The following is a 114,042-nucleotide window of genomic DNA, read 5'->3' on the forward strand; positions in this document are numbered from 1 at the left end:
CGACAATCCGGCACGCCTCGGCGTTGCTGTAACCCTGCTGCACGAGCCGGGAGTATGCCTCCCGCTCCCGGGACAGCTTCCTGCGCCCCTGAGCCCTCCGGTCCTTGCGGATCTCGAAGTCCATCCCACCCCTTGAGCTGGGGTGTTGCAACGACTCCTAGAACCCAGGCGGGTTCGTGGGCCCTTCACCTTTCCCCGGCCGATGTTTCACGTGAAACACCGGCGGGTTCCATGGCACCCTGGGCGGGTGGCGATCACCGAGAACGGCAGCACCCACCAGTCCGCGCACCGCGCCACCCTCCTGGACCTGCTCCGGGGCCGTGACTTCCGGATGCTGCTGACCGCCCGGGTGCTCTCCCAGCTCTCGGACGGCGTCTTCCAGGTCTCGCTCGCGGCCTACGTGGTCTTCTCCCCGGAGAAGCAGTCCTCCCCCACCGACATCGCCACCGTGCTCGCCGGGATGCTGCTGCCCTTCTCGGTCATCGGCCCGTTCGCCGGGGTGCTGCTCGACCGCTGGCGCCGCCGCCAGGTCCTGTACTTCGGCAACCTGGCGCGCTTCGGGCTGGGCCTGGCCACCGGCGCGCTACTCCTGGCCCAGGCGCCGCACTGGCTGTTCATCGCCTCCGCCCTGCTGGTCACCGCGCTCAACCGGTTCATCCTGGCCGGCCTCTCCGCCGCCCTGCCCCGGGTCGTGGAACAGGAGCACCTGGTCACCGCCAACGCGCTCTCCCCCACCCTCGGTTCGGTCGCCGCCGCCACGGGCGGAGCCGTCGGCTTCCTGCTGCACCAGGTGATGAACCCCGGCCCGAGGGCCGACGCCGCCCTGGTCACGGTCGCCTCGCTGCTCTACCTGTCGGCCGCGCTGACCGCCCGCCGGATGGACCGCGACCTCCTCGGGCCCGAGCCCCACGACGACCACCCGAAGCTCGCCCAGGCGCTGGTGCGCGCCGCCGTGGAGCTCCGCGCGGCCCTGCGCCACCTCGTCCGGGACTGCCGGCCCGCCGTGCACGCGCTGGCCGCCGTCACCGCGGCCCGGTTCTGCTACGGCGTGCTGATCGTGGTCGTGGTGACGCTCGCCCGCTACACCTTCAACGACCCGGCCAAGCCCGCAGACGGCCTGGTCACCCTCGGCCAGGCGGTCGCCTTCTCCGCCGCTGGCTTCTTCGTCGCCGCGCTGGTCAGCCCCTGGTGCACCCGGAAGATGGGCCTGGCCGGGTGGATGACGGCCTGCCTGGTCGCCCCGGTGGTCTTCGTGCCGGCGCTCGGCCTGAGCTTCAGCCTGGTGCCCTGCCTGATCGCCGCCCTGCTGCTCGGGGTGGTCACCCAGGCCACCAAGATCTGCGCCGACACCCTGGTGCAGGAGTCGGTCGAGGACGAGTACCGAGGCCGCGTGTTCGCCATCTACGACGTGCTGTTCAACGTGGCCTTCGTGGCCGCCGCCCTGGTCACCGCGCTGGTGCTGCCGATGTCCGGCCGCTCGGCGGCGGTGGTGGTCGCGGTGGCGGGGGTGTACGCGCTCACCGCCGCGCTCTACCTGCTGGCCGCGCGCCGGGTCGCCCCTCTCCCCCGCTGAGCCGCCCCACCGAGCTGCCCCGCCCGCCTCCCCGGGGCCTCTCGACGGATTGCGTCGGACCGAGTCGCTAAGGTACGTCAGACCTGTCGCAGCGCCAGTACTCGGTTTCGGGGGACGAACTGATGAGCACACCGCCCGGTCCATACGGGCCTCCGCCCGCCGGGTACGCCCCGCCGCAGCCGCCCGTACCGCAGCCCGGCCCGCCCGACTTCGGGCCTCCGCCGCCCGCGTACGGGCAGCCCGCGCCCGCGTACGGACCACCGCCGCAGCCCGCGTACGGCCACCCTCCGTACGGGCAGCAGCCCCCGCCGCCCCCGCCGTACGGGCAACAGCAGCAGCCGTACGGCTACGCGCCGGTGGGCGCACCGCCGGCCCGGCCGGCCAGGCGCGGCCGCGGCAAGCTGCGGATCCTCGGCGCCGCCGGCGCCTGCGTCGCCCTCGCGGTCGGCTACTTCGTGACCGGCCCGAGCGTGAGCAGCGCCAAGCCCGGCGACTGCGTCCACATCAGCGGATCCCGATCGATCGAGATCGTCAAGTGCGGTGATTCGACGGCGAATCGGCGCGTACTGTCGAAGTACGAGAACACCGCCGACACCGGCAAGTGCCGGGTAGATCCACGGTCCACCGACGCCTACTCCGGCAAGAGCGGCCGCCGCTGGAACAAGAAGCGGTACGTGCTCTGCCTCGGCCCGCTCACACCCGCCGCCGGCACGCCGCCGGTCAAGAAGACCTGAGTTTCCCGAAACGACGTTCCTGGGGGGACCCCTTGTCCGTTCCGCCGCCGCCGATGCCGTACGGCGCTCCGCCGCCCGGTGACGGCAACCCGTACTCCTCCGGCAACCCCTACGGCCCGCCGGCCCCGCCCCCGCAGGGCCCGCCCGCCCCGCCCGGGTACGGCTACCCGAGCCCCCCGCCGCCCCAGCAGCCGTACGGCACCCCGCCCCCGCCGGCGGGCTACGACTACGGCGGCGGGTACGGCGGGGGCTACGGCGGCGGTTTCGGGGGCGGCGACGGCTACGGCTACCCGCCGCCGATGGACGGACCCGCCTGCCGGTTCTGCGGCGGCATGCCGGCCGTGGAGACCAATGTGCGCGGCCACCAGGGCATGATCCTCTGGTACCGGATGCTGCGGATGCCCGGCCCGTTCTGCCGCACCTGCGGCACGGCGACGGTGCGCGACATGTCGGCCCGCACGCTCGTCCAGGGCTGGTGGGGCTGGATCTCCATGGTCCTGACGCCCATCACCCTGCTGATGAACGCCTTCGCCAACAGCAAGATCAAGAAGCTGCCGCCGCCGGTCCCCGGCACCCACGGCCCGCAGCTGGACCCGGGCGTCCCGCTGGGCCGCCGGCCGCACATGGCGATGCTGCTGCTGCCGGGCTCGCTGATCATCGCCCTGCTGCTGGTGGCCGCCGGGGTGTTCGACCAGAAGAGCCACGACAGCGACGTCGTCTTCCCCGCGCCGACCCAGACGTACACCATCCCGGCGCTGCCCAGCCCGACCTACACCATCCCGCCGTACACCCCGAAGCCGCTGCCCAGCATCACCATCACGCCGTACACGCCGAAGCCGCTCAACCCGGCCGACGACGCCAAGGTCGGCGACTGCCTGCGCAACGAGAACGGCGACAGCGGGGCCACCGAGGACTCCAACCCGAAGGTCTCGATCCTGCCCTGCACGGACGCCAAGGCCCAGTACAAGGTGATCTACAAGTACACGGCCACGTCCGACCACACGGTCTGCGACAAGCAGCCGAAGGCCAACGGCTGGTACACCAGCAAGCACCCCGCCCTCCCGGCGCTGGACTACGTCCTGTGCCTGCGGGCGGTCAACAGCTGAGGCTCCGTACGGGAAACGGGGGGTGGACCGGTGCCGGTCCACCCCCCGTTCGCGTGCGCGGGGCTCGGCCCTGCGACTGCTCAGCCCTGCGGCTGCTCCGCCCACCAGGCGCGCAGCGCGGCGACCGCCTCGTCCGGCTCCATCGGGCCGTGCTCCAGGCGCAGTTCGAGCATGTGCTTGTACGCCTTACCGACCATCGGCCCGGCCTTGATGCCGAGCAGCTCCATGATCTGGTTGCCGTCCAGCGCCGGGCGGACGGCGTCCAGCTCCTCCCGCGCCTTGAGCTCGCCGATCCGCTGCTCCAGACCGTCGTAGGTGCGGGAGAGCGCGGCCGCCTTCTTCCGGTTGCGGGTGGTGCAGTCCGAGCGGGTCAGCTTGTGCAGCCGCTCCAGCAGCGGGCCCGCGTCGGTGACGTAGCGGCGCACCGCGGAGTCCGTCCACTCGCCGCCGCCGTAGCCGTGGAAGCGCAGGTGGAGCTCGACCAGGCGCGAGACCTCCTCGGTGAGCTCCTTGGAGTACTTGAGCTCCCGCATCCGCTTGCGGGTCATCTTCGCGCCGACCACCTCGTGGTGGTGGAAGGAGACCCGGCCGTCCGACTCGAAGCGGCGGGTGCGCGGCTTGCCGATGTCGTGCAGCAGCGCGGCCAGGCGCAGGGTGAGGTCCGGGCCGTCCTGCTCCAGGGCGATGGCCTGCTCCAGGACGGTCAGCGAGTGCTCGTAGACGTCCTTGTGCCGGTGGTGCTCGTCGGCCTCCAGCCGCAGCGCGGGCAGCTCGGGCAGCACGAACCCGGCCAGGCCCGTGTCCACCAGCAGCCGCAGGCCCTTCACCGGGTGCTCGGCGAGCAGCAGCTTGTTCAGCTCGGCCTGGACGCGCTCGGCGGAGACGATGGTGATCCGCTCGGCCATCGCCGTCATCGCGGCGATCACCTCGGGCGCCGGGTCGAAGTCCAGCTGGGCGGCGAAGCGGGCGGCGCGCATCATCCGCAGCGGGTCGTCGGAGAAGGACTCCTCGGGGGTGGCGGGGGTGCGCAGCACCCGGGCCTCCAGGTCCTCCAGACCGTGGTGCGGGTCGACGAAGCCGCGGCCGGGGAGGTCGACGGCCATCGCGTTGACCGTGAAGTCCCGGCGGACGAGGTCCTCCTCGATGGAGTCGCCGTAGCTGACCTCGGGCTTGCGGGAGGTGCGGTCGTACGCCTCGGAGCGGTAGGTGGTGATCTCGATCAGGAAGGACCCGTCGGCGGTGTCCTTGCGGGCGCCGACCGTGCCGAAGGCGATGCCGACGTCCCAGATCGCGTCCGCCCAGCCCTTGACCAGCTTGAGGACCTGCTGCGGGCGGGCGTCGGTGGTGAAGTCCAGGTCGTTGCCGAGCCGGCCGAGCAGCGCGTCGCGCACCGAGCCGCCGACCAGTGCCAGCCGGTGACCGGCCTCCTGGAACCGGCGGGCGATCTCGTCGGCCACCGGCGACACCCGCAGCAGCTCTTGCAGACCCATCGTCTGGGCCTCGCTCAGCCCTGGGACGACCTGGACGGCGGTGCTGGAAGGGTCGGTGTGCGCGGTGGACTCATTGGCAGTGGACACGGCTCACAAGGGTACGTGCCCCGGCAGGTCAACCGCCCGCGCGTTTCGAGCGTCTCACCCCAGAGCCCGCAACACTGCACGCCGGGCTGCATCGTTACCATGCCGGTGGACGAGTCTCGGGCACCGGACAGGGGATGCGGTGTCACGCGTCGCCGCGGCCGGCGGAACCTCCCGGCGGCAGTGCGGCGGACAGCGTCGAGTGCATCACGTCGGGCGGGCCACGCCGGGCGGCCACCATCAGCAGCGAGCGATCGAGAACGGCGAGGGCGGAACGAGTGAGTGAGCCTGCACGGCACTCGGACCAGGGGGCACGACGACGGCCCGGACGGGCCGGACACCCGGCTCCGCGGCCGGGCCGGGGGCGGCGCGCGGCCCGGCGCCTCGCCGTCGCCCTCGCGGCGGCGCTGACCCTCCTGCCGACCGCCCCCGCGGTGGCCCTCACCACCGGAGGCGGCACCCGGCCCACGGAGGCCGGCGCGACCACCGCCGAGTACCCGGTCGTGACGACCATCGAGTCGGTGGCACCGCTGATGGCCTCCCCCGGCGGCAACGTCGCGATCACCGGGCACGTCACCAACACCGGGAAGTCGGCGCTCAAGGGGGCCCACGCGGCCGTCCGCAAGCCCGCCTCCGGCAAGCCGCTGCAGCGGCGCAGCGAGCTGGGCAACGTGGCCGGCCGGGGCCCCCTGCTCAACACGGACGGCATCGAGCTGGACAGCCCCCAGTACGCCCTGCCGGAGCTGGCCCCGGGCCAGAGCCAGGCGTACACGCTGAGCGTCGCGGTGAACGACCTCGGGCTCTCCGAGAGCGGGGTCTACGAGCTCGCGGTGAGCGTCACGGGCTCCACCGCCGACAGCTCGCGCGAGCGGCCGCTGGGCATCGCCCGCACCTTCCTGCCGTTCAACCCGGGCGGCGACGCCCAGCCGACCAAGGTCACCACCCTGTGGCCGCTGGTGCACGCGCCGGTGCTGGTCGCACAGACGTTCTCCGACAACGAGCAGGCCGTCCCGGTGCTGCGCAACGACGACCTGGCCGTCGAGTTCGCGCCCGGCGGGCGGCTGTACGAGCTGGTCGACACCGGCTCCAAGCTGCCGGGGCTGACCTGGGTCGTCGACCCGGACCTGCTGGACACCGCGTTCGCGATGACCAACAAGCAGTACCGGGTGCAGAAGCCCGGCGCCCCGGCCGGCAAGCCCGCCCGCGAGGACAACACCGTCGCCGGCACCGGGACGGCCGCCGCCACGGCCTGGCTGGAGAAGCTGCGCGCCGCCGTCGCCAAGTCCGGCAGCCAGGTGCTGTCGCTGCCGTACGCCGACCCGGACCTCGCCTCCATCGCGCACAACGGCGCCGACCTGCCCGGGATGGGCACCGCGCTGAACAAGGCCGCCACCGCCGGCCGGCTGACCGTCGAGGGCCGGCTCTCCGTGGACACCCGCTCCGACGTGGCCTGGCCGTACCAGGGCTACCTCGACCAGCAGATCGCCGGCATCTCCCAGCAGGCGGGCAACGGCCTGCTCCTGGTCAACGGCGCCAGCATGCCGGAGCCGGACGCCCTCACCTACACCCCGACGGCCGTCCGGCCGATCGGCACCGGGCAGAGCGCGGTGGTCGCCGACGAGACCGTCTCCGGCCTGATCCAGGGCGACCTGGGCAACCCGCAGACGCAGACCCTGACGACCCAGCGCCTCCTCGCCGAGACGTACGCGATCACCCACGAGCAGCCGCAGAACCAGCGGGGCCTGCTGATCATGCCGCCGCGCGAGCTGTCGGTCACCACGGCCAAGCTCCTGGCGAACGTCCTGCAGACGGCCGCCGACAAGTGGATCACCCCGGTCAAGCTGGACGTGCTGGCCCAGTCCGCGCCGGACCCGAAGGCCGGCACCGGCGTCCCGGCGCCGACCGACTACCCCGCCCAGGCCAGGGCCTCCGAGCTGTCCGCCGCCGACCTCAGCGCCACCGACGGCATCCAGCACGACCTGGACGTGCTGATGCGGGTGCTCACCCTGCCGCAGCGGGTGCGCGGCCCGTTCAGCGCGGCGATGGTCCGCTCGCTGTCCACCCAGTGGCGCGGCGAGGCCCCGACGGGCGTCGCCTACCGCGCGGGTGTCACCACCTACCTCAGCGACCTCCGCAAGGCGGTCAGGGTGCCCCAGAAGACCTCGGTCACGCTGGCCGGGAACACCGGCCAGCTCCAGGTCAGCGTCCGCAACGACCTCACCCAGACGGTCACCAACCTCAAACTGGTGCTCACCTCCACCCAGCCCAACCGGCTGAAGGTGGGCCTGCCGGAGGAACTGGTCCTCCCCGCCGCCCAGAGCGTCACCCTGCGGTACCAGGCCGAGGCGCAGAACAACGGCCCGGTCTACGTGTGGGCCCAGCTGTGGACCACCGGCCCGAACCCGCAGCCGTACGGCGAGGCCCAGCGGTTCACGGTCGAGGTCACCTCGGTGACCAACGGCGTGCTGTACGTCTTCGCGGGCGCCGGCGTCCTGCTGCTGCTGGCCGCGCTGCGCTTCGTCCGCCAGCGCAAGCGCCGCGCCGGGCAGCCGCACGAGGACGGCGACCAGCCGATCGACGACGCCCCGGCGGCGGACGGGGCCGAGGAGCGCTCCCCTGATGAGGACGCCCCGGAGAAGGACGCCCCCAAGAAGGACGGCACCGGAGGCTCTCCCGATCGGACACCGGACGACGACGGCGCCGATGGCCGGAATCGGACCTCCGGTGATGAGAAGGTTGGTCCTTGATACCGCCGACCACCCGCGATGCCGGGCCGGCCTCCCCCACGACAGCGAAGAGGTGACATGACCGGGCGCAGCGAGGAGCGGCCGCCGGGCCGCGCCGAGAGCCGGCCGGGCGCCGAGTCGCCGTCCGGCGACTGGTACGTGGCGGACACCTACGCACAGGACCCGTACGCGGCCGACGCGTACCAGGGCCCTCAGGACGGCCAGGACCCGTACGGCCTGCGGGCCGGGCACCCGGCCGCGCAGCAGCAGCCGCCCGCCGCGTACGACGTGCCACCGCAGCTGCCGCCGCAGGCGGGCGGCTACCCGACGCCGGTCCCGGCGGCCACGCCGTTCCCGGCCCCGGCGCCGTACTCCCCCCCCGTGCCGCCGCTGCAGCCCGGCTGGGACACCCCGGCGCAGCCGGTCCAGCCGGTCCAGCCGGTCCAGCCGCCTCAGCAGGCGCAGCCCGGTTGGCCGCAGGAGCAGCAGGCTCCGGCGGCCGGTGGCCAGTGGGCCGGGGCCCAGCAGCCCCAGCAGCAGTGGGAGCCGGGCCCGGCACACTCGGCCTGGGACTCCGAGACCACCGAGTACGTCGGGGTGGACGCGCTGTTCGGCGCCGCCCGTCCGGCGGAGGCCGTCGCCTCCCCGCCGCCGGTGCCCCAGCCCGCCCCCGCGCCCGTGGCCCCGCCCGTCGCTCCGGCCGCCCCCTACCCGCCGATGGGCGGCTACCCGGGGCAGCCGCAGTACGGCGGCCAGGACGGTCACGGTGGTCAGGACGGTCATGGAGGTCATGGCGGTCATGGAGGCCAGGGCGGCCAGGGCGGCCAGCGCCCCTTCGTGCCGCCGATCGAGTTCGACCCGCCGCTGTCCGAGGAGGAGGCCACCATGCAGGTGGCCGCCGTCGCGGTGCCCCCGGCCGTCGAACCGCTCGCCGACCTCGCCGAGGAGCACGCCCCCGAGGCCCCCGCCCCGGCCGCCCCCGCGCCGGGCGGCGGTGGCGGCGGCAAGGTCGCCTCGCTGCTGAACTCCAGCGCGATCATGGCGGCCGGCACCCTGGTCTCCCGCGGCACCGGCTTCGTCCGCACGATGGTCATCGCCGGCGCCATCGGCCTCGGGACCATGGGTGACTCGTACAACGCCGCGAACACCCTGCCCACCCTGCTGTACATCCTCATCGGCGGCGGCGCGCTCAACGCCGTCTTCGTGCCGCAGCTGGTGCGCAGCATGAAGAACGACGAGGACGGCGGCACCGCCTACGCCAGCCGGCTGCTCACCCTGGTGATGGTCGGGCTCGGTGGCGTGGTGTTCCTCGCCGTGCTCGGGGCTCCGCTGCTGGTGCAGATGATCGCCCACCCGATGATGGAGAACCCGACCCGGGCCGACACCACCGTGGCGCTGGCCCGGTACTGCCTGCCGACCATCTTCTTCATGGGCGTCCACGTGGTGATGGGCCAGGTCCTCAACGCCCGTGGCCGCTTCGGCGCGATGATGTGGACCCCGGTCCTCAACAACGTCGTGGTGATCTTCACCTTCGCCGCGTACATCTGGGTCTACGGCGGCTTCAACGGCACCAAGGTCGTCCCCGAGGACATCTCCCCCGAGGGCGTGCGGCTGCTCGGCCTCGGCACCCTGATCGGCCTCTCCGTCCAGGCGCTGGCGATGATCCCGTACCTGCGGGCGGCCGGCTTCCACTACCGGCCGCGCTTCGACTGGCGCGGCCACGGCCTGGGCAAGGCCGCCCGGCTGGCCAAGTGGACCTTCCTGTTCGTCCTCGCCAACCAGGCCGGTTTCCTGGTCATCACCCAGCTCGCCACCGCGGCCGGCAGCGCCGCCGAGCGCAGCGGACACGGCGGCGTCGGCCTCGCGGCCTTCTCCAACGCCCTGCTGATCTGGCAGCTCCCGCAGGCCGTCATCACCGTCTCGATCATGAGCGCGGTGCTCCCCCGGCTCTCCCGGGCGGCGGCCGACGAGGACGCCGGGGCGGTGCGCGACGACATCTCGTACGGGCTGCGCACCAGCGCGGTGGCGATCGTCCCGGGCGCCTTCCTGTTCCTGGCGCTGGGCCCGGCCATCAGCCGGTCGATCTACGGCGTCGGCGGCGGCGAGACCACCCTGGCCAACGCGACCAACGTCGGCCTGATGCTCTCCGCGTTCGCGCTCGGGCTGATCCCCTACTCGGCGCAGTACGTGATGCTGCGCGGCTTCTACGCCTACGAGGACACCCGGACGCCGTTCACCAACACCGTCTGGGTGGCGGTCTGTCAGGCCGCCTTCTCGGTGCTCTGCTGGTTCGTCCTGCCGGCCCAGTGGACGGTGACCGGCATGGCCTTCGGCTACGGCCTGGCCTACGCCGTCGGAGTGACGGTCGCCGTGCCGAAGCTCAAGCGGCGCATCGGCGGGCTGGACACCAAGCGCATCGGCAAGACCTACAGCCGCCTGGCCGTCGCCTGCGCGCCGGCCGCGGTGGTCGGTCTCGCCGTCAGCCTGGGCGCCCAGCAGGTGCTGGGCGGCTGGTGGGGCAGCGTGGCCTCGGTGGTCCTCGGCGGCGGTCTGCAGCTGCTGGTCTTCGCGTTCATCGCGAAGCGGCTGCGGATCGAGGAGCTGAACGCCATGCTGGGCATGGTCCGCGGCCGACTGGGCCGCTGATCCTCGTACCGACCGGCCGGACGAGCGGGCGCCCTGACCGGGCGTCAACGGGAGCCAGCGGCTCCTCCGCTCGTCCGGCCGCGCACCGTGCCGACCCGCCCCCGTACCCCGGGGACGGCGCCGATGGCGGCCCGGTGTCGAATCTGCACCACATCTCTCCACCCCCGCGCAACCGAGTGGACCCCTCAGCGGTCGTACCCGGTGGAGAAGAGTGGGCACAATTGTCCTGGAGCACCGGCGGCCAACCCCCCAGCGCTCCAGCGACTCTCTCAGGCCGGGGCGACACAAGGGGAGGCAGGACCACGGTGGCCGATGGCACCAAGGCGGTCGTCGACACGTCAGCAGCTGACGCGGCGGCGGACGTTTCCGAGGACGACGGGGACGGCCGGGGCGCCGTCTCCGGCGAGGAGACCTCCGAGATCACCGCGCCGCTCTCCGTCCGCGAGATCGCCGCCGAACTGGCCGCCGGCAACCCAGGGAAGAAGCCCGCCGCCACTCCGGCCGCCGGGCGCGCCGAACGCGTCCCCACCGACCCTCAGCCCACCGTCGACCCGCGCGACACCGCCACCCTGCCGCGCACCCTCCCGGCCCCGATACGGCACAGCGGCGACAAGATCGGCAACCGGTACCGGCTGGAGGAGTGCATCTCCCAGACCGAGACCTTCAGCAGCTGGCGCGCCGTCGACGAGAAGCTCCGCCGCGCCGTGGGCGTCCACCTGATGGCCTCCGGCCACCAGCGGGCCCGCAAGGTGCTGGCCGCCGCCAAGTCCGCCGCCCTGCTGGGCGACCCGCGCTTCGTCCAGGTGCTGGACGCGGTGCAGGAGGGCGAGCTGGTCTACGTCGTCCGGGAGTGGCTGCCGCACGCCTCCGACCTGGCCCGGCTGCTCGCCAACGGCCCGATGGAGCCGCACGAGGCGTACCAGATGGTCCGCCAGGTCACCGACGCCGTCGCGGCCGCGCACCGGCGCGGCCAGGCCCACCTGCGGCTCACCCCGCGCTGCGTCCTGCGCACCGACAGCGGCCAGTACCGGATCAACGGCATCGCCGTGGACGCCGCGCTGCGCGGGCTGCCCGCCGAGGACACCGAGGAGGACGCCGCCCGCGCCGACACCCGGGCGATCGGCACCCTGCTCTACGCCGCGCTCACCCACCGCTGGCCGTACCCCGAGGACCGCTACGACCTCAAGGGCCTGCCCAAGGACCTCCAGAACGCCGCGCCGGACCAGATCCGCGCCGGCGTCCACAAGGGCCTGTCCGAGCTCGCCGCGCGCGCCCTGTTCGACCACCCGCCGCACCACGGCGAGCCGATCACCACCCCGGAGGAGCTGGCCCGGGTGATCGCCCGGATGCCCCGCATCCGCCCGCCCGAGCCCGAGCTGCCCGCGTTCACGCCCCCGCCCCGGCACAACACCCACGCGCTGCCCACCGCGCCCAACCCCACCCGGGTCGCCGACCCCGCCGTCGCCCCGCTGCCCGCCACCTCCCGCCCCACCGCCGCCCGGCGCACCCGGCGGCGGCTGCGGCGGGCCGTCAAGGCCACGGCCTGGACGGTCGCGCTGGGCGCGATCGGCGTCGCCTCCTGGCAGTTCGTCGGCCACCTGCGCAACAACGGGCAGTCCCCGACCGCTCCGCAGCACACGGTCACCAGCGCCGCGCCGGCGCCGCAGAACACCACGCCCCACGCCCCGGTGCCGATCCCGATCAAGGAAGCCTTCTCGTACAACCCCCAGGGCGACTCCCCCGAGTCCGTCTACCTGCTCCCCAAGGTCTTCGACGGCGATCCGAACACCTCCTGGGTGACCAAGAGCTACGTCGACCCCTTCGGCCCCAAGCCGCTGCCCAAGGAAGGCACCGGCCTGCTGATCGACCTGGGCTCGGCCCAGTCCGTCAGCTCGGTGAACGTCCAGTTCGGCGGCTTCCACACGGCCGAGCTGCGGGTGCCCAACGCCCAGGCGGCCGCCAACCCCCAGAGTGCCCAGCCCTCGGCCTACACCCTGCTGGACAAGAAGACCGGCGACACGGTCGACTTCACGCTCAGCACCCCGACGAACACGCGCTACCTCTTGATCTGGCTGACCAGCCTGCCGAAGGATACGAGCGGGTACCGCGGACAGATCAACGAGATCAAGGTCGTCGGCTGACACCCGGAGACCGGACCGACAGACGAGGGGTGACAGTGGCGGACGACGACGCGACGCTGCTCGCCCGGCACGTCGCCGGCGACCCCGACGCCTTCGGGCAGCTGGTGAACCGCCACCGCGACCGGCTCTGGGCGGTCGCCCTGCGCACCCTGAGCGACCGCGAGGAGGCCGCCGACGCCCTCCAGGACGCCCTGGTCTCCGCCTTCCGGGCGGCACCCGGCTTCCAGGGCCGCTCGGCCGTCACGACCTGGCTGCACCGGATCGTCGTCAACGCCTGCCTGGACCGCGCCCGGCGCAGCGCCACCCGCCGCACCACCCCGCTGGGCGAGGACCCGCAGCGGCTGGACGCCCTCGTCGGTACCTCCGAGCCCGCAGACTCCCCGGTGGAGCGGGCGGAGGTCCAGCGCGAGGTGACGGCCGCGCTCGCCTCGCTCCCCGCCGAGCAGCGGGCGGCGCTGGTCCTGGTCGACATGCAGGGGTACCCCGTGGCCGAGGCCGCCGAGCTGCTGGGCGTCCCGGTCGGCACGGTGAAGAGCCGCTGTGCCCGCGGGCGGGCCCGGCTGCTGCCCCTGGTGCGGCACCTGCGGGAGCCCTCCGAGGGGTCCGCCGGTCCGGGCGGTCCCGGCGGTCCGGGCGGTCCGGGCGGTCCGGATGTTCCACGTGGAACGCAGCGTGGAACACCGCACGGAACACCGCCCCGGCCGGCCGCCCGGGGGAACCCGACCGGCCCCCGCACCGTCACAGGGACAGGCCAGAACACCGGCCGGACGATTCTGGAAGGAGACGCGAGCCCGCGATGAGCGCCCCCCTCTCCTCCCCCGGCCCCGCCGGGGCCCACCCCGACGTCGACGAGCTGGCCGACCTCTCCGAAGGGCTGGTCGAGCCCGCCGACGCCGCCGAGGCGCTTTGGCGGCACGTGGACGGCTGCGCCGAGTGCCGCGAGACCGTCGAGGCGCTCGCCGAGGTGCGGGACCTGCTCGGCGACGTCGAGACCCCGCCGATGCCCGCCGACGTCGCCGCCCGCCTGGACGCCGCGCTCGCCGAGGCGGCGGCCACGGCTGCCCCGGCTTCGCCCCCGGCCTCTGCTCCTGCTCCTGCCACAGCCCCTGCCACCGCCCCAGCCACAGCCGCCGTCACCGAGCCCGTCGCGGCCCCGCGTCCGCCCACCGCGCCGCCGGGCCGCCCCGCCGCGTCCACCACCGGCCCCGGCCGCTCCCGGAAGCCCTGGCGGCGGCGTCTCGGCCTGCTGGTCGGTACGGCCGCCGCGGTGGCCGCCGTCGGCCTGATCGGCTCCCTGACGCTGCGCGGCGAGGACGAGACGGGCAGCAGCACGGCCGGCGCACCGGTGAAGGCCGCCGCGACCCCCTCCGGGGCGGCCGCCCGGGCCGATCGGACGCCCGGCACCACCGCCTACCGCGATGACCAGCTCACCCTCCAGATCGGGCAGCTGCTGGCCCGCTCCGGCACCGCCTCCGTACAGCCGCCCGCCGAACCGGGCCTGCGCTCCCCCGCCGCGCAGCCCGGGGACGGCCGCCCCGAGCAGCCCGCCCTGGCCTCGCCCTCCGCCGCCCCCTCCGCCGACCCCTCCGCCGTTCCCTCCACCTGTCCGACGCTCGCCCCCGGGGTACCGCTGGCCACCGACCGGGGCACGTACGGGGGCGCCCCGGTCGAGGTGCTGGTCTACCCCTCCCCCGGGGACCGGTCGCAGGCCGAGGTCTACCTGCGCTCCCCCGGCTGCGGCCCTGTCCTGCTCCACCGGACGGTCCCCGTCCACTGAGGGTGCGGAACCGGACCGTTCCCGTGCGATCGACGACGGGAGCGGCGCGACGCTCCCGAAGTTCGGGCACCTGGTACTGATCCGCCTGGGAATGCGGGAGACTGGTCAGTCGTTGTCCCGGGCGGCGGAGCAGGACCGCCCTCCCCGCAGCAAACGCGGGTCGCGATGCGAACCAGGAGAAGCAGTGAGCGACGTCCGTAACGTGATCATCATCGGTTCCGGCCCGGCCGGGTACACGGCTGCGCTCTACACGGCCCGTGCCTCCCTCAAGCCGCTGGTGTTCGAGGGGGCCGTCACCGCGGGTGGCGCGCTGATGAACACCACCGAGGTCGAGAACTTCCCGGGCTTCCGGGACGGCATCATGGGCCCCGAGCTGATGGACAACATGCGGGCGCAGGCCGAGAAGTTCGGCGCCGAGCTCGTCCCGGACGACATCGTCTCCGTCGACCTCACCGGCGACGTGAAGACCGTCACCGACTCCGAGGGCAACGTCCACAAGGCCCGCGCGGTGATCGTCACCACCGGCTCGCAGCACCGCAAGCTCGGTCTGCCGAACGAGGACAAGCTCTCCGGCCGCGGCGTCTCGTGGTGCGCCACCTGCGACGGCTTCTTCTTCCGCGACCAGGACATCGCGGTGGTCGGCGGCGGCGACACGGCCCTGGAGGAGGCGACCTTCCTCTCGCGCTTCGCCCGCAGCGTCACGATCATCCACCGCCGGGACTCCCTGCGCGCCTCCAAGGCGATGCAGGAGCGCGCCTTCGCCGACCCGAAGATCCGCTTCGAGTGGAACAGCGCCGTCGAGGCCATCCACGGCGACCCGAAGCTGAGCGGCGTCACCCTGCGCGACACGACCACCGGCGAGACCCGCGAGCTGGACGTCACGGGCCTGTTCATCGCGATCGGCCACGACCCGCGCACCGAGCTCTTCAAGGGCCAGCTGGACCTCGACGACGAGGGCTACCTGAAGGTCGAGTCCCCCTCGACGCGCACCATCATCCCTGGCGTCTTCGCCGCGGGCGACGTCGTCGACCACACCTACCGCCAGGCGATCACCGCCGCCGGCACCGGCTGCTCCTCCGCGCTGGACGCCGAGCGCTACCTCGCCTCGCTGGACGACCTGGAGGCCAAGGCCGCCGCTGTGACGGTCTGACCTTCCTCCCCCACGGGGGTGTTCCACGTGGAACACCCCCGCCCCCGCCAGGCGGAAACACAACGACCCCCCGCGTTGTTCTCCTGGCAGCACCCCCTCCGCCCTCTACCCGAGGAGTTCCCGTGGCCGGCGCCACCATCACCGTCACCGACGCGACGTTCGCAGCCGAGGTCCTGGAGAGCGACAAGCCCGTACTGGTCGACTTCTGGGCCACCTGGTGCGGCCCGTGCCGCCAGGTCGCCCCGGTCCTGGAGGAGATCGCCAAGGAACACGGCGAGAACCTGACCATCGCCAAGCTCGACGTGGACGCGAACCAGCTGACCGCCGCCGAGTACAACGTCATCTCGATCCCGACCCTGATCCTGTACAAGGGCGGCCAGCCCGTGAAGCAGATCACCGGCGCCCGGCCGAAGGCCGCGCTGCTGCGCGAGCTGGACGGTCTCTACTAGGCCCGGCGCTCGTCGACGGAGACGGCGGCGGGGCTCCCCTTTCGAGGGGAGCCCCGCCGCTTCCGTCTCCCGGCGGCTCAGAACGGCCGCAGGGCCGGCTCCTTGCGGCCACCGCCGAGCAGCCGCTCCAGCGCCCCCTCCACGTCACCGCGCCAGGAGAGCGTGGAGCGCGCCTCCAGCCGCAGCCGTGGGTAGCGCGGATGCGGCCGGACGGTCTTGAAACCGACCGCCAGCAGGTGGTCCGCCGGCAGCACGCAGCTGATCGGCACCCGCCCGGCGAAGCCGAACGCCTCGATCGCCCGGACCCCTCGCCCGACGAGGTCCTTGGCCACGGTCTGCACCAGCACCCGGCCGAGCCCCTGCCCCTGATAGCCCGGCAGCACCCGGCTGATCATCAGCTGAACGGCGTCCGTCGAGACCGGGCTCGTCGGAAAGGACTGCGAGCGGGGCACGTACGCGGGCGGGGCGTACAGCACGAAGCCGGCGGGCTGGTCGTCCACGTAGACGATCCGGCCGCAGGAGCCCCACTCCAGCAGGACGGCGGAGATCCATCCCTCCTTCTCCGCCTCCGGCTTCCCCGACTCCACGGCCGCCCTCCCGCTGACCGGGTCCAGCTCCCAGAACACGCAGGAGCGGCAGGTCGTCGGCAGATCGGCGAGGTTGTCCAGCGTCAGCGGCGCGATCCGGCGTCCCATGCCCCGTACACCTCCTCCACTTCACAGTCGAGCCCCCCACGACGAGTACGGGCCCGTCAACGGCGATGGGTGCACCTTCCGCGTGAACGAGGTTCCACGTGGAACATGCACCCATCCGCCATGCCCGAGCGGCGGCCGGTCCCCGGCTCAGCCCTGCGACAGCCGCAGGCCGTCCTCCCCGGGGGCCATGCTGTCCAGAATGCGGTTCAGGTCCTCCACCGACCCGAACTCCAGTACCACCTTGCCCTTGCCCAGCTTGCCACCGCTCTGCGACACCTGGACCTTGACCCGGGTGTCGAAGCGGTCCGAGAGCCTGGTCGCCAGCTCGTTGAAGGCCGGGCTGATCCGCGTGCCGGCCTTCGGCGTCCGGGGCTTCTTCGGGGCGGGGTCGGCCTCCCCCTTCATCACCTGGACGATCTCCTCGGTCGTCCGCACCGAGATGCCCTCGGCGACGATCCGGGCCGCCAGCTTCTCCTGGTCCTCGGCGTAGAGCAGACCGCCGATCGCCTTGGCGTGACCGGCGGAGAGCAGCCCGGCGGCGATCCGGTTCTGGACCCTCGGGGGGAGCTTGAGCACCCGCAGGGTGTTGGTCACGTGCGCACGCGAGCGACCGACCCGGGCCGCCAGGTCGTTCTGGGTGCAGGAGAAGTCCTGCAGCAGCTGCTCGTAGGCGGCCGCCTCCTCCAGGACGTTGAGCTCCGCCCGGTGGAGGTTCTCCAGCAGGGCGTCCAGGAGGAGCTTGTCGTCCTCGGTGGCCCGGACGATCGCCGGGATCAGCGTCAGACCGGCTTCCCGGGAGGCGCGCCAGCGGCGCTCGCCCATGATCAGCTCGAACTGCTCCGGCCCGGTCTGGCGCACCACGACCGGCTGGAGCAGACCGACCTCCTTGATGGAGGCGATCAGCTCCTCCAGCTTCTCCTCGTCGAAGACCTCACGCGGCTGGCGCGGATTGGGCTTGATCGAGTCCAGCGGCAGCTCGGCGAAGAAGGCGCCGGCCACCGGCTCCGGCTGCTCGGTCTGGGGCTTCTCGAGGAGCCGCTTGCCCACGGCCGCCCTGGCCGCCACCGTCCCGCGCCCGCCCGGCAGCACCGGCACGGAGGCCGGCGACGTCGTGCCGGTCGCCGTCACCGAGGTCGGCGCGGACGGGGGGGCGGGCTGCGCCGCCCCGCCGTCGGCCGGGGCGGCGGGGCCGATCAACGCCTCGAGCCCTCGTCCCAGACCCACCCTGCGACCACCACTCACTGCTGACCCTCCGTCGTGCCGTGCCACTGGGGCCCCGTGCCCCGTACCGCTGTCGTGCTGGTGCCGTCCCGCTGCTGACCCACCAGCGAACCGTTCGGGCCCACCGCGCGCAGCGCGAGCTCACGGGCGGCCTCCAGGTAGGAGAGCGCCCCGGTCGAGCCCGGGTCGTAGGTGAGCACCGTCTGCCCGTAGCTGGGCGCCTCCGAGATGCGGACCGAGCGCGGGATCGCCGTGCTCAGCACCTCGGCCTGGAAGTGGGTCCGGACCTCCTCGGCGACCTGGGCGGCCAGCCTGGTCCGGGCGTCGTACATGGTGAGCAGGATGGTCGAGACCTGCAGCACCGGGTTGAGGTGCGCGCGTACCAGCTCGACGTTGCGCAGCAGCTGGCCGAGGCCCTCCAGCGCGTAGTACTCGCACTGGATCGGGATCAGCACCTCCTGGCCGGCGACCAGGGCGTTGACCGTCAGCAGGCCCAGCGAGGGCGGACAGTCGATCAGGATGTAGTCGAGCGGTTGCTCGTAGGCGGCGATGGCGCGCTGCAGCCGGCCCTCCCGGGCGACCATGGAGACCAGCTCGATCTCGGCGCCGGCCAGGTCGATGGTGGCGGGCACGCAGAACAGCCCCTCGACGTCCCGCACCGGCTGGACCACGTCGGCCAGGGGCTTGCCCTCGACGAGGACGTCGTAGATGGAGGGCACCTCGGCGTGGTGGTCGATGCCGAGGGCGGTGGAGGCGTTCCCCTGCGGGTCGAGGTCGACGACCAGGACGCGCAGTCCGTGCATCGCGAGCGAGGCGGCCATGTTGACGGTGGTGGTGGTCTTGCCCACCCCGCCCTTCTGGTTGGCGACCACCATCACCCGGGTGGTGGCCGGCCTGGGGAGCCCCTCCCCCGCTCGGCCGATCGCCTGGACCGCGGCCTGGGCAGCCCGTGCGATGGGCGTGTCGTCGATCTGGTCGACAATCTCCGAGTCCTGCATGGTGGTCAGTGTTTCACGTGGAACGGGAGCGGCAACAGTCGCAGCCCGGCCGCGGCTGAGGATTCCGGAGAGCAAGGAGCGACGTTTCACGTGGAACACCATGCCCGCTTTGCCGGAAATCTGACGTTGCGACACTCCGGTGGTCCGACGGCGACCCCGCCTTCACCTGAACGACGACGGGCGGACGCCCTCCCTCAGGAGGTCCGTCCGCCCGTCGGCCGTACGTGTCAGCGGCCGTGACGCCGCCCGCCCCGGCCGCGGTCACCCGCGGCCCGGGTTCCGGAGGTGCGCCCGGCCCGGGCGGCCTTGGCCCGCTTGGTCGCCGCCCTGACGCCGCCGGGGCTCTCCCCCGCCTTGACCTGGATCACCCGGGTCGAGGTCTCCAGGGTGCCCTCGCCGACCGAGATCACCGTCGACTCGACCGCGCCCAGCTTGGCCAGACCGGCCCGGGAGTCGGCCAGCTCCTGCTCCGCGCTGTCCCCCTTGAGCGCGAGCATCTGCCCGTACGGGCGCAGCAGCGGCATGCCCCAGCCCGCCAGCCGGTCCAGCGGAGCCACCGCGCGAGCCGTCACCACGTCCACCGCGAGCTTGCCGACCATCTCCTCGGCCCGGCCGCGCAGCACCGTGACGTTCTTCAGGCCGAGCTCCCGGACGACCTCCTCCAGGAAGGTGGTCCGGCGCAGCAGCGGCTCCAGCAGCGTCACCGAGACGTCCGGGCGGGCCAGCGCCACCGGGATGCCCGGCAGGCCCGCGCCGGAGCCGACGTCGCACAGGGTCGAGCCCTCGGGCAGCAGCTCGGCCAGCACGGCGCAGTTGAGCACGTGCCGGTCCCAGAGCCGGGGCACCTCGCGCGGCCCGATCAGCCCGCGCGACACCCCGGCGGTGGCCAGCAGCTCGGTGTAGCGGACGGCGGCGTCGAAACGGTCGCCGAACACCTCCCGGGCGGCGGCCGGCGCGTCGGCCAGGACGTCCACCTCCGGTGCCTGGTCGCCCGGCTCCTCGGCGGACGGATTCACGTCAGCCGCCCCCGGACGGCCGGCAGCCGCGTTGTCCGTGTCCATCTCGACCTCTCCGCTCCCCGGATCGTGTTCGACCCGCTCATTGCACTGTTTCACGTGAAACATCGCCGCCGGACGCCACGCCCCGCGGAAGGGACGACGACCCCGCCCGCACGAGGCGGACGGGGTCGCGTCCGGTGAAGCCCGTCCGGTCGCCCCGCGGCGACCGACCGTCGGCCTGCCGGCCGTCAGGCCGGCAGCACGACCACGAACCGCTGGGGCTCTTCGCCCTCGGACTCGCTGCGCAGACCGGCCGCCGCGACGGCGTCGTGCACGACCTTGCGCTCGAACGGCGTCATCGGCCGCAGCTTGACCTGCTCGCCCGTGGACTTCGCCTGCTCCGCGGCCTTGGCCCCGAGCACGGCCAGCTCGGTACGCTTGCGCGCCCGGAAGCCCGCGATGTCCAGCATGAGGCGGCTGCGCTCACCGGTCTCCCGGTGCACGGCCAAGCGGGTCAGCTCCTGGAGGGCCTCCAGCACCTCGCCGTCCTGGCCGACGAGACGCTGCAGCGTACGGTCGTTGCCGTCGCCGACGATGGACACCAGGGCGCGGTCGCCCTCGACGTCCATGTCGATGTCGCCGTCGAGGTCCGCGATGTCGAGCAGACCCTCCAGGTAGTCCGCCGCGATGTCGCCCTCCTGCTCCAGGCGGGCGACGAGGCCCTGGTCGGCGCTGGCGGCGGCCTCGGCCTCGGCCTCGACGGCGGAGGTGGTGCCTTCCGTCACTGATGGACTCCTTCGGAGTTGGGCCCGTCGGACGGGCCGGGAACGAAGCTCTTCGGGGCTGCCGGAACGAGCCGGGGCCGGGTGGGGAGGACTACTTCCTCTTCGGCCGCTGGCCGCCGCCGCGCTTGGGCTGCTGACGGGTGCCCTGCCTGGGTCCGCCGGGCTTGGCCGCGGCCTGCTTGGCCGCCGGCTTGCTGCCCGAGTCCGCCGGGACGGCGTCCTCCACGCTCTGCTCGGCCGGGGCGGCCTCGTCGGCCTCGGCCGTCTGCGCGATGACACCCTGCTGGCGCTGGGCCTTGCTCTGCCGACGCGGCTGCTGGCGGCTCGCCCGCACCGAGTCCTCGACCGCGGCGGCCGCAGAGGCCGCGGAGGCGGCCTCGGCGAGGGTCGACTTGCTCGGGGGCAGCATGCCCCAGAGCGCGCCCTTGATCTCCGTACCGTCCGCGCGGAGCCGGCCGGCCTTCTTCAGCCGCTCCTGGCGCTCCTGGAAGGCGTGGCTGCCCGGGGTCGGGTTGTTGTGGATGACGATCAGCTGCTGGCCCATGGTCCAGACGTTGGTGGTCAGCCAGTAGACCAGGACACCGACCGGGAAGTTGATGCCCATCACGGCGAACATGATCGGGAAGACGTACATCAGCATCTTCTGCTGCTGCATGAACGGCGTCTTCACCGTGAGGTCGACGTTCTTGGTCATCAGCTGGCGCTGGGTGATGAACTGCGACAGCGACATCAGGATGATCATCACCGCGGTGACGATCTGGACGTTCAGGTTGTCGGAGCCGACGAACTTGGCCGACAGCGGCGCACCGAAGATGTGCGCCTGCTTGGCGCTCTCCAGCAGGCCCTGGTCGATGACGCCGATCTTCTTGTCGTTGGCGACCGAGGCCAGCACGCCGTAGAGGGCGGTGAAGAACGGCGCCTGCACGAGGATGGGAAGGCAGCTGGAGAACGGGTTGGTACCCGCCTCCTTGTACAGCTTCATCATCTCTTCGGACTGGCGCTGCCGGTCGCTCTTGTAGCGCTCCTGGATGGCCTTCATCTTCGGCTGGATCGCCTGCATGGCCCGGGTCGCCTTGATCTGCTTCACGAAGAGCGGGATCAGGCAGATCCGGATGACGACCACCATCGAGGCGATGGACAGACCCCAGGCCCAGCCACCGTTCGGATCGAAGACGTGGCTGTACAGCGAGTGGAACTGGACGATGATCCAGGACACCGCCGTGTAGAGGGGACTCAGAAAACCGAAGGTCACCGGTCAGACTCCTTGGGCATCGGGCTTCGCCACCGGCTCCGGCTCGGCGGTCCCGCTCTTGGGGCTCAGCAGATCGCGCAGCCGGCGGTGCCACACCGGGTGCTTGCGCGGCGGTACATGGTCCACCCCGCCGGGCGTCCACGGATTGCAGCGCAGGATGCGCCACGCGGTCAGCCCGCCGCCCTTGATCGCCCCGTGCACCCTCACGGCCTCGTAGCCGTAGTGCGAACAGGACGGGTAGTAGCGGCAGACCGGACCGAGCAGTGGGCTGATCGTCCACTGGTAGACCCTGATCAGACCCATCAGCAGGTACTTCATCGCCCTGCTCCCGTCGGCGCCGCGGCGGTGGGCTCCGGCCTCAGCAACCGCTTGAGCGCCGCGTCCAGGTCCCGTTCGAGGTCCTGGTACGAGGCGGACGCGGCCGGGGGCAGCGCACGCACCACTATCAGGCTACCGGCGGGCAGCCGGGACAGGCGATCACGGACGAGATGGCGCAACCGGCGCTTGACCAGGTTGCGGATGACCGCCGGGCCGACGGCCTTGCTCACGACGAAACCCGCACGCGCCGAAGGAGTCCCCTCGGCGACGTGCGGGCGGATGTCGCTGGTCCGGTCGGCCTGCCCCTGCCGGGGATCGCCGTCTCTGGTGAGATGGACGACCAGTAGGGGCCGGCCGGCCCGGCGACCACGTTTGACCGCGGTCGCGAAGTCCTGGCGCCGCCGCAGCCGATTCTCGGAGGGCAGCACAACAGACCCTTGGCTTGTGGATCAGGCGGACAGGGCGGCGCGGCCCTTGCCACGGCGGGCGGCCAGGATGGCGCGGCCGGCACGGGTACGCATACGCAGCCGGAAGCCGTGGGTCTTCGCGCGACGACGGTTGTTCGGCTGGAAGGTGCGCTTGCTCACTCGGGGGCTCCTGAGGTGAATCGTAGGATGACGGGGGGTCGCTTGGCCGTCACCGTGCGTCCGCGTGATCTCCCCTGGGATTCGGAAATCGGCCCATCACCCCAGTTCGGCTGGGGTTCGGGGCAATCCGCGGCGCCCGTGCTGCGCGCCCCATGGAGCGGGTGGACCCGCGGACATGCGGCAGCGGCCATCGACAACTCGACCTGGTTACGGTACGCGGGACAGCGGCCGAGGGTCAAACCAGCCCGAGCGGCCCCGTTTACCCACAGCCTGTGGACAACGACTTGATCCGTCTCTGTTCGCTGACTACCGTTGCAGGACTTGTCTGGTTTGTTCATCGGAAAGCGTGCACCAGTGGCTGAGATCAACAGCGACCTCGTCCCGGTCTGGGCGAGGGTCGTCGAGCGGCTGGTCAACGACCCGGACATCGGGGAGATGGACAAGCAGTGGGTGCAGCGCACCCAGCCGATGTGGATGATGCACGACACCGCCCTGCTGGCGACCCCGAACGAGCGGGCCAAGCAGGTGCTGGAGGGCCGGCTGCTCCCGCAGCTGACCGAGGCGCTCAGTGACGAACTGAGCCGCCCGGTGCGCATCGCCGTCATGGTCGACGCCGACGCCCAGCCCACCACCCCCTCGCCCGCCCCGCAGGCCCCCGTCGAGCCGTACCCCGGCCCGGTGGCCGAGGAGGGCCACGGCCACCACGGCGGCCCCGGGGGCTACGGCGGCCAGGGCGGCTACCAGCAGCAGTACGAGCAGGACTACGAGCGCCCCCGCTACGACACCGGCGGATACGAGCAGCGCCCCGGCCCGTACGGCGGCGGCCGGCCCGCCCAGCCCTGGCCCGGCTACCAGGAGCAGCCCGCCCCGTACCAGGAGCCCCAGGGGCCGTACCAGGAACAGCAGGGGCAGTACCTCGAGCCCGAGGAGCCCTCCCGCCCGGCGGCCCGGCCCGTCCCGAGCCCGCCCTCGACCACCCAGGGCGACCTGTTCGGCGGCGCGTACGGCCCCGGCCCGAACGAGCACCCCCGCACCGGCGCCGGCCGCCGCTCCCCGGGCTCCCGCCCCACCGGCGGGCGCCCGGCCGAGAAGTCCCCCGCCGAACGCGCCCCGGAGCGCCCCGGCGTGCCCGGGGTGCCGGCCCCGCCCGGCGCTCCCCCGGCCGGCGGCTCGCGCAAGGACGAGCCGGCCGCGCGGCTGAACCCCAAGTACCTCTTCGACACCTTCGTCATCGGCGCCAGCAACCGCTTCGCGCACGCGGCGGCGGTGGCCGTCGCCGAGGCCCCGGCCAAGGCGTACAACCCGCTCTTCATCTACGGCGAGTCCGGGCTGGGCAAGACCCACCTGCTGCACGCCATCGGGCACTACTCGCGCAGCCTCTTCCCCGGCACCCGGGTGCGGTACGTGTCCTCGGAGGAGTTCACCAACGAGTTCATCAACTCCATCCGGGACGGCAAGGCGGACACCTTCCGCCGCCGCTACCGGGACATGGACATCCTGCTCGTGGACGACGTCCAGTTCCTCGCGAGCAAGGAGTCCACGCAGGAGGAGTTCTTCCACACCTTCAACACCCTCCACAACGCGAACAAGCAGATCGTGCTCTCCTCGGACCGGCCGCCCAAGCTGCTGACCACCCTGGAGGACCGGCTGCGCAACCGCTTCGAGTGGGGCCTGATCACCGACGTCACCCCGCCGGAGCTGGAGACCCGGATCGCGATCCTCCGCAAGAAGGCGATCCAGGAGCAACTCAACGCCCCCGCCGACGTGTTGGAGTTCATCGCCTCCCGGATCACCCGCAACATCCGGGAGTTGGAGGGCGCGCTGATCCGCGTCACCGCCTTCGCCAACCTCAACAGGGCCCCCGTGGACCTGGAGTTGGCGGGGATCGTCCTCAAGGACCTGATCCCCGGCGGGGACGAGGACGCGGGCCCGGAGATCACCGCGCAGGTCATCATGCAGCAGACCGCCGCGTACTTCGGGCTTGGCGTCGACGACCTGTGCGGATCCTCGCGCAGCCGCGTCCTGGTGACGGCGCGTCAGATCGCCATGTACCTCTGCCGGGAGCTCACCGACCTGTCGCTGCCGAAGATCGGCGCGCAGTTCGGCGGCCGCGACCACACCACGGTGATGCACGCGGACCGCAAGATCCGCTCGCTGATGGCGGAGCGGCGCTCGATCTACAACCAGGTCACCGAACTCACCAACCGCATCAAGAGCTAGTCTTCGGCCACCGCGTGGCCGAAAAGGGCGTCAGGAGCGATCCTGACGCCCTTTTCCCGTATCCGGAGGCCCTCCGAAGGTGTGCACGGCGAGCGGGCGGGGCAGGGATGTCCACGACGGACGCTGCGTCGATCCACAGCCCGCGCCGAACAACTGACCGGTGATTCGAAAACCCGGGGCGCGCACGGCGGTTGTCCACAGGATCGGGGCCTTCTCCACGATCCACAGGCCACAGGCCCGGAAGTTATCCAGAATTCGTCCACAGGCCCGGCGCCGCTACGCTCTTCCGCGCAGGTCAGGTGCCTGTGTACTTGTGCACAACGGTTATCCACAGGGTGTGGACAATTGACGGGCCGCCAATCGGCCATCCGGGTTATCCACCGGTTGTCCCCAGGCGGAGGGCGGTTATCCCCAGCTTGTCCACAGTGGCGTCCACAGTTCGACAACTTTGGGGCGGTGTTCATACCCCGGTGTGAAAGGCGTCACGCAAAGTTGACCGGCCCCCGTGGATAACCGGGTCCGGATCTGGGGACAGCGCTGGGGATAACCTGTGGATACCCGGCGTGCCCTGTGGGTAACGCTCGGTCGTCCACAGCGAGGCCTGTCCGTCCACAGGCGCCATCCACATGCGGTGTGGACAAAATTCAGGCCCTGACCTGCGAAAACGGGGTTATCCACGGTTTCCACAGGCCCTACTACTACCGCTACACAGATAGAGCGAGGACTTGCTTTCAAGGTGGGTGGGCCCGAAATCTGTGGACAACCGCTCCCCGACATCTGTTCGGCTCGCTTCCGCCCGTCTGCCCCGTCTGTCGGCGGAGTACGTCAGACTGTCCTCTGCGGACTGGAAGCGGAGTGGCATCGCTCGGTGGACAGCCCAGCCGACGATCAAGATCAGACGAACCAGACTGCGAGCGGGAGCGCTCGATCCAGGAGGCGGTTACCGGTGAAGTTCCGGGTGGAGCGTGACGTCCTCGCGGAGGCGGTGGCCTGGGCTGCTCGCAGCCTCCCGGCACGGCCGCCGGTGCCGGTGCTGGCCGGCCTGCTGCTGACGGCCCAGGACGGCAGCCTGGCCCTGTCCGGCTTCGACTACGAGGTCTCGGCCCGCGTCGAGCTGGAGGCGGACATCGAGGAGGCCGGCACCGTCCTGGTCTCCGGTCGCCTGCTGAACGACATCTCCCGCAACCTCCCCAACCGCCCGGTGGAGATCTCCACCGACGGCCAGCGCGTCAGCGTGGTCTGCGGCAGCTCCCGGTTCACACTCCCCACCCTTCCTGTGGACGAGTACCCGGCCCTGCCGCAGATGCCGACCGCCACCGGCGTGGTCTCCGGTGACGTCTTCGCCTCCGCCGTCAGCCAGGCCGCCGTGGCCGCCGGCCGTGACGACACCCTGCCGGTGCTCACCGGTGTGCGCGTGGAGATCGAGGGCGAGAAGATCACCCTGGCCGCCACCGACCGGTACCGCTTCGCCGTCCGCGAGCTCCTGTGGAAGCCCGAGCAGTCGGACATCTCCGCCGTCGCCCTGGTGCCCGCCAAGACGCTGCAGGACATCGCCAAGTCCCTGGGCAGCGGCGACAACGTCTCGATCGCCCTCTCCTCGGGCGGCGCGGGCGAGGGCCTGATCGGCTTCGAGGGCGCCGGCCGCCGCACCACCACCCGGCTGCTGGAGGGCGAGTTCCCCAAGTTCCGCAGCCTCTTCCCGACGGAGTTCAGCGCCGTCGCCGCGATCCAGACCCAGCCCTTCCTGGAGGCGCTGAAGCGCGTCTCGCTGGTCGCCGAGCGCAACACCCCGGTCCGCCTCAGCTTCGAGCAGGGCGTGCTGACGCTGGAGGCCGGCTCGGGCGACGACGCCCAGGCCACCGAGCGGATCGACGCCGACCTCGAGGGCGACGACATCTCGATCGCCTTCAACCCGGGCTACCTGGAGGAGGGCCTCAAGGCCATCGACTCCCCCTTCGCCCAGCTGAGCTTCACCACCCCGACCAAGCCCGCGCTGCTCAGCGGCAAGGTGGCGGTGGACTCCGAGGAGGACAAGGCGTACCAGTACCTGATCATGCCGGTCCGCCTCTCCGGCTGACCCCGGTCCGCGGCGCCGTCCACAGGCTGTGCACACTCGCTGTGCACAGCCTGTGGACGTCTCCCCCGGTCTCTCCGGGCTCTCCCCGGGCTCTCCCCGGGCTTCCCCGGCCGCTCCCGGGCCGCTCCCGCTCGGCCCGGCTGCGACCAGCCCGTCCCGGCCGGAAGCGTAGGCTCGGGGCGTGCGGCAACGGCGCCGCCGGCAGGCACGTCACCACAGGTAAGGACTTGGTCATGGAGCTCGGCCTCATCGGTCTCGGCAAGATGGGCGGCAACATGCGCGAGCGGATTCGCCGCGCCGGCCACACCGTCATCGGCTACGACCGCAACCCCGACGTCTCCGACGTCGAGAGCCTGCAGGAACTGGTCACCAAGCTCCAGGGCCCGCGCGTGATCTGGGTGATGGTCCCGGCCGGCGCCGCCACCCAGGCGACCGTGGACGAGCTCGCCGAGCTGCTCTCCCCCGGCGACGTGGTCGTCGACGGCGGCAACTCCCGCTGGACGGACGACATCAAGCACGCCGAGGCGCTGGCCGCCAAGGGCATCGGCTTCGTCGACTGCGGTGTCTCCGGCGGTGTCTGGGGCCTGGAGAACGGCTACGCCCTGATGTACGGCGGCGACGCCGAGCACGTCGCCCGGGTCAAGCCGGTCTTCGACGCGCTCAAGCCCGAGGGCGAGTTCGGCGACGTGCACGCCGGCAGCGTCGGCGCCGGCCACTTCGCCAAGATGGTCCACAACGGCATCGAGTACGCCATGATGCAGGCGTTCGCCGAGGGCTGGGAGCTGCTGGAGGCCGCCCCCGAGGTCACCGACGTGCGCGAGGTCTTCCGTAGCTGGCAGGAGGGCACCGTCATCCGCTCCTGGCTGCTGGACCTCGCCGTCCGCGCCCTGGACGAGGACGAGCACCTGGCCAAGCTGCGCGGCTGGGCCGCCGACTCCGGCGAGGGCCGCTGGACCGTCGAGGCCGCGATCGACCACGCCGTGCCGCTGCCGGCGATCACCGCCTCGCTGTTCGCCCGCTTCGCCTCCCGCCAGGACGACTCCCCGCAGATGAAGATGATCGCCGCGCTGCGCAACCAGTTCGGCGGCCACGCGGTCGAGTCGAAGTAACCCACCGGCCCTCATCCCCATCGGGCTTCGTCCACAGCCCTGTTGATAGAAGGCGAGCGCAGTCCACAGCCATGCACGTCGCGCATCTGTCGCTCGCCGACTTCCGGTCGTACGCCCGGGCCGAGGTTCCCCTCGACCCGGGCGTGACGGCCTTCGTCGGGCCCAACGGCCAGGGCAAGACCAACCTGGTCGAGGCCATCGGCTACGTCGCCACCCTCGGCAGCCACCGGGTGGCCACCGACGCCCCGCTGATCCGGCTGGGCGCCGAGCGGGGGGTGATCCGCACCTCGGTGGTGGACCGCGGCCGCTCCACCCTGATCGAACTGGAGCTCACCCCGGGCAAGGCCAACCGGGCCCGGATCAACCGCTCCGACAACGTCCGCCCGCGCGACGTGCTGGGCCTGCTGCGCACCGTCCTGTTCGCCCCCGAGGACCTCACCCTGGTCAAGGGCGACCCGGGGGAGCGCCGGCGCTTCCTGGACGAGCTGCTGACCGCCCGCGCCCCCCGGCTGGCGGGCGTGCGCCAGGACTACGAGCGGGTGCTCAAGCAGCGCAACGCCCTGCTCAAGACCGCCGCGATGGCCCGCCGGGCCGGCGGCGGCAAGGGCGCGGACCTGTCCACCCTGGAGGTCTGGGACGGTCATCTGGCCCGCGCCGGAGCCGAGTTGACGGCCTTCCGGATCCAGCTGGTGGCCGCCCTGCAGCCGCTGGTGACGACCGCCTACGCCCGGGTCGCCCCCGGCGGCGGGGAGACGCTGCTGGAGTACCGCAGCTCCTTCGAGGGCGAACTGCCCAGCAGCCGCGAGCAGGCCGAGGAGCAGCTGCTCCAGGCCCTGCAGAGCGTGCGCAAGCAGGAGGTCGAGCGGGGGATCACCCTGGTCGGCCCGCACCGCGACGAGCTGGTGCTCAAGCTCGGCCCGCTGCCGGCCAAGGGGTACGCCAGTCACGGCGAGTCCTGGTCGTTCGCGCTGGCGCTGCGGCTGGCCTCGTACGAGCTGCTGCGCGCGGACGGCGGCGAGCCGGTGCTGATCCTGGACGACGTGTTCGCCGAGCTGGACGCCGCCCGCCGGGACCGGCTGGCCGAGTTGGTCGCGGACGGCGAGCAGGTGCTGGTCACCGCCGCCGTCGCCGAGGACGTGCCGAAGGCGCTGGCCGGCGCCCGCTTCGCCGTCGCGGACGGCGAGGTCCGCCGGGTCGACGCCTGAGCGGCCGGCGCACATTCCCCCGCACGCCCGTCGCAGCACACAGCACAGCACAGCACTACGCAGCACGACACCGCACCGGGCCCACCGCCCGTACGGGAGCGTGCGCCCTCCCGTACGCTGGATCGCTCAGCGTTGTCCACAGGCTGGGGAAAGGAGATCGCCGTGAGCGAGCCGGCGGAGACTTCCCCAGGGGCCGGGCTGACCGGTGCCGACCTCGCCCGCTCCGCCCTGCGGGCGGCCCGGGCCCAGGCGAAGCAGCGTGGTGAGCAGGTCCAGCAGAAGCGCGAGGCGAAGCGCCACGGCCTGCGCAGCGGTGCCCGCTCGGACGGCCGCGACCCCGTCCCGCTGGGGGCGGCGCTGAACCGGCTGCTGACCGAGCGGGGCTGGGAGTCCTCGGCCGCGGTCGGCGGGGTGATGGGCCGCTGGCCGCAGATCGTCGGCCCCGACATCGCCGCGCACTGCCACCCCTCCTCCTACGACGACGCCGAGGCCGTCCTCACCGTGCAGTGCGACTCCACCGCGTGGGCCACTCAACTGCGCTGGCTGGCCCGGCAGTTGGTGGCCCGTCTGAACCACGAGCTGGGCCACGGCACCGTCAGGACCATCAAGGTGCTCGGCCCGGCCGCGCCCGTACGCGGCTACGGCCGGCTGCGCGCTCCGGGGAGCAAGGGGCCGGGCGACACCTGGGGCTGACCGGGGCCGGCCCGCGGTCCGGTGGCGACCCCAGCCGGATGGAGATCTTCCGGAACCCCTGACAGCCCTTTCAAGCGCTCTGGGCCCCCCGGTCGAGTATCGGGACTCGTCCCGAGGGGATTCAGGGCGGCGTATCTGCCTTCAAGGGCTGCCAAACGCCCATCTCTGTCAGTCCTACCGGTAGACTGAAGAGCAAACACTGTTGCCAGTGGCAACCGAGTCGAAACGCCGTGGTCGCACGCTCGCCCGCAGGGGTGGGTATGCGGCCCGTGCTGTGCCAGAGAGGGCGCTTCGTGGCCGATTCCGGCAACCCCAGCCAGACCCCAGACCAGACCGACCAGGGCGAGAAGTCCTACAACGCCAGCAACATCCAGGTGCTGGAGGGCCTCGACGCCGTCCGCAAGCGTCCCGGCATGTACATCGGCTCGACCGGTGAGCGTGGCCTGCACCACCTGGTGCAGGAGGTCGTGGACAACTCCGTCGACGAGGCCATGGCCGGGCACGCGGACACCATCGACGTCACGATCCTGCCCGACGGCGGCGTGCGGGTGACCGACAACGGCCGCGGCATCCCGGTCGGCATCGTCCCCGGGCAGGAGAAGCCGGCCGTCGAGGTCGTGCTCACCGTGCTGCACGCGGGCGGCAAGTTCGGCGGCGGCGGGTACGCGGTCTCCGGCGGTCTGCACGGCGTCGGCGTCTCGGTCGTGAACGCGCTCTCCACCCGGCTCGCGGTGGAGATCCACACCGAGGGCCACATCTGGACCCAGGAGTACAAGATGGGCGCGCCGACCGCCGCCCTGGTCAAGGGCGCCGAGACGGACCGCACCGGCACCACGGTGACCTTCTGGGCCGACGGCGACATCTTCGAGACCACCGTCTACTCCTTCGAGACGCTCTCCCGGCGCTTCCAGGAGATGGCCTTCCTCAACAAGGGCCTGTCGATCTCGCTGACCGACGAGCGCCCCGAGCACGTGGACGAGGAGGGCAAGCCGCTCTCCGTCACGTACAAGTACGACGGCGGCATCGCCGACTTCGTCGCCCACCTCAACTCCCGCAAGGGCGACGTGATCCACCCCTCGGTCATCGACTTCGAGGCGGAGGACAAGGACAAGGCGATCTCGGTGGAGATCGCGATGCAGTGGAACTCCTCATACACCGAGGGGGTCTACAGCTTCGCCAACACCATCCACACCCACGGCGGCGGCACCCACGAGGAGGGCTTCCGCGCGGCCCTGACCGGTCTGGTCAACCGCTACGCGCGCGACAAGAAGCTGCTCCGCGAGAAGGACGACAACCTCTCCGGCGAGGACATCCGCGAGGGCCTGACCGCGATCATCTCGGTCAAGCTCGGCGAGCCGCAGTTCGAGGGCCAGACCAAGGACAAGCTGGGCAACACCGAGGCCAAGACCTTCGTCCAGAAGGTCGTCCACGAGCAGCTCAACGACTGGCTGGACCGCAACCCCAACGAGGCCGCGGACATCATCCGCAAGTCCATCCAGGCCGCCACCGCGCGCGTCGCCGCCCGCAAGGCCCGCGACCTGACGCGCCGCAAGGGCCTGCTGGAGTCCGCCTCGCTGCCGGGCAAGCTCTCCGACTGCCAGTCCAAGGACCCCTCCGAGTGCGAGATCTTCATCGTCGAGGGTGACTCCGCGGGCGGCTCGGCCAAGCAGGGCCGCGACCCGCGCACCCAGGCCATCCTGCCGATCCGCGGCAAGATCCTGAACGTCGAGAAGGCCCGGATCGACAGGGTGCTGCAGAACACCGAGGTCCAGGCGCTGATCTCGGCCTTCGGCTGCGGCATCCAGGAGGACTACGACGAGTCCAAGCTGCGCTACCACAAGATCGTCCTGATGGCCGACGCCGACGTCGACGGACAGCACATCCGCACCCTGCTGCTGACCCTGCTGTTCCGCTTCATGCGGCCGCTGGTCGAGTCGGGGTACGTCTACCTCGCCATGCCCCCGCTGTACAAGATCAAGTGGGGCAAGGACGACTTCGAGTACGCCTACTCCGACCGCGAGCGCGACGCCATCATCGCCGCCGGTGTCGAGGCCGGCCGCCGACTGCCCAAGGACGACGCGATCCAGCGCTTCAAGGGTCTCGGCGAGATGAACGCCGAGGAGCTCCGGGTCACCACCATGGACGCCGAGCACCGGCTGCTGCTCCAGGTCACCCTGGAGGACGCCGCCCGCGCCGACGAGCTGTTCTCCGTGCTGATGGGCGAGGACGTCGAGGCCCGCCGCTCCTTCATCCAGCGCAACGCCAAGGACGTCCGCTTCCTGGACGTGTGACGCCTGCGAACCAGGCCCCGCACGTACCAGTCCGCGTGAAAGGAAACTGACCACCAGTGGTCGACGACAACCGTCCCGAAGGCGAACAGCCCGAGACCCCCGACGCCGCCGAGGGCACCGCCCTGGCGACCCAGCGGATCGAGCCGGTCGAGCTCGAGACCGAGATGCAGCGCTCGTACCTCGACTACGCGATGAGCGTGATCGTCAGCCGGGCGCTCCCCGAGGTCCGCGACGGCCTCAAGCCGGTGCACCGCCGCGTGCTCTACGCGATGTACGACGGCGGATACCGGCCCGAGAAGGGCTACTACAAGTGCGCCCGCGTCGTCGGCGACGTCATGGGCAACTACCACCCGCACGGTGACACCTCGATCTACGACACCGTGGTCCGCCTGGCCCAGCCGTGGTCGCTGCGGATGCCGCTGGTGGACGGCAACGGCAACTTCGGCTCCCCGGGCAACGACCCGGCCGCGGCCATGCGCTACACCGAGTGCAAGCTGATGCCGCTGGCCATGGAGATGATGCGCGACATCGACGAGGAGACCGTCGACTTCGCGCCCAACTACGACGGCCGCTCGCAGGAGCCGACCGTCCTCCCGGCCCGCATCCCCAACCTGCTGGTCAACGGTGCCACCGGCATCGCGGTCGGCATGGCCACCAACATCCCGCCGCACAACCTGCGCGAGGTGGCGTCCGGAGCGCTCTGGTACCTGGAGAACCCGGAGGCCTCCGCCGAGGAGCTGCTGGAGGCCCTGATCGAGCGGATCAAGGGCCCCGACTTCCCCACCGGCGCGCTGATCGTCGGCCGCCGCGGCATCGACGACTACTACCGCACCGGCCGCGGCTCGGTCACCATGCGCGCCGTCGTCGAGGTCGAGGAGATCCAGGGCCGGCAGTGCCTGGTGATCACCGAGCTGCCGTACCAGGTCAACCCGGACAACCTCGCGCTGAAGATCGCCGACCTGGTCAAGGACGGCAAGATCGCCGGCATCGCCGACGTCCGGGACGAGTCCTCCTCCCGCACCGGCACCCGCCTGGTGGTCGTGCTCAAGCGCGACGCGGTCGCCAAGGTCGTGCTCAACAACCTGTACAAGCACACCGAGCTGCAGACCAACTTCGGTGCCAACATGCTGGCCCTGGTCGACGGCGTGCCGCGCACCCTGTCGCTGGACTCCTTCATCCGGCACTGGGTCAACCACCAGGTCGAGGTCATCGTCCGGCGCACCACCTTCCGGCTGCGCAAGGCCGAGGAGCGCGCCCACATCCTGCGCGCCCTGCTCAAGGCCCTGGACCTGATCGACGAGGTCATCGCGCTGATCCGGGCCTCGGCCAGCGCCGACGCCGCCCGCACCGGCCTGATGGGCCTGCTCGACATCGACGAGCTCCAGGCCAACGCGATCCTGGAGATGCAGCTGCGCCGCCTGGCCGCCCTGGAGCGCCAGCGGATCATGGACGAGCACGACGAGCTGCAGCGCAAGATCGACGAGTACAACGCGATCCTCGCCTCGCCGACCCGTCAGCGGGAGATCATCTCCGAGGAGCTCGCCGCGATCGTCGAGAAGTACGGCGACGAGCGCCGCTCGACCCTCATCCCCTCGGACGGCGACCTCTCCATCGAGGACCTCATCGCCGAGGAAGACATCGTCGTCACGATCACCCGTGGCGGCTACGTCAAGCGGACCCGCTCCGACCTGTACCGCTCGCAGAAGCGCGGCGGCAAGGGCGTGCGCGGCGCCCAGCTCAAGCAGGACGACATCGTCGACCACTTCTTCGTGACGACGACCCACAACTGGATCCTGTTCTTCACCAACAAGGGCCGGGTCTACCGCGCCAAGGGCTACGAGCTGCCGGACGCCGGCCGCGACGCCCGCGGCCAGCACGTGGCCAACCTCCTGGCCTTCCAGCCGGAGGAGCACATCACCCAGGTGATGGCCGTGCGCACCTACGAGGACAAGCCGTACCTGGTCCTCGCCACCCGGGCCGGTCTGGTGAAGAAGTCCGCGCTCAAGGACTACGACTCCCCGCGCTCCGGCGGCCTGATCGCGATCAACCTGCGCCAGGACGAGGAGGGCCGGGACGACGAGCTGATCGGCGCCGAGCTGGTCTCCTCCGAGGACGATCTGCTGCTGGTCTCCAAGAAGGCCCAGTCGATCCGCTTCACCGCGACCGACGACGCGCTGCGCCCGACCGGCCGCGCCACCTCCGGCGTCAAGGGCATGGCCTTCCGCGAGGAGGACGAACTGCTCTCGATGAACGTCGTCCGTCCGGGTACGTACGTCTTCACCGCCACGGACGGCGGCTACGCCAAGCGGACCGCGGTGGACGAGTACCGTGTCCAGGGGCGCGGCGGCTACGGCACCAAGGCGGCGAAGATCGTCGAGGGCCGGGGCTCGCTGGTCGGCGCGCTCGTGGTCGACGACAGCGACGAGATCATGGCGATCACCCTCTCGGGTGGGGTGATCCGCACGAGGGTTTCCGAGGTTCGTGAAACCGGACGTGACACCATGGGCGTCCAACTGATCAACCTCGGAAAGCGCGATGCGGTCGTCGGTATGGCCCGCAACGCCGAGGCCGAGGACGAGGAGACGGCGGAGGACGAGGGTTCGGACATCGAATCCACCGAGTCCACCGAGACGGCCGAGGGTACGGGTACGACGGTCGGCGGCGACGCCGAGGTCTGAGCCGGACCTCGAACCGGTGGCGCCGCGTCGGGGAACACCCGACGCGGCGGCGCCGGTTCGCCGACCAGTTCCGGGCAATTCCGCCGGGTGCTGGATGACGAGTGACGGATCAGGGCACCGCCCTGGTGGGAAGTGCGGGAGGACCAGGTGAGTGGAGCCACGGGAGCTGCGGGAGGACCCTCCGGCGGCCGTCCGGGCACGCAGGGCGGGGGTTACGGCGCACCGCAGCCGCCGGCCGAGCACTCGGCCGCGTCCACCTCGCTGATGCCACCGGTCGGCGGGGCGGGCCAGACGTACGGCGGGCAGACGCCCCCGCCGCCGCCGAGCAGCCCGGCCCCCGGAGGGGGCGGCTTCTCGCAGCCGACGACGTACACCAAGGGCCAGCCGACCCCGGCCCGGGGCACCCGGACCTCGGGGAACACCCCGGCCGGCGGCACCCCCGTCCCCGGGGCCGCGCGTAGGCCCTCCGCCGCCCCGGCTCCGGCCGCGGTCGCGGGCGGTCTCGGCCGCACGCGCAAGGCCCGGCTGCGGGTGACCAAGATCGACCCGTGGTCGGTCATGAAGGTCAGCTTCCTGCTCGCCGTGGCGGTCGGGATCATCATCATCGTGGCCTCGGCCGTGCTGTGGATGACCCTGGACTCGCTCGGCGTCTTCGACTCGCTGACCAAGACCATGAAGGACGTCACCGGCGGCGGCGCGGAGAACGCCGGCAACCAGCTGAACCTGATGGACTACATCGGCTTCGGCAAGGTCATGATGTTCACCACCCTGATCGCCGTGGTCGACGTCGTCCTGCTGACGGCGCTGTCCACCCTCTCGGCGTTCATCTACAACGCCGCGGCCGGCTTCACCGGCGGCGTCGAGCTGACCCTCGCCGAGGAGGAGTGACCCCGGCCGGAAACTGACCACGGGTCAACCGGCCGTCCTCGAACGGAATGTGCGGGCCCCGCAGGCTGTTGCAGCCTGCGGGGCCCGTCGGCATTTCGGGTGACAGCCGGCCGCCCGCGGCGTGCCGCCCGGAAGCGGGCCGGCCGCGGTGGGCTTAGCTGGACGCCGCCTCCTGGGACTGCCGCAGGCCGCCCCCGGTCCGCTCGACCGGGTCGGGTGAGGTTCCGCAGAACGGCTGGACGGAGGCGCGCGGTGGCGAAGCTCGCAGGTCAACTGGTGGAGGCGCTGGAGGGGCTGCTGGGAGTCCCCGTACCGCTGCGGGTGCAGGCGTGGGACGGCAGCGTGGCCGGGCCGCCCGGGGCCCCCACGGTGGCCCTGCGCAACCGGAAGGCGCTGCGCCGCCTGCTCTGGCAGCCGGGCGAGTTGGGCCTGGCCCGGGCCTACGTCGCGGGGGACCTCGACGTCGCCCCCGGCAGCGACCTGTACGAGGTGCTCTCCGTCGTCGGCCGCTTCTCCGAGCGTCCCGAGATCCGCACCCTGCACCTCGGCCCGCGCCGGCTGCTCGGCCCCGAGGCCCGCAGGGCCCTCGGCGTCGCCCTGCGGGCCGGGGCGCTCGGCCCCGAGCCCGCCCTGCCGCCGGAGGAGGTCGGCCACGCCCGCGGCCGGCTGCACAGCCGCGGCCGCGACCGCGCGGCCATCAGCCACCACTACGACGTCGGCAACGACTTCTACGGCCTCGTGCTGGGCTCCTCGATGGTCTACTCGTGCGCGTACTGGACGCCGGAGGCCAAGAGCCTGGAGGACGCCCAGGAGGCCAAGCTCGACCTCATCTGCCGCAAGCTCGGCCTGCGGCCCGGGATGCGCCTGCTGGACGTGGGCTGCGGCTGGGGCTCGCTGCTGCTGCACGCGGCGCGGCACTACGGCGTCACCGCGGTGGGCGTCTCGATCTCCACCGAGCAGGTCGCGCTGGCCCGCCGCCGGATCGAGGAGGCGGGCCTGTCCGACCGGGTCGAGATCCGGCTGCAGGACTACCGGGAGATCGCCGACGGCCCGTTCGACGCGATCTCCAGCGTGGGCATGGCCGAGCACGTCGGCTCCGAGCAGTACCGGGTCTACGCCGAGGGCCTCCACGCGCTGCTGGCGCCCGGCGGCCGGCTGCTCAACCACCAGATCGCCCGCCGCCCCGACCACCCCGGCGAGCCCTACCGCAGCAGCCCCTTCATCGACCGCTTCGTCTTCCCGGACGGCGAGCTCTCCCCGGTCGGCTCCACGGTGGCCGTGCTGGAGGAGGCCGGCTTCGAGGTGCGCGACGTCGAGTCGCTGCGCGAGCACTACGGGCTGACCCTGCGCGAGTGGGTGGCCAACCTGGAGGCGCACTGGACGGAGGCCGTCGGCCTGGTCGGCCGGGGCCGGGCCCGGGTCTGGCGGCTGTACATGGCGGCCTCCGCGCTCGCCTTCGAGCAGAACCGGATCGGGGTCAACCAGATCCTCGCCGTCCGCAGCACCGAGGAGGGCGTGGCGGGCCTGCCGCAGACCCGGGAGGAGTGGCTGCGGCGGCCGAGCCGCAGGCCGGGGGGAGTGCCCGCCGATACGGATTTGGGGGATCGGCCGTCGGTCCGCTAATCTTTCAGTGCGGCAAGGGCCTATAGCTCAGACGGTTAGAGCGCTTCCCTGATAAGGAAGAGGCCACAGGTTCAAGTCCTGTTAGGCCCACCACCGCGAAGGGCCCGGAGCATCGCTCCGGGCCCTTCGGCGTTGCCGCGCTTCCGCCGCGCCACCGGGTGGAGGTGAATGCAGGGCGGATGTTCCGGTAATCTCTTGCCTCGCGACGAGGGCCTATAGCTCAGACGGTTAGAGCGCTTCCCTGATAAGGAAGAGGCCACAGGTTCAAGTCCTGTTAGGCCCACCGCATCCGAGGGGCCCGGAGCGATCCACAGTGATCCGTTCCGGGCCCCTCGGCGTTCCCCCCGGACGCCCGTCCGGCTGCCCGTCCGGGCGTCCGCGCGGGCCCGGGAGGATGTGGGCCGTCAATCCTCCGGCCGGGCCCGAGGGTTGGCCGTACGGCGGCTGGTCACGATTGGGACACCGGTGTGTATCATCGGCCGCAGGGCGGTCTGGCACCCGGCAGCCCGGTTCGCGCTCGAAACACATCTGGACTCGTCGGCCCGGTCATTCCGGCCGGAGCACCGGCTCTTGAGTCCGCCAACGCAAGAAGGACGAGGTCCCGCGGTGAAGAAGCTCCTCCTGGTCGCCCTGGTCGCCCTCGGCGGCTTCTTTGTCTACCGTCAGGTCCAGGCGGACCGCGCCGAGCAGGACCTGTGGACCGAGGCCACCGACCCGGTTCCGGCCGGCCGCTGAGCCCCCGGGCGATCTGACGATCGACGATCTTCGGAGGCGCCGTCCGCGCCTCCCGGACCGGCCGGTCCGGTCATACGACCTGACCGGCCGGTTCCTCTCCAGGGAAACGGCGCCGAGAACGGCGCCGGAACCCGGTACGCTAGTGCCCGTCGGCACGCGCGGTGCCGTCGAGGGGCATTAGCTCAGTTGGTAGAGCGCTGCCTTTGCAAGGCAGATGTCAGGAGTTCGAGTCTCCTATGCTCCACAGTGCGCCAAGGGCGGCTGACCTGCGATGACAGGTCAGCCGCCCTTCGCATGTCCGGGCCGGTCACCGGGGCTGCGGCCGGTCCCCGTCGTCCGTGCCGGGGTCCGTGCCGGAGTCCGTGCCGTCGCCCGTCCCGGCGTCCGCGGAGCGCTCGGGAGCGGTGCCGGCGGTGGGGGAGCCGTTCAGCGGGGCGGTGGCGGCGTGGGCGCCGGCCGGGTGGGGCGACTGCTCCTGCGGCGGCTCGACCAGCCACTCCGGGTTGCTGTGCCGCCGCCACCACTGCCAGGCCACCAGGCCCCCGCCGACCGCCAGCACGCCCGCCACGGCGAGGCCCGTGGTCCAGCCGCGGCAGCGGCGCTCCCGGCGGGCGTTGCGGGCGGCGAGGCCGCTGATCTCGGCGGAGCTGACGTGGCCCTGGAGGGCGGTCAGCGCGGCGGCGCCCCGGCTCTGGGCCTCCTGGGCGACGGGAGTGACCGCGGCGCGGGCCTCCTCGACCGCCTGGAGGACCCTGGGGGCCACGGTGGAGCGCGCCTGGTCGGCTGCGCGTCCGGCGGACACCCGGGCCGCCAGGGCGGCCTCCTGGGCCCGGTGGAGGGCCTTGAGGGCGTTCTGCTGGGCCTCCGGTGGCAGCGAGGCGAAAGCCTGGCCGACCTGTGGGGCGAGGTGCCGGCCGTACTGGACGCGGAGGGCGTGGGCGGCCTGGCCGGCCTTGGGGCCGAGGGCGTCCAGGGCGGGGCCGAGGCGCTGCCGGGCGCCGTCCGCGAAGTGGGCGGCGGTGTCCATGGTCCTGGTGGCGGTCTCGCGGGCCGTGTCCGTCAGGGTCACGAGTTCTCTCCTCCTCGGTGGCGTCCTCAATGCACTTATCCACCTGAATGCTGATCATGCATCCGTGTTCGTCCGGCGGCATGCCGGAGTGGGCCGTACGCGAGCCGCGGAGACGTCCGGAAGCGCCGCGGGCGCCGCAGTAGGCTGGCTGCCTCCGTACGGAAGGGGAACGGCCGATGAGCCCGGAGGACCGACCGGCGGGGAGCGGGCCGCAGGCCGCGCTGCCCGGCTGCTACCGGCACCCGGGGACGGAGACCGGGGTGTCCTGCACCCGCTGCGAGCGCCCGATCTGCCCGCAGTGCATGGTGACCGCCTCGGTGGGCTTCCAGTGCCCCGAGTGCGTCGGCCGGGGCCACACCGGGGCGCGGCGGGCGACCACCCGGTTCGGCGGCGTGCCGGTCGCGGACGGCGCCCTCGTCACCCGGCTCCTGATCCTGGCCAACCTGCTGGTCTGGGTGCTGGCCGCCTACGTGTTCACGCCGCAGCTGGACCGGGTCTGGTCGCTGTACAGCGTCGGGCTGCACCGCAACGGCCCGGAGGGCGTCGCGGAGGGGCCGGACCAGTGGTACCGGCTGCTGACCGCCACCTTCCTGCACGTGGAGTGGTGGCACATCGGCACCAACATGCTGGCCCTGCTGGTGCTCGGCCCCGCGCTGGAGGAGGCGCTCGGCCGGCTGCGCTTCCTCGGGCTCTACCTGCTGGCGGGCCTGGGCGGCAGCACCCTGGGCTTCCTGATCGACGGCGACTGGCTGAACTCGCGGGGGGCCTCCGGCGCGATCTTCGGCCTGATCGGCGCCACGGTGGTGCTGCAGCTGCGGACGAAGGGCCCGCTCGGCCCGGTGCTGGCGCTGCTGGTCTTCAACGCGATCGTCACCTACTCGCGCCGGGACGCGATCGACTGGCGGGCCCACCTCGGCGGTCTGCTGCTGGGCGCCCTGGTGGCCGTCGGCCTGATGTACGCCCCGCGCGAGCGCCGGGGCCTGGTGCAGGGGCTGACGGTGGTGGCCGCGCTGGCGGTGGAGGCCGGAATGCTGGCGATCGGGATGGGCCTGTACGGCGGGTGACGCCAGGGCGGTTGTCCACAGCGGGTGCGGGGCCGGGCACGTGCTGTGCGCCGGCCCGGGTGCGGACAGTTGTTCTACGCGTGTTCCGCTGTGCGGTTCCGGTGGCCCCCGGGCCTCGTCCACAGCTGTGGACGGGCGGGACCCGGGAAGTTATCCACAGGCTGGGGAGACTTTTCCCCAGTGTGGATAACCATGTGGATAAACCTGATGATCCGACTGTGGAGATGGCCGGGCGGCCGCGTCCGGACACGACCGACCGCCGCTCCGGGTCGAGCACGGTCCGGAGCGGCGGTGGGGGTCCGAGGACGGGCCTCAGGAGGAGCGGAGCGTCACTTCCACTGGGTGGAGACGCCGAAGCCGGCGGCGATGAAGCCGAAGCCGACCAGGATGTTCCAGTTCCGCCAGCTCTCGACCGGGTAGGAGCCGCTGGTCACGTAGTAGGTCACGATCCACACCAGCCCGATCAGGAACAGTGCCAGCATCAGCGGTGCGACCCAACTACGGCCCGAGCTGATCTTCACCGCGGTCGTGGTCGGCGGTGTGTAGTCGGACTTCTTGCGGAGTCGAGACTTCGGCACGAGGGGATCTCCTGTCGATGCGCTGTGAGACCGCGCAGAGGTGCAGCGGGTGAGTCGGTCCGGCGGTCGGTGGTCGAGAGGGCCTGGGCCCCCCGCACGTGCAACCGGCGTCCGTTAGCGTAGTGGCTCGGCGGGTCTCAAGGAGATAAGGGTACGGTGACTAATTTGTCGATTCCCCCTGAGAGGGCCGGTACCCGCCGCTCCGGCACCCGAATTGTCGGACGTGCCCTGACCTGCACCGTCTTCGCGCTCGCCGGACTGCTCTTCTACGTCAGCGCGCAGACCGCCCGCGGCACCGACCTGCGCACCGACAACTCCCTCCTCAGCCTCGGCGACGTCATCCGCCAGCGCAGCAACCAGAACCAGCAGGCCCAGGCCCAGCTGGCCGACCTCCAGGCCCAGGAACAGCACCTCACCGAGCAGCAGGGCCACAGCCCCGCCGAGGCCGCCAGGCTCGACGGCCTGCGGCTCGGCGCGGCCCTCGAGCCGCTCCAGGGCGGCGGCCTGACCGTCACCCTCAACGACGCCCCGCCCAACGCCACCGCCCGGGTGCCCGGCGTCCCCGAGCCCGGCGTCAACGACCTGGTCATCCACCAGCAGGACATCCAGGCCGTCGTCAACGCGATGTGGCGCGGAGGAGCCGAAGGGGTCCAGGTGATGGACCAGCGGCTGATCTCCACCAGCGCCGTGCGCTGCGTCGGCAACACCCTGCTGCTCCAGGGCCGGGTCTACTCCCCGCCGTACGTCATCAGGGCCGTGGGGAAGACGGACGCCCTGCGCGGGGCCGTCGAGGCGGACCCGACGATCCGCACCTACCTCAAGTACGTCCAGGCGTACGGACTCGGCTGGAAGGTCCAGGAGAGCGGGGACCTCACCCTCCCCGGCTACTCCGGTACCACCGAGCTGCATTCGGCGAGCGGTCAGCAGTAGCGGGACCGGCCTCGACCCCTTCGGGCGCGGGTCTACTCTTGATCCCAGTCCGCTACGCGAGGGAGCACCATGTACAGCTGGATCTGGCGTCACCTGCCGGGGAACGCCCTGGTCCGGGCCGTCATCTCGCTGCTCCTCGTCGTGGGGATCGTCTACCTCCTCTTCACCTACGTCTTCCCGTGGGCGGAACCGCTGCTCCCCTTCGGTGACGTCACAGTGGACGGCGGCGACGGGGCCGCGGTCGGCTGAACCGGCGGCCCCGGCACTTCCATCCAGCACCGCATCCCCACGGAGACCACGCGCGCATGAGCAGCCAGCCGAACCCGCCCCGCATCCTGGTGGTGGACAACTACGACAGCTTCGTCTTCAACCTGGTGCAGTACCTGTACCAGTTGGGCGCCACCTGCGAGGTCGTGCGCAACGACGAGGTGACCGTCGAGCACGCCGTGCGCCGCGACGGCGACGCGGGCTTCGACGGAGTGCTGCTCTCCCCCGGGCCCGGGTCGCCCGAGGAGGCCGGGGTCTGCATCGAGATGGTGCACCACTGCGCGGGGATCGGGCTGCCGGTGTTCGGCGTCTGCCTGGGCCTGCAGTCGATCGCCGTCGCGTACGGCGCGGTGGTCGGCCGGGCGCCGGAGCTGCTGCACGGCAAGACCTCCGCGGTCGAGCACGGGGACACCGGGGTGTTCGCGGGCCTGCCCTCGCCGCTGACCGCGACCCGCTACCACTCGCTGGCCGTCGACCCGGCCACCGTCCCCGCGGAGCTCGAGGTCACCGCCCGGACGGTGGAGAGCGGCGTCATCATGGGCCTGCGGCACCGCGAACTCCCCGTCGAGGGCGTGCAGTTCCACCCCGAGTCGGTGCTCACCGAGGGCGGCCACCGGATGCTCGCCAACTGGCTGGCGGACTGCGGGGACCCGCGGGCCGTGGACCGGTCGGCCGGGCTCGCCCCGGTGATCGGCCGAGGCTGAACGGCGTGACCACGCTGCGTCCGGAGGGGCGCTACCAGCCGCAGGCGCAGGAGCGGCCTCACGGGGAGCCCCAGGGCCTCGGCCCGGACCCGTACGGCGTCCCGCAGGCGGCCGGATCCCCCGAGGACGCCTGGGGCGTGTACGAGCAGGCTGAGCAGCCCGCCGCGGACGGCCCCGAGTACCCCTGGCTGCCGGACCAGACGCTGCAGCTGCGGCTGCCCGCCGACCTCGCGGGCGCCGCGGCCGAGCCCGCCCCGCCCACCGGCGGCCGGGCCGAGCGCCGGCGCGCCGCGAAGGGCCGTACGGCCGTCCGCTCGGGCCACGGACGGCGCCGGGCGCGCGGCAGGGCGGCGGCGGGGCCGCGGCCCAAGGAGTCGCCCCTGGTGCTGGTGGCGCGGTTCGTCGGCGAGTCCTGCATCACGCTGGGCGTGGTGATGCTGCTGTTCGTCGCGTACCAGCTCTGGTGGACCAACGTGCAGGCGGACCAGGCCGCGAGCGACGCCCGCGACCAGCTGGAGCAGCAGTTCGACCAGACCCCCAAGCCGGGGCAGCCCGCGCCGGACCCGAACAAGCCCGAGGTGTTCGCCCCGGGCAAGGGCTTCGCGATCATCTACCTGCCCAAGCTGGGCCTCAAGTTCCCCATCGCCGAGGGGACTTCGAAGTCGGCGGTGCTGGACAACGGCCTGGTCGGCCACTACACCGGCACCGGCATGCCGGCCGACAAGGCGGGCAACTTCGCGCTGGCCGCGCACCGCAACACCCACGGCGAGCCGTTCCGGTACATCAACAAGCTCGACAAGGGCGACAAGATCATCGTCGAGACGGCCACCGCGTACTACACGTACGAGGTCACCAGCGGGATCCCGGAGACCTCCCCCAGCAACGTGAGCGTGATCAAGCCGGTGCCCACCGGCGCCGGATACCCGGGCCCGGGCCGCTACATCACGCTGACCACGTGCACCCCGGAGTTCACCTCCAAGTTCCGCCTCATCGTCTTTGGCAAGATGACGGAGGAACGGCCGCGCAGCCAGGGCAAGCCGGCTGCGATCGCGGGCGGGTAGCCGCCCGGCACGGAGGGGGAGCACCACAGATGCAGGACGACGGCGCCGGACGATCGGCCGAGGCCGGTCGGGAAGCCTTCCCGCCGCCCGAGGAGGCCCCGCCGCCCGCGCGCCGGCGTCGCGGTGCCGCACTGGCCGCGCTGGGCGTCCTCGGCGAGCTGCTGATCACCCTGGGGCTCGTCCTCGGCCTGTTCGTCACCTACTCGCTGTGGTGGACCAACGTCCAGGCCGACCGGGCCTCCTCGGCCGCCGCGGACAAGCTGCGCGACTCCTGGGCCGCCCCGGGCGGCTCCCCCGTCCCGAGCCCCGGCGCCAGCTCCGGCGCGACCCCCGGAGCCCCGGCCGACGCGCGGCAGTTCGCGGCGGGGGAGGACGTCGGCTTCCTGCACGTCCCGTCGATGGGCGCGGACTTCCAGGTGCTGATCCGGATGGGCACCTCCACCGCCGTGCTGGACGAGGGTGTGGCGGGGGTCTACGAGCAGCCGTACAAGGCCGCGATGCCCTGGGACCAGAGCGGCAACTTCGCGCTGGCCGCCCACCGGGACGGCCACGGCGCCAAGTTCCACGACCTGGACGCCGTGAACAAGGGCGACGCGATCGTCGTGGAGACCAAGGACAAGTGGTACGTCTACAAGGTCGACGACACCCTGGCGGAGACCTCCAAGTACGACACCGGCATCGTCGCCCCCGTCCCGGCCCGCTCCGGCTACACCGCCCCCGGCCGGTACATCACCCTGACGACCTGCACCCCGGTCTACACCTCGCGCTACCGGATGGCCGTCTGGGGCAGCCTGGTGCGCGTGGACGACGTGGACGCCGGGCGCACCCCGCCGCCGGAGCTGCGGCACTCCTGAGCGCGTGAGGAACGGACGAACGCCCGAGGGCCCGCCGCGAGCGATCGCGACGGGCCCTCGGGCGTTCCCCCGGCCTCAGAAGCTCTCGGAGGTTCTCAGAGGTTCTCAGAACCAGGGGAAGACGGGCGGCTTAGGGGTTCCCTTTGGTGGGGTCCCCCCCTTTGGTCGGATCGCCGGGCCGGGTCACCACCTGGACCACCGTGTTGGGGTCGACCATCGCCCCGGCCTGCGGGTTGATCTGCTGGATGATCACCGCGTCCGGGGACTGCGGGCCGCCGACCACCTGGTACGTCAGGCTGACCTTGGCCAGCTGGGGTCCGGCGTCCGACAGCTTGACGTTGACCAGCGGCGGGACCTGCACCTTCTCCGGCGCCTTGTAGATCGTCAGCGAGATCTTGGTGTTGGCCGCCGCCTTGGTGCCCGCCTGGACCGACTGCTGGGCCACGGTGTTGGCCTTGGTCGGGTCGTTGGTCGTCGTGGTCTTCGACGCGTCCACCTGGAAGCCCGCGCTCTGCAGCTGGTTGACCGCGTCGTCCTTCTGCTGGCCGACCACGTTCGGCACGGACACCTTCGACTTGCCCTGCGAGACGGTCAGCTTGACCGGAGTGCTCGGGTCGGCGTTGGAGCCCGCCGCCGGGTCCTGGGAGATGACGGTCTCCTGGGCGGCGGTGTCGTCGTCCTTGTACTCGGTGGTGACGTTGGTGAAGCCCGCGTCGGACAAGGCCTTGGTGGCCTGGTCCTTGGGCTTGCCGGTCACCGTCGGAACCGGGGTCTTGGCGGGGCCGGAGGAGAGCTGCACCGTGATGGTGGCGTTCTCCACGACCTGGCCGCCGGCCGTCGGGTTCTGGGTGCAGACCTGGTCCTTCTTGATGTTGGCGTCCGGGCAGGCGATCTTGTCGCCCTCCGTCACGACCAGCTTGGACCCGGCCGCCGCCGCGGCGGTCTTGGCGTCCGGGAGGGTCTTGCCGACCAGGTTCGGGGCGGTGACCTTCGCGGCGTCCTTCTTGTCGGCGAACATCGCCTGGGCGACGAAGAAGGTGCCCACCAGGACCAGCACGGCGGCGATCGCCAGCAGGATCCAGGAGGTGTTGCTCTTCTTCGGCTGCGCGCCGCGGCGGCCGCCCGGGCCGTCGTCCTGCCCGCCGCCCTGGCCGCCGGCGTAGGTCTGGCCGTAGTCGTCCTGGTAGCCGCCCTGCTGGCCGTAGCCGCCCTGGCCGCCGGCCTGCGGCAGCACCGTGGTCTGGGCGCCGCCGGGCTGCTGGGGCAGGACGTTGGTCTGGCCGTACGGGTCGTGCTGCTGTGGGTAGCCGTTCTGGTCGTAGCCGTAGCCGCCCATGCCGTACGCGGCGGCCTGCTGAGCCGCGGCCACCGGCAGGCCGTCGAGGAAGCGCTCGATGTCGTCGCGCATCTCGTCGGCGCTCTGGTAGCGGTAGTCCCGCTCCTTGGCGAGCGCCTTGAGCACGATCGCGTCGACCTCGGGGCGCACCTCGGGGTCGAAGACGGACGGCGGCTGCGGCTCCTCCCGGACGTGCTGGTAGGCCACCGCGACCGGGGAGTCGCCGACGAACGGCGGGCGGACGGTCAGCAGCTCGTAGAGCAGGCAGCCGGTGGAGTACAGGTCGGAGCGGGCGTCGACCTGCTCGCCCTTGGCCTGCTCGGGGGAGAGGTACTGGGCGGTGCCGATGACGGCCGAGGTCTGCGTCATGGTCATCCCGGCGTCGCCCATCGCGCGGGCGATGCCGAAGTCCATGACCTTGACGTTGCCCTGCCGGGTCAGCATCACGTTGGCCGGCTTGATGTCGCGGTGGACGATGCCCGCCCGGTGCGAGTACTCCAGGGCCTGGAGGATGCCGATGGTCATCTCCAGCGCCCGCTCGGGCAGCAGCCGGCGGCCGGAGTGCAGCAGTTCGCGAAGCGTCGAACCCTCGACGTACTCCATCACGATGTACGGGATGGAGATGCCGTCGATGTAGTCCTCGCCCGTGTCGTACACGGCGACGATCGCGGGGTGGTTCAGTGAGGCCGCCGACTGTGCCTCGCGGCGGAAACGGGCCTGGAACGACGGGTCACGGGCCATGTCGGCCCGGAGCGTCTTCACGGCGACGGAACGGCCGAGCCGGGTGTCATGGGCGAGGTACACCTCGGCCATGCCGCCGCGTCCGAGGACGCCGCCGAGCTCGTACCTGCCGCCGAGGCGACGAGGCTCTTCCATAGTTCCGACCCTCTCCCTCACCCGCCGGTGAGGTTGTCACGTAGGTGTCCCCGCACGCTCCAGGTGACGCCGCGCGGCCCGGGGCCGGTTCTCCGGCCGGGCCGTGCACCACCTCGCGGGCGGCAACGGGCACACCCGCTGCTGGCGGATACGCTACCGGTCGCCGCGCGCCGGACCGGAGTCCACGGTAGGCCGATACCAGACCGGTATCCGGACGGGGGTGCCGATCGTGACATTCCCCTCACTCCCGGCACGGCGTGCGCTACTTGCCGAGCGCCGTCTGCATGACCGCCTTGGCGATCGGCGCGGCGAGGCGGCCGCCGCTGATGCCGTCGCGGTTCTGGGAGCCGTCCTCGACCACCACGGCGACCGCGACCGACTGGCCGTCCGCCGTCTTGGCCCAGGAGGTGAACCAGGCGAAGGGCAGTCCGGCGTTGTCCTCGCCGTGCTGCGCCGTGCCGGTCTTGCCGCCGACCTGGATGCCGGGGATGCGGGCGTTCTTGCCGGTGCCGTTCTCGACCACCGAGACCATCAGGTCCTGCATCTTCTGCGCGGTGGCCGGGCTCATCGCCTGGGAGAACTGCTTCTCGGTGTGCTTGGAGATGGTGGTCAGCGAGGCCGAGCGCTCCTGGTCGACCAGGTAGGGCTGCATCAGGCTGCCGTTGTTGGCGATGGCGGCGGCCACCATCGCCATCTGCAGCGGGGTGGCGCGGGTGTCGTGCTGGCCGATCGAGTCCTGGGCGGTCTGGTCCAGGCTGGGGCTGTCCGGGAAGATGCTCTTCTCGGAGCGGACCGGGGTGTCCAGGGTGCTGTTGAAGCCGAACTTCTCGGCCTGCGCCCGCATCTTCTCCTTGCCCAGGTCCGCGCCCATCTTGGCGAAGACCGTGTTGCAGGACTGGTCCATGCCGGACTTGACGGTGGCGTTCTCGCAGCGCTCGTCCGGGCTCTCGTTCTTCAGCACGGTCTCGGTGCCGGGCAGCTTGTACGGGTCCGGCGTCGTCGTGGCGTCACCGGTGTTCTGGTACAGGCCGTTCTCGAACGCCGCGGTCGCGGTGACCAGCTTGAAGGTCGAGCCGGGCGGATAGGTCTCGCGCAGCGCCCGGTTGAGCAGCGGCTTGTTCGCGTCCGCGTTGAGGTCGGTCCACGCCTTCTTGTCGCCGTCCTCGCCGCCGGCGAAGGTGCCCGGGTCGTACGAGGGGGTGGAGACCAGGGCCAGGATCGCGCCGGTCTTCGGGTCGAGCGCGACCACCGCGCCCTTCTTGTCGCCGAGGCCGTCGAAGGCGGCCTTCTGGACCTTGGCGTTGATGGTCGTGACGACGTCGCCGCCGCGCTTCTCGCCGCCGGTCAGCATGTCCAGGGTGTTGCGGAAGAACAGCCGGTCGTCGGAGCCGGAGAGGATGCCGTCCTCGAGGTTCTCCAACTGGCTGGAGCCGTACGCCTGGGAGGAGTAGCCCGTCACCGGGGCGTACATCGGGCCCTCGTTCCAGGACCGCTTGTACTTGTAGCGCAGGCCGTTGACGAAGTCGGACTTCGTCACGGGCTGGCCGCTGACGATGATGTTGCCGCGCGGGTGGGCGTAGCGGTCGTACAGCTGGCGCTTGTTGTTCTTGTCACTGGCCCAGGCGTCGGCCTGGACGCCCTGGACCCAGTTGGTGCGCACCATCAGGGCCAGGATCAGCACGAGGCAGAAGATCGAGACCCGGCGGATCGGTTTGTTCATCGGGCGGGTCCTCCCCGGCTCTCGGTGGCGGGGGCGGGTTCGGCCCCCGGGCGGCGGGCGCTGTCGCTGATCTTGAGCAGGATCGCGATGAGCGCCCAGTTGGCCACCACGGACGAACCGCCCTGGGCCAGGAACGGCATGGTCATACCGGTCAGCGGGATCAGCCCGGTGACGCCGCCGGCGACGACGAAGACCTGCAGGGCCATCGCCGAGGCCAGGCCCACCGCGAACAGCTTGCCGAACGGGTCGCGGGCGGCGAGCGCCGTGCGCAGGCCGCGCTGCACCAGCAGGCCGTACAGCAGGAAGATCGCCATCAGGCCGGTGAGCCCCAGCTCCTCGCCGAAGGAGCCGAGGATGAAGTCGCTCTTCGCGGCGAACTGGATCAGCCAGGAGCGGCCCTGGCCGAGGCCGGAGCCGGTGACGCCGCCGGAGCCGAGGGCCATCAGCGACTGGCCGATCTGCTCGGTCGAGCCCGCCGGCCGGTTCGGGCCGAAGGCGGCCATCGGGTCCAGCCAGGCGTCGATGCGGACCTTGACGTGGCTGGTGGTCATCGCCACCGCGACCGCGCCGCCGACCGACATCAGCAGGCCGAAGAGGATCCAGCTGGTCCGCTCGGTGGCGACGTAGAGCATCACCACGAACAGGCCGAAGAACAGGAAGGAGGTGCCCAGGTCGTTCTCGAAGACCAGGATCAGCAGGCTGAGCAGCCAGACCACGATGATCGGGCCGAGGTCGCGCCCGCGCGGCAGGTACAGGCCCATGAAGCGGCGGCTGGCCAGGGCGAGGGCGTCGCGCTTGACCATCAGGTAGCCGGCGAAGAACACGGTCAGGATGATCTTGGCGAACTCGCCGGGCTGGATGGAGAAGCCGCCCAGGCGGATCCAGATCTTGGCGCCGAAGTCCTCCGCCCGGGCGGGGAAGAAGGCCGGGGCGGCGAGCAGGACGATGGCCGCCACCATCGAGATGTAGGTGTAGCGCTGGAGGACCCGGTGGTCCTTGAGGAACACCATCACGCCGATGAACAGCGCCACCCCGAGGCCCGACCACATCAGCTGGTTGCTGGCCGCCGCGAAGTTGGCGGGCAGCAGCTTGCCGGCCTTGTCCAGGCGCCAGATCATCACCACGCCCAGCCCGTTCAGCAGGGTCGCGATCGGCAGTATCAGCGGGTCCGCGTACGGCGCGAAGCGGCGCACCAGCAGGTGCGCGACCAGCGCCAGCGCGCCCATGCCGAGGCCGTAGCCGAGCATGCCGGCGGGCAGTCCGCCGTCCATCGCCAGGCCCACGTTGGCGTAGGCGAGCATCGGCAGCACGACGGCGAAGGCCAGCAGCCCCAGCTCCGTGTTGCGCCGGTTCGGCGCGCCCTGCGGGGAGATCGTGGTGTTCGTCCGCCGCCGGGTGGCGGCCCGGCGGCGGCCGGTGTCGCCGCCGACGCTGCCGCCGACGTCGCCGCTGAGGTCGTAGCTGCTCACCGGGCCACCGCCTCCCGGTGGTTCCCGGGGGCGGTTGCCTGGATGATCACGGGCGTCACGGCTTCGGGCAGGATTCGGCCTTGGTCTTGTCCGACTCGCTCAGCGGCGGCGCCGTCTGCTGCTGCTCCGCGGGGGCCGGGGCGGCGGTCGCCGGCGGGGTGGCGCCCTGCGCCGGAGCGGTGGCGGTCGCGGTCGGGGCGGAGGGGGAGGCCGACGGGGTGTGGGCGCTCTTCTCCGGGGTGGGCGTGACCGCCGAGTACGAAGCCTGGGTCGGCTGTGCCGGCGGGGTCGCCTTGCCGGCGCCCTGGTCCCTGACCTGCTGGCACAGCTTGACCCAGCCCTCGAGCTCCTGGAGCTTCGGGTCGGCGTCCTGCAGGCTGCTGAGGGTGATGGTCTTGTTCACCACCGCCCGCTGGTCCTTCGGCAGGAGGTCCAGCTTGATGTCGGTGTGCGAGTCGTGGACCGAGGACAGGTTCAGGCCGGCCAGGTTCTGGTTGACGCCCTGGTAGACGGCGACGTGGTCGCCCTCCTCGCCGATGTAGTACTGGCCCTGCGTCCACTGGTAGCCGAAGAACCCGGCGCCGCCGAGCAGGCCCAGGGTGATCAGCACGGCCAGCGGGACGGCCAGGCGGCGCTTGCGCTTCGGGGGCTCCTCGTCGAAGTCCTCGGTGCCGTACACCGAGGCCTCGGTGGGCTCCTGCCCGTCGTACTCGCCGGTGTAGCCCGGGGCGGGGCCGAAGTCGCCCTGGGGGGCGCCGTAGCCGGCGTCGTAGCCCTCGGCCGGGCCGAAGGTGCCCTGGGGGTTGCGACCCAGCCCGGCGGCGCGGCCGGCCGGGGTGTCGGCGACGGCGTGGTCGGCGGCCGAGGAGGGCGGGGTGTCGGCGACGGCGCCGACGACCACCGGGACGTCGTTGAACCGGCCGCTCATGGTGTCGGTGGCGCCGACGTCGATGACGTCCGCGACGATGCAGGTGATGTTGTCCGGGCCGCCGCCGCGCAGCGCGAGCTGGATCAGCTCCTGCACGGTCTGCTCGGGCGAGTAGTAGCTGCCCAGGGTGTCCTGGAGGGTCTGGTGGCTCACCGGGCCGGAGAGGCCGTCCGAGCAGATCAGGTAGCGGTCGCCGGCCCGGACCTCGCGGATCGACAGGTCGGGCTCGACCTGGCCGCGGCCGTCCAGCGCCCGCATCAGCAGCGAGCGCTGCGGGTGGGTCTCGGCCTCCTCGGGCGTGATCCGGCCCTCGTCGACCAGGCGCTGCACCCAGGTGTGGTCCACGGTGATCTGCGCCAGCGAGCCGTCGCGCAGCAGGTAGGCGCGGGAGTCGCCGACGTGCACCAGGCCCATCCGCTGGCCCGTCCACAGCATGGCGGTGAGCGTGCAGCCCATGCCCTCCAGCTGAGGGTCCTCCTCGACCATCTGCCGGAGCCGGTCGTTGGCGCCCTGGACGGCGTCGCCCAGCAGGGTCAGCAGGTCGGCGCCCGGCACGTCCTCGTCCAGGCGGACGATCGAGCCGAGCACCTCGGAGGACGCGACCTCGCCGGCCGCGGCGCCGCCCATGCCGTCGGCCACGGCCAGCAGCCGCGGCCCGGCGTAGCCGGAGTCCTCGTTCCCTTCCCGGATCAGTCCCTTGTGGGAGCCGGCGGCGAAGCGCAGCACCAGGGTCATGCGACCTGTGCCCCCCTCTGGGTCATGGACGGGATGCTTGCCCTCATGCGCTACTACTTCCGCAGTTCGATGACGGTCCTGCCGATACGGATCGGCATGCCCGGCTGGAGCGGGGTGGGCGCGGTCAGGCGCTGCCGGTCCAGATAGGTGCCGTTGGTGGAGCCTAGATCCTCGACCGTCCACTGCCCAGTCTGATCCTGATAGATCCTGGCATGGCGGGAGGACGCGTAGTCGTCGTCCAGCACGATCGTGGAGTCGTGCGCGCGGCCCAGCGTGATGGTCTGGCCCTGCAGCGCGACGGTGGTCCCGGCGAGCGAGCCCGCGACCACGACCAGCTGGGTCGGGCCGCTCGCGCGGCGACGGCCGCCGCCGCCCTGGGTCTGGCCACCGGCGTTGCCGGCCGGGGGCGGGGTGGCGCCCCGCCCGGCCGGCTGGGTCTGCTGGACGGGGGTGGTGGCGCCGCGGCGGGAGCTGCGGGGGTTCACCTTGGTGCCGAAGAGGTCGCTGCGGATCACCTGGATCGCGACGATGACGAACAGCCACAGCACGGCCAGGAACCCCAGCCGCATGACCGTGAGGGTCAGTTCTGACATGACCGTCCCGCCAGTCGGTGAGCGAGGCGCGCGAACAACTCGGACACTACCCTTCGACCTGCCGGTAGACGATGGTGGTGGAACCCACGACGATGCGGGAGCCGTCGCGGAGCGTAGCGCGCTGGGTGTGCTGTCCGTCCACCACGATGCCGTTGGTGGAACCCAGGTCGAGGACCATCGAAGGGGTGCCGGGGCGGATCTCGGCGTGCTTGCGGGAGACCCCGGGATCGTCGATCCGCACGTCGGCCTCGGTCGAGCGGCCGAGCACGCAGGCGGAGCCGGAGATCTGGTGGCGGGCGCCGTTCACCTCGACCCAGCGGCGCATCGAGGTGCCGTGGCCGGCGCCGGGGAAGGCGCGGACGTTGCCGCCGGCGGGTGCGGGCGGGGCCGGGGGCATCGCGGGGGGCGCGGCGGGCGGCGGGGGCGTGCCGTACGAGCCGGCGCCCTGCTGCTGCCACGGTGCGCCGGGGGCCGGGGCGGCCGGCGGGCGGTCGTAGCCGGGCGTCTGCGGGGCGGCGTACTGCTGCGGCTGGGGCTCCTCGGCCGCCAGGGTGCGGCTGCGCACCCGGTACAGGCCCGTGTCCAGGTCGTCGGCCTTCTCCAGGTTCACCTGGAGCGGGCCCATGAAGGAGTACCGCTGGGCCTCGGCGTACTCGCGGACCATGCCGGCCAGCTCGCTGCCCAACTGCCCGGAGTAGGGGCTGAGCCGCTCGTGGTCGTGCGGGCTGAGCTCGACGATGAAGTCGTTCGGGACGACGGTGCGGTCGCGGTTCCAGATGCTCGCGTTGTTGTCGCACTCGCGCTGCAGCGCTCCGGCGATCTCCACGGGCTGGACCTCGGACTTGAACACCTTGGCGAAGGTGCCGTTGACGAGACCCTCCAGCCGCTGCTCGAACTTCTTCAGCATCCCCATGGGGCACCCCCTTCCAGGGTCCGTTCGCCTGCCCGCCGACCGATTCCGGCCCGGGGGCCGGTCGCGCCTACTTGCGGTACTTCCGTACTGATCGTATCCACGCCGGGCCCTTCCGTACGGTTCCCGGACCGCGTGGTGCCCGGGGGTGGGCTCGGACACACAGGGTGACGCATGTCCGGGTCGGCACGCCAGGTCTGCCCGCCCGGGTGGCCCGCCATCCCCCGCCGGACGGTTCGTCGGGCATCCGTTCGGGTGTCCTCCGTTCGGTCGGAATACGGATTCGGAGTGCTCCCCCCGGTCGTGCTACTGTTTTCCACGTCGGAAGGGCCGCCCGCAAGGGAGGCCGGACCGGAGAGCAGCGAAGGCCACATGGTACCGAGCGGCTCCGAGGATCGGTCGGCAACGACGACGACACCCATGCGCGGGTGGCGGAATAGGCAGACGCGCTGGATTCAGGTTCCAGTGCCCGAAAGGGCGTGGGGGTTCAACTCCCCCCTCGCGCACAGTGAAACCCCGCAGGTCTTCGGACCTGCGGGGTTTTCTCGTTGTTCCGCTGTTCTCCTCTTTCGGTTCCGGTTCCTCGATCCCGGGGGGGGGGGGGCTCAGGAGCGGGCGGCCGGGAGTTCGGCGCGGACCTCGAAGCCGCCGTCCTGGGTCGGGCCGGCGGTGAGGGTGCCGCCGAGGAGCTGGGCGCGTTCGCGCAGGCCGACCAGGCCGTGGCCGCCGCCGGGCAGGGTTTCGGAGGGGTGGACGGGCGGGCGCTCGTTGCGGACCTCGACCCGCAGCCGGCGGCCCTTGGCCCGGACCCTCACGTGCACCACCGCCTCCGGGGCGTACTTGGTGATGTTGGTGAGCGCCTCCTGGACGGTGCGGTAGGCGGCCCGCTCCACCGCCTCCGGCCACGGGCGGTCACCGGGGTTCAGCTCGGCGTCGGCCGCCAGGCCGCTCTCCTCGATCAGCCGGGGCAGGTCGGCGAGGCGGGGCTGGGGGGCCAGCGGGCTGTCCTGGGCGGGTCTGCCCGTGCCGCGCAGCACCCCGACCATCTGGCGCAGCTCGTCGAGGGTGCGGACGGACAGTTCGCGGATGGTGAGGGCGGCGGAGGCGGCGGCCGGGTCGGCGGTGCTCACCTGGAGGGCGCCGGCCTGGATGCTGATCAGGCTGACCTGGTGGGAGACCACGTCGTGCATCTCCCGGGCCAGCCGGCCGCGCTCGCTGATCAGCACCCGCTCGGCGAGCAGCCGGCTCTCGCGCTCCTGGCCGCGCGTCAGCTCGTCCAGGCGGGCGGCGAGCTCACGGCGGGTGCGGGCGAGCAGGCCCGTGGCGGCGGGGCCGGCGGCGAGCATCACGGCCTGGATGGCGTCGAGCGCGGTGGCGCGGCTCAGGTCGAGGACGGTGTCGGGCAGGGGCCAGTGGAAGAACTCGACCAGGGTGAACAGCAGGCCGCAGGGCACCAGCACCCGGGGGGTGGGGCGTTCGGAGGCCACCGTGTAGACGGCGGTGATCGGGGCGAGCCAGATGTCGTCCACCCAGCTGCCGGGCATGGTGAGCAGCAGCACGGTGACGGGCAGGCGCCGGCGCCAGAACAGGGCGACGGCCGCCAGGGTGGAGAGCGCCACCTTCCACCAGGAGGCGTCCCGGGCGACCAGGGCGGCGTCCAGCAGGGAGTAGAGGACGGGCAGCAGCAGCATCAGCCAGGGTGCGGTGCACCAGGCCGGGAGTCTGCGGGACGGCAGCTGGTCGGCGGCCGTCATGCCCCGTCGCCGGGTTTCGGCCGGACGAGGCCGGCCCGGTGGGCGACCACGGCGGCCTGGACGCGGTTGGCGGCGCCGAGCTTGCCGAGGATCGCGCTGATGTGGTCCTTGACCGTGCCGGTGCCCAGGAAGAGCCGGTCGGCGATCTCGGCGTTGGACAGGCCCTCGCCGAGCAGGGCCAGGACGTCCAGCTCGCGGCCGGTGAGGGTGCGGGCGAGGGCGGTGGCCTCGGCGTCGGGGCCACCGCCGTCCACGTAGCCGCCGATCACGGTGCGGGTGACGGTCGGGGAGAGGATGTTGCCGCCGGCCGCGAGGACCCGTACGGCGTGCACCAGCTGGTCGGGGGCGGTGTCCTTGAGCAGGAAGCCGGCCGCTCCGGCCCGCAGGGCGGTGCCGATGTAGTCGTCGGTGTCGAAGGTGGTGAGCATCGCCACGGCGGGCGGGTCGGGCAGGGCGCGCAGGCGGCGCAGCACCGAGATGCCGTCGAGGTCCGGCATCCGGACGTCGAGCAGCACCACGTGGGGGCGCAGCCGCTGGACGTGGTCCTCGGCCTGGCTGCCGGAGCAGTCGCCGACCACCTCGAGGTCCGGGGCGGAGCCCACGATGAGGCCGAGGCCGGAGCGGACCAGGATCTCGTCGTCGACGATCAGCACGCGGGTGGTGGTGATGGTGCCTCCTCGGTTCGGGCGGCCGGGTGCAGGCGGTCCGCGTGGGTCGTTTCGAGAGTAGGGGTAGTGGGGGCGGGCCGCCGAACGCCCGTGTGCCATGACCCCCGCCGAACGGCGGGGGTCGGAATCCGCTACCCGGTTCACGCAATTCTCAGCTTCGGTGGGGAACCATGGAATTGGCTGCCTGTCGTCGGCCTTCGGGCCTGCGGATGCGCCCCACCATCTGATCGTTTGGAATTGAGCTGTGTCGTCCACTGTGAAGTCGGAGCCGTCCGCCACCTCCCAGGAGCCCCGGCCCGTCGGCGCGCTCGACCGCTGGCGTCCGAGGGCGGCCTCGGCCTGCGTCTGGTACCTGAGGCTGCTGGCGCTGCTGAACGTCGCGACGGTGCTGCTGGTGCCGTTCCGCGAGCAGGTCAGCGAGCACAACGAGGGCGAGTACTTCACCCCGTACCTGATGACCTCCGGCCTGGCCAGCGCGGTGCTGTCGATCTTCCTGGCGATCGCGATGCGGCGGCGCAAGCGGGCGGCGTGGATCTTCAACGCGGCGCTGGGCAGTGCGTTCGCGCTGCTGTACCTGCTCGCCATGCTGGTGCCCGGCGAGCATTTCGTCGACCACCCGCTGAACTACTTCTCGACGGTGCTGACCTGCCTGTTCGTGCTGGCGCTGTTCGTCGGGCGCAAGGAGTTCACGTCCAAGGGCGACCGCTCCAACCCGAAGACCGCGGCGGCCACCTTCGTCGGCGGGCTGCTGTTCGGTGGGCTGGTCGGCTCGCTGCTGGTGTGGGCGACCAACGACCTGAACGGCGCGGGTTTCTGGGACCAGTTCCGCTACTCGGTCGGCCGGATGATCACCATCACGCCGTCCCAGCACCTGCGCTCGGTGATCTCCGCCCCGACCTGGGTGGACGCGGCGATCAACACGATGGGCGGCCTGCTCTTCCTGCTGGTGCTGTACACGGCCTTCCGCAGCCCGCGCGGCACGGAGCTGCAAACGGCCGAGGACGAGGCCCGGCTGCGGGCGCTGCTGGACAAGCAGGGTGAGCGGGATTCGCTGGGGTACTTCGCGTTGCGCCGCGACAAGGCGGTGATCTTCTCGCCGAGTGGGAAGGCGGCGGTGACGTACCGGGTGATCGGCGGGGTGTCGCTGGCCTCGGGCGACCCGATCGGGGATCCGGAGGCGTGGCCGGGCGCGATCGACGCCTGGCTGGCGGAGGCCCGCGAGCACGCCTGGGCGCCGGCCGTCATGGGCGCCTCCGAGGAGGCCGGGGTGATCTACGCCCGGCACGGGCTGGACGCGCTGGAGCTGGGTGACGAGGCGATCGTCGAGCTGGACGAGTTCTCGCTGGACGGGCGCGCGATGCGGGTGGTCCGCCAGGCGTACAACCGGGTCAAGCGGGCCGGGTACACGGTGCGCATCCGCCGGCACGAGGACATCTCCGAGGAGGAGATGGCGCGGTTGGTGGCCAAGGCCGACGAGTGGCGCGACGGGGCGACCGAGCGCGGCTTCTCGATGGCGCTGGGCCGCCTCGGCGACCCGGGCGACGGGCGCTGCGTGATGCTGGAGTGCCACGACGGCGAGGGCGAGCTCCAGGCGCTGCTGAGCTTCGTCCCCTGGGGCCCGGACGGGCTCTCGCTGGACCTCATGCGCCGGGCCCGGGACACCGAGAACGGCCTGATGGAGTTCATGGTGATCGAGCTGCTGCAGCGCGCCGAGGAGGTGGGGCTCAAGCGGGTCTCGCTGAACTTCGCGATGTTCCGCTCGGTCTTCGAGCGCGGTTCGCGCCTGGGCGCCGGACCGGTGCTGCGGCTGTGGCGCTCGGTCCTGGGCTTCTTCTCGCGCTGGTGGCAGATCGAGTCGCTGTACCGGGCGAACGCCAAGTACCGGCCGATCTGGGAGCCGCGCTACCTGCTGTTCGAGAAGAGCAGCGAGATCCCGCGGATCGGCATCGCCAGCGCGCGGGCCGAGGGGTTCATCGTGGCGCCGACCATGCCGGCCCTGTTCCGCCGCCGGCACGCGCGGGCGGCCGTGGTGGAGCCCCGGGTGCCCGTAGGGGCACGGGAGGGGAAGGAGTAGGGGGCCGGGAGCGCTTTCCTCCGCCGGGGGGCGGAGGGCGGTTCTCGGCCGGATGGGGGTGCGGGGGCCGGTCGGTCTCCCTCTTGAGTATGACGAGAGTCCCCATCCGTGCCGATGTGCACTTGTTAACAGGCTTCTAATGTTGGAGTCGTTGAGAAAGTCCGGGGATTCGGGAGAACGGTTGTGATGGACAGGACCCACGCGGGGGGCGTGCGAAAGGGGCCGCTGGCGTACGCCAGAGCGGCCGCTGTCGCCGAGTGGGGAACGTTGTTCGTGACGGTCCGGGACGGGGTGGTGCGCAAGAAGTTCGCCGCCGTTCCGCTGGCGAGCGCGGCGACGTTCCTGATCCTGCTCTTCAGCATCGTGCAGCACCTGCCGGGTGGCGAGCGCTTCGTCAACCACATCGGTGTGGTGAAGGCGGCGCTGCCGCTGGAGGAGTCGCTGCTGAGGACGCCGCTGTCGCTGTACGTGCCGGCGCTGGACCTGCCGGTCTGGGGCGCGCTGGCGCAGGTGTTCGTGGTCTTCGCGATCGCGGAGATCGTGCTCGGCCGGCGGATGACGCTGGTGGTCGCGTACGCCTGCACCCTGGCGGGCACGCTGTTCGCCCGGGTCGGGGTGGCGATCGGGCCGGACCACGTGTTCGGCTTCCCGAAGTGGGTCGCCTACGTGCGGGACACCGGGCCGTCCGCGGCGGTGGTGGCGCTGGCGATCTGCATCGCCTTCCGCGCCCGGGCCTGGTTCACCGCCGGCCTGGTGGTGGCGCTGATGGTCGGCGAGGCCGTCGTGCTGCCGAACCTGGCCGGTCTGGAGCACGTGGTCGCGGTCATCACCGCGCTGCTGATCGCCGTCTCGGTCGAGGTGTTCGGGGACTTCTGGCCGCGGGTGCTGGCCGGGGTCGGGGCCGCCACCACGGTGGCCGCCGCGACCACCGTCGCCGCCGCGGTGGCGCCGCTGGAGGCCGCGGAGGCGCGGCGCCAGGCCGGGGCCGTCATCCCCTGAAGGGGCCTGTCACTGCGCTGCCGGCCGGGCAGGGGACGCTGTCCCCACCCGGCCGTCACGCGTGCGGGAGGGGAAGCTCGAACCAGACGACCTTTCCCACCGCCTTGCGGGCGGTGCCCCAGCGTTCGGCGAGCTTCGTGACCAGGGTCAGGCCGCGGCCGGTCTCGCCGAGCTGCTCGGCGGGCTCCAGCGAGGGCAGGTTGTGGTTGTCGTCGCTGACCTCGACCAGCAGCTTGTCCACCCGGATCAGCTGGAGCTGGACGCGGTCCCTGGCGACCCGTACGGCGTTGGTCACCAGCTCGCTGACCAGCAGCTCGGTGGTGTCGGTGAGCGCCTCCAGGTGCCAGGCGGCCAGCTGCTCGCGGACCAGGGAGCGGGCCCGGCGGACCTCGCGGTGGTCCACGGTGAGGTCCCAGGTGGCGACCTCGGACGGGGCGACGCCGTCGAAGCGAGCCACCAGGAGGGCGACGTCGTCCTTGCGGTCGTCGGAGTGCAGCCGCTTGAGGACCACGTCGCAGGCTTCCTCGGGGCTCTGCCTCGGGTCGATCAGGTTGCCGCACAGCGCCGCCAGGCCGGCTCCTATGTCCCCGCCCCGGACCTCGACCAGGCCGTCGGTGCAGAGCACCAGCATCGAGCCGTCCGACACGTCGATGGTCTTGGCGACGAAGGGCACCCCGCCCACGCCGATCGGGGCGCCGGCCGGGATCTCCAGCAGCTCGCCGCTGCCGTCCGGGTGCACCAGGACGGGCGGGACGTGGCCGGCGCTGGCCAGCTCGCAGGTGCGGTTGATCGGGTCGTAGACCGCGTACAGGCAGGTCGCGAGGTGGTCGTCGCCGAGCTTGTGGGCCAGGTTGTCCAGGTGGCGCAGCAGCTGGCCGGGCGGGAGGTCGAGGGCGGCGAGGGTCTGCATCGCGGTGCGGAAGCGGCCCATCGCGGCGGCCGAGTGCAGGCCGTGGCCCATGACGTCGCCGACGACCAGGGCGACCCGGCTGCCGGGCAGCTGGATCGCGTCGAACCAGTCGCCGCCGACCTCGGCCTTGGGGTCGCCGGGCAGGTAGCGGTGGGCGATCTGCACGCCGGGGATCTGCGGCGGGCGGGTCGGGATCATCGAGCGCTGGAGGGTGGTGGCGACCCGGGCCTCGGCGCGGTGCAGCCGGGCGTTGTCCAGGGACAGGGCGGCGCGGACGGCCAGTTCCTTGAGGGTGGCGGCGTCGCTCTCGTCGAAGGGTGCGCGGTCCGGCAGCCGGAGCAGCTTGAGGATGCCCAGGACGGTGCCCCGGGCGGAGAGCGGGACGACCAGCATCGAGCGGCCGGAGACCACGGGGGCCAGCTGCACGCCGCCGAGGGCGATCGCGTAGTCCACGGCGACGTCGTCGGTGACCACCGGGACCAGCACCGGCTGGTTCAGCTGGAGGGCCATGCCGGGCGGGGTGCGGCGGGGCATGCTGACCAGGGCGCCCTCGGGCAGGACGTGCTCCCAGACGCCGCCGGTCTCGTTGTGGACCAGGGCCACCCGGCGCAGCATCGTGTCGTCGTCCGGGCGGGAGACGGGCAGCTCGGAGTCGGAGATCAGCCCGTCCACCAGGTCCACGCAGGCGAAGTCGGCGATCCGGGGGACCAGCACCTGGCACAGCTCGTGGGCGGTGAAGCCGAGGTCGAGGGTGGTGCCGACCTTGCCGCCGACCTCGTTCAGCAGGGCCAGCTGCTCGCCGGCCTGGCCGTTGGTGAGGAAGGGCACCAGCCGCCCGGTGGGCAGGGCCTCGGGGGCGGTGGGCGCCGGGACGGCCCGGGGCTGGTCGGCCGTCGGCTGCGCGGCCAGGGCGTGGTCGGCCGGGGGCTGGTCGACGAGCCCGGCGGGGTGGCCGTTGGCGGACTGGGTGGCGGCGGCCGGCTCGATGGCGGCTTCTCCTTGGGCGGGGTACGCGGCGGGGGACGTGGCGGGGGCGGGGCGCTGGGCGGGCAGGGCGGCGGCGCGGCGGCCGGACCCGGACTGCTCGGGCTGGGGCGGCGGGCCGGTGCGGGCGGCGCGCTGCTGGGGCGTCGGGTAGCGGCGGCCGATCGCGGAGGCCGCGTGCGCGCTGCCGGCCTGGGCGTCGGCCGGGAGCACCGGCAGCACGGTGGCCGCGTCCAGCCGCAGGGCGGGCAGGCCCGCGGCGTCCAGGACGTCCAGCAGCAGGGCCCGGCGCCCGGCGGCGGAGGCGGGCAGCAGCCGGGCGAACTGCTCGGGCACCGTACGGCCGGGCGGGGCGAGGGCGGCGGCCAGGCGGTGGAAGCCGCCCCGGGCGGGCGGGGTGGCGGCGAAGGGCGTCATCCGCTCGCCGATGGCCAGGCGCGGTCCGGCGGTGCGCAGCGGGCGGGCGTCGGCGGCGAGGGCGAGCAGGCCGCCGGGCTGGTCGGTGGACGGGTGCCTGAGCGGGTAGGCCCACCAGAGGATGTCGCGCAGGTGCTCCTCGCGGTCGAGCACGGCGAGGCGGCCGGCCCAGGGGGCGCCGGAGGCCGTCAGCGCGGTCAGGGTCTCCAGGGCGTCGCCCCGGCGGCGGCCGGCGGGATCGCCGGGGGACTCCACGGTGGGCAGCAGGCCCCCGGCCGGGCGGTCGCGGGCGACCTCGGCGCGGTGTCCGAAGAGCTCCTCGGCGCTCCGACTCCACTGGGCGATGCGGCCGGACCGGTCGACCAGGACGAGGGCGAGCCGCAGCAGGGCGGCCACGCCGGCGGGGTGGTCACCCGGCACGGTCTCGGCGCCCGCCGGACGCGGTGTGGAGTTGGACTCGGCCACCATGGATTCGGTCTGCTCCCGCCTGGCCGCCACGGCTGGGAGGCGGACCGTCTCTGAGGAGGAGGAAGGCGCGCTGTGCGGATACCAGCGAAGCACGGACGGGCCCGGGCCCGACACCGAAACGGGCAGATTCCTCAGGAACCGTTGCGTGTCGCACCCCGCGCGCCGGTGCGCACCTCCGCTTCACCCGGACGGCGTCACCACCGCCGAGGGTAGGGTGACAGGCCGGGCCGCCGAGCGGTGGCCCGGACACGGCAGGCCGGACGAGACACAGAGGCGAGAAGTGAGCGCGCAGAGCCCCGCCCGCTGGACGGACCCGGATCAGCTCGACCTGGAGGAACGGGTCGCCGCGGCCGAACTCGCCTGGCTCAGCATGGACGTCGACGTGCAGACGCTCAGGGTCGAGATCGACAACTTCGCGCTGATCCACCACCAGCTGCTCGGCCCCCTCTACGCCCGGCTCGACGAGCTGGACGCGCTGGTCGCCGAGGCCGTCGCCGTCCGCACGGGCCTGCCCGAGGACCTGCGCCGCGCCGCCGAGGCCCGTCGGCAGGTCGAGGAGCTGCCCGACCTGGACGCGCTCTTCGACTCCGTACGGGAGCGCGCCGGGGAGAGCGAGGAGGCCCCGCCGCCGCCCGCCGCCCCCGCCCGGGTGCGGCCCGGCAAGGAGGCGCAGCGGATCTACCGCGACCTGGTGCGCAGCGCCCACCCCGACCTCACCACCGACCCGGCCGAGCAGCAGCGCCGGGCCGCCTTCCTGGCCCGGGTCAACGAGGCCTACGCGTACGGGGACACCGCCGCGCTGACGGGCCTGGCCGCCGAGTGGTCCACCGCGCCCGAGGCCGCCCCCGCCGCCGACTCCCCCGACCGGCTGGAGTGGCTGCGCCGCCGGCTGGAGTGGCTCACCGCCAGGATCGCTGCGACCGCCACCGAGCAGGTCCGGCTGGAGCAGACCCCGATGGGCCAGCTGCTCGCCCTCGCCCCGCAGGACCCGGACCGGCTGCTGGAGCAGCTCGCCGAGGAGCTGCTCGCCAAGGCCGCGGAGCGGCAGGCCGAGCTGGAGCGGCTGCTGGGGCGCGTTTCATGATTCCCGCCGGGCGCGCGACGCCGGGCATCCCGCCTGGACGCACCGGCGAAGCACCCGAGTACGACCCAGTACGAGGGCGCTCCGCCGGCACGCCCAGCCGGGCGCCCACCGCCGCGCGCTGATCCGACGCGAATCATGAAACACGCCCCAGGCCCCTCCGCAGCCCCCGGCGCCGCCGCCCCGGTGGGCGACAATGGCACCGACCCGACGCACCCCCAGGAGAACCAGACGATGTTCGCGCAGATCCCCACCACCGACGCCGCCGCCGTGCCCGCCGAGGCCGCCCTGCTGGACGTGCGCGAGCAGGACGAGTGGGACGCCGGGCACGTGGACGGCGCGCTGCACATCCCGATCGGGCAGGTCGTGGCCCGGCTCGGCGAGCTGCCCGACGAGAAGCTGTACGTGCTCTGCCGCGTCGGCGGGCGCTCCGCGCAGGTCGTCCAGTACCTGGTGCAGCAGGGCCGGGACGCGGTGAACGTGGACGGCGGGATGTACGCCTGGGAGGGTGCGGGCCGTCCGATGGTCAGCAGCACCGGGCAGCAGGCCTTCGTCCTGTAGCCGTCGGGCCCGGTGGGGGGGAGGCCCGATGGGGTCTGGGGAAGGGAACGGAGCGGACGCGGACGCGGACCGGCCGGCGCGGGACCGGGCCTGGTCGGCGCCCGCGCAGCTGTTCCTCGGCCTGTCCGCGGCCGCGCTGGCGACGGTCACCGTGCTGTTCCTGACCGCCGTGTTCCTGCACGTCGCGCCCTCCAACGCGCTCTCCCGGCAGTACCAGGAGCAGGTCGACGGAGTGGTCTACCCCGAGTTCGAGCAGAACTGGCGGCTGTTCGCCCCCAACCCGCTGCAGCAGAACATCACCGTGGACGCCCGGGTGCGCACCGCCGGGGAGGGCGGCGCCACCCGGTTGCGCGACTGGATCGGGCTGACCGCCCGGGACCTCGACGCGATCCGGGGCAACCCGGCGCCCAGCCACGTCGACCAGAACCTGCTGCGCCGGGCCTGGGACTTCTACGAGGGCACGCACGACCCGAAGGACGAGACCGCGACCGTGGCCAGGGGCAGGCTCGCCGAGCAGTACCTCAAGCGGATCGCCCTCCAGCGGATCGGCCGGGAGGTGGACGGGGAGCGGGTGCTGGAGATCGAGTTCCGGATGACCGCGACCACCCTCGCGCCGCCCGCGTGGAGCGGGGAGGCGGCGCCGCCCGCGCCCAAGGTGCGGGAGCTGCCCTGGTGGGCGGTGGCCGACGAGGACTACCGGGGGCTCGGGTGAGCGAGATGTCGCCGCCTCAGCTGCCTGCTGAGCTGCCCGCTCGGTCCTCTGCGGAGGAGGAGCGGCCGCTGCTGGACCGCATCCCCCGGCAGGGCCCGTCCCCCGTGCAGGCGGCGGCCGAGGCCGCCTCCCGTCGGGTGGGGCCCGCGGAGGCGGCCGCGAGGGCGCTCGGGGCGTTCACCGGGCGTGCGCTCGGGGCGCACCAGGCCGCGGTGGTGCGGATCGGCTTCGGGCTGGTCTGGCTCGCGTACCTGCTGCGCGAGTGGCCCAACCGGCGGGTGCTGTACGGCGACCGCTCCCCCTGGGCGATGGACCTGGCCGAGCGGCTGCTGGCCGACAACGGGGCGTTCACCGTGCTGCCCTGGTTCGGCGGGCGGGCCTGGTTCGAGCTGGTCTACCACCTGGGGATGCTGGCCGCCCTGGCGGTGCTGCTGGGCTGGCGGACCAGGGCGAGCACGGTGCTGTTCCTGGTCACCGTGCTGTCGCTGCAGAACCGGGACGTCTTCCTCGGGGACGGCGGGGACAACGTCGTCCACCTGATGGCGGTCTACCTGGTCTTCACCCGCTGCGCCGAGGTCTGGTCGCTGGACGCTCGGCGCGCCAGGCCGGGTGGCCCGGGCGGGGTGGTGCTGTGGGCCGTCCTCGGGGTGGTGCTGGCGCTCTGTCAGCTGGGCGGGTTCTCCGGGGAGACGCTCACCTGGACGAGCCGGACCTTCCCGTACGTCGGCTGGTCGCCGCTGTTCTGGGGCCTGTGGGCCGTGGCCGGGCTCTGGTGGACGCTCCGGCGGCTGCGGCCGGAGGGCGAGCCGCTGGCCGTGCTCGACGCGCTGGCGAACATGGTGCACAACTGCGCGATGCTGGTGATCGCCGTCGAGGTGGTGCTGATCTACGCCACCGCCGGCTGGTACAAGGTGCAGGGCTCGCGCTGGCAGGACGGCACCGCGCTCTACTACCCGCTGCACCTGGACTACTTCACGCCCTGGCCCTGGCTGTCCGGGCTCGTCGGCTCGGCGCTGCTGCCGGTGTTCCTGGTCTCGTACGCGACGGTGATCCTCCAGGTCGCCTTCCCGTTCACGCTGCTCAACCGGCGGGTCAAGAACGCGCTGCTGGCGGTGATGATGGTCGAGCACGTGGGGATCGCGGTGGTGCTCGGGCTGCCGGTGTTCTCGATGGCGATGATCGCGGCCGACGCGGTGTTCCTGCCGACCGGGATGCTGCTGTGGGTGGCGGCGCGGCTCGGGCGGCTGCGGTGGAGGCGGCTGGGAGGGAGGCGCTCCGCCTAGGATGGCGGGCATGTCCTGGTTTGCCGCACTTCGTGACACCGCGCGGACCGGGCTCACCCTCGACCGGGCGCTCAGCGATCCCAAGCGCGCGCTGCGCGGGGCCGTCGCCGTCGCCCTGGTGCTCTTCCCCACGCTGGCCCTCGGCGGGCCTTCGCTCGCCACCTCCGCGGCGATGGGCGCCTTCATCGCCGGGACGGCCACCTTCCAGCGCAGTTTCCGTCCGCGCGCCAGCCTCGCCGTGGCCGCCGGCATCGGGCTGGGCACCAGCACCTTCCTCGGGTACCTGGCGGCCGGGGTGTACGGGCTGTTCCCGGTGCTGCTGGCGGTGTGGGCCTTCGGCGCCGGACTGGCCTGGGCCATCGGGCCGACCGCCGGGGTCGTCGCCGCCAACACCGTCTCGGTGATGCTCGTGGTCGTCCAACTGCCCGTCAGCGCCGCGGCCGCGCTGGGCCACGGGCTCGTCGCCGCGCTCGGCGGGGTCTCCCAGGCCCTGGTCATCACCCTGTGGCCGATCGGCAGCTGGTCCGCCCAGCGGGCCGCGCTGGCCGACACCTATGCCGAACTCGCCGACTACGCGCGGCGGTTGCGCCAGGACCCGACCGCGCACATCGACCCGGCGCCGTTCATGGCCGCCCGGCACGCCTCCGCCGTCACCCCCTGGCAGGACCGCCACCGGCCGCCCGAACTGCGCGGACTGCGGGGCCTCGCCGAACGCATCCGCCCCACCCTCGCGGCCCTCGCCGACCCCAAGGTTGGCGCCCCCGAGGAGGGGCCGGAGCGCGACCGCGCCCGGGAGGTCCTGGCCGCCTCCGCCGAGGTCATGGACGCCCTCGCCCGGGCCGTCCGCACCGGCGACCCGCTGCGCCTGCCCCGCTCCGCGCCCGCGCTCAGCGTGCCCGGGACGGACGACGCGACGCCGCTGCGCGGGGCCGCCCGACGCTCGGCCCGGCGCCTGGGCGGGCTGCTGCGCAAGGCCGCCGACGCGCTCGACCGGGGCGACGAGGACACCATCAGCACCCCCGTGGTCGGGGCCGGCGGGGCGCTGCGCAAGCCGCCGCTGTCGCGGATGCTGCCCGTCGCGCTGCGGGCCGTACGGCGGCAACTGCGGCCGCGCTCGGCGGTGTTCCAGCACGCGGTGCGGCTGGCCGGGGTGGTGACCCTCGCCTACCTGCTCGCCCGGCTGGCCGGCTTCGAGCACGGGTACTGGGCGCCGCTGACGGCCGCGATGGTGATGCGGCCGGACTTCGCGCAGACCTACAGCCGGGGCGTGGCCCGGCTCGCCGGGACGGTGGTCGGGGTGAGCGTCTCCACCCTCGTGGTGCAGCTGGCCCACCCCGGGCAGTGGGTGCTGGCCGCGCTCGCGGTGGCGTGCATCGGTGCGGCGTACCTGACGCTCAGGACCGGGTACGCGCTGATGACCGTCGGGATCTCCTCGTACGTGGTGTTCCTGCTCGGGCTCCAGGAGGGGAACCCGCTGGTCACGGCCTTCGAGCGGGTCGGGCTGACGCTGCTCGGCGGGTCCGTCGCGCTCCTGGTGTACGCGCTGTTCCCCACCTGGCAGACGGCCCGGCTCGGGGAGCGGCTCGCGGAGTGGCTCGCGGCGGCGGGGCGGTACGCGGGGGCGGTCATCGCCTGCTACGAGACGCCGGCGCAGCCGCGGGAGCGGGCGGTGCGCACCGCGCTGCTGGACTCGCGGGAGGCGCGCTCCGAGCTGCTCCAGGCGATCCAGCGGGCGGATGCGGAGCCCGGGCGGCACGAGACGGGGCTCGCCGGGGTGAGCCGGCGGCAGATCGACCGGGCGCGGGCGGCGGTGGGGCACCTGGGGCGGGTGGCGGTGCTGCTGGAGGCGCACCTGCCGGGGGCGGACGCGGAGCCCGTACCGGGGGCGGCGGAGTACGCGGAGGAGCTGCGGCTGGCCACGGCGCTGGCGGCGGGGGCGCTGCTGACGGGGCGGCCGGTGGAGTTCGGGGCGGTGCGGGAGGCGCAGGCGCGGCTGGAGGAGCGGCTGGCGGGGGCTCCTGCGGGGTTGCAGAGGGACGGCGTGCAGAGGGACGTGGTGCAGCGGGACGTGGTGCGGGCGGGGGCCCGGCTGGTGGGGCAGGCGTTGAAGGATCTGGAGCGGGCCCTGCGGGGGAGCGGCGGGAAGGAGGGGCGGGAGGAGGCGAAGGCACGGGTGGGAGAGTGGGGGAATGGACGAGGCTGAGGTGGAGCGGGACTGGCGGGCGGGGGAGCGCGGGGCCGGGGTGGTGGTGCTGGACGGGTTCCACCCGTTGAAGCACGCGCTGCGGTTCGGCGGTGAGGTGCGCCGGGTGGTGACCGTCGACCGGGGGGAACTGCTCGCTCTGGCCCGGGAGTTGGCGCCGGACGTCGAGGAGGAGCTGGACGCGCTGGCGGTGGAGCTGCCGGAGCGGACGATGCGGGCGCTGGTGCCCCGGCTGCATCCGACCGGGGTGATCGCGCAGGCCGTGCGGCCGTCCGTGGAGGCGAACCGGGAGGCGCTGGCCCGTCGGCCGCGGCGGGCGCCGGTGGTGGTGCTGGAGAACCCGCGCAACCTGGGCAACGTCGGGGCGGTGATCCGGCTGGCGGCCGGGTTCGGGGCGGCCGGGGTGGTGACCACCGGGGAGGTGGACCCGTGGCACCCGACCGTGCTGCGCGGCAGCGCGGGCCTGCACTTCGCCACCGCCGTCGAGCGGGTGGGCCTGGCGGAACTGCCCGAGGGGCCGCTGTACGTGTTGGATCCGGAGGGCGAGGACATCCGCGACGTGCCGTTCCCGGACGACGCGCTGCTGGCCTTCGGCACCGAGCGGCACGGCGTCTCGGCGGAGCTCCGGGCGCGGGCGGACCACCTGGTCGCGGTGCCGATGCGCCCGGGGGTGTCCAGCTTCAACCTGGCGACCAGCGTCGGGATGGGCCTGTTCCACTGGATGTCGGGGACGTCGGGGACGTCGGGGACGTCGGGGGCGTCGGGGACGTCGGGGGCGTCGGGGGCGTCGGGGGCGTCGGGGGCGTCGGGGCGCCCGCCCGGCGCGGGGCCGGACGGGCACTGACGGGCCCTGCGTTACGAGAAGAGCCGGCGCCAGGTGTCCGGGCCGGGGTAGCCGTCGGCCTCGGCGCCCGTCCAGCCCTGGGCCCGCTGGAAGGCCTGCACGTTGAGGCGGTCGCTCTCGCTCCACTGGGGGCCGGGGCCGACGCTGTAGGCGCCGCCGAAGCCCTTGGCGACGAGCTGCGCGCCGAGCCGGCGGACGTAGTCGTTGTTCTGGCCGGGGCCGAAGTACTGCGCCCCGGGGAAGGTCGTCGTCCCCGTCCCCGTCCCCGTCGCGGGCGGTGGCGGGGGCAGCGGGGTGGTGCCGGCGTCGATGTTGCGGCCCTTGCCGCCCACCAGGTACGCCCAGGTGTCCTTGCCGGGGATGCCGTCGGCCTCGCCGGCGCGCCAGCCCTGGGCGAGCTGGAACGCCTGGGTGGCCTTGCGGTCGGCCTCGCCCCAGCGGGGGCCGGGGCCCTCGGAGTAGAACCGGGCGCCGCCGCGCTGCACCAGCATCTGGCCGAGCTTGGTGACGTACGCGTTGTTGGCCCCGGGCCCGAACTTGTCCGCGCCAGGGAAGGTGCTGGAGGAGGCGCCGTCGCTGCTGCCGGTGGACAGGCCCGTGTAGCGGTAGGGGACGTAGCCGGAGGAGTTGTTCCAGTACGCGTACGGGGTGGAGCGCTTCTTGGTGCCGGGGGAGGTCTGCTCGTAGGCGAGGTAGCGGGTGCGGGAGGAGTCCGCCCAGCCGCCGAAGATCGTCACGTGCGAGCCGCCCTGCGGGTTGGCCGGGTTGTTGTAGATCAGCACGTCGCCGGGCTGGAGGTCGTTCTTGCCGATCCGCTCGGCGAAGTCCGGCAGGGTCCAGGTGGTCTGGCTGCTGCCGAGGCCCCAGGCCATCGAGACGAAGCCGGAACAGTCCTGGCGGTAGCCGTCCGACCAGTAGCGGCTCATGCTGTACGGCACGCCCTGGTCGACCCAGCTCTGCGCGCGCTGGATGATCTGCGCCCGGGTGAGGGGCTGCGCGGCGGCGCGTGGGGCGGCGTAGGTGCGGGCGCCGGAGCCATCGCCGTACAGGCCGCTGACCTCGCCCTGTGGGGACTGCGGCGGCTGGGCGGTGCTGCTGCTGCCGCTCCCGCCGCCGGGGTTCGGGGTGGGGGCCGCGGTGGCGGAGCCGGCGGCGGCCGCCCCACCGCCCATCGCGGTGCCGACCGCGGCCATCACGACGGCGGCCCGGCGGCGCAGGCTGCGGGAGGCGGCGTGGCCGCCCTCGTGGACGGGGGCGGCGTGCAGCCGGGCGCGGCGGCGGGCACTGCAGCCCCCGCATATGCAGTCCTCCGCCGGTTCGACCTCGGCGAACACCGGCAGCGCGGACAGGGGGTCGGTAAGGGTCATGCTCCGCCTCTTTCCTGCGGTCTTTCCTGGCCACGGCCTGACGGCGTGACAGGAGTGGCCTTCCCGCGCCGGTTCCGCTGCCACCGGGACCAAAGTCCCAAAGCGGGCGGATCGGGGCGCGGCGGATTGGGCCGAGCGAGTGACGACCAGTTGGCTCCCGGGCGTGGCGCGGAGGCATCGGAACAGGTAGTAACCGTACGAACCTGATGCGTGATCAGAGAGTGACCGGTGTCTGGTTCAGTACGGGATCAGTGCCGGATCGGCGCGGGAGCAGCACCGGATCAGCGCGGGATGGCGGGCGAGTACTCGGGATCGGTCCAGGTCAGCGGGGTGGCGTCGGCGAGTTCGAGCACGCCGGTGACGGCCAGTTCGACCATCCGCTCCGCGCCGGGGGTGCCCTGGCGGGCCTCCTCGGACCAGTCGGTGCGGGCCTCGCCGGTGACCAGCAGCGCCCCGCCGGTCTCCCAGTCGGGCAGCAGCAGGCCCGCCCGGGGGTCGAGCTCGAGGTTGCCGAGGGTCAGGAACATGCTGTTGCCGGGGTACTCCGGCCAGCGCAGCCGGTCCGGGGCGACGGCCTGGAGGAAACCGGGCAGGCCGCCCCGGTGGGAGGCGTCCACGGTGCCGCCGGGGCCGGTGGAGGCGATGAAGAAGGTGTCCGAGGTGGCGACCGCCAGCCGCTGGGCGGTGGTCAGCACGGAGCCGGAGGCGACGGCGCGCGGCGGGCCGGCCGGGCGGTCCAGCGGGGTGCGGCGCTGGATGTACTTCGGGCAGTTGGAGACCACCTCCTCGGCGGTGATCACCAGACCACCCCGGCCGTCGGCGCGGGAGCGGCCGTTGAGGCGCATCCGGCGGCGGCCGGCCGAGTCCAGGGCGATGGTGCCGACCCGGGCCGGGCGGGTCAGTGCCTCGGCCAGTGGGTCGGCCTGGGCGGGACGGGCGGCGACGGTCACGGTGCGCTCGTCGGGGGCCTGGAGGAAGCCGGCCGGCCCGGCCAGCTGGGTGGCCCAGACCCGGCCGTCGAGGTCGGCCGCGCCGATCACCACCGTCCGCCGCTCGCCCAGGAAGCGGGCGGCGACGGGCGGGACGGTGGCGCGGATGGAGCGGCCGGCGTGGTCGGCGCGCTCGGTGCGGCCGGCCCGGGCCTGGGCGGTCCGCTCGCCGGGGTGGTAGGGGGTGGCAGCGGTGGTCACGGGGTGCTCCTCGCCGTCCGGTGGGTGTGATCCGAAAGACACGGTCTAGAAGAAGCCGCAGGTGGGGGCGTTGGTGGTGGGGGCGACGGCGTCGGTCTCGTCGACGCCGGTGCGGGTGTAGATCTCCAGCCGGATGCCGTCGGGGTCGGTGAAGAAGACGCCCCCGGAGGCGGAGCCCTCGCCGTGCGGGACGACGCCGTCGTAGGCGAACTCGGCGCCCAGGTCGCGCAGCACGGTCTCGGCGGTGCGGACCTCGTCGAGGCTCTCGACCTCGAAGGAGAGGTGGTGCAGGCCGGGGGTGCCGGTGGCGAAGGTGCCCTCGCTCTGCTGCCAGAGCGTGACGACCAGGCGGCCGTCGCGGCCGAGGAGGGCGAAGCGGCGGTCGGCCTCGGTGCCCTCGTGGGTCACTTCGAGGCCGAGGACGGCGCGGTAGAAGTCGATCGAGCGGGCCACGTCGGTGACGTTCAGGCCCACGTGGCCGGTCTGCAGGGACTTGAGCTGGGCGATGGTGCCGGACATGCCTGATCACTCCTGGAGCTGGGTGGCTCCGGCGGCTACTGCCTAACCGGTATGAGTGACTGTAGGGGTTAGGTGATAGGGCGTCAACCGCTGTACGGTGGCGAAGGGGTTAGGTGTCGGGGCAGCGGAAAGCCCCGCCGGGCCGGTGGGCTCGACGGGGCTTCGGTGCTCGGGGGGAAGGGAGGCTAGGCCCATTCCCAGCGGATGCCGATGTGGCCCGGCTGCTGGTCCGGGGCCAGGACGTGGGCGCTGGCGGAGGCGCCGATCCACAGCTGCTCGCGGCGGTGGTCGACGTCGGCGCCGGGCTCGCGGTCGTAGCGCTCGCAGTGGGCGGGGACGGCGGCCGGGTCGAAGTGCACCTGGAGCACGTACTCGCGCACCGGGGTGGCGAAGCGGCGGCTGTACTCCGTGGTCGGGCCGCCGGGCGGGATCTCCACCTCGTACTCGAAGACGGTGCTGTCGCCGAGGCCGAGCGGGCGGTCGAGCATCAGCTCGGCGACGGTCAGCCCGACCTCCGGGCGGCGGCGGACCCGGCCGAGGCGGCCGTGCCGCACCGCGGTGACCTCCGGGCAGCCGGTGGCCTCCTCGTCGGCCTTGTGGACGACCAGGCAGCGGCCGACGCCGCCGACCGTGGCGCGCACCACCTGGCGCATCCGCAGCAGGTTGCCGCGCCGCTCGGCGTCGACGTAGTACGAGTCGTGGATGCTCAGGCGCTCCAGCTCGCCGGCCGGCGGGGCATCCAGCTCGGCGAAGATCGCCGCGATGTCGTCCTCCCCCGGCCAGACGTCCTCCAGCCCGAGGTGGCAGGTGTTGGCGGCCGCCGCCCAGCGGCCGCGCGGGCGCGGCGGGCCGAGCAGGGCGGACAGGGAGCTGTGGGGCAGGCCGAGCAGTTCCTCGAGCAGGTGGACGGCGCGCAGCGAGCTGGCCCGCTCGGGCTGGCTGCGGCCGCGGCGCCAGTAACTCAGCGTCGTGACACTGACTCTGACGCCGCGTCCGGCCAGCGCGGCGCGGATGCGGTCCAGGCTGAGGCCGCTGGCCTCGATGGCCAGGTTGAGGGCGTCGGCGAAGCCTCCGGCCGGGGCGGGCCGTCCGGCGGACGGGACCGGGGCGGGGGCAGGGGGAAGCGGAGCGGGCGGGCCCGGGTGCTCCGGGCGCGAACCGACCAGCCGGAGCCGCGCGGAGTCCTGAGGCTGCTGTGCGGCCATGCGGTGACCCTCCCCACCAGGTGACTTCGGCGGGACCTGGTCGGCGCCGGAGCGCGCCGCCCGCGGCTTCACCGAGCTTTGGGGAACCCTATGCACGGTCGAGAGGCTACGTCATCAGTCGTGCGTATGACAGGGGTCACGACAGGTGGACCACAAGGTTATCGATCTTGAAACAGGCCGGAAACAGGACACCGCCGGGGCGGGCCGTGAAGGCGCCGCCCCGGCGGGGGTTCGGGTGGTGCGGGTGGTGCTGCCGGCGGGGTGGTCAGCCGACGTTCAGGGCGACGTCGTCGATCACGAAGCTGGTCTGGGCGGAGCCGTCCTCGGTGCCGGTGAACTTCAGGGTCACCGTCTGGCCGGCGAAGGAGGTCAGGTCCACGCTCCGCTGGACGTAGCCGGTGGCCGCGTCCAGGTTGGACCAGGTCTTGACCGCGGTGGAGTTCGCCTGGAGGGTCAGCTTGTCGTACGCGGTGCTGGTGGTGGTCTCCGCGGTGTCGATGTGGAGCTGGAAGGTGAGGATCGCGGAGGTGCAGCCGGCCGGGACGGAGACGGTCTGCGACAGGGTGTCGGTGTGGGTGCTGCCGTAGCCGTTCAGCCACGCCTTCCAGCTGCCGGAGTGGGCCGGCTGGGAGGAGCTGTTGTCGACCACGCCGGAGCTGGTGCTCCACGGGGCGGCGGTGCCGGTCTCGAAGCCGCCGTTGCCGATCAGCTGGGCGGCGGTGCAGCCGCCGGTGGGCGGCGGGGTGGTGCCGCCGCCGAGCAGGGCGGTGGTCAGCTGGTCGGCGACCGGGGTGCCCCAGCCGGTGACCTGGTCGTAGCCGGCCTTGGCGGAGAAGTCCTGGTTGGCGCCGGTGGTCACGTCGTGGAAGGCGCTGCCGTAGCTGCTGCTGTTGGCGACCGAGTACAGGCGCGGGCTCGCCTCGCCGAGGGCGGGCTTCCCGGCGGCCTTGGCCTTCTGGTTGAACTGGGCCGCGTAGCCGGACCACAGCGGTGCGGCGGCGCTGGTGCCGCCGTAGACCTGCCAGGCGCCGCCGGTGTAGATGGCGAAGCCGCTCGCCGGGTCGGCGTTGGAGGAGACGTCCGGGACGGTGCGCATGGTGCCGCTGACGCCGGTGCCCGTCTGCCAGCTCGGCTTGCTGAAGACGGTGGAGACGCCGCCGCCGGCGGTGCTCCAGGCGGACTCCGAGGAGTAGCCGTTGGCGCTGGTCACCTTGAGGTTGGTGCCGCCGACGCCGGTCTGGTGCGGGCTGGAGGCGGGGAAGTCGACGGCCTTGACGGTCGAGCCGCTGGTGGAGCGGGTGCAGTCGCGGGAGCCGTCGTCGCCGGAGGCGGAGAAGATCGAGATGCCCTGGGCGGCGGCCTGCTTGAAGGCGTTGTCCACGGCCGTCATCGAGGCGGCGGTGGTGTCCGGCTCGCAGGAGCCCCAGGAGATCGAGATGACCGAGGCCCGGTTGTCGGCCACGATCTTGTTGGCCATGTCGATCTCGCCCTGGTCGCTGTTCGGGGCCTCGTAGATCAGCTGGGTGGCCTTGGGGGCCGCGCCGCGGACGATCTCGCTGTCCAGCTCGACCTCGCCCATGCCCTGGCCGGGCGCGGAGTCGTAGTTGGCGCCGTCCACCGAGACCGTGGAGACGGCCGGGCCGGTCAGGCCGTACTGGGCGTCGTAGGTGGTCAGGTCGGAGGACTTGTAGCCGTCGAACTCCCAGAGCGCGACGGTGGTGCCGGTGCCGTCCGCGCCGGTCTTGGTCAGGTTGTAGGCGCCGTCGTACTGGGCCGGGCTCATGCCGCTCGGGGAGGCGGTGGCGGCGTTCGGCGCGGCAGTGGTCGAGCTGGCCGCGCTGGGCTTGGCCAGGCGGTTCTTGCGCACCGCGTGGTTGTCCAGGCCGCTGACGCCCTGGACGACGGCGGCCAGGTCGAAGGGGATCGAGGCGGCGTCGTCGTTGGCGAAGAAGGTGCGCTGCAGCTGCGGGTCGACGTACGCGCTCTCGTGGGTGGCGAACGCCTGCGAGACCTTCGCGGCGGTGCCGCGGGCGCTGACGACCTGGCGGTTGGCGCTGACCTCGGTGACGGTCAGGCCCTGGCCGGCGAGGTAGTCCTTGACCTGCTGGACGGCCTCGCGGGTCGGGCCGAAGCGCTCGGTGAACTGCTCGGGCGTCAGGAACTTCCCGTACTCGGGGGTGCCCGGGGTGGTGACCGCGGCGAGGAAGCGGTCCAGGCCCGCGGTGTCGCGCAGCTTGAGGCTGACGGCCACCGATATCTGCTGCTCGGCGGGGACGTCGCCCTTCTTCTCCGAGTGCGCCACGGCCGGGTTGACGGTGTTGGCGAGCGCGACGCGCGGGGCGGCGTTCGGTGAGGCGGCCTGCGCGGTGGAGACACCGAGCGAGACGGCGGTGAGGGGCAGGACGGCTATCGCCGCGGCGAGGGCGAGGGTGCGGGGACGCAACGTTTCTCCTCCTCCGGCCGGTTGTGGGGACCGGCTAGGGGGCCACGCGTTCCGGGCGGTCGTGAACGCTGGTCAGAACATGACAGAACAAGGAGGGGGAGTGGATCATGAATGGGCAATTGCTTGCTAAAGAACAGTCAAGTGTGGACATGACAGGCGAACGAGGGTTCATTCAGTGAATGGCCGCAGTGGCAGGATGGTCGACGTGACCCCGGACCCCCGCGACCCCCGCCCCCTGATCGGCGAGCCGCTCGCGCTCGACCTCCTCAACACGCGCTGGGCCGGCACGCCCGTCAACGACCTGCTGGACGGCGTGCAGGGGTACGGGATCTGGCTCTCCTCGAACGGCCTCGACGGGCGCTGCACCGCCGACGGGGCCGGGCTGGCGGCGATCCTCCAGGCCCGCGAGGCGATCGGCCTCGCCTTTCAAGACCTGAGGGATCAGGGCGAGTTGGGCCCCGGGGCGCGTTCAGGACTGGACGCGGTGCTCGACCACGGACGCCTGCGGCGCACCGCCGGCCCCGGTGGGCCCGAGGACCGGGCGGAGACGGACGGGCCGCAGTGGCTCGCGCCCTGGATCGCGGTGGACGACCTCCTCGCCCTGCTCGCCCAGGGGGCGCCGCGGCTCAAGCAGTGCGCGCACGAGGCGTGCATCCTGCACTTCTTCGACGCCTCGCAGAACGGGAAGCGGCGCTGGTGCCGGATGGCGGTGTGCGGGAACCGGGCCAAGGCGGCCCGGCACTACGAGAAGGCCAAGGGCTGAGCAGGGTCCCGCACCCGGGGCACGGGACCGTGGCGGCCGTCAGGCGGCGGGGTCTCCGAGCCAGGCGGTGAGGGCCTCGCGCAGCTCGCGGTGGCCGGGGTCGACGGCGCCCCAGGCGACGTAGCCGTCCGGGCGGATCAGCAGGACGGTGTCGCGCAGCTTGCCGTGCGGGTCGGCGGGGGCGGCCGTGACCAGCTCACCGGCCCAGGGTGCGGCGGCGGTCTGCTCGTCGTTGCTGACGAGGACGAACTTGCCCGCGCGCAGCGCCTCGTAGAGCCGCCCGGGCCCGGACGGATCGCCGTCCTCGGGCTTGGTGACGGCGGTCAGCCGCAGGTCCGGGACGCGCTTGCCGACCTGGGGGTGGGCGTCCTTGGGCGCGGGGTAGGAGATGGCGATGCCGGAGACCGTACGGGCGCCGCGCTCGGTGACCGGGTCGAGGTGGCCGCCCAGGGCGGTGAGCGCCCCGCGCAGGGCGCGGGTGGGGGCGGACTCGGCCAGGGCGATCCGGATCAGGGCGCCGGAGGTGCGCAGGACCATCTTCCCGACGGGGTGGCGCTCGCTCTGGTAGGTGTCCAGCAGGGCGTCGGTGGCGTGGCCGCGCAGGGCGGCGGCGAGCTTCCAGGAGAGGTTGGCGGCGTCCTGGAGGCCCGTGTTCATGCCCTGGCCGCCGGCCGGGGAGTGGCAGTGGGCGGCGTCGCCGGCCAGGAAGACGCGTCCGGAGCGGTAGTTGGGGGCCTGGCGTTCGTCGCTGTGGAAGGTGGAGCTCCAGCGGACCTCGCCGAGGCCGAGGTCCTCGCCCAGGGCCTCCTGGGCGACGGCGGCCAGGTGCTCGGGCGAGGGGACGGCGCCGTCGGGGAGGTGCTCGGTGCGGTCCCAGGCGATGAGCCGGTACCAGCCGTCGCCGAAGGGCACCACGAAGGCGAAGCCCTTGGCGCCCGCCCCGGCGGTGATCCCGTCGGCGGGCTCGTTGGCCAGGCGGACGTCGGCGAGCATCACCGATTCGACCACCGACTCGCCGGGGAACGGGATGCCGAGCAGCTCGCGGACGGCCGAGCGGACGCCGTCGGTGCCGACCGCGTACCGGGCGCGGTGGACGCCGCCGTCGCCGGTCTCCAGGGTGACGCCCTCGGCGTCCTGGCGCAGGCCCGTGACCTCGGCGCCGCGCAGCACGGTGGCGCCCGCCTTCTCGGCGCGCTCCAGCAGCAGGCGCTCGACGTTGTACTGCGGGGTGATCAGGACGAACGGGAAGCGCGTCGGCAGGACGGAGAGGTCGACGCCGAAGCGGCCGAACATCCGCAGCTCGGTGAGCGGGCGGCCGGTGGCGATGAGGGCGTCGGCCAGGCCCCGGGCGTCGAGGAGTTCGAGGCTGCGGGCGTGCACGGCGAAGGCCCGGGTGAGGTTGGACTCGGCGCCGCGCTTCTCCAGGACGGTGACGCCGACTCCGGCGGCGGCGAGATCGCCTGCCAGCAGCAGTCCGGTGGGCCCGGCACCGACGATCAGGACGTCGGTTTCGGTCGTCGGCTTCACGGACATCTGTCAGCTCCCGGTGTTCGGAGGGTGGTTGCACGCTGTTCCCGGACGTGCTCCCGGGGTCCATTCTCGCGGTCGGCGTACCGGCTGTGAACCACCGGGCCCCCGGGTGGTCGGTGCGACCGCCCGGGGGCCCGGTGTTTCGTGCGGGTGGGGATCAGGCGGGGCGGCGGATCTCCACCGTACGGAACCGGTTGGCGACGAAGGCACCGTCGCAGTACGCGGCGTTGGCGGCCGGGTTGGCGCCGGTGCCGTGCAGGTCGGAGAAGGCGGCGGTCTGGTTGGGGTAGACGCCGCCCGTCAGGTTGAGCGAGAGCGAGACGCCGGCGTCCAGGACGGCGGCGACCAGACGGGCCTCCACCTCGGGCGAGGTGGTGTAGCCGGTGGCCGTCATGGCGCCCTTGTCGCGGACGGTGGTGCGCAGCAGCTCCACGGCGGCCTCGGTGTTCTCCACGGCGACGGCGAAGGAGACCGGGCCGAAGCACTCGCTGCGCAGCACGGCGCGGTCGTCCGGCTTGTCGGCGTCGAGCTTGACCAGGGCGGGGGTGCGGACGGTGGCGCCGGGGAACTCCGGCGAGGCCACCGCGCGGGGGGCGAGGGCGAGTTCGCCGTACTCGCCGCCGGCCGCGGCGGCCGAGCGCTGGAGCACGCCGGGGTTGACGACCGCGCCCAGGATGGCGGCGGCGCGGGCGTCGTCGGAGAGCAGGCCCTCGATGGCGGCGCCGAGGTCGGCGACGACCTGGTCGAAGGACTTGTCGCCTTGGTCGGTGGCGATGCCGGTGCGGGGGATCAGCAGGTTCTGCGGGGTGGTGCACATCTGGCCGCTGTAGAGGGACAGGGCGAAGGCCAGGTTGCCGAGCATGCCCTTGTAGTCGTCGGTGGAGTCGATCACCACCGCGTTGACGCCGGCCTTCTCGGTGTAGACCTGCGCCTGGCGGGCGTTCTCCTCCAGCCAGTCGCCGAAGGCGGTGGAGCCGGTGTAGTCGATCAGCTTCACCTCGGGGTGGACGGCGAGGGTCTGGGCGACGGTGCCGCCCTCGTGCTCGGCGGCCAGGCAGACCAGGTTCGGGTCGAAGCCGGCCTCGGCGAGCACCTCGCGGGCGATGCGCACGGTCAGCGCCAGCGGCAGGACGGCGCGGGGGTGCGGCTTGACCAGCACGGGGTTGCCGGTGGCGAGGGAGGCGAACAGGCCCGGGTAGCCGTTCCAGGTCGGGAAGGTGTTGCAGCCGATCAGCAGGGCGAGGCCGCGCGGGACGACGGTGAACTGCTTGGTCATCACGAGCGGGTCGCGCTTGCCCTGGGGCTTGGTCCAGCCGGCCTGCTGGGGCAGGCGGGTCTGCTCGGCGTAGGCGTAGGTGACGGCCTCCAGCCCGCGGTCCTGGGCGTGCGGGCCGCCGGCCTGGAAGGCCATGCCGTACGCCTGGCCGGTGGTGTGCATGACGGCCTGGGCGAACTCGTGGGAGCGGGCGTTGATCCGGTGCAGGATCTCCAGGCTGACGGCGGCGCGCTCCAGCGGGGAGGCGGCGGCCCAGGCGGGCCGGGCGTCGCGCAGCGCGGCGATCAGGGCGTCGGCGCCGGCGTGCGGGTAGGTGACGCCGAGCTCGACGCCGTACGGGGAGGCCTCCCCGCCGACGAGGTCGCCGTCGGTGGGGTGGCCGTCGAGGGCGAAGGGCTTGCCGAGCAGGGCGTCGAAGGCCGCCTTGCCGTCCGCCGGGCCGTTCTCGCCGTAAGCCTTCGGGAACTCGGGGTACGGCGACCAGTAGTCGCGCTTGGCGGCGGCGTCGAGGGCGGCGTCCAGGGTGGCCTGGTGGCGCTCGACCAGCTCGGCGACGACGGGGTGGGTGACCGCTGCGGACATGTGCGCTCCTCAGGTGGAGGAAGGGGACACGTCACAGAGTAACCGAACGATCGGTCGGCGAAAGGGGGTGTGGGGGATTGATTCCGGGACGCGCGAAGGGGCGCGTCCCAGGCCGGACGCGCCCCTCGGGGCCTTGCTCGCGCAGGGTTTACGGGACGCCGAGTTCGAAGATCATGTAGCCGCCGTACCAGCCGGAGGCGATCGCGGCGCTGCCCAGGACGGTGGCCAGCACCGGCCAGCTGAGCTTGCGCATCCCGATCGCCAGCGGCACGAACAGCGGGAACGCCGGCAGCAGGTAGCGCGAGACGTTGCCGAAGATGCCCAGGCTCCCGAGCACCGAGACGATGGTGGCCAGCGTGTAGGCGGTCAGCACCAGCGGCGGGCGCAGCCGGATCAGCAGGGCGATCAGCACCGGCAGGCTGAACACGATCAGGGTGGCGAAGAGGTCCGGCACCGGGAAGGCGAACGGGTAGTCGGTGCGGCCCAGCAGCACGCCCCGGATCGCGGCCCAGGTGCCCTGGCCCCAGTCGAAGTAGTGCAGCCAGGCGTCGTGCTGCAGCCGGAAGTAGCCGCCCCACTCGCCGGTGCGCCAGCCCACCCACGCGACGTAGCCCAGCAGGCCGAGGGGCGCCAGCAGCATCCCGGCCAGCGGGCGCAGCACGCCGCTGTCGCGCCGCCACAGCTCCACCAGCGCGGCCAGGCCCACCGCGCCGATCAGGGCGGCGGCCGTCGGCCGGTTGAGCCCGGCGACCAGGGTGATCGCCCCGGCGACGACCCAGCGCTTGGTCATCACGCAGTAGCAGGCCCAGGTGGCCAGGGCGACGAAGGTCGAGTCCGAGTAGATCGCCCACTCGGCGCCCGAGCCCGGGGCGACCGCCCAGATCCCGGCCGCGATCACGCCCGCCCGGGCGTCGCCGGACAGCTTCTCGACCACGGCGTAGATCCCGGCGGCGGCGAACAGCGAGGCCACCACCGAGACCAGCATCCCCGCGCCGTACAGGCCCAGGCCCGTGACGTCCGAGGTCAGCCGCATCAGGCCCGGGTACAGCGGGAAGAAGGCGGCGGAGTTCTGCTCGACCATGAACCCGCTGGTCGCGCCGGGGATCGGGACGAGGGCCGGGTGGTAGCCGAACTGGGCCACCTGCTGGTACCACCAGCCGTCCCAGCTGGCCAGGACGTCCCACGGGTTGGCGCCACCGCCGAAGCGGGCCGGCTTCTTCGCGTACTCGCCCGAGAAGGAGAGCAGCTTCATGAAGACGGTGAAGCCGACCAGCTTGAGCAGGGCGTAGCACCACACGGCGGGGCCGAAGCGGATCACCAGGGCCCGGGCCCGCTCCTGCCACGTGTCCGGGACGCCCTCCGTCTCCCCTCCGCGCTGCTCGGGAGGGTCGGAGGCGACTGCCGGTATTGCGTTCATCAGCCGTGGCTCCAGCTCGCTGGACGTGGACGATCGTCCGCAGAGTCTAGGGCGTGTCCGGCGGTTTTCGTCGGGTGCCCGGGGCCGATCGTCCAGGGCCCGGAGCGGACCCGACCGCGTGGGCCCGCGGGCGGCCGGGGATACTCGGAGGATGGCCGATCACACCACGCGCACCGCCTACACCGTCGAGTCGCTGCTCGCGGTGACCGTCGACGTGTTCAACGAGCGGGGTTACGACGGCACGTCCATGGAGGACCTGTCGCGGGCGGCCGGGATCTCCAAGTCGTCGATCTACCACCACGTGCGCGGCAAGGAGGAGCTGCTGCGGCTGGCGGTCGGGCGGGCGCTGGACGGGCTGTCCGCGATCCTCGCCGAGCCGGGGGCCGTGCAGGGCGCGGCGGTGGAGCGGCTGGAGCACGTGGTGCGGCGTACCGCCGAGGTGCTGCTGGAGGAGCTGCCGTACGTGACGCTGCTGCTGCGGGTGCGCGGCAACACGGTGACCGAGCAGTGGGCGCTGGAGCGGCGGCGCGAGTTCGACCACCAGGTGGCGGAGCTGCTGCGGGCGGCCGTCGCGGACGGCGCGCTGCGGGCGGACGTGGAGCCCCGGCTGGCCACACGGCTGCTGTTCGGGATGATCAACTCGATCGTGGAGTGGTACCGGCCGGGCCTGAAGGCCGCGGACGGCGTGGCCGACGCGGTGGTGCACCTGGCCTTCGACGGGCTGCGCGCGCGTTAGTCGGGCGGGCTAGTCGGGCGGGACCTGGTCCGTTTCCTCGAAGACCAGCATCGTCCGGGTGCCGAGCACCTGGGGGATGGACTGGATGCGGTTGAGCACGAGCTCCCGCAGGGCGTGGTTGTCGGCGGTGTGCACCAGCAGCAGCACGTCGAAGTCCCCGCCGACCAGGGCGATGTGGGCGACCCCGGGCAGCTCCAGCAGCTGCTCGCGCACGGTGCGCCAGGAGTTCTGGACGATTTTCAGGGTGATGTACGCCGACGCGCCCTGACCTGCGCGTTCGTGGTCCACCCTGGCGGTGAAGCCGCGGATGATGCCGTCCTCGACCATCCTGGAGATCCGGGCGTAGGCGTTCGCCCGGGACACGTGCACCCGCTCGGCCACCGAGCGGATGGAGGCCCGGCCGTCCTGCTGCAGCAGCCGCAGGATCGACCGGTCGACCCGGTCGAGTCTGGACATCTGTTCAGCCGACATGACCCCCCACCCTCATCGTTTGGACGCACTGCCACCAGTCGACCGCCCCACGGGCCGAATGTCCACCACCTTGTCACGCTTCTGGTCAAGATGAACAGACGACCGAACAATCGGTAGGGAGCCCCCGCCAACCCAGGAGGTGCCCCGAGATGACCGTTCTCGACCACAGACACCACACGGGCGTACCCGGTTGGCTGCCCGGAGCCACCGCCCCGCGCACCGACCCGGCCCCGTTCCTCCCGGACGTCTCCCCCGTCCGCGCGATCGGCACCCCGGTGCTGGAGAAGCAGGACCCGGCGCTGCTGCGCGAGCTGTACCGGCGCCTGGTGATCGGCCGCCGCTACAACCAGCAGGCGACCACCCTCACCAAGCAGGGCCGCCTCGCCGTCTACCCGGCCTCCACCGGCCAGGAGGCCTGCCAGGTGGCCGCCGCGCTGGTGCTGCGCGAGCGCGACTGGCTCTTCCCCAGCTACCGCGACACCCTCGCCGTGGTCTCCCGGGGCGTCGACCCGCTGGAGGCGCTCACCCTGCTGCGCGGCAACGCCCACACCGGCTACGACCCGCGCGCCAGCCGGACCGCCCCGCTCTGCACCCCGCTCGCCACCCAGGCCCCGCACGCCGTGGGCCTGGCGCACGCCGCCCGGCTGAGCGGCGAGCCGGTGGTCGCGCTCGCCATGCTCGGCGACGGCGGCACCAGCGAGGGCGACTTCCACGAGGCGCTGAACTTCGCGGCCGTGCTCCGGGCGCCGGTGGTGTTCCTGGTGCAGAACAACGGCTACGCCATCTCCGTGCCGCTCAGCGCGCAGTCCGCCGCGCCCTCCCTGGCGCACAAGGCGGTCGGCTACGGCATGGCCGGGCGGCTGGTCGACGGCAACGACGCGCCCGCGGTGCACTCCGTCCTCGCCGAGGCCGTCGAGCGCGCCCGCGGCGGCGGCGGCCCGACCCTCGTCGAGGCGCTCACCTACCGGATCGAGGCGCACACCAACGCCGACGACGCCACCCGCTACCGGGACGAGCCCGAGGTGGCCGCCTGGCGGGAGCACGACCCGATCCTGCTGATGGACCGCGCGCTGCGCGACCTCGGCCTCCTGGACGACGAGCTGGTGCGGCGGGCGGCCGACGAGGCCGAGGCGCTGGCGGCGCGGATGCGCGCGGAGTTCCACGTGGAACCCGAGCTCGACCCGATGGCGCTGTTCGCCCACGTCTACGCCGAGCAGACCCCTCAGCTGCGGGAACAGGCCGCCCAGCTGGCCGCCGAGCTCGCCGCCGAGGCCGAGGGTTCGGAGCCTTCGGAGGTGGCGCGATGATGAGCACGTCCGCCCCCGCCCCCGCCCCCACCCCCACGCGCACCGCCAGCATGGCGCAGGCGCTCAACTCCGCGCTGCGCGACGCCATGCGCGAGGACCCGTCGGTGCACGTGCTCGGCGAGGACGTCGGCGCGCTCGGCGGCGTCTTCCGGATCACCGACGGCCTGACCGCCGAGTTCGGCCCCGACCGCTGCCTGGACACCCCGCTCGCCGAGGCCGGCATCCTCGGCACCGCGATCGGCATGGCGATGTACGGGCTGCGCCCGGTGGTCGAGATGCAGTTCGACGCCTTCGCCTACCCGGCGCTGGAGCAGCTGTTCTCGCACGTCGCCAAGATGCGCAACCGCACGGCGGGCCGGCTCCCGCTGCCGATCACCGTCCGCATCCCGTACGGCGGCGGCATCGGCGGCGTCGAGCACCACAGCGACGCCTCCGAGGCGTACTACACGAGCACCCCCGGCCTGCACGTCGTCACCCCCGGCACAGTGGCCGACGCGTACGGGCTGCTGCGGGCCTCGATCGCCTCCGACGACCCGGTGGTCTTCCTGGAGCCCAAGCGGCTCTACTGGGGCAAGGCGGAGTTCGACCCGGCGGCGCCGGTGGAGCCGATCGGCCGCGCGGTGCTGCGGCGCACCGGCACCTCCGCCGTGCTGATCACGTACGGGCCCTCGCTGCCGGTCTGCCTGGAGGCGGCCGAGGCGGCCAAGGCCGAGGGGTACGACCTCGCGGTGCTGGACCTGCGCACGCTGGTCCCGTTCGACGACGAGACGGTCTGCCGGGTGGTGCGCTCGATCGGGCGGGCCGTGGTGGTGCACGAGGCGAGCGGCTTCGGCGGCACGGGCGCGGAGATCGCCGCGCGGGTCACCGAGCGCTGCTTCCACCACCTGGCCGCGCCGGTGGTGCGGGTCACCGGGTTCGACGTGCCGTACCCGCCGCCGATGCTGGAACACCACCACCTGCCCGGGGTGGACCGGATCCTGGACGCCGTCGCCCGGCTGCAGTGGGAGGACTGAGGATGATGCCGGTTGTGCGCGAGTTCCGGCTGCCCGACCTCGGTGAGGGGCTCACCGGGGCGGAGGTGGTGCGCTGGATGGTCGAGGTCGGCGAGGTGATCGCGGTCGACCAGGCGGTGGTGGAGGTCGAGACCGCCAAGGCCGTGGTGGAGGTGCCCTGCCCGTACGGCGGGGTGGTGACCGCGCGGTACGGGGAGGTGGGCGAGGAGATCGCCGTGGGCGCGCCCCTGGTGACGGTCGCGGTGGCGTCGGCGGAGGGTGCCGGGGCTCCTTCGGGGGCTGCGGCTCCTGCGGCTGCTGCGGCCTCGGAGGTCGAGCGGCCGTTGGTCGGGTACGGGGTCGCGGAGAGCAGGGGCGGTCGGCGGCGGCGGGTCGGTGCGGCCGTCGCGGCTCCCGTGGCCGTGGCTCCGGTGGCTCCTGTTCCTCCCGTGGCTCCCGTCGTCGAGGCGGCTCCGGCCGCTCCCGTGGTGGTGCCGGTGATCTCGCCGCTGGTGCGGAGGCTGGCCCGGGAGCAGGGCGTCGACCTGACGGCGCTCACGGGCAGCGGGCCGGACGGGCTGATCATGCGTGCGGACGTCGAACGGGCAGTCGCGGCGAAGGTCTCCGCTCCCGCCGTCGCGCCGCCGGCCGCCCCGGTGGGGGAGGTCGTCCCGCTGCGCGGGCTGCGCAAGGCGGTGGCGGAGAAGCTCAGCCGCAGTCACCGGGAGATCCCGGCCGCGACCTGCTGGGTGGACGCCGACGCCACCGAACTGATGGCGCTGCGGCGGCAGTTGAACGCCACGCCGGGGCCGAAGGTGAGTGTGCTGGCGCTGCTCGCCCGGATCTGCACCGTCGCGCTGGCGCGCTTCCCCGAGCTCAACTCCAGTGTGACGGAGGACGGTTCGGGCATCGTCCGGCACCGGGTGGTGCACCTGGGTTTCGCCGCGCAGGGCGAGCGGGGCCTCGTCGTCCCGGTGGTGCGGGACGCTCAGGCGCGCAGCACCGAGCAACTCGGCGAGGAGCTCGGCCGGTTGACGGAGTCCGCCCGTGCGGGCTCGCTGACGCCGGGCGAACTGACCGGCGGGACCTTCACGTTGAACAACTACGGCGTGTTCGGGGTGGACGGCTCGACGCCGATCCTCAACCACCCGGAGGCGGCGATGCTCGGCGTCGGCCGGATCGTCGCCAAACCCTGGGTGCACGAGGGGCAGTTGGCGGTGCGCGAGGTCACCCAGCTGTCGTTCACCTTCGACCACCGGGTCTGCGACGGCGGGACGGCCGGGGGCTTCCTGCGGTTCGTCGCGGACTGCGTCGAACAGCCGGGGATGCTGCTGCGGCAGCTGTGAGGGCGCGCTGCGGTCGCCCTGGGTGTGCTGCTCGGCACACAGGGCGACCGCAGATCGAGTGAGAGTAGCGCGTCCCGGGGCCGGGTGTCCCGGGCTTCGCACGATTTGTCGGATGAGCACTTCGGGCGTGCCACGCTGCCTAGGCGTCAGCAGAGAAGCCAGGTGGTGACGCTGGGTCGGCCGGAGGCGAAACGATTCTCTTGGGTACTCGAAATGTCGCGGTGAAGTCCCGCAGAACACTCCTGATCCGCACCGGGCACGGATCGGCGGGGGTCTCCTCGGTGCCGGGCCTGCCGGAGGCGGCGCCGGTCGCCATGGCGGAAGCGGTGCCGGAGCCGACATGGGCACCGGAGGCGGCACCGGAGCCGGTGCCGGAGCCGGTACGGCAGCCGACGGCTCGCTTGATCCCCGAGCCGCCCGACCACCCGCCGACCGTCCCCGCGCCCAGCCACCCCGAGCGGCCCGCGACCACCGGCACCGGCACCACCCCCGCCTTCCAGCCCCTGTTCGCCGATGCGCCCGGGCTCAACTGGGCGGGCCCCGGCGACAGTTGGAGCAACGCCTGGGCGGCGCAGCCCGCCGCGCCCACCCCCGTCGTACCGCTCGCCGCGACCGTCGGCTCGGCCGTCGAACTGCCCCTCACCGCCCGGGACATCGAGCTGATCAGGGCCAGCCTCGCCGTCGTCGAACCCGTCGCCGACCGCGCCACCGCGCACTTCTACGCGCTGCTCTTCCTGCACCACCCCGAGGTCCGCTCGCTCTTCCCCGCCGCGATGGACGTCCAGCGCGACCGGCTCTTCCGCGCCCTGCTGGCCGCCGCCCGGGGCGCCGAGGACCCGGTGGCGCTGCGCGCGCACCTCGGCGGGCTGGGCCGGGGCCACCGCCGGTACGGCACGCTGACCGGCCACTACGCCCCGGTCGGGGAGTGTCTCGTGCAGGCGCTCGCCCGGTACGCGGGCGCCCGGTGGGACGCCGACACCGAACTGGCCTGGCGCCGCGCCTACCTGCTGATCTCCACGATCATGATCGAGGCCGCCGAGGAGGCCGCGCTCACCTCCCCGCCCTGGTGGCAGGGCGAGGTCGTGCGCCACGAGCGCCCCACCCGGGACGTCGCGGTGCTCACCGTCCGCCCCGACCAGGCGTACCCGTACCGGGCCGGGCAGTACTGCAGCCTGGAGACGCCCTGGTGGCCGAGGGTCTGGCGGCACTACTCCTTCGCCGGCGCGCCCCGGTCGGACGGGCTGCTGACCTTCCACGTCAAGGCCGTCCAGGCGGGCTGGGTGAGCAACGCGCTGGTGCACCGGGCCGCGCCCGGGGACGTCCTTCGGCTGGGCCCGGCGGCCGGTTCGATGACCGTCGACCACCGCGCCGGGGCCGACCTGCTCTGCCTGGCCGGCGGCACCGGCATCGCGCCGATCCGGGCGCTGGTCGAGGAGATCGTCTCCCACGGGCCGAACGCCGGCCGCAGCGTCGAGGTGTTCTACGGGGCCCGCCGCGCCGCCGATCTGTACGAACTGGACGGGCTGCGCGAGCTGGCCGGGCGCCACCCGTGGCTGACGGTGCGCCCGGTGCTCTCCGGCACCGGCCCGGCCGCGGGCGCGCTCACCGGCGAACTGCCCGAGGTGGTGGGCCGGTTCGGCCCCTGGCCCGGCCGCGACGCGATGCTCAGCGGGCCGCCCGCGATGGTGCGCCGGGGCGTGGGCGTGCTGCTGCACGCGGGGGTGCCGGCCGAGCGGATCCGGCACGACCTCGTCGGCGGACTGGAGAACAGTTAGGCGAGATCGGGGGCCAGGAGAGCGCGGACGCCCTCGATGTTGGCGGCGAGGTACGCCCGCAGGCGGGGCGGGACGATGTTGACCGAGGTGACGCCTTCGCGGGTGAACGGCAGCCGGACCACCTCGTACTCGCCGTTCGGATCGTCCACCTCGGGCCCGTGGCGCCGGCTGAGGTCCATCGAGGCCAGTCGGCAGACGAAGAAGTGCTGCACCTTGACCCCGTGGGGGTGCAGCAGCGTGCCGTCGTCGTGGTGGGTGTGGCTGATGGTGTCGACGAAGGCGGGCACCACGTCCACCACCTTGCCGCCGAGCTCCTCGGACACCTCGCGGTGCAGCGCCTCCACCACCGTGCGGTCCTCGCGCTCCACCCCGCCGCCGGGCGTGATCCAGTACGGGTGCGGGGAGCCGGGCCGGACCCGCCGGATCAGCACGATCGAGGCCGGGCCGTACGGGTCGTCCCGGTCCAGCTCCAGCAGGATCGCGCGGGCGGTGCGCTTCACGACCGGGCGCGGTGGCGGAGTGCGGTTGTCGGTGCCCATGGCCACCTCCGGGGCGGGAGCGTTGTGCGGGAGTCTCCCGCGCGGACGCGCCGTCGAAACGCCGACCCGGGTGGGTGCGTCCGTTCGGGGCGCCGCTGTGCTGCAATGGGCAGCCGCCGGAGGAAGCGGAGCCCGCGCTCCGCATGTCCGGGCTGGGCGCGGACCTGTGCGAGGGACTGGGGCGGGGGGCTGGGTTGGTCATGGAACAGAGCGGGGAGCCGTCCGGGAGCGGTCCGAGACGGGCGCGGCCCCTGGAGGGCCTGCCCCCGGAGGACCTGCCCCCGGAGGACCTGCCGGTGGATGCGGCGGGCCGGGGCAGGGGGCCGACCCTGATCGGCTCCGTCCAGCGGGCGCTGCGCCTGCTGGAGGCGGTCGGCGGCTTCCGCCACGGCGCCACCGCCAAGCAGCTCGCCCGTGCCGCCGACCTGCCCCTGGGCACCGCCTACCACCTGCTGCGCACCCTCGCCCACGAGGGCTACCTGCGGCGGACGGACGGCCGGTTCCACTACGGGGAGTCGGTGAACGGCATGGGCCGCACCGACGACCACCCGTCCGAGCGGTGGGACCTGCGGGGGCGGATGCGCACGCTGCGGGACGAGCTCGACGCGGCCGTCTACTTCGCCCGCTACCAGGACGGCGAGGTGCGGGTGGTCGAGATCGCCGAGGACCGGGCGCGTCCGGCCGTGCCCCCCTGGGCCGACTTCCGGGCCACCGCCCACGCCCACGCCATCGGCCAGTGCCTGCTCGGCCAGCTGCCCGAGGAGGCCCGGCGCGACCACCTCGCCCGCCACCCGCCGGTCGGGCTCACCCCGTCGACCTTCACCCGGGACGCGGTCGTGCTGCGGCGGCTCGCGGCGCAGCGGCCCACCATGCCCGTCCTCGAGCGCCAGGAGTACGCGCTCGGCACCGTCTGCGCGGCCGTGCCGATCACCGTCGGCCCGGTGGTCGCCACCCTGGCGATCTCGCTGCCGGTGGAACAGGCGGACCGGTTGGTCAACGCGGCCGGTCAACTGCGGCGCAGCGTCGGGGCGATGAGCGCGGCGTTCGTGCTCTGACCGGTCGGCCCGGCGGCGGTCCCGGCCGCGCGGGAGGCACTCTTGACAGCGCCTGGGGACGGGGTTCACTCTCGTTCACCATTTGAAAAAGCACACCTTGTCCATGTCCTCCCCAAACGTGGACGATGAGGGTCCAATGTGGACTGGTTGCACGAAACCGTGGATCTACTGCACGAAACCGTCGAAAACATGCCCGGCCGCCGGCGGGACAAAGGGGTCCCGCGACCTGGCAGAGCGAGAGGTACTGGCGCCATGCAGCACAGCACGACCGTCCAGGGCCACCTGGCGATGGGTCTCGTGGTCTCCCCCGAGCTCACGTTCAGCATCGTGGTGGACCTGGAGTACGACCCCGGCGACCCGTACGCCGTCCGCTTCACGTTCCACCTGCCCGGCGACAACCCCGTCACCTGGGTCTTCGCCCGCGAGCTGATGCTGGACGGCCTCACCCGTCCTTCCGGCGAGGGCGACGTGCACATCCGCCCGCTCGCCGGGGAGCTCGGCGAGGTGTGCCTCGTCCTGCGGGCGCCCGGCGGAGACGCCATGCTGCGCTCCTCGGCGGCTCCGCTGGTCGCCTTCCTGGCGCGCACCGACCGGCTGGTGCCCATGGGGCAGGAGATCACCACGCGGGAACTGGACGCCCAGCTCGCCGACATCCTCAGCGGCCGGGGGTAGCCCGCCTCTCGGAGTGGGCGCGGACGCGGACGCGACGGAGGGGCCCGTACCCGGTGGACGTACCCGGGCGCAGGCCCCTCTCGCGTCGGCGCAACGGCCGTCGTCAGCCGTCAGCCGTCAGCCGTCGGCCGCCGTCAGTCGTCGTCCAGGGCCAGGTGCAGGCCCCAGGAGACCACGCTGATGATCAGCGAGCCGATCAGCGCCGCCCCGAACCCGGTGACGTGGAAATCCAGTTCGAGCTTGTGGGACGCCCACGAGGTCAGCATCAGCATCAGGGCGTTGATCACGAAGGTGATCAGGCCCAGGGTGAGGATGAACAGCGGGAACGAGAACAGCTTCACGACCGGCTTGATCAGCCAGTTGACGACGCCGAACACGACCGCGACGCCGAGCACCGTCAGCGCCTTGTGCTGCCAGTCGGCCTTGCCCTGAGCGAGCTGGATGCCGCTGACGATCCAGGCGGCGACCCAGATGGCCGCCGCGTTGATCAGTGTCTTGATGACGAAACCCTTCATGGCGCCCAAGCCTGGCAGGCCCCCGGGCCGCAGGGAAGCTCCCTCCGGACGAGTTGGTGTTGAATGCCCCTGGTCCCGGAGGTGGACGGCCGGGCGCGAAACGGAGGGGTACGACGGTGAAGCTGTTCCGGCTGGACGAGTTGGACGACGAACGGGCGGCCAACGACGGCGCGTACCTGCGCTTCCTGCGCGAGCCGCGGATGTCCGCCGGGCTGTACGCCCTCGCCCCCGGCGCGACCGACACCCAGACCGCGCACGACCAGGACGAGATCTACCAGGTGATCAGCGGCCGGGCCGAGCTGACCGTGGGCGCCGAGACCGCGACGGTCGGGCGCGGCACCGTCGTGTACGTGCCCGCCGGCACCCCGCACCGCTTCCACCACATCACCGAGGAACTGCGGGTGCTGGTGGTCTTCTCGCCTCCCGAGGACTGACCTCCTAGGGTTGCCGGCATGACCCGCAGCACCGGCAGCAGCCCCAGCCTCAGCCCCGGCCTCAACCTCAGTCTCACCGAGGAGCTCTGGGCGTCGATCGAGCCGATCTACGCCGAGATCCTCGCCCACCCCTTCCTCGGCGGCCTCACCGACGGCACCCTCCCCCGGGAGGCGTTCCGCCACTTCGTCGTCCAGGACTCGCACTACCTGCGCGACTACGCCCGCGCCCTCGCCGTCTGCGCCGCCAAGGCGCCCGGCGAGGAGGAGGTCCGGGCGTTCGCGGACGACGCGATCGGCGCGCTCGCCGCCGAGCAGGGCATGCACGCCGAGTTCCTCACCGCCTTCGGCGGCAGCGCCGAACAGGCCGCCGCCGAGCCGGTGCTGCCCACCACCCGGGCCTACACCAGCTACCTGCTGGCCACCGTGTACGGCGGCTCCTTCGCCGAGGCGGTCGGCGCGGTGCTGCCCTGCTACTGGATCTACGCCCGCGTCGGCGAGGCGCTGCTCGCCCAGGGCTCCCCCGACCCGCTGTACGCCAAGTGGATCTCCACGTACGGGGACGAGGCGTTCCAGTCCGTGGTGCGGCGGGTGCTCGCGCTCACCGACCGGCTCGGCGAGGAGATCTCCCCGGCCGAACGCCGCAGGGTGGTCGAGCACTTCACGACGACCTCGCGCTACGAGTGGATGTTCTGGGACGCGGCCTGGCGCGGGGAGCGCTGGCCGGTCTGACCTGCGCGGAGCCGTGGCCGGGGCCTGTTCCGGGCTTCGGGCGGGCGGTTCTCGGGGGCGACCCCGGGGGTCGGGGTCGGGGTGATCTCGGGGTTCTCTCCGGGCCGTTGGGCCTCGTTCCGGCGCAGGGGTCACCGTACGATCGAAGTACCGAAAGCGAGCGGGATGCGGCACCGGACGGCAGCCGGCCCGAGGGGAGAAGAGGAACCGACATGGCTGAGCTCTGGAAGTCGCTGCCCTCCTGGGTGCGCAACATCGTCATCCCGGTGCTGGTCCTGGTGCTGGCCTGGAACATCATCGGCTTCGTCGGCGCCGTACTGAGCATCATCATCAAGCTGCTGGTGGTCGTCGGCATCGCCGCCGCCGTGGTGATCCTGGTGAAGAAGGCCGCCAGGAGCTGAGCCGTCGGCCCCGACGCCCGAGCCGCTGAGGCCCGGCCCCCGCACCCCGGGGAGCCGGGCCCCGGGTGTTTTCGGCCCCGTGTCCGTCGGTGACGCCGTCTGGACCTGCGGGGATCGGATCGCTACGGTGTTGGGCGTCATGTGCAGGCAACACCGCCTGCGACGCGGGAGCTCGGAGCACCGGGCTGAGAGGGCGCTGACCGGGACGTCGACGGACGGACCGACGGCTGCGTCGACCGCAGGAACCTGACCGGGTAATGCCGGCGTAGGGAGTATGAGGTCAGATGACCACGTTCGAAGCACAGCCGCAGTCTGCCCAGGGCACCCCCGCCACCGCCCCCGACAGCGCCCGCAGCGGCTACCCCACCCCGGCCTGGCGCAAGGCCCACCGCGAAGGGTCCCGCCCCGACCTGCGCGTCCCGTACCGCGAGGTCGTCCTCACCAACGGCCGGACCGTCCCGCTGTACGACACCTCCGGCCCGTACACCGACCCGTCCTACGAGCCCGACGTGCGGCGGGGCCTGCCGCCGCTGCGCGACTCCTGGATCCGCCAGCGCGGCGACGTCGAGGAGTACGACGGCCGCGAGGCGCGTCCCGAGGACGACGGCATCAAGCACACCTCCCCGCGCGGCGGCGACCTGCGCAACCTCGACGCCGTCTTCCCCGGCCGCCCGCGCCGCCCGCTGCGCGGCCGCGACGGCGCGGCCGTCACCCAACTCGCCTACGCCAGGCGGGGCGTGGTGACTCCGGAGATGGAGTTCGTCGCCCTGCGCGAGGGCCTGGAGCCCGAGTACGTGCGCGCCGAGGTGGCCCGCGGCCGGGCCGTCATCCCGGTCAACGTGAACCACCCGGAGGTCGAGCCGGCGATCATCGGCACCAACTTCCTGGTGAAGATCAACGCCAACATCGGCAACTCCGCCGTCACCTCCTCGATCGAGGAGGAGGTGGAGAAGATGACCTGGGCCACCCGCTGGGGCGCCGACACCGTCATGGACCTCTCCACCGGCCGCAACATCCACACCACCCGCGAGTGGATCCTGCGCAACTCCCCCGTGCCGATCGGCACCGTGCCGCTCTACCAGGCCCTGGAGAAGGTCGACGGCAAGGCCGAGGAGCTCAGCTGGGAGGTGTACCGGGACACCGTCATCGAGCAGTGCGAGCAGGGCGTCGACTACATGACCGTCCACGCCGGCGTGCTGCTGCGCTACGTCCCGCTCACCGCGCGCCGCAAGACCGGCATCGTCTCGCGCGGCGGCTCCATCATGGCGGCCTGGTGCCTGGCGCACCACCAGGAGAACTTCCTCTACACCAACTTCGAGGAACTCTGCGACATCCTGGCCACCTACGACGTCACCTTCTCCCTCGGTGACGGGCTGCGCCCCGGCTCCATCGCCGACGCCAACGACGAGGCCCAGTTCGCCGAGCTGACCACCCTCGGCGAGCTCGGCCGCATCGCCCGCGAGCGCGACGTCCAGGTCATGATCGAGGGCCCGGGCCACGTCCCGATGCACAAGATCAAGGAGAACATCGACCTCCAGAAGGAGATCTGCGACGAGGCGCCGTTCTACACCCTCGGCCCCCTCGCCACCGACGTCGCCCCCGGCTACGACCACATCACCTCGGGCATCGGCGCGGCCATGATCGCCTGGTGGGGCACCGCGATGCTCTGCTACGTCACGCCCAAGGAGCACCTGGGCCTGCCCAACCGCGACGACGTCAAGACCGGCGTGATCACCTACAAGATCGCCGCCCACGCCGCCGACCTCGCCAAGGGCCACCCCGGCGCCCAGGCATGGGACGACGCCCTCTCCGACGCCCGCTTCGAGTTCCGCTGGGAGGACCAGTTCAACCTGGCCCTCGACCCGGAGACCGCCCGCGACTTCCACGACGAGACCCTCCCCGCCGAACCCGCCAAGACCGCGCACTTCTGTTCCATGTGCGGCCCGAAGTTCTGCTCGATGAAGATCTCCCAGAAGATCCGCGACGAACACGGCGTCGGCTCCACCGCCGTGAACACCGACTTCGACGCCGAGGCCCTCGCGGGCATGGCCGAGAAGTCCGCCGAGTTCGCCGCCCAGGGGAACAAGGTCTACCTGCCGCTGGTTGACTGACAGTTGGCCTGTGTGACGGGGTTGGGGGATCCGGTGATCCCCCAACCCCGTCGACTGCCTTCGGACGGTGGCCGGAGCGTGTTACGAGATGGCCCGGAGCCGGCCGGGGGACGGGTGGCGGAGTTGGTCGACGGCGTGGGCCGTCTCCTCGTCCGCCGGGAGGAAGACGACCAGCTGTTGGGCGTCGGAGGAGAGTTCGAGCGTCTCGCGCAGGAGCCGGAGTTCTTGTCCGGAGGGGTGGTTGAGCCGGAGCACGCCGCGTCGTGGAACCGCGTGACGGTTCAGGCGTTCGGTGAACTCGGGCCCGGCGACGGGCGCGAGTTCGGTGGTGAGCCACTCGGAGTTCTCGATGGACGGGCCGAGCCAGAGGTCGAAGGCGTGTTCGTCCGCAACGTCGTCCCAGTCGGCGAAGAACGTCCGGGCTCCGGGGTCGGTGAAGACGTAGCGGGTGAGGTTGGGGGCGTCCGCCTCGAGGAACCCGCTTGCGCCCAGCACCAGTTCGTAGCCGCTGGTGCGAGCGAGAACGTCGCCCAGCCGGTTGGTCACCACGGCGATTCCCGGTTCGAGGAGGCGAAGCGTTTCGAGGACGGTCGGCCGGACGCCGCGGGGCGGTGGCGCGGGCCGGGTGTGGGCGGCGCACTCACCGCCGGTGATCTTGGCGAGGTAGCGCAGGTGGTTTCGCTCCGCGGGGTCGAGGCTGAGTGCGTCGGCGAGCGCGTTCACGATCGGTACGGAGGGATTGCGGTCACGGCCCTGCTCGATGCGGGTCAGGTATTCCACGCTGATGCCGGCCCGCACGGCGAGATCCGAGCGTCGCAGACCCGGTGAACGACGACGGCCGCGGTCGGGCAGTCCCAGCGACTCCGGCTGGATGCTGTCGCGCTTGGCCCGGATGAAGTCCCCCAACGGCGTACCCATGCTGCGAGCATAGGGGGCCGCCCGCCGGCCGCGGAGTGCTCAGGGTGGCCCTGCGGGGGCTGGTCTGAGCCCGGTCTGGTTAAGGCTGCGGGCCGGCCCGATCGTGGTGGGCATGGAGAAGAAGAACCCCAAGCTGTTGATCATCGTCGGAAGCGTCCGTGAGGGACGGTTCGGCCCGGTGGTGGCCTCGTGGGTCGGCGAACAGGCCCGCACCCACGGCGGATTCGAGGTCGACACCGTGGATCTGGCCGAGATCGACATCCCGTTGGCGCTCCCCGCGGCGTCGCCGAAGTACGCCGGCGACGACTACCCCCGTCCGGCCGGTATGGCGCCGCTGACCTCGGCGCTGGAGGCCGCCGACGCGTTCGTCGTGATCACGCCGGAGTACAACCACAGCTACCCCGCCTCGCTGAAGGCCGCCATCGACTGGCACTTCACCCAGTGGACGGCCAAGCCCGTGGCCTTCGTCAGCTACGGGGGCGCGGCGGGCGGCCGGCACGCGGTGCTGCATCTGGAGAACGTGCTGACCGAGCTGCACGCCGTGACGATTCGCGACGGTCTGGCCTTCCCGAACTACTTCACGGCCTGGCAGGACGGCCGCCCGCTCGACTCCGAGGCACCCGGGTACGCCAAGACCCTGCTCGATCAGCTGGCCTGGTGGGCGGGCGCGCTCCGGTCGGCGCGCGAGGCCGCTCCCTACCCGGCATGAGGACGGCGACGATGGAGTACGTTCCGCTCGGAGGCACCGAGCTGCAGGTCAGCCGGATCGCGCTCGGTTGCATGGGATTCGGGGGCCCGGGGCAGGAGGTCCACCCCTGGGCCTTGGACGAGCAGTCCGCGGCACCGGTGTTCCGCCGGGCCGTCGAACTGGGCATCACCCTGTGGGACACCGCCAACGTCTACGGCGGGGGTACGTCGGAAGAGATCGTCGGCCGTGCGGTGCGGAGGTACTCCCGTCGGGAGGACGTCGTCATCGCCACCAAGGTGGGGCTTCCGATGCACGGCGGCCCCGGGGGCTCCGGGCTGTCCCGCAGGGCGATCGTCGACCAGGTCGACGCCTCGCTCGCACGCCTCGGCACGGACTACATCGACCTCTACCAGATCCACCGGTTCGACCCCGGAACTCCGGTCGACGAGACGATGGAAGCCCTCCACCAGGTGGTGGCGGCCGGGAAGGTCCGGTACATCGGCGCCTCGTCCATGTGGGCGTGGCAGTTCGCCACGATGCAGCACACCGCCGCGCAGCACGGTCGGACGAGGTTCGTGTCGATGCAGAACCAGTACAGCCTCGTGCAGCGCGAGGACGAGCGGGAGATGTTCCCCCTGCTCGCGGATCAGGGGGTCTCCAGCCTGCCCTGGTGCCCGCTCGCCTCGGGGCGCCTGGCCCGGCCCTACGGACAGGTGACCAGCCGCTCGGCGAGCGATCCCGTCGGCCGGCGGTTCTTCGGTGACGTCGACCGTCCGATCGTCGATGCGGTGCAGCGGATCGCGGCGCGGCGCGAGGTCCCGATGGCTCAGGTCTCCCTCGCCTGGGTCCTCGGCAACCCGACCGTCGCTGCACCCGTCATCGGAGCGACCAGCCCGGCTCACCTCGACGACGCGGTGGCCGCCCTGGCCGTGCGACTCGACGAGGCGGAGATCGAGGCCCTGGAGAGCGGGTACACGCCGCGCCGGCCGACGGGGTTCTGAAGGCCGACCGGGAACAAGGTCCAACTACCGCTGGTTGACTGACGATCGAGCGCAGCGTCGGAGCACGGGAAGTGAGCGGAAGACCTTGTCCAGGACCATAAGCGTGATCGCGGTGTTGAAGGCCAAGCCCGGGATGGAGGACCGGATGCGGGCGCAGGCGCGGTCGATGGCCGAGGCCAGTCTGGCCGAGCCGGGCTGCCTCTCCTACCGCAACTACGTGGACCCGGAGGATCCGCGGGCCTGGGTGGTCGTGGAGGAGTGGGCCGACCGGGAGGCGCTCGATGCTCATCTGGCGAGCCCTCACCTGGCGCGGTCGCTCGAGCTCTCGGGCGAACTGCTCGCCGAGCCGCCGTCCTTGAAGGTCCTGGCCGAGGTGGACTGACCTCACGCGCCTCGTTCCGGAGCGCCGTCCCGAGTCGATCGGGGCGGCGCTCCGTCGTCTTCGGCCACCGCTCGGAGCGGCCGGCGCCCCGGGCAGCCGTGGCTGTCCGGGGCGCCGGGGTGGGGCTGGTGTTATCCGAGGGCGTTGACGGCGACGGAGGCGGTGATGTCGGTGTCGACGGGGAACTGGCCGGTGCTCGGGAGCAGGCTCAGGGTGCCGGCGGCGAAGATCGAGGCACCGCCGGTGCCGAGGGAGAGGCGGACCTTGTAGGTCTGGCTCTGGCCCTGGCCGAGGCCGGTGAGGCCGGGCAGCGCCCAGGTGCTGTTGGTGCCCGCGACGGGGGTCCAGCTGCCGCCCTGGAGGACGTCCAGCTTCAGGCTGACCGGGGCGGTGACGGCGCCGTTGCCCCAGTGCAGGGTGGGGTTGATCGCCGCGTTGATCGGCGCACCGTTGTTGGTCACGGTGACGTCGGTCGTGTACGGGGTCGAGGCGGAGACGGTGCCCCAGAGGTTCGAGAAGTTCTGGAACAGGGCGCCGGTGGGGGAGGCGACCTGAAGGGTCCCCGGCGCGCTGTTGGCGCTGTCGTTCTGGTCGTTGGCCAGCTCGATCTTCACAGCGGTGTCGGCGGCCGGGAGGGCGGCCTTCACCTTGGCGGAGACGGCCCAGGTGTAGGTGGTGTGGGCCGGCACCTTGAAGGTGGAGTAGGTGGAGGTCGGCACGACGGTGCCGGTGAAGGCGTTGTTGGCGTCCCAGGAGGGGATGACGTCGGTGCTCGGGGCGGAGATCGCCTTCGCGTTGAAGTCGACCCAGCTCGGCACCACCGGGTTGGCGCCACCCACCGGCGTGACCTTCACCGCCGGGTGGAAGGGCTGAGCGGTGTCGGAGTTGTTGGTGACGGTCAGCGTCAGGTCCGCGCCGCTGCCCGTACGGGTCAGCGTGGCCTGTCCTGCGTTCTGCGTCAGGGAGGCCACCAGCGGCGCGGTGCCGCTCGCGGTCGTGCTGGCGAAGGCGACCGCCGGGGTGAGGGTGGCGGCGCCGATGGCGGCCACCACAGTCGCGGCGGCGAGCACACGGGAACGACGAGTGGACGGGTTCGTGAACATGAGTGATTTCCCCCTGGAAATCAATGGCAGACATACACCGAGGTCGGCCCGGCACTTTGGGTGCGGGCCCGGCGGCTGCGATGCGAAGATTTTTACAGGAGGCTTGTCGGCCTACCAACACAAACTTTATTACCGTTTTATAACGAGCGACAAAGCGCAGCTCAAGGAACGGTTGTCGCCGTTCATTAGGTTCTGTCCGATCCAATGCAAGAGGTTCGTCCGCCATCCAATTCACGGGAAGGAATGGGCCCGCTGATGTGGTGGCCGAAATCCATAGGGAAGTGGCGCTGAGGCGGGGAAAGAGAGTGGGAGGCCTTGTCCAAAAACATAAAGGCGAGGGCGGCCGTACCGGGAGTTCCCGGTTCGGCCGCCCTCGGTGTCAGGCGGGGTCAGGCTAGAGCAGGTGGGCTCGGGCGAGCTCAGGGAGCGACGAGCTGGGAGTCCTGCTGGGGCCGGGCGTCGGGCACGGCGGCGGGGGTGGGGTCGGCCGGGCGACGGCGGTACTCGAGGACGGTCACCACGAGGACGGAGAGGGCGGCGAAGCCCATGGAGGCGGAGAGCAGCTTCCACTCGAAGGGCGACCACTGGTAGTCCCACATCGTCTGGACGTTCTTGATCCGCAGGAACGTGAGGTAGGCCGAGAACGACGAGACCTGGACCAGGACCGGGACGAACCAGAGCCGGCGCGGCACGTAGAAGGCGGCCACGACGCTGAGCACGTCCGCGATGTAGAAGTAGCGGTCGTGCATGGACGGCAGCAGGAACGGCAGCGTGATCGCCGACGCCAGAGCGGTCAGCACGACCTGGTTCTGGGTGAGGGTCGGGCGGGCCGCACCGCTGCGCAGGGCCAGGCGGCCGGTGCGGGAGAGCACGGCCAGCGCGATCAGGACGCCCACCACGGCCCCGGTGGCCAGGATGCCGGCGCTGCGGATGCTCTCGGCGTGGTGCGGGTCGAGCGGCGTCCTGATGAACTGGTACACCGACGGCGCGTTGAGGGTCAGCTGCTGGTACGAGTCGGCCTGGCGGGTGTAGACGGTCAGCAGCTTGACCGGGTCGGCGCCGATCATGAACGCGGGGATGTCCAGCGCCAGGTAGACCGCGGGGATGGCCAGGAGGCTGCGCCACAGCAGTCGGCGGGTGAGCAGCATGACCAGCAGGAACGGGAAGACGAACACCGTCTGGAGCTTGAAGGCGAGCGCGAAGCCGATCATCGAGCAGGCCCACCAGGGGCGGCGGGTCAGCACGAAGTAGACGGCGCCGACGACGAACGAGGTGTAGATCGAGTCGGCCTGCGACCACCAGCCGCTGTTGGAGACGACGGTGGGCAGCAGCAGGACGAGCAGGGTGGCCGCGAACGGCTGCCAGGCGTCCCGGCGGGGGAAGCGCAGGGCCACGATCCGGAGGACGAAGAAGCCCATGAGCAGGTCGAAGGCTATGGATATGGCCTTCATCCCGGTGAGCGCCGAGACGGGCAGCTTGGTCAGCGCCGCCAGCAGATAGAGGTACGGGACGTTGTAGTCCGCGAAGCCGGGGTCCTTGAGGGCGTGGAATCCGCCCTGGTCCAGGGACTTGTACCACTGGGACAGGAACAGCTGGAAGTCCAGCGACTGCCAGTGCCGCATCGCCGCCCGGACGCCGAGGGCGACGATCCCGATGCCGACCAGCAGGGCCAGCCGCACCGCGGGCTTCGCGAGGGGTGACAGCGGTCTCTCCGTGGTGGCCGGGCGTCCGGCTGCGTGCGTCATGTGGTCTCCGTTGGAAGGTCGGGACACAACCTCCGTTGGCCCCCACGACTGCGACACATTCAACCCGATCTCGGGGCGGATCTTGGCGTCGGGGTGTGGCGCCCCCGGCGTGGGCCGGGGTCGGGGGCCGGATCGGGAGACGGATCGGGAGACGGAGCGGGAGACGGAGCGGGAGACGGAGCGCGGGACGGGCGGTGGCCCGGTCAGCCGACCTCGTCGGGGCCGGTGAAGGCCGGCGGGGTGTAGCCGGTCGGGCCGGACTTGCCGAGGCCGGGGTCGTCGGGGCCGGTGAAGTCCGGGCTGCTGTACGAGGGGGAGCTGAAGCCGGGGCTGCTGAAGTGCGGGGGGCCGCCGGGGACGGCGGGCAGGGCGGAGTGGAGGTAGGGCAGCAGTCCGCGTTCGCGCAGGGCCGTGCGCCATTCGCGCCGGGCGCGGGCGAGTTCGGCGGCCTGCTGCCGGTCGGTGCCGACCGGGGTGGCCGCGGAACCGTCGCGCAGTGCGGTGAGGACGATCCCGATGATGCCGACCGCCATCGCCGCGACCCCGGCGGCCAGGGCCGTCCAGCCCGCGGTGATCAGCGGGCCGGCGAGGGCGACCGAGGGGTCGGCGGCCCGGACCAGGTAGCCGAGCAGCAGCAGGGCGACGGCCGCCGTCCAGGCGAGGATCGGCGTGAGGACGGTGAGCACCGGGAACAGCCCGGCGCCGCCACCCGAGGAGCGCAGCTGCGCGAGCAGCGCGGGCGCGGTGGGTTCGGTGCCGGCGGGTGGCGGCGGGGTGTTGCGCAGGCTGTCGCGCAGCGCGGTGTAGCGCTCGTACTCCTCGGCGGCGGCCGCGGCTATGCGGTCGGCGTCGCGGAGCGCGTGCACGCGCAGTTCGGCGGCGGTGAGTGCGCCGGGCGCGCGCAGGGCGGCGAGGACGGTGCTGTCGCGCAGGGCTTCGCCGAGCAGGCGTTCGTACTCGGGACGGTCCTCGGCGAGCAGGGGCGGGGGGTTGGACATGGGGACCCCGTTCGGGCAGACCCGGGCCGGTTCGGCGAGGGGCGGGGCCCTCGGGGAGGCCGGGACGGGCACGGAGGCGGGCCACCGGACGGGCGGCCGGGTGTGACGTGCCTCATGTTAGGGGCGTGCCCCGCCGACTTGACAGTCGGTTTCCGGAATTTCGCGCCCCGGGCCGCGCGCGTGCGGCGGCCCGAGCGCCGGGAACAACTGTTCGTACGGTCCGCTCAGTTGATGGGGAGTCGGGCCACGAGGAGGCGCCCTTCCATGGTGACGCCGCCATCCATGGCCACGGCCAGGTCGTCGGCGTACACGTACGGCCCGGGGATGTGCGGCGGCTGCCCGTCGTCGGCGTGCACGGCTCCGGTGAGGTACGGGATGGGGCTGTGCCCGTGCACGATGCGGGTGCCGCCGTAGGTGTCGAGCAGTTCGTGGACGGCCATCGACCCGGTCTCGCCGCGGAAGGCGAAGCGCTTGGTGAAGCGGCGGAAGCAGTCCCACCACTCGTCCACGCTGCCGTCCGCGAGCAGGCTGTGCACGGCGTCGTTGACGTCGGGGATGGACTCGCCGTACTCCAGGTACGCGGTGGTGTCGGAGTGCAGCAGCAGGTGGCCGTCCTCCAGCGCGACGGCGGGCAGCCGGGAGAGCCAGCTGACGTGGTGCGCCTCCAGGCGGTCCAGGTCGTTCTGCTGGCCGCCGTTGAGCCGCCAGGCGGCGAGGAAGGAGGCGGTGCCGGCGGTGGACTGCACGGGCTCGTCGCCGTAGCGGGCGGCGCCGAGGAAGAGCAGTTCGTGATTGCCCATCAGGGCGCGGCAGTAGCCCCCGGCGGCGGCGGCCTCGGCGGCGAGCTGCATGACGAGGTCGATGACGCCGATGCCGTCCGGGCCGCGGTCGGTGAAGTCGCCGAGGAACCAGATGCGGGCGCGGCCGGCGGACCAGTGGCCCTCGGCGTCGATCAGGCCCTGGTGGTGGAGTTCGGCGCGCAGTTCCTCGAGGTAGCCGTGCACGTCGCCGACGACGTAGACCGGGCCGGGGGGCTCGCCGGGGCCGGGGGCCGGGTACGGGTAGGTCGGCGCGGAGGGGTCGGGCAGCGGGGGGCCGAGCTCGATGGTGGGCGGGTCGTCGCGGCCGGGGAGGTCGGCGGGGAGCTGGTGCGCCGGGGAGGGCTGGTCGGGCAGGGTCTGCTCGTAGCCGGCCTCGTAGCCCTGCTGGTGGCCCTGCTGATGGCCCTGCTGGTGGCCCTCGTAGGTCTGGGGGTCGTCGTAGCCCCGTGCGTCGTGGTGGTTCTGGTGGTTCTGGTGGTTCGCCTGGCCGTCGTGGCCCGGGTGGCTTTCGTGGCTCTCGTGGCTCTCGTGGGAGAAGGCCACGGTGTGGGACTGGGCGTGGACGGTGTGTCCGTGGCCGTCGCCGGCCCAGTGCTGTTCGAGGTACCGGGCGCCACCGTAGCCGCTGTAGGTCTCGGCGTCGTACGCGTCGTAGGTGGAGCCGGGGTGGCCCGGTACGGGTTCCGGCTCGTAGTAGGTGCCGTACGGCAGCACGTCGAGGTCCGGCTGGTGGCGGGGGCCTGACTCGGGGTGTTCAGGCCCGGGGAAGCGGTCCTCGGGTGTCATTCGCCCATCATAGGAAGACCACTCTCCCGGCGTCGTCACCTGGTGGGTATCCAATCCTCCGGAGCGTCAGCCGGGCCGTCCCGCAAGGTCCGTTTTGTCCCGACTCGTTATGGTCTAGACCTCGCCCGGGGGCCGGGGAGGACTGACGGTGGTGCGCGGGCTCCGGCGCTGGGAGGACGCGCGGACGATCAGCTCGGTCGGCATCAGGGTGCCCGGCGGAGGGCCGGTCCCGGCGGTGCGGAACCGGGGCGGGAAGAGGCGGGCGATGTCCACGCCGGTGCCCGAGTCCACGCCCTCGATGGCGTCGATGAGCAGGTTGACCACGGTGGTGCCGATCCGGCGCGGCTTGAGCGAGAGGGTGGTGATGGGCGGCTCGGTGGAGGCGTACACGTCGCTCTCGCTGCAGCAGACCAGCAGCAGGTCGTCCGGCACCCGCAGGCCGTAGCGGCGGGCGGCGGCGAGCAGGTCGGTGCCGTTGGGGTCGAACAGGCCGTAGACGGCGTCGGGGCGGTCCGGGCGGGCGAGCAGGCGGTCGGCGGCGACGGCGCCGGCGGCCGGGTCGTGGGCCGGGTACGCCTCGTACACCGGCTCCTGGCCCACCTTGGCGCACCAGCCGAGGTACGCCTCGGTGGAGAGCCGGGTGTAGGTGTCGGTACTGGTTCCGGTGAGCAGGCCGATGCGGCGGGCGCCGGCCTCGGAGAGGTGGTCGAGGATGCCGAGCACGGCGGCCTCGTGGTCGTTGTCGACCCAGGCGGTGACCGGGCAGTTGCCCGGCTTGCCGTCGCTGACCACCGGCACGCCGGAGCGGTACAGCTCGCTGACCAGGGGGTCCTGGTCGGGCGGGTCGATGACGACCGTGCCGTCCAGGGCGATGTTGCCCCAGACGTCGTGGCGGGAGGAGGCGGGCAGCACCACGAGCGCGTAGCCGCGGCCGAGGGCGGCGCTGGTGGCGGCTCTGGCCATCTCGGCGAAGTACGCGAACTCGGTGAAGGTGAACGGTTCCTCGCCGTAGGTGGTGACGGTCAGCCCGATCAGACCGGACCGCCCGGTGCGTAGGGTGCGGGCGGCCGCCGAAGGGCGGTAGCCGAGGCGCTCGGCGACCTCGCGCACCCGGCTGCGGGTCTCGTCGGGCAGGCGGCCCTTGCCGTTCAGCGCGTCGGAGACGGTGGTGATCGACACTCCGGCGGCTGCTGCCACATCCCGGATGCCGGCCCGTTCCAGACGCCTTGAGGTGGTGGGACGCCGACCGCTCTGGTTGGCTGCTGCTGTCATGGCGGACCGATCGTATGGCGCCTGACAAGGGTCTGTGACCGGCGCATCGGGAGCGTGCGGAGATACGTTTCTCCAAGAGTGAGCCGGGGTGCGCTCCTTCGATCCCCGCCTGAAACCAGGGCTCTTACCTCTGACATGTGCCGAAGGAAGCGGGCAGAATGGCTGATCTGCACCTGTAACCCGACCGGGCATCTCACTCCTACGGGTGAGGGCGGTCGGTATCGTGCAGGGCACCCGACCGGGGTGGTCCGGGCGCGTCCCGATATCCCGGGGACACGGCGGCGATCCCGACCGTGCGAGGGCGGGCGGACCGGCAGAGAACACGAAGGAGTACGACCGTGAGCAGTGGTACACCGGCGCAGGGCCCGCGCCTGCGCCCGAGCCTGGACGGCATCCCCACCTACAAGCCCGGCAAGCCCGCCGGCGCCGACGCCTACAAGCTGTCCTCGAACGAGAACCCGAACAACCCGCTGCCCGGCGTCCTCGAGGCGGCGATCGCGGCCGCCGGTTCGTTCAACCGCTACCCGGACATGGGCGTCAGCGAGCTGACCGCCGTCCTGGCCGAGCGCTTCGACGTGCCCGTCGAGAACATCGCCCTCGGCACCGGCTCCGTCGGCGTCGCCCAGTCGCTCATCCTCGCGACCGCCGGCCCGGGCGACGAAGTCGTCTTCGCCTGGCGCTCGTTCGAGGCGTACCCGATCATCACCCAGGTCGCCGGCGCCACGCCCGTCCCGGTCCCGATCACCGAGAGCGGCGACCACGACCTCGACGCGATGCTCGCGGCGATCACCCCGAACACGCGGCTGGTCTTCGTCTGCAACCCGAACAACCCCACCGGCAACGTGGTCCACCGCGCCGAGCTGGAGCGGTTCATCGACGCCGTGCCGAGCGACGTCCTGGTCGTCGTCGACGAGGCGTACATCGAGTTCATCCGCGACCCCGAGGTGCCCAACGGCATCGACCTGTACCGCACGCGCCCCAACGTCTGCGTGCTGCGCACCTTCTCCAAGGCGTACGGCCTCGCGGGACTGCGGGTCGGCTTCGCCATCGCGCACGAGCCGGTGGCGAACGCGCTGCGCAAGACCGCCGTTCCGTTCGGCGTCAGCCAGCTCGCCCAGGACGCGGCCGTCGCCTCGCTGCGGGCCGAGGACGCGCTGCAGGTGCGGGTGGAGGCGCTGGTCGAGGAGCGCGCCCGCGTCGTCTCCGGGCTGCGCGCCCAGGGCTGGGAGGTCCCGGACTCGCAGGCCAACTTCGTCTGGCTCGGGCTCGGCGAGCACTCGGCGGAGTTCGCGGCGCGCTGCGCCGAGGCCGGGGTGATCGTGCGGCCGTTCCCGGAGGGCGTGCGGGTGTCGATCGGCGAGGCCGAGGGCAACTCGATCCTCCTGGCGGTCGCGGAGGCGTTCCGCAAGGAGATCGGCGGCTGAGGCCGCTCGTACGAAGGAGCCGGTCCCGGGGTGCTTCCCGGGGCCGGCTCCTTCGTCATTCGGCGGGCCGCTCGGGTTTGGTGTGGAGGATCGCGCGGGCCTGGTCGGCGGCGCGGGTGATGCTCTCGGAGACGTGGTCGAGGAAGCGGGCCACGTTCTCCATGCGGACGGCGGCCGCGGTGCCGGTGCCGAGCACGCCGACGCCCTGGCGGGCGGTCTCGGCGAGGAGGGCGGTGCCCTTGGCGCTGTCGATCATCGACTGGTACCAGACGTCGTCGTCGACGACGTAGCGCTCGCGGCGGCCCTCGCCGCGCTCCCGGCGCACGAGGGTCTGGGCCTCCAGGAAGGCGATCGCCTTGGAGACCGTCGCCGGGCTGACCCGGAGGCGCTGGACGAGGTCGGCGGCGGTGAGGCCGCCCTCGTCGCTCGTGAAGAGCAGGGCGAGGACCCGGGCCGTCATCCTCGGCATGCCGGAGTGCACGAGGACGGTGGTGAGCGTCTCCTCGTACGCGAGCACGGCCTCCGGGTCGCGGCCGTGGACGGCCCGGCGGGGGGCCTCGGCGGTTCTGCGGGCGGCGGCGGGGGACTTGCCGCGGTGGGCGCGTCGTTCGGTGGCGAGGTGGGCGAGGTCGGCGCGGTAGGAGGTGGGGCCGCCGTTGCGCATCACCTCGCGGGTGACGGTCGAGGTCGGGCGGTCCAGGCGCCGGGCGATCTCGGCGTAGGCGAGGCCGTCGGCCAGCCCCAGCGCGATCTGCCGGCGTTCCTGCTGGGTGAGTCTGCCTCCGGGCATCGCGGGCTCCGCTCGTGGGTGGTTCGGGTGGGGGAAGGGTAGCGTTCAGTTCTTGCCCATTGCAACGAAGGGGTTGATTGACGTTGCATTAGATTTACAGCCGGTGCAACGATTTCAGGGCTTTGACCTTTGGTGATGGGGTTTTCTGGCGATAGATTCGTTGCCTGATTCTCGAACGCAACGTAGCTTTTCCATCGTTGGAAACGCCGGAGGGCAGGGGCCCGCCGGGGATCGAGAAGGAGCACACCATGCAGAAGTTCGACACCACCGCCCCGGTCACCGCCGTCGTCGAGGTCCCGGCCGGCCGCATCGGCTTCATCGCCGCCGACCAGGCCGAGACCACGGTCGACGTCCGGCCCGCGGACGCCTCCAAGGGGCGCGACGTGAAGGCGGCGGAGGCGACCCGGGTCCTCTTCGAAGGCGGCGTCCTGCGGGTCGACGTCCCGGAGCAGGACAGGATCCTGGGCCCGAGCGGAGCGGTCGAGATCACCGTCCAGCTGCCGGCGGGCTCGCGGGTCGACGCGAAGGTCGCGGCCGGTGAGCTGCGCGGAGTCGGGCGCCTCGGGGACGTCCGCTTCGAGGGCGCGCAGGCGGTCGTCAAGCTCGACGAGGCCGCGAGCGTGCGGCTCGAGCTGCAGCTGGGCGACGTCTCCATCGGCCGGCTCACCGGTGACGCGGAGATCGGCACGCAGAAGGGCGACCTGCAGATCTCGGAGGCCGTGCGGGGCGCCGTGGTCCTGCGCACCGAGCACGGCGGGATCTCGGTCGCCGCGGCCCGGGGCACCTCGGCGACGCTGGACGCCGGCACCTCGTACGGGCGGGTGCACAACAGCCTGACCAACGCGGCCGGTCCGGAGGCCGAGCTGAACATCCGCGCCACCACCTCGTACGGCGACATCACCGCGCGCAGCCTGTGAGGTTTCCACGGGTGCCCACGAGGCCCTCGCCCGTTCCCCGGGCGAGGGCCTTCGGGTTCTGCGACTGTCAGCGCGTCACCTATGCGCCTCTGGTCAACTGGCCCCGGGATGTGAGGCGTTGGAGGGAGCTGGTGAACGGGTTCGCGAGATCGCCGAGGGGTTCGAAGAACCTGTGGTCGGTCTCCGCCACCACGCGGACGGTGCGGTTGGCGACCTCGCGCCCCGCGTTCGTCACCTGGAGCGCGCGGGCGCGCTTGTCGGTGGGGTGGGGGAGGCGTTCGACGTAGCCGGCGGCCTCCAGGGCCCTCAGCACCTGGGAGGTCATCATCGGGTCGGTGGCCGCGTGGTCGGCCAACTGCTTCTGGGTGATGGGGCCTTCGGTGCCGAGCCAGGTGAGGGCGGCCAGCAGGACGAACTGGACGTGGGTGAGTCCGTACGGCTTGAGGGCCGCGCGCTGGGCGGCCTGCCAGCGGTTGGTGATCTGCCAGAGAAGCAATCCGGGGCTCTCCTCGGCATCGCCGAAGGATGAGGCCGATTCCCGTTCGCTCATAGGCTGAACAGTCCTTCCTGTGGTGCGGTCGCGGTCGTCACCGCCCCGCCGTTCATCGCTGCTCCGACGAGGGTGAAGTCTCCCTCGCCGAGCTCGATCAGACCACGGCGCAGACGTCGGTGAACTCGCGGTCGGTGGGGGCCGGAAGTGCTCCGGCCTGCGGTTTCGATGCGGTCGGAAAAAGTTCTGAACTCACCTGCAACCCCTCGGGGGGATGCGCGTCTATCAGGGTGAAGGCGGACGGAGAGCAGGACCGGCGAAGCCGGGGGGTTGCTTCCGCTCGACAGGAGCGGCGCCGGTCACCTTCACCCAACACACCGTCAGACACATGACCCTGGGGAGTCACGTCATGCGCACGCCCGTTATCACCCGTTTCACGAAGAACGTCCGCCCGGTTTCCGTCCGCCGTGGGCTGGCGCCCTCTCCTCCGCCGCGTTCCTCGCCCTGGGCGCAGGCGTCCTGATCGCCGTCCGCCGACTCCGACCCCAGCGGTAACCGGCCGACGGCCACCACGAAGGGGCCCTGTTCCGCACACCGGTGCGGAACAGGGCCCCTTCATGCGTCGACGGCCCAACGGGCGGCGAAAAAGCCCAGGTTAGGATGCGCGCGTGGAAACCTGGGGGAGGATTTCGACGGGCTCCGAGACCGGATCCGGCGGTGGGAGGCCGGGCTGCTCCGGAGGCTGCCGAGGGTCCTGACGGTCGCGGCTCTCCTGCTGATTCCGTGGAGCGGGGTGCTGATCGCCACCGTGCCCGGGCGGATCGGCGCCCGGAACTTCGCCAACTCCTGGATCGGGCTGGACCTCTTCGAGGTGTGCGCGCTGCTGGCCCTGGCCTGGCTGTCCGGGCATGCCCTGCGCTGGGCGGCCCGGCCGGCTACGTGACGACCGTGCGCGACGCGGAAGGGGAAGCGCGCTGGGGGCGTGGGCCCGTGGGATGTGCTCGGGCGGCCGGCGGGGGCCGGTGCGGCGGACTCGGCGTGAGGGCGGGTGCGGGGCGTGCGGTGAGACGTGAAGGGGCCCTGTTCCGCACCGGCGTGCGGAACAGGGCCCCTTCATGGTGGCCGTCGGCCGGTTACCGCTGGGGTCGGAGTCGGCGGACGGCGATCAGGACGCCTGCGCCCAGGGCGAGGAACGCGGCGGAGGAGAGGGCGAGGAAGGTGTTGTTCTCATCCGCTCCGGTGTGGGCGAGCTCGGGGGTGCCGGGCGGGGCGGTGGTGGCGGGTGCGGCGCTCGGGGTGGCGGCGGGTGCGGTGGTCTTGTCGGTGGCGGGCTCGGCCGGCTTCTCGGCGGGCTTCTCGGCGGGCTTGGAGGTGGGCTTGGGCTTGGCCGGGGTGGTCGGCTTCGGGTGCGTCACCTTCACCTCGGTGAGTGCGCCGCGACCGACGACACCGAGGTCGGGCGAGACGATGACCTCGAGCCCGTTGACGTCCTTGGGGACATCGGCGGCGACGGCGACCCGGAAGCGGTAGTGGCCGACCTGGCCCTTGGCGAGCGGCGCGGTCACACCAGGGGCGGAACCGCCGATCGCCGGGTCGCAGCGGTGGTGCAGCGTCACCCGCTTCCACTGGCCGTGGTCCATCACCTCGGCGGTGATCTGCGAGGGCTGCGGAGTGGCACCGTTCTTGTTGAAGAACGAGATCCCCAGCGGGAACCGGTGGTAGTCGGCGCCGGTCCCGTTGGTGAAGTCGACGTCGAACTCCACCTTGGGGCCGCCCGCGGTGATCGAGGCGGGCACCGAGACGAACGCGCCGGTGGCGCCCTGGCCGTGCAGTTCGACGGAGCGGTCGTCCTTCTCCTGTGTGGCCGGCTTCGCGGGAGCGGCGACGGGCGCGTCGTCCGGGGCGCCGCAGGCCCAGGCGTTGCCTGCGGTGAGGACCTGGACCCCGCCTGCCAGGACGACGGTGGTGGCGATGGCGGCGAGTCCGCGGCGGACGGAAACCGGGCGGATGTTCTTCGTGAATCGGGTGATAACGGGCGTGCGCATGACGTGACTCCCCAGGGTCATGGTGATGAGCGTGTGGTGGGTGAAGGTGACCGGCGCCGCTCCTGTCGAGCGGAAGCACCCCCCGGCTTCGCCGGTCCTGCTCTCCGTCCGCCTTCACCCTGATAGACGCGCGTCCCCCCGAGGGGTTGCAGGTGAGTTCAGAACTTTTTCCGACCGCATCGAAACCGCAGGTCAGCTGACCGCCGACCAGTGCCAGGGCCTCGGCCCGGCCTCGCCGCGCAGGCAGGCGAGGCGGTGGTGGGCCTCGGTGCGGTGGCGGTCGGGGTCGTCGGCGGCGAGTTGCAGGGCGTAGCAGGTGAGGCGCAGTTCGCGCAGGTCCCGTAGGACGGGGTAGCCGGGCCAGGTGGTGACGTCGGTGCCGTACGCCTCGCAGAAGGCGGCGTACTCCTCGGGGGTGGCGGTGTCGAAGACCCCCTGCTCGACGGCGACGGCGGTGAGGTCCCATTCGGGCGGGCCGAGCGAGGTGCGCTCGAAGTCGAGCAGGTAGGTGGTGGAGGCGGTCACCGCGACGTTGCCTCCCCAGGCGTCGCCGTGGACGACTCCGGCGGGCAGTCCGGGCGGCAGGCCGGCCCAGGCGGCGCGCAGGTCGGTGAGGCGTCCGTGCAGCCAGACCTTGTCCGGAGGGCGGACGGTCGACGCGCCGTCGATGCGCAGGGTGAGACGGACGAACGGGTCGAGGTGTCCCAAGGCGAACGAGGGGACGGGCAGTTGGTGCAGTCGCCGCAGGAGCGGTGCCAGGTCGGCGGCCGTTCCGTGCGCGTGCGGCGGCAGTTGGTGCCAGAAGGTGACCGGCCGGCCGTCGATGTCCAGCGGCTGCGCGATGCTCTCCAGCGGCCGTACGGACGGAACGCCGCACTCGAAGAGCCAGCGGGCGACGGCGAGTTCGCGCGAGGCGGCCGCCGTCTGACCGGTGCGGCCGACGCGGGCGACGACCCCGCCCGGCAGCCGCCACAGCGCGTTCTCGCCCTCGCGGATCAGCGAGGCCCCTTCGGCGGGGAGTCCGGCCAGGGCGCAGGCGGCGAGCAGGGGGGTGATCGTGCCGGCCATGGAAACCCTCCCCCCTCGCGCCCTGTTCCGCAGCGTAGCCGCGCGGCGGCGGGGCGACGGTGGCGCAGGTCACACCCGGCGGATGTCACGGTCGGCGGGCGTGTTCGGTCAGACAGGGTGACAGCGCACCACCAGGACAGGGGAGCACATCATGGAAGCCCGTCTCGACCAGTTCGCCAACCCGATCATCGGCAAGGTCCTCAAGCACTTCATCGCGGCGGGCCGCCAGATCGCGGAGTCCGAGCTGCTGCCGGCCGCGACCCGGGAGCTGGTGATGATGCGCGCCAGCCAGATCAACGGCTGCGGGTTCTGCGTCGACATGCACTTCAAGGACGCCGTGCACGGCGGCGAGGAGGCGACCAGGCTCAACCTCGTCCAGGTCTGGCGCGAGGCGACGGTGTTCACCGACGCCGAGCGGGCCGCGCTGGAGCTCGCCGAGCAGGGCACCCGGCTCGCGGACGGCGCTCCCGGTGTGACCGACGAGGTCTGGGCGAACGCCGCGAAGTACTACGACGAGGAGCAGCTGGGGGCGCTGGTCGCCCTGATCGCGCTGATCAACGCCTTCAACCGCGGCAACGTCATGGTCCGCCAGCCCGCCGGTGCCTACCAGCCGGGGATGTTCGCCTGAGCGCCGCGGGGTAGCGCGGGGCGGTGAGACCGCGGCGGCCGGGGTACAGGGGTCCCCGGCCGCCGCCGTGCGCGCGGGGCTCCCGTACGCACACCACCGAGCCCCGTACCTGGGGGCTTGTCGCCTCAAAACCGACCGATAAGGTGTTAATCCAACATTCATCCATGTCGCATAGCCTCCGGGAGCTAGCCTCATGCTGAACGTCACCGTCCGATCGGGAGGCGAAAGCCCCGTGCAAGGCACTGTCACCACACCCGGCGGCTCCGCCGTGACCGCGGGCCAGGGCGAGGCTTTCCTCCTCGTCGTCGACGACGAGCCGAACATCCGCGAGCTGCTCGCCGCCTCGCTGCGCTTCTCCGGCTTCCGCGTGGCCTCCGCCGCCAGCGGCACCGAGGCGCTCGACCTGATCACCGCCGAGCGGCCCGACCTCGTCGTCCTCGACGTCATGCTGCCCGACCTCGACGGCTTCACCGTCGTCGAACAGCTGCGCGAGCGCACCAGCCGAGGCCAGATCGCCGCGCCCTCCCATGGGCACCCCGGCGACCACCTCCCGGTGCTCTTCCTCACCGCGAAGGACGGCGTGGGCGACAAGGTGCAGGGCCTCGCGGCCGGCGCCGACGACTACGTCACCAAGCCGTTCAGCCTGGAGGAGCTGATCGCCCGGATCAGGGCCATCCTGCGCCGGGCCGGCGGCCCCGCCGAGGACGGGCGGCTGGTCGTCGCCGACCTCGCCCTCGACCCCGTCGCGCACGAGGTCACCCGCGCCGGCACGCCCGTGGCGCTCTCCCCGACCGAGTTCAAGCTGCTGCACTACCTGATGGCCAACGTCGGCCGGGTGGTGTCCAAGGCGCAGATCCTCGACCACGTCTGGGCCTACGACTTCGGCGGCGACCTCTCCATCGTCGAGTCGTACATCTCCTACCTGCGCCGCAAGCTCGACTCCGGCCCCGCGCACGGCCCCAAGCTGATCCACACCGTGCGCGGCATCGGCTACGCGCTGCGCCGCCCCGCCCAGGGCTGACCGGGCCCGCTCGTGCTCGCCCGTCTCACCTCCCGGCTGTCGCTGCGCCTGCGGCTGCTGGTGCTCGCGCTCGTGCTGGTCACCACCGGGCTGGTGGTCAGTGACACCGTGGTGCTCGGCACCGTCCGGGAGCAGCTGGTCGATCAGCTCGACGAACAGCTCCAGCGGTACGGGCCGCTGCTCTCCCACCGCGCGCCGACCGTGCCGTCCACGCCGCTGCCCGGGCGGCCCGCGGTCTCCGGGAAGCGGATCAGCCTGCCCAGCCAGTACCTGGTGCAGTACCTGTCCCCGGACGGCAAGGTGCAGGGGACGATGCGCCAGCCCGTCTCGGACACCGAGCCGGCGCCCCAGCTGGCCGGACTGGACCCCACCCAGACCGCTCCCGACGCGCCCTTCGACCTGCCCGACCAGCGCGGCCACCACAGCTGGCGGGTGCTGGTGCTGCCGCTGCAGGCCCCCCGTCAGCCGCAGCCCCAGGCCCAGCAGCAGGCGCCCGGGCCCGGCGCCTTCTCTGCGCCGTCCACCGTCCCGGCGTACGTGATGGTCGCCGTCTCCCGGGAGGACGTGGACGCCACCATCGGCAGCCTGCGCACCTCCTTCCTCGCGATCGGCGGCGCGGTGCTGCTGCTGATCACCGCGCTCGGCTTCTTCGCCCTGCGGGCCGGGCTGCGGCCGCTGCGCCGGATCGAGGCGGGCGCGGCGCGGATCGCCTCCGGGGAGCTCTCGCACCGGATGCCGGAGCTCTCCCGGGGCACCGAGGTCGGGCGGATGTCGGTGGCGCTGAACGGGATGCTCGACGAGATCGAGGCTTCCTTCGCCGCCCGGGCCGAGTCCGAGTCGCGGATGCGGCGGTTCGTCGCCGACGCCTCGCACGAGCTGCGCACCCCGCTGGCCGGCATCCGGGGCTTCACCGAGCTGTACCGGATGGGCGCGCTGCCCACCGAGGAGGACGTCCGCCGGACGATGAGCCGGATCGAGAGCGAGTCCGTCCGGATGGGCGCCCTGGTCGAGGACCTGCTGGTGCTCGCCCGGCTCGACGAGGAGCGCCCGCTCGACCTCGCCCCGATGGACCTGCGCACCCTCGCGGCCGACGCCCTGCACGACCTCACCGCGCTGGACCCGAGCCGTCCCGTCGCGCTCACGGGCCCGGCCGGCGCCGGCGTGCCCGCCGCGGCGCCCGTCCTCGGGGACGAGGCGCGGCTGCGGCAGGTGGTGACCAACCTGGTCGGCAACGCCGTCAAGCACACCCCGCCCGGCACCCCGGTGCGCATCGGCGTGGGCTCGGGGGTGGGCGGCGTCTGCCTGCTGGAGGTCGCGGACGCGGGCCCGGGCCTCACCGAGGACCAGGCGCGCCGCGTCTTCGACCGCTTCTACCGCGTCGACGCCTCCCGCAGCCGCGACAACGGCGGCGGCGCGGGCCTGGGCCTCGCCATCGCCACAGCCCTCACCCGGGCCCACGGCGGAACGCTCAGCCTCGACACGACCCCGGGGGCGGGCGCGACATTCCGGGTCGAACTGCCCGTCAACGGTGAGCGCCTTTCCTGAATCCCCAGGTCGACTCGTCAATTCGCTCACGGGCCGAGGGAAACCGAAGGGAACGGAAAGGTCCGGTCCGTCGAGGACACGACCGGTTCCGGCTGGTAGCGGGCCCCGCTCGTGGTCGCGAGCGGGGCTTCGTGCTGTCAAGCGCCGGTTCGGACAAGTCGCCGGGTGCCGTCGCCCGCCCCGTGCGTTGTCCGGTCCTCGGGCCGCCGCGCAGACTGTGCGCACCGTCACGCGCCGAAACTCCGTGTCAACCCCACCCTGCCTGCGGTTCCTCCGTAAGGATGATGGATACTGGACCTTGTGAACGTGTTCACGTTCACAAGCGGACAAGCTTGCGTGGTTCGGCGGCGGTCCATGGCTATAGATGAGGTTTGTTCGGAAACGCCCTACTGGGGCCGGCTGGAGAGAGGGCGACGTGGAACTGGCAATCGCTCACGAAACGATCGCACGTTGGCAATTCGGCATCACGACCGTCTACCACTTCCTCTTCGTCCCGCTCACCATCAGCCTGGCCGCCGTCGTGGCCGGGCTGGAGACCGCCTGGGTGCGGACGGGCAAGGAGAAGTACTTCCACGCCACCAAGTTCTGGGGAAAGCTCTTCCTCATCAACATCGCGATGGGCGTGGTCACCGGCATCGTGCAGGAGTTCCAGTTCGGCATGAACTGGTCCGACTACTCGCGGTTCGTCGGTGACGTCTTCGGGGCCCCGCTCGCGATGGAGGCG

At 72.5% G+C, this 114,042-nt stretch carries 98 protein-coding genes, 4 tRNA genes and 1 riboswitch (1 of these 103 only partly in view); of the genes, 60 read left to right on the forward strand and 42 right to left on the reverse strand.

Going from position 1 to position 114,042, the window contains the following annotated elements; translation table 11 throughout:
- The first annotated feature begins 247 nt into the window (after positions 1-247).
- The 3 genes from ACIBCA_RS13100 (at position 248) to ACIBCA_RS13110 (ending at position 3,413) form a co-directional block, all read left to right on the forward strand.
- The gene (locus ACIBCA_RS13100; protein WP_396282951.1) at positions 248-1,573 is read left to right on the forward strand and encodes an MFS transporter; all 1,326 of its coding nucleotides are present in this window, start codon (positions 248-250) and stop codon (positions 1,571-1,573) included.
- Positions 1,574-1,929: 356 nt separating this feature from the next.
- Positions 1,930-2,307: a hypothetical protein gene (locus ACIBCA_RS13105; protein WP_396282952.1), complete on the forward strand. Its 378-nt coding sequence runs from the start codon at positions 1,930-1,932 to the stop codon at positions 2,305-2,307.
- Positions 2,308-2,339: 32 nt separating this feature from the next.
- Complete coding sequence (locus ACIBCA_RS13110; RefSeq protein WP_396282953.1) at positions 2,340-3,413, forward strand: hypothetical protein; 1,074 nt, start codon at positions 2,340-2,342, stop codon at positions 3,411-3,413.
- Between the two features lie 80 nt (positions 3,414-3,493).
- Here ACIBCA_RS13110 and ACIBCA_RS13115 read toward each other — a convergent pair whose 3' ends face one another.
- Positions 3,494-4,903, reverse strand: a complete 1,410-nt coding sequence (locus ACIBCA_RS13115) for a CCA tRNA nucleotidyltransferase (RefSeq protein WP_396283266.1) — start codon at positions 4,901-4,903, stop codon at positions 3,494-3,496.
- A gap of 362 nt (positions 4,904-5,265) precedes the next feature.
- On the opposite strand from ACIBCA_RS13115, the gene ACIBCA_RS13120 reads away from it, so the two are divergent.
- From ACIBCA_RS13120 to trxA, 7 genes are all read left to right on the forward strand, one after another.
- Entirely contained in the window at positions 5,266-7,734 is a 2,469-nt protein-coding gene (locus ACIBCA_RS13120) for a DUF6049 family protein (protein ID WP_396282954.1), read from the forward strand.
- A gap of 57 nt (positions 7,735-7,791) precedes the next feature.
- Positions 7,792-10,359 (forward strand): murein biosynthesis integral membrane protein MurJ, encoded by a 2,568-nt coding sequence (gene murJ, locus ACIBCA_RS13125; RefSeq protein WP_396282955.1) that lies wholly within the window; start codon positions 7,792-7,794, stop codon positions 10,357-10,359.
- A 305-nt stretch (positions 10,360-10,664) separates the two neighbouring features.
- A complete protein-coding gene (locus ACIBCA_RS13130) occupies positions 10,665-12,500 on the forward strand; it encodes a serine/threonine protein kinase (RefSeq protein ID WP_396282956.1) in 1,836 nt (611 codons plus the stop codon).
- Between the two features lie 35 nt (positions 12,501-12,535).
- A complete protein-coding gene (gene sigM / locus ACIBCA_RS13135; protein ID WP_396282957.1) occupies positions 12,536-13,300 on the forward strand; it encodes an RNA polymerase sigma factor SigM in 765 nt (254 codons plus the stop codon).
- Complete coding sequence (locus ACIBCA_RS13140) at positions 13,297-14,277, forward strand: hypothetical protein (RefSeq protein ID WP_396282958.1); 981 nt, start codon at positions 13,297-13,299, stop codon at positions 14,275-14,277. The genes sigM and ACIBCA_RS13140 overlap by 4 nt, the downstream gene beginning before the upstream one ends.
- A gap of 184 nt (positions 14,278-14,461) precedes the next feature.
- Positions 14,462-15,427, forward strand: coding sequence for a thioredoxin-disulfide reductase (gene trxB, locus ACIBCA_RS13145; protein WP_396282959.1), 966 nt, complete (start codon positions 14,462-14,464; stop codon positions 15,425-15,427).
- 122 nt (positions 15,428-15,549) lie between these two features.
- A complete protein-coding gene (gene trxA, locus ACIBCA_RS13150; RefSeq protein ID WP_396282960.1) occupies positions 15,550-15,876 on the forward strand; it encodes a thioredoxin in 327 nt (108 codons plus the stop codon).
- A 77-nt stretch (positions 15,877-15,953) separates the two neighbouring features.
- Here trxA and ACIBCA_RS13155 read toward each other — a convergent pair whose 3' ends face one another.
- From ACIBCA_RS13155 to rpmH, 9 genes are all read right to left on the reverse strand, one after another.
- Positions 15,954-16,571, reverse strand: coding sequence for a GNAT family N-acetyltransferase (locus tag ACIBCA_RS13155; RefSeq protein ID WP_396282961.1), 618 nt, complete (start codon positions 16,569-16,571; stop codon positions 15,954-15,956).
- A 147-nt stretch (positions 16,572-16,718) separates the two neighbouring features.
- A complete protein-coding gene (locus ACIBCA_RS13160; RefSeq protein WP_396283267.1) occupies positions 16,719-17,789 on the reverse strand; it encodes a ParB/RepB/Spo0J family partition protein in 1,071 nt (356 codons plus the stop codon).
- Between the two features lie 20 nt (positions 17,790-17,809).
- Positions 17,810-18,790 (reverse strand): ParA family protein, encoded by a 981-nt coding sequence (locus ACIBCA_RS13165; RefSeq protein WP_396282962.1) that lies wholly within the window; start codon positions 18,788-18,790, stop codon positions 17,810-17,812.
- A gap of 227 nt (positions 18,791-19,017) precedes the next feature.
- A complete protein-coding gene (rsmG, locus tag ACIBCA_RS13170) occupies positions 19,018-19,851 on the reverse strand; it encodes a 16S rRNA (guanine(527)-N(7))-methyltransferase RsmG (RefSeq protein WP_396282963.1) in 834 nt (277 codons plus the stop codon).
- A gap of 185 nt (positions 19,852-20,036) precedes the next feature.
- Positions 20,037-20,573: a protein jag gene (locus ACIBCA_RS13175; protein ID WP_396282964.1), complete on the reverse strand. Its 537-nt coding sequence runs from the start codon at positions 20,571-20,573 to the stop codon at positions 20,037-20,039.
- A 91-nt stretch (positions 20,574-20,664) separates the two neighbouring features.
- Positions 20,665-21,825 carry a membrane protein insertase YidC gene (yidC, locus tag ACIBCA_RS13180; protein WP_396282965.1) on the reverse strand — a complete coding sequence of 387 codons (1,161 nt, stop codon included), beginning with the start codon at positions 21,823-21,825 and terminating at the stop codon, positions 20,665-20,667.
- A 3-nt stretch (positions 21,826-21,828) separates the two neighbouring features.
- Positions 21,829-22,143, reverse strand: a complete 315-nt coding sequence (gene yidD / locus ACIBCA_RS13185; protein ID WP_031067778.1) for a membrane protein insertion efficiency factor YidD — start codon at positions 22,141-22,143, stop codon at positions 21,829-21,831.
- Complete coding sequence (gene rnpA, locus ACIBCA_RS13190) at positions 22,140-22,571, reverse strand: ribonuclease P protein component (protein ID WP_396282966.1); 432 nt, start codon at positions 22,569-22,571, stop codon at positions 22,140-22,142. The genes yidD and rnpA overlap by 4 nt, the downstream gene beginning before the upstream one ends.
- A gap of 21 nt (positions 22,572-22,592) precedes the next feature.
- A complete protein-coding gene (rpmH, locus tag ACIBCA_RS13195; protein ID WP_031067783.1) occupies positions 22,593-22,730 on the reverse strand; it encodes a 50S ribosomal protein L34 in 138 nt (45 codons plus the stop codon).
- Positions 22,731-23,084: 354 nt separating this feature from the next.
- Here rpmH and dnaA point away from each other — a divergent pair, with 354 nt between their 5' ends.
- From dnaA to ACIBCA_RS13260, 13 genes are all read left to right on the forward strand, one after another.
- Positions 23,085-24,950 (forward strand): chromosomal replication initiator protein DnaA, encoded by a 1,866-nt coding sequence (dnaA, locus tag ACIBCA_RS13200; RefSeq protein WP_396282967.1) that lies wholly within the window; start codon positions 23,085-23,087, stop codon positions 24,948-24,950.
- Between the two features lie 946 nt (positions 24,951-25,896).
- Entirely contained in the window at positions 25,897-27,027 is a 1,131-nt protein-coding gene (gene dnaN, locus ACIBCA_RS13205; RefSeq protein WP_396282968.1) for a DNA polymerase III subunit beta, read from the forward strand.
- A 233-nt stretch (positions 27,028-27,260) separates the two neighbouring features.
- Complete coding sequence (gene gnd, locus ACIBCA_RS13210; protein WP_396282969.1) at positions 27,261-28,136, forward strand: phosphogluconate dehydrogenase (NAD(+)-dependent, decarboxylating); 876 nt, start codon at positions 27,261-27,263, stop codon at positions 28,134-28,136.
- A gap of 71 nt (positions 28,137-28,207) precedes the next feature.
- Positions 28,208-29,341 (forward strand): DNA replication/repair protein RecF, encoded by a 1,134-nt coding sequence (gene recF, locus ACIBCA_RS13215; RefSeq protein ID WP_396282970.1) that lies wholly within the window; start codon positions 28,208-28,210, stop codon positions 29,339-29,341.
- 162 nt (positions 29,342-29,503) lie between these two features.
- Positions 29,504-30,034: a DUF721 domain-containing protein gene (locus ACIBCA_RS13220; protein ID WP_031067792.1), complete on the forward strand. Its 531-nt coding sequence runs from the start codon at positions 29,504-29,506 to the stop codon at positions 30,032-30,034.
- A gap of 269 nt (positions 30,035-30,303) precedes the next feature.
- Positions 30,304-32,325 (forward strand): DNA topoisomerase (ATP-hydrolyzing) subunit B, encoded by a 2,022-nt coding sequence (gyrB, locus tag ACIBCA_RS13225; protein WP_396282971.1) that lies wholly within the window; start codon positions 30,304-30,306, stop codon positions 32,323-32,325.
- A 56-nt stretch (positions 32,326-32,381) separates the two neighbouring features.
- Positions 32,382-35,003: a DNA gyrase subunit A gene (gene gyrA / locus ACIBCA_RS13230; RefSeq protein ID WP_396282972.1), complete on the forward strand. Its 2,622-nt coding sequence runs from the start codon at positions 32,382-32,384 to the stop codon at positions 35,001-35,003.
- Between the two features lie 147 nt (positions 35,004-35,150).
- On the forward strand, positions 35,151-35,891 hold the full coding sequence (locus tag ACIBCA_RS13235; protein WP_396282973.1) for a DUF3566 domain-containing protein: 741 nt from the start codon (positions 35,151-35,153) through the stop codon (positions 35,889-35,891).
- Positions 35,892-36,143: 252 nt separating this feature from the next.
- Positions 36,144-37,514, forward strand: a complete 1,371-nt coding sequence (locus ACIBCA_RS13240; protein ID WP_396282974.1) for a class I SAM-dependent methyltransferase — start codon at positions 36,144-36,146, stop codon at positions 37,512-37,514.
- Positions 37,515-37,530: 16 nt separating this feature from the next.
- A tRNA-Ile gene (locus ACIBCA_RS13245) sits at positions 37,531-37,607 on the forward strand.
- A gap of 116 nt (positions 37,608-37,723) precedes the next feature.
- Positions 37,724-37,797, forward strand: a tRNA-Ile gene (locus ACIBCA_RS13250).
- A 323-nt stretch (positions 37,798-38,120) separates the two neighbouring features.
- Complete coding sequence (locus ACIBCA_RS13255; RefSeq protein WP_014137031.1) at positions 38,121-38,249, forward strand: DLW-39 family protein; 129 nt, start codon at positions 38,121-38,123, stop codon at positions 38,247-38,249.
- A gap of 171 nt (positions 38,250-38,420) precedes the next feature.
- Positions 38,421-38,493: transfer RNA gene (locus tag ACIBCA_RS13260), tRNA-Ala, on the forward strand.
- A gap of 63 nt (positions 38,494-38,556) precedes the next feature.
- Here the strand turns inward: ACIBCA_RS13260 and ACIBCA_RS13265 are convergent.
- Positions 38,557-39,318, reverse strand: coding sequence for a DUF5324 family protein (locus tag ACIBCA_RS13265; protein ID WP_396282975.1), 762 nt, complete (start codon positions 39,316-39,318; stop codon positions 38,557-38,559).
- Between the two features lie 176 nt (positions 39,319-39,494).
- Here ACIBCA_RS13265 and ACIBCA_RS13270 point away from each other — a divergent pair, with 176 nt between their 5' ends.
- Positions 39,495-40,382: a rhomboid family intramembrane serine protease gene (locus ACIBCA_RS13270; RefSeq protein ID WP_396282976.1), complete on the forward strand. Its 888-nt coding sequence runs from the start codon at positions 39,495-39,497 to the stop codon at positions 40,380-40,382.
- 329 nt (positions 40,383-40,711) lie between these two features.
- Here ACIBCA_RS13270 and crgA read toward each other — a convergent pair whose 3' ends face one another.
- On the reverse strand, positions 40,712-40,960 hold the full coding sequence (gene crgA / locus ACIBCA_RS13275) for a cell division protein CrgA (protein WP_031067805.1): 249 nt from the start codon (positions 40,958-40,960) through the stop codon (positions 40,712-40,714).
- A gap of 156 nt (positions 40,961-41,116) precedes the next feature.
- Between crgA and ACIBCA_RS13280 the strand changes: the two genes are divergently transcribed.
- The 5 genes from ACIBCA_RS13280 to ACIBCA_RS13300 all read left to right on the forward strand — a co-directional run bounded on the left by ACIBCA_RS13280 (position 41,117) and on the right by ACIBCA_RS13300 (position 44,776).
- Positions 41,117-41,890: a DUF881 domain-containing protein gene (locus ACIBCA_RS13280; RefSeq protein WP_396282977.1), complete on the forward strand. Its 774-nt coding sequence runs from the start codon at positions 41,117-41,119 to the stop codon at positions 41,888-41,890.
- Positions 41,891-41,959: 69 nt separating this feature from the next.
- Entirely contained in the window at positions 41,960-42,139 is a 180-nt protein-coding gene (locus ACIBCA_RS13285) for a hypothetical protein (protein ID WP_396282978.1), read from the forward strand.
- 56 nt (positions 42,140-42,195) lie between these two features.
- Positions 42,196-42,861, forward strand: a complete 666-nt coding sequence (locus ACIBCA_RS13290; protein ID WP_396282979.1) for an aminodeoxychorismate/anthranilate synthase component II — start codon at positions 42,196-42,198, stop codon at positions 42,859-42,861.
- A 5-nt stretch (positions 42,862-42,866) separates the two neighbouring features.
- The gene (locus ACIBCA_RS13295) at positions 42,867-43,922 is read left to right on the forward strand and encodes a class E sortase (RefSeq protein WP_396282980.1); all 1,056 of its coding nucleotides are present in this window, start codon (positions 42,867-42,869) and stop codon (positions 43,920-43,922) included.
- Between the two features lie 29 nt (positions 43,923-43,951).
- On the forward strand, positions 43,952-44,776 hold the full coding sequence (locus ACIBCA_RS13300; RefSeq protein ID WP_396282982.1) for a class E sortase: 825 nt from the start codon (positions 43,952-43,954) through the stop codon (positions 44,774-44,776).
- Between the two features lie 130 nt (positions 44,777-44,906).
- On the opposite strand, the gene pknB is transcribed toward ACIBCA_RS13300, so the two are convergent.
- The 6 genes from pknB to ACIBCA_RS13330 all read right to left on the reverse strand — a co-directional run bounded on the left by pknB (position 44,907) and on the right by ACIBCA_RS13330 (position 53,346).
- Positions 44,907-46,988, reverse strand: coding sequence for a Stk1 family PASTA domain-containing Ser/Thr kinase (pknB, locus tag ACIBCA_RS13305; RefSeq protein ID WP_396282983.1), 2,082 nt, complete (start codon positions 46,986-46,988; stop codon positions 44,907-44,909).
- Positions 46,989-47,250: 262 nt separating this feature from the next.
- Complete coding sequence (locus tag ACIBCA_RS13310) at positions 47,251-48,708, reverse strand: peptidoglycan D,D-transpeptidase FtsI family protein (RefSeq protein WP_396282984.1); 1,458 nt, start codon at positions 48,706-48,708, stop codon at positions 47,251-47,253.
- Positions 48,705-50,081 carry an FtsW/RodA/SpoVE family cell cycle protein gene (locus tag ACIBCA_RS13315; RefSeq protein WP_396283268.1) on the reverse strand — a complete coding sequence of 459 codons (1,377 nt, stop codon included), beginning with the start codon at positions 50,079-50,081 and terminating at the stop codon, positions 48,705-48,707. The genes ACIBCA_RS13310 and ACIBCA_RS13315 overlap by 4 nt, the downstream gene beginning before the upstream one ends.
- Before the next feature lie 151 nt (positions 50,082-50,232).
- A complete protein-coding gene (locus tag ACIBCA_RS13320; RefSeq protein WP_396282985.1) occupies positions 50,233-51,840 on the reverse strand; it encodes a PP2C family protein-serine/threonine phosphatase in 1,608 nt (535 codons plus the stop codon).
- 53 nt (positions 51,841-51,893) lie between these two features.
- Entirely contained in the window at positions 51,894-52,433 is a 540-nt protein-coding gene (locus ACIBCA_RS13325; RefSeq protein ID WP_396282986.1) for an FHA domain-containing protein, read from the reverse strand.
- A 46-nt stretch (positions 52,434-52,479) separates the two neighbouring features.
- A complete protein-coding gene (locus ACIBCA_RS13330; protein WP_396282987.1) occupies positions 52,480-53,346 on the reverse strand; it encodes an FhaA domain-containing protein in 867 nt (288 codons plus the stop codon).
- Between the two features lie 419 nt (positions 53,347-53,765).
- On the opposite strand from ACIBCA_RS13330, the gene ACIBCA_RS13335 reads away from it, so the two are divergent.
- Positions 53,766-53,849, forward strand: a tRNA-Leu gene (locus ACIBCA_RS13335).
- Between the two features lie 99 nt (positions 53,850-53,948).
- Here ACIBCA_RS13335 and ACIBCA_RS13340 read toward each other — a convergent pair.
- A complete protein-coding gene (locus ACIBCA_RS13340; protein ID WP_396282988.1) occupies positions 53,949-55,097 on the reverse strand; it encodes a sensor histidine kinase in 1,149 nt (382 codons plus the stop codon).
- The gene (locus ACIBCA_RS13345) at positions 55,094-55,744 is read right to left on the reverse strand and encodes a response regulator (RefSeq protein WP_396283269.1); all 651 of its coding nucleotides are present in this window, start codon (positions 55,742-55,744) and stop codon (positions 55,094-55,096) included. The genes ACIBCA_RS13340 and ACIBCA_RS13345 overlap by 4 nt, the downstream gene beginning before the upstream one ends.
- A 265-nt stretch (positions 55,745-56,009) precedes the next feature.
- Here ACIBCA_RS13345 and ACIBCA_RS13350 point away from each other — a divergent pair, with 265 nt between their 5' ends.
- Both ACIBCA_RS13350 and ACIBCA_RS13355 read left to right on the forward strand, forming a co-directional pair.
- Complete coding sequence (locus ACIBCA_RS13350; protein ID WP_396282989.1) at positions 56,010-57,839, forward strand: phosphatidylglycerol lysyltransferase domain-containing protein; 1,830 nt, start codon at positions 56,010-56,012, stop codon at positions 57,837-57,839.
- Between the two features lie 273 nt (positions 57,840-58,112).
- Positions 58,113-58,838 carry a hypothetical protein gene (locus tag ACIBCA_RS13355; RefSeq protein WP_396282990.1) on the forward strand — a complete coding sequence of 242 codons (726 nt, stop codon included), beginning with the start codon at positions 58,113-58,115 and terminating at the stop codon, positions 58,836-58,838.
- A 55-nt stretch (positions 58,839-58,893) separates the two neighbouring features.
- On the opposite strand, the gene ACIBCA_RS13360 is transcribed toward ACIBCA_RS13355, so the two are convergent.
- Complete coding sequence (locus ACIBCA_RS13360) at positions 58,894-61,647, reverse strand: SpoIIE family protein phosphatase (RefSeq protein ID WP_396282991.1); 2,754 nt, start codon at positions 61,645-61,647, stop codon at positions 58,894-58,896.
- A 250-nt stretch (positions 61,648-61,897) separates the two neighbouring features.
- On the opposite strand from ACIBCA_RS13360, the gene ACIBCA_RS13365 reads away from it, so the two are divergent.
- The 6 genes from ACIBCA_RS13365 to ACIBCA_RS13390 all read left to right on the forward strand — a co-directional run bounded on the left by ACIBCA_RS13365 (position 61,898) and on the right by ACIBCA_RS13390 (position 68,301).
- On the forward strand, positions 61,898-62,701 hold the full coding sequence (locus ACIBCA_RS13365) for a hypothetical protein (RefSeq protein ID WP_396282992.1): 804 nt from the start codon (positions 61,898-61,900) through the stop codon (positions 62,699-62,701).
- Between the two features lie 231 nt (positions 62,702-62,932).
- On the forward strand, positions 62,933-63,259 hold the full coding sequence (locus tag ACIBCA_RS13370) for a rhodanese-like domain-containing protein (protein ID WP_396283270.1): 327 nt from the start codon (positions 62,933-62,935) through the stop codon (positions 63,257-63,259).
- Positions 63,260-63,287: 28 nt separating this feature from the next.
- Positions 63,288-63,971, forward strand: coding sequence for a DUF5819 family protein (locus ACIBCA_RS13375; RefSeq protein ID WP_396282993.1), 684 nt, complete (start codon positions 63,288-63,290; stop codon positions 63,969-63,971).
- Between the two features lie 5 nt (positions 63,972-63,976).
- Complete coding sequence (locus ACIBCA_RS13380; protein WP_396282994.1) at positions 63,977-65,254, forward strand: HTTM domain-containing protein; 1,278 nt, start codon at positions 63,977-63,979, stop codon at positions 65,252-65,254.
- A 10-nt stretch (positions 65,255-65,264) separates the two neighbouring features.
- Positions 65,265-67,457, forward strand: a complete 2,193-nt coding sequence (locus tag ACIBCA_RS13385; RefSeq protein WP_396282995.1) for an FUSC family protein — start codon at positions 65,265-65,267, stop codon at positions 67,455-67,457.
- Positions 67,444-68,301 (forward strand): TrmH family RNA methyltransferase, encoded by an 858-nt coding sequence (locus ACIBCA_RS13390; protein ID WP_396282996.1) that lies wholly within the window; start codon positions 67,444-67,446, stop codon positions 68,299-68,301. Before ACIBCA_RS13385 ends, ACIBCA_RS13390 begins: the two co-directional genes overlap by 14 nt.
- 11 nt (positions 68,302-68,312) lie before the next feature.
- On the opposite strand, the gene ACIBCA_RS13395 is transcribed toward ACIBCA_RS13390, so the two are convergent.
- The 5 genes from ACIBCA_RS13395 to ACIBCA_RS13415 form a co-directional block, all read right to left on the reverse strand.
- Positions 68,313-69,668, reverse strand: coding sequence for a peptidoglycan-binding protein (locus ACIBCA_RS13395; protein WP_396282997.1), 1,356 nt, complete (start codon positions 69,666-69,668; stop codon positions 68,313-68,315).
- A 281-nt stretch (positions 69,669-69,949) separates the two neighbouring features.
- Positions 69,950-70,858, reverse strand: coding sequence for a pyridoxamine 5'-phosphate oxidase family protein (locus ACIBCA_RS13400; RefSeq protein ID WP_396282998.1), 909 nt, complete (start codon positions 70,856-70,858; stop codon positions 69,950-69,952).
- A 45-nt stretch (positions 70,859-70,903) separates the two neighbouring features.
- The gene (locus ACIBCA_RS13405; RefSeq protein WP_396282999.1) at positions 70,904-71,377 is read right to left on the reverse strand and encodes a VOC family protein; all 474 of its coding nucleotides are present in this window, start codon (positions 71,375-71,377) and stop codon (positions 70,904-70,906) included.
- Between the two features lie 185 nt (positions 71,378-71,562).
- Entirely contained in the window at positions 71,563-72,582 is a 1,020-nt protein-coding gene (locus ACIBCA_RS13410; RefSeq protein ID WP_396283000.1) for an XRE family transcriptional regulator, read from the reverse strand.
- Between the two features lie 265 nt (positions 72,583-72,847).
- Positions 72,848-75,025, reverse strand: coding sequence for a protease pro-enzyme activation domain-containing protein (locus tag ACIBCA_RS13415; protein ID WP_396283001.1), 2,178 nt, complete (start codon positions 75,023-75,025; stop codon positions 72,848-72,850).
- Between the two features lie 205 nt (positions 75,026-75,230).
- On the opposite strand from ACIBCA_RS13415, the gene ACIBCA_RS13420 reads away from it, so the two are divergent.
- Positions 75,231-75,788 (forward strand): CGNR zinc finger domain-containing protein, encoded by a 558-nt coding sequence (locus ACIBCA_RS13420; RefSeq protein ID WP_396283002.1) that lies wholly within the window; start codon positions 75,231-75,233, stop codon positions 75,786-75,788.
- Between the two features lie 39 nt (positions 75,789-75,827).
- Here the strand turns inward: ACIBCA_RS13420 and ACIBCA_RS13425 are convergent, their stop codons facing one another.
- The 3 genes from ACIBCA_RS13425 to ACIBCA_RS13435 form a co-directional block, all read right to left on the reverse strand.
- Positions 75,828-77,321: an FAD-dependent monooxygenase gene (locus tag ACIBCA_RS13425; RefSeq protein ID WP_396283003.1), complete on the reverse strand. Its 1,494-nt coding sequence runs from the start codon at positions 77,319-77,321 to the stop codon at positions 75,828-75,830.
- Positions 77,322-77,475: 154 nt separating this feature from the next.
- A complete protein-coding gene (gene paaN, locus ACIBCA_RS13430) occupies positions 77,476-79,176 on the reverse strand; it encodes a phenylacetic acid degradation protein PaaN (RefSeq protein WP_396283004.1) in 1,701 nt (566 codons plus the stop codon).
- 148 nt (positions 79,177-79,324) lie between these two features.
- Entirely contained in the window at positions 79,325-80,593 is a 1,269-nt protein-coding gene (locus ACIBCA_RS13435) for a hypothetical protein (protein ID WP_396283005.1), read from the reverse strand.
- Positions 80,594-80,744: 151 nt separating this feature from the next.
- On the opposite strand from ACIBCA_RS13435, the gene ACIBCA_RS13440 reads away from it, so the two are divergent.
- The gene (locus tag ACIBCA_RS13440; protein WP_396283006.1) at positions 80,745-81,329 is read left to right on the forward strand and encodes a TetR/AcrR family transcriptional regulator; all 585 of its coding nucleotides are present in this window, start codon (positions 80,745-80,747) and stop codon (positions 81,327-81,329) included.
- Positions 81,330-81,338: 9 nt separating this feature from the next.
- Here the strand turns inward: ACIBCA_RS13440 and ACIBCA_RS13445 are convergent, their stop codons facing one another.
- Complete coding sequence (locus tag ACIBCA_RS13445; protein ID WP_072656332.1) at positions 81,339-81,785, reverse strand: Lrp/AsnC family transcriptional regulator; 447 nt, start codon at positions 81,783-81,785, stop codon at positions 81,339-81,341.
- Positions 81,786-81,949: 164 nt separating this feature from the next.
- On the opposite strand from ACIBCA_RS13445, the gene ACIBCA_RS13450 reads away from it, so the two are divergent.
- The 4 genes from ACIBCA_RS13450 (at position 81,950) to ACIBCA_RS13465 (ending at position 87,220) form a co-directional block, all read left to right on the forward strand.
- Positions 81,950-83,107, forward strand: coding sequence for a thiamine pyrophosphate-dependent dehydrogenase E1 component subunit alpha (locus ACIBCA_RS13450; RefSeq protein WP_396283007.1), 1,158 nt, complete (start codon positions 81,950-81,952; stop codon positions 83,105-83,107).
- Positions 83,107-84,120, forward strand: coding sequence for an alpha-ketoacid dehydrogenase subunit beta (locus ACIBCA_RS13455; RefSeq protein WP_396283271.1), 1,014 nt, complete (start codon positions 83,107-83,109; stop codon positions 84,118-84,120). Before ACIBCA_RS13450 ends, ACIBCA_RS13455 begins: the two co-directional genes overlap by 1 nt.
- Before the next feature lie 5 nt (positions 84,121-84,125).
- A complete protein-coding gene (locus ACIBCA_RS13460) occupies positions 84,126-85,445 on the forward strand; it encodes a dihydrolipoamide acetyltransferase family protein (RefSeq protein ID WP_396283272.1) in 1,320 nt (439 codons plus the stop codon).
- A gap of 221 nt (positions 85,446-85,666) precedes the next feature.
- Positions 85,667-87,220: a globin domain-containing protein gene (locus ACIBCA_RS13465; RefSeq protein WP_396283008.1), complete on the forward strand. Its 1,554-nt coding sequence runs from the start codon at positions 85,667-85,669 to the stop codon at positions 87,218-87,220.
- Here ACIBCA_RS13465 and ACIBCA_RS13470 read toward each other — a convergent pair.
- The gene (locus ACIBCA_RS13470; RefSeq protein WP_396283009.1) at positions 87,217-87,759 is read right to left on the reverse strand and encodes an NUDIX domain-containing protein; all 543 of its coding nucleotides are present in this window, start codon (positions 87,757-87,759) and stop codon (positions 87,217-87,219) included. The genes ACIBCA_RS13465 and ACIBCA_RS13470 overlap by 4 nt on opposite strands.
- A 200-nt stretch (positions 87,760-87,959) precedes the next feature.
- On the opposite strand from ACIBCA_RS13470, the gene ACIBCA_RS13475 reads away from it, so the two are divergent.
- Together ACIBCA_RS13475 and ACIBCA_RS13480 are read left to right on the forward strand one after the other, a co-directional pair.
- Positions 87,960-88,814: an IclR family transcriptional regulator gene (locus ACIBCA_RS13475; RefSeq protein ID WP_396283010.1), complete on the forward strand. Its 855-nt coding sequence runs from the start codon at positions 87,960-87,962 to the stop codon at positions 88,812-88,814.
- A gap of 252 nt (positions 88,815-89,066) precedes the next feature.
- Positions 89,067-89,486 (forward strand): SsgA family sporulation/cell division regulator, encoded by a 420-nt coding sequence (locus ACIBCA_RS13480; RefSeq protein WP_396283011.1) that lies wholly within the window; start codon positions 89,067-89,069, stop codon positions 89,484-89,486.
- Between the two features lie 134 nt (positions 89,487-89,620).
- Here the strand turns inward: ACIBCA_RS13480 and ACIBCA_RS13485 are convergent, their stop codons facing one another.
- A complete protein-coding gene (locus tag ACIBCA_RS13485; protein ID WP_396283012.1) occupies positions 89,621-90,001 on the reverse strand; it encodes a phage holin family protein in 381 nt (126 codons plus the stop codon).
- A 116-nt stretch (positions 90,002-90,117) separates the two neighbouring features.
- Here ACIBCA_RS13485 and ACIBCA_RS13490 point away from each other — a divergent pair, with 116 nt between their 5' ends.
- The 4 genes from ACIBCA_RS13490 to thiC all read left to right on the forward strand — a co-directional run bounded on the left by ACIBCA_RS13490 (position 90,118) and on the right by thiC (position 93,676).
- Entirely contained in the window at positions 90,118-90,435 is a 318-nt protein-coding gene (locus ACIBCA_RS13490; protein ID WP_396283013.1) for a cupin domain-containing protein, read from the forward strand.
- Between the two features lie 18 nt (positions 90,436-90,453).
- On the forward strand, positions 90,454-91,164 hold the full coding sequence (gene tenA / locus ACIBCA_RS13495) for a thiaminase II (RefSeq protein WP_396283014.1): 711 nt from the start codon (positions 90,454-90,456) through the stop codon (positions 91,162-91,164).
- 212 nt (positions 91,165-91,376) lie between these two features.
- Entirely contained in the window at positions 91,377-91,565 is a 189-nt protein-coding gene (locus ACIBCA_RS13500; RefSeq protein ID WP_396283015.1) for a DUF5326 family protein, read from the forward strand.
- A 154-nt stretch (positions 91,566-91,719) separates the two neighbouring features.
- Positions 91,720-91,854, forward strand: a riboswitch (TPP riboswitch).
- Positions 91,850-93,676, forward strand: a complete 1,827-nt coding sequence (gene thiC, locus ACIBCA_RS13505) for a phosphomethylpyrimidine synthase ThiC (protein ID WP_396283016.1) — start codon at positions 91,850-91,852, stop codon at positions 93,674-93,676. (Overlaps the previous riboswitch by 5 nt.)
- 81 nt (positions 93,677-93,757) lie before the next feature.
- On the opposite strand, the gene ACIBCA_RS13510 is transcribed toward thiC, so the two are convergent.
- The gene (locus tag ACIBCA_RS13510) at positions 93,758-94,594 is read right to left on the reverse strand and encodes a helix-turn-helix domain-containing protein (protein WP_396283017.1); all 837 of its coding nucleotides are present in this window, start codon (positions 94,592-94,594) and stop codon (positions 93,758-93,760) included.
- A gap of 112 nt (positions 94,595-94,706) precedes the next feature.
- Between ACIBCA_RS13510 and ACIBCA_RS13515 the strand changes: the two genes are divergently transcribed.
- From ACIBCA_RS13515 to ACIBCA_RS13525, 3 genes are all read left to right on the forward strand, one after another.
- On the forward strand, positions 94,707-95,303 hold the full coding sequence (locus ACIBCA_RS13515) for an NADPH-dependent FMN reductase (RefSeq protein WP_396283018.1): 597 nt from the start codon (positions 94,707-94,709) through the stop codon (positions 95,301-95,303).
- A gap of 11 nt (positions 95,304-95,314) precedes the next feature.
- Positions 95,315-96,283 (forward strand): aldo/keto reductase, encoded by a 969-nt coding sequence (locus ACIBCA_RS13520; protein ID WP_396283019.1) that lies wholly within the window; start codon positions 95,315-95,317, stop codon positions 96,281-96,283.
- 103 nt (positions 96,284-96,386) lie between these two features.
- The gene (locus tag ACIBCA_RS13525; RefSeq protein ID WP_396283020.1) at positions 96,387-96,665 is read left to right on the forward strand and encodes a putative quinol monooxygenase; all 279 of its coding nucleotides are present in this window, start codon (positions 96,387-96,389) and stop codon (positions 96,663-96,665) included.
- Positions 96,666-96,796: 131 nt separating this feature from the next.
- Here the strand turns inward: ACIBCA_RS13525 and ACIBCA_RS13530 are convergent, their stop codons facing one another.
- The 5 genes from ACIBCA_RS13530 to ACIBCA_RS13550 form a co-directional block, all read right to left on the reverse strand.
- Positions 96,797-97,768 carry a hypothetical protein gene (locus tag ACIBCA_RS13530; protein ID WP_396283021.1) on the reverse strand — a complete coding sequence of 324 codons (972 nt, stop codon included), beginning with the start codon at positions 97,766-97,768 and terminating at the stop codon, positions 96,797-96,799.
- A gap of 419 nt (positions 97,769-98,187) precedes the next feature.
- The gene (locus ACIBCA_RS13535; RefSeq protein ID WP_396283022.1) at positions 98,188-99,513 is read right to left on the reverse strand and encodes a hypothetical protein; all 1,326 of its coding nucleotides are present in this window, start codon (positions 99,511-99,513) and stop codon (positions 98,188-98,190) included.
- Between the two features lie 203 nt (positions 99,514-99,716).
- Entirely contained in the window at positions 99,717-100,511 is a 795-nt protein-coding gene (locus ACIBCA_RS13540) for a hypothetical protein (RefSeq protein ID WP_396283023.1), read from the reverse strand.
- Positions 100,512-100,735: 224 nt separating this feature from the next.
- The gene (locus ACIBCA_RS13545; RefSeq protein ID WP_396283024.1) at positions 100,736-102,118 is read right to left on the reverse strand and encodes a serine/threonine protein phosphatase; all 1,383 of its coding nucleotides are present in this window, start codon (positions 102,116-102,118) and stop codon (positions 100,736-100,738) included.
- Positions 102,119-102,232: 114 nt separating this feature from the next.
- Positions 102,233-103,390 (reverse strand): LacI family DNA-binding transcriptional regulator, encoded by a 1,158-nt coding sequence (locus ACIBCA_RS13550; protein ID WP_380439668.1) that lies wholly within the window; start codon positions 103,388-103,390, stop codon positions 102,233-102,235.
- Positions 103,391-103,728: 338 nt separating this feature from the next.
- Here ACIBCA_RS13550 and hisC point away from each other — a divergent pair, with 338 nt between their 5' ends.
- Complete coding sequence (gene hisC, locus ACIBCA_RS13555) at positions 103,729-104,814, forward strand: histidinol-phosphate transaminase (RefSeq protein ID WP_396283025.1); 1,086 nt, start codon at positions 103,729-103,731, stop codon at positions 104,812-104,814.
- 55 nt (positions 104,815-104,869) lie between these two features.
- Here hisC and ACIBCA_RS13560 read toward each other — a convergent pair whose 3' ends face one another.
- Entirely contained in the window at positions 104,870-105,604 is a 735-nt protein-coding gene (locus tag ACIBCA_RS13560; protein WP_396283026.1) for a helix-turn-helix domain-containing protein, read from the reverse strand.
- A gap of 248 nt (positions 105,605-105,852) precedes the next feature.
- Here ACIBCA_RS13560 and ACIBCA_RS13565 point away from each other — a divergent pair, with 248 nt between their 5' ends.
- Positions 105,853-106,521 carry a DUF4097 family beta strand repeat-containing protein gene (locus ACIBCA_RS13565; protein WP_396283027.1) on the forward strand — a complete coding sequence of 223 codons (669 nt, stop codon included), beginning with the start codon at positions 105,853-105,855 and terminating at the stop codon, positions 106,519-106,521.
- A 79-nt stretch (positions 106,522-106,600) separates the two neighbouring features.
- On the opposite strand, the gene ACIBCA_RS13570 is transcribed toward ACIBCA_RS13565, so the two are convergent.
- A complete protein-coding gene (locus tag ACIBCA_RS13570; RefSeq protein WP_396283028.1) occupies positions 106,601-107,017 on the reverse strand; it encodes a MarR family winged helix-turn-helix transcriptional regulator in 417 nt (138 codons plus the stop codon).
- A gap of 787 nt (positions 107,018-107,804) precedes the next feature.
- Between ACIBCA_RS13570 and ACIBCA_RS13575 the strand changes: the two genes are divergently transcribed.
- On the forward strand, positions 107,805-107,954 hold the full coding sequence (locus ACIBCA_RS13575) for a hypothetical protein (RefSeq protein ID WP_396283029.1): 150 nt from the start codon (positions 107,805-107,807) through the stop codon (positions 107,952-107,954).
- Between the two features lie 190 nt (positions 107,955-108,144).
- On the opposite strand, the gene ACIBCA_RS13580 is transcribed toward ACIBCA_RS13575, so the two are convergent.
- Entirely contained in the window at positions 108,145-109,056 is a 912-nt protein-coding gene (locus ACIBCA_RS13580; protein WP_396283030.1) for an LPXTG cell wall anchor domain-containing protein, read from the reverse strand.
- 192 nt (positions 109,057-109,248) lie between these two features.
- The gene (locus tag ACIBCA_RS13585) at positions 109,249-110,124 is read right to left on the reverse strand and encodes a phosphotransferase family protein (RefSeq protein WP_396283031.1); all 876 of its coding nucleotides are present in this window, start codon (positions 110,122-110,124) and stop codon (positions 109,249-109,251) included.
- 151 nt (positions 110,125-110,275) lie between these two features.
- On the opposite strand from ACIBCA_RS13585, the gene ACIBCA_RS13590 reads away from it, so the two are divergent.
- From ACIBCA_RS13590 to ACIBCA_RS13605, 4 genes are all read left to right on the forward strand, one after another.
- The gene (locus tag ACIBCA_RS13590) at positions 110,276-110,752 is read left to right on the forward strand and encodes a carboxymuconolactone decarboxylase family protein (protein WP_396283032.1); all 477 of its coding nucleotides are present in this window, start codon (positions 110,276-110,278) and stop codon (positions 110,750-110,752) included.
- Between the two features lie 232 nt (positions 110,753-110,984).
- Positions 110,985-111,773 carry a response regulator transcription factor gene (locus ACIBCA_RS13595; protein ID WP_396283033.1) on the forward strand — a complete coding sequence of 263 codons (789 nt, stop codon included), beginning with the start codon at positions 110,985-110,987 and terminating at the stop codon, positions 111,771-111,773.
- 12 nt (positions 111,774-111,785) lie between these two features.
- On the forward strand, positions 111,786-113,318 hold the full coding sequence (locus ACIBCA_RS13600; protein ID WP_396283034.1) for a sensor histidine kinase: 1,533 nt from the start codon (positions 111,786-111,788) through the stop codon (positions 113,316-113,318).
- A 415-nt stretch (positions 113,319-113,733) separates the two neighbouring features.
- A protein-coding gene (locus ACIBCA_RS13605; protein ID WP_396283035.1) for a cytochrome ubiquinol oxidase subunit I crosses the window boundary here: on the forward strand, positions 113,734-114,042 show its 5' portion. The gene runs 1,236 nt beyond the window's last position; 309 of the gene's 1,545 nt are visible here — the first part of the coding sequence; the start codon lies at positions 113,734-113,736; the stop codon falls past the right edge of the window.

Source organism: Kitasatospora sp. NPDC051170 (genome assembly GCF_044455705.1).
Taxonomy (GTDB): domain Bacteria; phylum Actinomycetota; class Actinomycetes; order Streptomycetales; family Streptomycetaceae; genus Kitasatospora.

Excerpts from the sequence above, each read along its gene's own strand:
- ACIBCA_RS13115 (WP_396283266.1), bottom strand. The coding sequence starts at position 4,903 with ATGGGTCTGCAAGAGCTGCTGCGGGTGTCGCCGGTGGCCGACGAGATC.
- murJ (WP_396282955.1), top strand. The coding sequence starts at position 7,792 with ATGACCGGGCGCAGCGAGGAGCGGCCGCCGGGCCGCGCCGAGAGCCGG.
- ACIBCA_RS13140 (WP_396282958.1), top strand. The coding sequence starts at position 13,297 with ATGAGCGCCCCCCTCTCCTCCCCCGGCCCCGCCGGGGCCCACCCCGAC.
- ACIBCA_RS13155 (WP_396282961.1), bottom strand. The coding sequence starts at position 16,571 with ATGGGACGCCGGATCGCGCCGCTGACGCTGGACAACCTCGCCGATCTG.
- ACIBCA_RS13165 (WP_396282962.1), bottom strand. The coding sequence starts at position 18,790 with ATGCAGGACTCGGAGATTGTCGACCAGATCGACGACACGCCCATCGCA.
- rsmG (WP_396282963.1), bottom strand. The coding sequence starts at position 19,851 with ATGGACACGGACAACGCGGCTGCCGGCCGTCCGGGGGCGGCTGACGTG.
- yidD (WP_031067778.1), bottom strand. The coding sequence starts at position 22,143 with ATGAAGTACCTGCTGATGGGTCTGATCAGGGTCTACCAGTGGACGATC.
- gnd (WP_396282969.1), top strand. The coding sequence starts at position 27,261 with ATGGAGCTCGGCCTCATCGGTCTCGGCAAGATGGGCGGCAACATGCGC.
- recF (WP_396282970.1), top strand. The coding sequence starts at position 28,208 with ATGCACGTCGCGCATCTGTCGCTCGCCGACTTCCGGTCGTACGCCCGG.
- ACIBCA_RS13270 (WP_396282976.1), top strand. The coding sequence starts at position 39,495 with ATGAGCCCGGAGGACCGACCGGCGGGGAGCGGGCCGCAGGCCGCGCTG.
- ACIBCA_RS13285 (WP_396282978.1), top strand. The coding sequence starts at position 41,960 with ATGTACAGCTGGATCTGGCGTCACCTGCCGGGGAACGCCCTGGTCCGG.
- ACIBCA_RS13290 (WP_396282979.1), top strand. The coding sequence starts at position 42,196 with ATGAGCAGCCAGCCGAACCCGCCCCGCATCCTGGTGGTGGACAACTAC.
- ACIBCA_RS13300 (WP_396282982.1), top strand. The coding sequence starts at position 43,952 with ATGCAGGACGACGGCGCCGGACGATCGGCCGAGGCCGGTCGGGAAGCC.
- pknB (WP_396282983.1), bottom strand. The coding sequence starts at position 46,988 with ATGGAAGAGCCTCGTCGCCTCGGCGGCAGGTACGAGCTCGGCGGCGTC.
- ACIBCA_RS13310 (WP_396282984.1), bottom strand. The coding sequence starts at position 48,708 with ATGAACAAACCGATCCGCCGGGTCTCGATCTTCTGCCTCGTGCTGATC.
- ACIBCA_RS13320 (WP_396282985.1), bottom strand. The coding sequence starts at position 51,840 with ATGACCCTGGTGCTGCGCTTCGCCGCCGGCTCCCACAAGGGACTGATC.
- ACIBCA_RS13325 (WP_396282986.1), bottom strand. The coding sequence starts at position 52,433 with ATGTCAGAACTGACCCTCACGGTCATGCGGCTGGGGTTCCTGGCCGTG.
- ACIBCA_RS13330 (WP_396282987.1), bottom strand. The coding sequence starts at position 53,346 with ATGGGGATGCTGAAGAAGTTCGAGCAGCGGCTGGAGGGTCTCGTCAAC.
- ACIBCA_RS13340 (WP_396282988.1), bottom strand. The coding sequence starts at position 55,097 with ATGACGGCCGCCGACCAGCTGCCGTCCCGCAGACTCCCGGCCTGGTGC.
- ACIBCA_RS13370 (WP_396283270.1), top strand. The coding sequence starts at position 62,933 with ATGTTCGCGCAGATCCCCACCACCGACGCCGCCGCCGTGCCCGCCGAG.
- ACIBCA_RS13375 (WP_396282993.1), top strand. The coding sequence starts at position 63,288 with ATGGGGTCTGGGGAAGGGAACGGAGCGGACGCGGACGCGGACCGGCCG.
- ACIBCA_RS13380 (WP_396282994.1), top strand. The coding sequence starts at position 63,977 with ATGTCGCCGCCTCAGCTGCCTGCTGAGCTGCCCGCTCGGTCCTCTGCG.
- ACIBCA_RS13385 (WP_396282995.1), top strand. The coding sequence starts at position 65,265 with ATGTCCTGGTTTGCCGCACTTCGTGACACCGCGCGGACCGGGCTCACC.
- ACIBCA_RS13390 (WP_396282996.1), top strand. The coding sequence starts at position 67,444 with ATGGACGAGGCTGAGGTGGAGCGGGACTGGCGGGCGGGGGAGCGCGGG.
- ACIBCA_RS13395 (WP_396282997.1), bottom strand. The coding sequence starts at position 69,668 with ATGACCCTTACCGACCCCCTGTCCGCGCTGCCGGTGTTCGCCGAGGTC.
- ACIBCA_RS13405 (WP_396282999.1), bottom strand. The coding sequence starts at position 71,377 with ATGTCCGGCACCATCGCCCAGCTCAAGTCCCTGCAGACCGGCCACGTG.
- ACIBCA_RS13410 (WP_396283000.1), bottom strand. The coding sequence starts at position 72,582 with ATGGCCGCACAGCAGCCTCAGGACTCCGCGCGGCTCCGGCTGGTCGGT.
- ACIBCA_RS13425 (WP_396283003.1), bottom strand. The coding sequence starts at position 77,321 with ATGTCCGTGAAGCCGACGACCGAAACCGACGTCCTGATCGTCGGTGCC.
- paaN (WP_396283004.1), bottom strand. The coding sequence starts at position 79,176 with ATGTCCGCAGCGGTCACCCACCCCGTCGTCGCCGAGCTGGTCGAGCGC.
- ACIBCA_RS13435 (WP_396283005.1), bottom strand. The coding sequence starts at position 80,593 with ATGAACGCAATACCGGCAGTCGCCTCCGACCCTCCCGAGCAGCGCGGA.
- ACIBCA_RS13440 (WP_396283006.1), top strand. The coding sequence starts at position 80,745 with ATGGCCGATCACACCACGCGCACCGCCTACACCGTCGAGTCGCTGCTC.
- ACIBCA_RS13445 (WP_072656332.1), bottom strand. The coding sequence starts at position 81,785 with ATGTCCAGACTCGACCGGGTCGACCGGTCGATCCTGCGGCTGCTGCAG.
- ACIBCA_RS13450 (WP_396283007.1), top strand. The coding sequence starts at position 81,950 with ATGACCGTTCTCGACCACAGACACCACACGGGCGTACCCGGTTGGCTG.
- ACIBCA_RS13455 (WP_396283271.1), top strand. The coding sequence starts at position 83,107 with ATGAGCACGTCCGCCCCCGCCCCCGCCCCCACCCCCACGCGCACCGCC.
- ACIBCA_RS13460 (WP_396283272.1), top strand. The coding sequence starts at position 84,126 with ATGCCGGTTGTGCGCGAGTTCCGGCTGCCCGACCTCGGTGAGGGGCTC.
- ACIBCA_RS13470 (WP_396283009.1), bottom strand. The coding sequence starts at position 87,759 with ATGGGCACCGACAACCGCACTCCGCCACCGCGCCCGGTCGTGAAGCGC.
- ACIBCA_RS13475 (WP_396283010.1), top strand. The coding sequence starts at position 87,960 with ATGGAACAGAGCGGGGAGCCGTCCGGGAGCGGTCCGAGACGGGCGCGG.
- ACIBCA_RS13480 (WP_396283011.1), top strand. The coding sequence starts at position 89,067 with ATGCAGCACAGCACGACCGTCCAGGGCCACCTGGCGATGGGTCTCGTG.
- ACIBCA_RS13485 (WP_396283012.1), bottom strand. The coding sequence starts at position 90,001 with ATGAAGGGTTTCGTCATCAAGACACTGATCAACGCGGCGGCCATCTGG.
- tenA (WP_396283014.1), top strand. The coding sequence starts at position 90,454 with ATGACCCGCAGCACCGGCAGCAGCCCCAGCCTCAGCCCCGGCCTCAAC.
- ACIBCA_RS13500 (WP_396283015.1), top strand. The coding sequence starts at position 91,377 with ATGGCTGAGCTCTGGAAGTCGCTGCCCTCCTGGGTGCGCAACATCGTC.
- thiC (WP_396283016.1), top strand. The coding sequence starts at position 91,850 with ATGACCACGTTCGAAGCACAGCCGCAGTCTGCCCAGGGCACCCCCGCC.
- ACIBCA_RS13510 (WP_396283017.1), bottom strand. The coding sequence starts at position 94,594 with ATGGGTACGCCGTTGGGGGACTTCATCCGGGCCAAGCGCGACAGCATC.
- ACIBCA_RS13515 (WP_396283018.1), top strand. The coding sequence starts at position 94,707 with ATGGAGAAGAAGAACCCCAAGCTGTTGATCATCGTCGGAAGCGTCCGT.
- ACIBCA_RS13520 (WP_396283019.1), top strand. The coding sequence starts at position 95,315 with ATGGAGTACGTTCCGCTCGGAGGCACCGAGCTGCAGGTCAGCCGGATC.
- ACIBCA_RS13530 (WP_396283021.1), bottom strand. The coding sequence starts at position 97,768 with ATGTTCACGAACCCGTCCACTCGTCGTTCCCGTGTGCTCGCCGCCGCG.
- ACIBCA_RS13535 (WP_396283022.1), bottom strand. The coding sequence starts at position 99,513 with ATGACGCACGCAGCCGGACGCCCGGCCACCACGGAGAGACCGCTGTCA.
- ACIBCA_RS13540 (WP_396283023.1), bottom strand. The coding sequence starts at position 100,511 with ATGTCCAACCCCCCGCCCCTGCTCGCCGAGGACCGTCCCGAGTACGAA.
- ACIBCA_RS13545 (WP_396283024.1), bottom strand. The coding sequence starts at position 102,118 with ATGACACCCGAGGACCGCTTCCCCGGGCCTGAACACCCCGAGTCAGGC.
- ACIBCA_RS13550 (WP_380439668.1), bottom strand. The coding sequence starts at position 103,390 with ATGACAGCAGCAGCCAACCAGAGCGGTCGGCGTCCCACCACCTCAAGG.
- ACIBCA_RS13560 (WP_396283026.1), bottom strand. The coding sequence starts at position 105,604 with ATGCCCGGAGGCAGACTCACCCAGCAGGAACGCCGGCAGATCGCGCTG.
- ACIBCA_RS13565 (WP_396283027.1), top strand. The coding sequence starts at position 105,853 with ATGCAGAAGTTCGACACCACCGCCCCGGTCACCGCCGTCGTCGAGGTC.
- ACIBCA_RS13580 (WP_396283030.1), bottom strand. The coding sequence starts at position 109,056 with ATGCGCACGCCCGTTATCACCCGATTCACGAAGAACATCCGCCCGGTT.
- ACIBCA_RS13585 (WP_396283031.1), bottom strand. The coding sequence starts at position 110,124 with ATGGCCGGCACGATCACCCCCCTGCTCGCCGCCTGCGCCCTGGCCGGA.
- ACIBCA_RS13590 (WP_396283032.1), top strand. The coding sequence starts at position 110,276 with ATGGAAGCCCGTCTCGACCAGTTCGCCAACCCGATCATCGGCAAGGTC.